This window comes from Mediterraneibacter massiliensis, from assembly GCF_001487105.1.
GTDB classification, from domain to species: domain Bacteria; phylum Bacillota; class Clostridia; order Lachnospirales; family Lachnospiraceae; genus Mediterraneibacter; species Mediterraneibacter massiliensis.
Genome location: NZ_LN913001.1, coordinates 366369 through 481711, shown reverse-complemented (window position 1 = coordinate 481711; position 115343 = coordinate 366369). Strand labels below are relative to the sequence as shown.

Sequence of the window (115343 nt, the reverse complement as noted above, 5' to 3'; positions counted from 1 at the left end):
ACTCCGCCGATTCCCAGAGAAAGTGTGGTAAGCACTGTCTTTTTCTTATTTCTGGCATTATTCATAACAGCAAGACTTTCCGGAGTGATCTTTCTGACTGGTTTTTTTGTCTGCCGCTGTGTCCTTTTCTCTTTTTTATGTTCTCCTTCATATCCGGAATATTTTGCCGCTTCCACCGGAGAAATAGAGGCCGCCTTTTTCGCAGGTTTCTGCACGGAAACCAATACGGCCGCGATATCCGCCAGTGTTACGATCCCTGCAACGACCAACGTATGCACCATATCCCAGCCGCCCGGACGGATAAAATAACTGACCGTGCCTCCGACAAGCAGACCTGTCGGGATTCCAACAGCGCTTAAAAGCAGCCCTTCAATACGTACCATCCTGCGTATCTGCTTCTTTGTCATGCCGATCGTCCGAAGCTGTCCAAACTGGCGTATCCGCCCTACGACAGAAAGATAAAATACACTGTAGATGACAAGTACGCTCACAAAGAGTATGCCGATACCGACGCAGATCACCAACATCGTCTCCTGGAAAGCCATGTCTCCGCCCGGAAGTGCATTTAGGAAATAGTTGTTGATATTCATGTCTTTCCTGTCCACACCACAATCATCCCCAAAACTATAGACCAGTTCTTCAAACTCCGGCTGCGTCATCTCCTCCGCTTTCGCAAAACAGACGATCCCTTCCCAGGGGACGTCCTTTAACTGACTGCCTTCTCTGGCATACCGTTCGGAAAACAGCACTGTATACAGTGGCTGATGTTCCGCTGTATGATAAATACCGGAGATCGTATATGTCTCTGTTGTGCCGTCCAACCATGTAAAAGAAACCTCTTTCCCCGGTTCTGCCTGGATATCTGCCAGCTTGCAGTAGGCGTCTGAAAGCATGACTTCATCTGCTTTTTCTGGTATTTTTCCCACTGACGGTGTCACAGTATCTATTTCTGCGCCTTCGCTTTTCAAAGGATCCGCCCCATATGCCGCCGGCCGTACCATATGCCCGCCGATCTCCACCGACTGTCCTTCTTTCATTGCCAGCACATAGCTGCTCCGATCGTCTTCTGCCATCTGCATAAGCCGTTCTTCGTCCAGCTCATAGTACACTGCATGCTGCATGTTGGCAACAATTCGTTGCGTCTCTGTGTTCAGTCCTACATAAAACAGCGCCATAACCATCAAAAGACTGACCGACAGCGCGATCGTCAAAATGACGAAAACGTCTTTCATCTTGCTGCTCTTTACACTGCGCACGGCGAGAGAGCGCACCGTCCCCCGGTTATTATTGGAGGATATGCCTTTATCTCGTCTCATTGTGTCCACCTGCTTTCCGTGATTTTTCCATCCTCGATACGGATGATCCGGTCAGCCGTCTGCGCGATCTCTTCATTGTGCGTGATCATCACGACTGTCTGGTGAAACTGGCGGCTGGATGCTTTGATCAGCCCGATCACATCCTGGCTGGTCTTAGAATCCAGATTGCCAGTAGGCTCATCTGCCAACACGATCGCCGGTTTAGATGCCAGGGCCCGCGCAATCGCCACTCTCTGCTGCTGTCCCCCTGAGAGTTTTCCCGGCAGCTCTGTCAGTTTCTCCTGCAGCCCTAACAGACTGATGATCTTCTTCAGATACAGTTCATCTGGCTTTCCTCCATCTAAGGATACCGGAAGGATGATATTCTCATACACATTTAAGATCGGGACCAGATTATAATTCTGGAAGACAAACCCGATACGGCGTCTTCTAAATATGGTCAGCTTCTCCTCATCCATGCCGGAAAGTTTCTTCCCCGCTATTATGACTTCTCCGGCAGTCGGTACGTCTAAGCCTCCCATCATATTGAGCAGCGTTGACTTGCCGCTGCCGCTTGTACCGACGACGGCGACAAATTCCCCTTCCTCTACTTCCAGTGATACGCCGTCCAGGGCCCGCACGACATTAGGCGACGTCCCATAATATTTTTTCAGATTTTCTGTAACAAGTATACACATTTTCCCGTCTCTCCTTTACTTTTGCTTGTATAAAAGGATAGCAGGCAAATGTTTCAAAAACCTCTCAAAAAGAAAAAATACATCTAAAAATTCTCAGTCAACATTCAAAAGGTACACGGAAACACTCGTTCCAATGCCTCTTTTTGACTGTATTTTCAAATAGCCGTTTTCTTTTTCTACGATCTCTCTTGTCAGATACAGACCGATCCCCAGCCCTTCTGTGCGTGCCGCCTGCTCTTCCCGGTAGAAGCGTTTGCACACGTCGTTTATATGTTCCGGTGCGATCCCCATACCCTCATCTTGTATTTGGATCCTCGTATATATTTCCATAGGATCAGACTGGATACGGATCGTACTGCCCGGAGCCGAGTATTTCACCGCATTGTCCAGCACATTAAAGAGCGCTTCCAACGTCCATTTTTCATCACAGCGCAGACTCTTTTCCCCGGTACCGCTGATTTCTACCTTTATCTGCTTTTTCTCTGCCCGCACCGCAATGCTTTCTTTAGCGTCTTCCAGAAGCTGTGTAAGCGATACGGTATCTGTATGCAGACAGATCATATTCTGTTCCATCCTGGACATCTGTATCAGCGACTGCACAAGAAATTCCAGCTTTCCCACTTGATGTTTCAAAACCTTCAGGCAGGTGTCCCGTTCTTCCGGCGGTAATTTCGGATTGACCGCTGTATCGCAGTACATCACGATATTTGCGATCGGCGTCTTGAGCTGATGAGAAATATCCGATACGATCCCCTGCACTTCCTGCTTCTGCCGCTCGCTCTCCCTTGCATGGAATTCCGTGATCTCCTGTAGACGCAGCAGCTGCATCTGTATCTTGGACAGCAGTTCATCCGACTCCGTATCAAAGGCTTCTCCCGCGCTCCCTTTCAGTATCTGCTCTATGCTTTCGCAGACTTCTTCCGTAAAGCGGATATACTTGCGCCGCATATGCAGCCACACTGCTCCCACAAGCAAAAACAGCAGGACTGCGCTTCCTGCTGTGATCCAAATACAGCTCATCTTCTTCTCCTTTCTGACCACTGATATCCGGTTCCATAGATCGTCTGGATATACTGGTATTCTTCATCTGCGATCTTTGACCGGAGCCTGCTGACAAAAATCGTCAGCGTATGTTCATCCACAAAATTTCCTTCCTTGTCCCACAATTCTTCTAACAGAACGCCGCGGGTAAGGACGATGTCCGGATTCTCCAGAAATTTTCTCAAGAGCTTGAATTCTGTCGGCGTCAGAATCAATTCTTCTCCCTTTTTCCATACTTTATATGCCTTAAGATCCACCTCCAAATTCCCCGCTTTCTTTCTGCTCTCCTGCCTTTTTCCGGCAGTATATCGGTTCAGGACCGCGCGTATCCGCTGTATCAGGATCTGCACATGGAATGGTTTTGTCACATAATCGTCCGCCCCGTTTTCAAATCCCGTCATCATGTCCGTATCCATATCCTTTGCCGTCAGAAAGATGATCGGTATATCCTGCTGCTTTCGGATCCTTCCCGCAAAAGAAAAACCGTCTCCATCCGGCAGATTGACATCCAAAAGAAGCAGATCCCATTCTTCTTCCAGCAGCCGTTTCTCTCCTTCTTTCAGAGTATTTGCCGTCTCTGCGGCAAAACCGGCGAGAGAAAGGTTTAATTTGACTCCCTGCGCCAGTATTTCATCATCCTCGATCAGTAAGATTCTTTCTGGTTCCATATTTTTGCTCCTTATTCTTGCACTTTTCTACTGTTCTTGCTACACTGGCTCCTGTAGGAGGTGAGCGTATGAAACATCCATTTGACTATGAGATCATATACAGCGACAGAAAGACCACGGCGATCCAGATCACTCCTGCCGGAAAAGTATGCGTGCGTGCTCCCCGCCGCTGTCCTCGCTCTCTGATCGATACGTTTCTTTTCGAAAAGGAAAGCTGGATCTTAAAGCATCTGTCGCAGATACAAAAACACGCCGCCGATACAGCCTCTCATCCTCCGCTTTCCCAGGAGGAACGGGCACGGTATATTCAGACGGCGCGCGATATTTTCACTGTAAAGACTGCTTATTACGCAAACTTAATGCAGGTTACGTATCACCGTATCTCCATCCGGGAACAAAAGACCCGCTGGGGAAGCTGCAGCAGCGCCGGAAATCTGAATTTCAACTGGCGCCTGATCTTTGCTCCAGAAGAAGTACTTGACTATGTCGTCGTGCATGAACTCGCCCACCGGATAGAGATGAACCATTCCAAGGCATTCTATCAGATCGTAGCCCAGGTACTCCCGGACTATCAGGCAAGCCGCAAGTGGCTGCGTGACAAGGGAGCCTCTCTGTGGGATGCCGTCTGATCTCCTTCTACATTTCTACTGCTCTGTCTGCCCTGCCGCCCTACTCTGTTATATGCCATTTTTTCAGAGTCTGATATACAGAAAAGACCGGCAGCCCGACCACATTATAGTAGTCCCCCTCGATTCGTTCTATGAAAGCGGCAAACTTGCCCTGAATCCCGTAAGCACCCGCCTTGTCCATAGGTTCTCCAGACGCGATATACGCCCGTATCTCTTTTTCCGTCATGGCATGTACATACACCTTTGTCCTGACCGCTTTCTTTACACACTCTCTTTTTCCTCTTGTAAAATACAAAGCTGCTGTACCTGTATAGACCGCATGTTCTCTTCCCTGGAGCCCCTGCAGCATAGAAAAAGCCTCCGCTTCTCCTCTCGGCTTCCCCAAGATCTTCCCATCCTGTACTACGATCGTATCCGCTCCGAGGATGACTTTGCCCTCCCGTTCTTCTTCGGTCAGTTTCTCCGCCACATACTCCGCCTTTAAAAGCGCCAGCTCCTGAACGATTTCTTCCGGCTCTGTACCATGGCTGACTTCTTCCTGCTCGCTGACCATCACGTCAAAATCGATCCCTATCTGGGTAAGTAATTCTCTGCGCCTGGGCGACGCAGAAGCAAGGATCACTCGTTTCATCTGCTCTTCTCCCTTCTTTTCTTCCTCTCACCGATCCCAAAATGTATCATGATCACAGTTACTGCCAATAAAGGCACGCTTAAGATCATCAGGATCCCGGTCGTCCACTCCGGCAAAAAGGCATTTTCTAGATCTACCACCACGGTTCCAAACAGATTATACAAAAAATGCATAAAAATCGGAACAAGCAGACTGTCATATCGCCATGCAAGATATCCCAACAGGAACCCTAACAGCGCCGCATAAACGCCCTGTATCAGATTCTGGTGGAAAATACCAAACAAAACAGCCTGCAGCAGATTCGCGAGCACAAAACATGCTCCCGCCCGCCGCAGATACCGCATGATCAGACCTCGGAATATGATCTCCTCTGTCAACGGCGGCAGGAGCAGCGTACTTACTGCCCACAAAAACGAATATTGCGTTATCCCTGCGCCTTCGACCATGGAATTGTATTCCTGCAGCGTCTCCGGACTGACAAGCTGAAAAAACACAAAAACCAGAGAGGTCGCATGCTGCATCGCCACGGTTAAGAGAATCGTCCAGCCAAAACATGCTCCCGACAGCCTCTTTGTATTCTCCTTCCAATACGTACCCACCCCTTCTCTATATATAATGGCAAAATAAAACCATATAGAAAACAAAAGCAGAACGGGCAGATATATCATAATAGAATAAAAATTCATATGCTCCTCAAGGAACAGATAGACCGCCTCTGTTCCCTGCTCTCCCCCGATGAGCGCTCCTTCCAGCATCGCAGCCACCGACCAGAAAATCCCCAGTCCGTTCATCAGCCCCATCAAGGCGATAAACACCAAGGCCGCATACAGATAGTTCCTCTTTTTTTTCATATCTTTGTCCTCCTTTGCAGGTCGTGCCTTACAGGCGGGCGGGCTTCGCCCGACAAGGTATAGGTTTATCTTATGTATCTTTCCTACTTTTGTCAATCTGTGTCTTTACGTTCTCTTTCTTTTCTTCTATGATAAAAAAGAGAGGAAATATTTCTAAATTTTTCTTCTAAGTCTTACCACAAAAGAAAGGATTTTTTATGTTGAAAATCATTGTATCCCCGGCAAAAAAAATGCGGATCTGTGAGGAATATCCCTGTGGATTGACAGAACCTGTATTTCTCAGCAAGACCAAGCACTTACTGGAATTTTTAAAGAAGCAATCCATTACGGAACTGCAGGCGCTCTGGCAGTGCAGCGACAAGCTTGCCCAGGCAAACTTCCAGCGCCTCCATACCTACCATTTATCTCAGCAGACGACGCCTGCTCTGCTCGCCTACGAAGGCATTCAATACCAGTATCTTTCTCCTTCTATTTTTTCCGATACGCAGTGGGAATATGTAAACCAACATCTGCGGATCCTCTCCGGCTTCTATGGAATCTTGCGCCCCACAGACGGCGTCATTCCATATCGTCTGGAAATGCAGGCAAAGCTAAAAACAGACACCTTTCAGGGGCTCTATGATTTCTGGGGAGATCTGCTTTGTGAGGAACTGACAGGGGAAGACACTGACGAGCTTATCAACCTAGCTTCCGCTGAATACAGCAAGGCAGTCCTTCCCTATCTGCCGGCGCATATCCGCTGCGTGACCTGTATTTTCGGAGAACTGCTGAACGGCAAAGTAAAAGTTAAAGCCACACAGGCGAAAATGGCGCGCGGAGAAATGGTGCGCTGGATGGCGGAAAAACAGATAAAAACAGCCGCAGAACTTACCGCTTTTTCCTCCCTTTCTTATCGTTATCATCCTGAACTATCCGATACAAATGAATTGGTATTTATAAAAGAAAGCGCACATAAGGGGACTGACACACTATGAAAAAGTGGTACGCAGCCTATCGGCATCAATTTTAATTTTCATTGTTTTCCGAAAATCGGCAAAATCCGTCCATTTTTCGGCTTTACATTTCTCTGTGGTTTTTTGTGGTTTTTATTTCTTTATTATGTGGTTTTATACCAGTTTCTTCAAACTTTATATTGCTATTCCCTTGTGGTTATTGTATAATACCAATATAAATATCGTTTATAAGGAGAACATGCCAAATGAAGCGTTCGAAACGAATCGAAGCATTGGACAAACGTCCGGTAAATCTGGACGGCTACATCAACGAATGGCCGGAAATGGGCTTTGTCGCTATGAAAAGTCCCTATGATCCAAAGCCGTCTGTCAAGGTAGAAAATGGAAAGATCACCGAACTGGATGGAAAGAAACGGGCAGATTTTGACTTTATTGACCAGTTTATCGCTGATTATGCGATCGACCTAGACCGTGCCGAGACTTCCATGTCTGTCTCTTCTCTTGCTATTGCCAGGATGATCGTAGATATTCATGTTTCACGAAAAGAAATCTTGGATTTAATCTCCGGCATCACGCCCGCGAAAATGGCAGAGGTGATGAACCATCTAAATGTCGTGGAACTGATGATGGGAATGCAGAAAATACGGGCAAGAAAAACACCGGGGAACCAGGCGCACATCACCAATCTGAAGGACGATCCGGTACAGATAGCCGCAGACGCCGCAGAAGGCGCTCTTAGAGGCTTTGCCGAGGAAGAGACGACCATGGGTGTTGCACGGTACGCGCCTCTGAGTTCTATCGCTCTGTTGATCGGCTCTCAGGCAGGACGTCCCGGCGTGCTGACGCAGTGTTCCGCAGAAGAAGCGACGGAACTGGAATTAGGGATCCGCGGACTGACAACCTATGCAGAGACACTCTCTGTATATGGTACGGAGAAAGTCTTTATTGACGGAGATGACACGCCGTATTCCAAGGCATTTTTAAATTCTGCCTACGCTTCCAGGGGATTGAAGGTACGTTTTACTTCCGGCTCCGGCTCTGAAGTATTGATGGGAAGCAGTGAGAAGAAATCCATGCTGTATCTGGAATGTCGGTGTCTTTACGCTACGAAAGGCGCCGGAAGCCAGGGGATCCAGAACGGAAGCGTAAGCTGTATCGGTGTCACAGGCTCTGTTCCTTCCGGTATCCGGGAGGTACTTGCGGAAAATCTTGTGGCAGCGCTGCTCGGACTGGAATGTGCTTCTTCCAATGACCAAAGTTTTTCTAATTCAGATATGCGCAGGACCGCGCGTACCATGCTGCAGTTTTTACCGGGAACAGACTTTATCTTCTCCGGTTATGCCGCAGAACCCAATTACGATAATATGTTCGCCGGTTCCAATTTTGACGCGGAAGATTTTGATGATTACAATGTACTGCAAAGAGATATGCAGGTAGACGGAGGTCTCCGTCCCGTCACGGAGAAAGAAGTCATCCATGTCAGGAACCGAGCCGCCAAGGCAGTACAGGCAGTTTTCCAGAACCTGGGGCTCTCTCCTGTCACAAACGAACAGGTCGAGGCCGTCACCTATGCCCACGGAAGCAAGGATACGCCTGCCCGAGATGTCACCGCTGATCTGATGGCGGCAGAAGACGTATTAAAAAGAGGACTTACCGGTATCGATGTGGTACGTGCTCTGGCAGAAACCGGATTTGAAGATATTGCCTCCAGCGTACTCAACATGCTCAAACAGCGTGTAGCAGGAGATTATATGCAGACAGCCGCTATACTGGACGAGCAGTTCCATGTGCTCTCTGGCGTCAATACGCCGAACGACTACATGGGACCGGGCACAGGATATCGTGTCGAAGGAAAACGCTGGGAGGAGATCAAGAAGATCCCTCACATCATCAATCCGAAAGATATATAGGAGGACAGGAAATCATGCAGATCAATGAAGATTTAATCAAACAAATCACAACCGCCGTCCTGACACAGATGGGACAGACTGCTTCTTCCACAGATGCCTCCTCCCCGGATGCTTCTTTGTCTGAAGAGAATATTTCCCTGGCAGGAAAAGAGCGTATCAATGAAGAAAAAACTTCTTACCGAGCGTATCCGCGCGCTGTCAAAGGCACAGACCCCAAGGAAGTCGTGATCGGCGTCGGCGCCGCTTTCCAAAAGGAGATCACGAAAACAATCAGCGGGATCCCGCTGGACGAGGTACTCAGGAATGTAAAAGCAGGGATCGAAGAAGAAGGAATGCTGCCGCGAGTCGTCAAGATCCTGGATACGTCCGATGTCTGTTTCATGGCATTGGAAGCGGCAAAACTCTCTGGTTCCGGCATCGGTATAGGTATTCAGTCCAAAGGGACGACTGTCATCCACCAGAAGGATCTGTACCCACTCTCGAACCTGGAGTTATTCCCCCAGGCTCCTCTCATGACGTTGGAAACTTACCGCCAGATCGGAAAAAACGCGGCAAAATATGTCAAAGGGGAACAGGTGGTGCCTATCCCCTGTACAAACGACCCTATGTCCAGACCAAAATATCAGGTCAAAGCGGCGATCATGCATATCGCGGAGACAGAACAGCTGGACCCGGAAACCGGAATCATTGAATGGGAGGGAAAATAAATGCAGTACCCTTTAGGCGAACTGGAAAAGGAACGTATCACTTCTAAAACAGGAAAAAAACTCACGGACATCACACTGGATGAGGTCATGAAAAACCATATCTCGCCGGATGACATCAAAATATCAAAAGAAATACTCCGCGCACAGGGGCAGGTAGCAAAAGAAAACGGCAACGCCCCTATGGAAAAGAATTTCGAGCGCGCCGCAGAACTGGTAGATGTTCCAGATGATGTGATCCTGAAAATGTATGACAAACTACGCCCGAACCGTTCTACAAAGTTAGAATTGGTAATGATGGCACAAGAACTGTTAGAAAAATACAACGCAAAAAACTGTGCAAAGCTTGTGATGGAAGCTGCAGAAGTGTATGAAAAGAGAGGTATTTTACTTTGAAATATATCGCAGGAGTTGATATTGGAAATTCCACAACAGAAGTCTGCGTGGGAGAAGCTGCCGAAAACGGAGCACTTATCTTCCGTGCCAGTTCTTCATGCCCTACTACGGGCACGAAAGGTACCCTGGAAAATGTACACGGCATAAAGACTGCGCTCTCTCGCGCAATGGAAAAGATCGGAGAAGGGATCTCCAGCCTGCGCTGTATCCGTTTGAATGAGGCGGCCCCTGTCATCGGGGACACCGCTATGGAGACGCTGACAGAGACGATCATCACCGATTCTTCCATGATCGGACACAATCCCTCCACTCCTGCCGGCGCCGGCCAGGCGGCAGGCGAGATCCTGCTGTATGACAATCTGGTCCGCGCTGTCAAAGACACGCCTTATATCATCGCTGTATCCCGGGAGCATCCTTATGAGGAAATCGCCGCACAGATCAATCTTTTGGCGCAGCAGCTTAAGATCACAGGCCTCATCCTGCAGGCAGATGAGGCGGTTCTTGTCTATAACCGCCTCCGCAAAAAGATCCCGATCATCGATGAAGTCCTGCATATCGATAAGCTGCCGGACGGGGTACCTGCCGCAATAGAAGTCGCACTTCCCGGGCAGACTATCCGCATGCTCTCCAATCCGTATGGAATTGCCACACTTCTCAATCTAAACGCAGAAGAAACACGTACTGTCACCCCGATTGCCAAGAGTCTGATCGGAAAACGCAGTGCCGTCGTCTTAAAGACACCCGGCGGAAATGTGCATGAAAATGTGCTTCCCGCCGGAGAAATCTACTTAAACGGCAGCCAGACGATCTCCATCAATCTGGATGAAGGCGCAGACCAAATCATGAAAGCCGTATCTGATGCCGGCAGTATATACGACATCAGCGGACAGCCTGACACAAACGTCGGCAATATGTTCACCCGTATCAAACAAGGTATGCATGCTTTGGATCCTGCCGCCTCGGCAGATATACGCATTACCGATATCCTGGCTGTAGATACACTGGCTCCTGTACTTATTTCCGGCGCTCTCGCCGGGGAGACCTGTCTGGAAAAAGCCGTAGGGATCGCAGCCATGGTCAAGACACAGAAGCTCCCTATGCAGGAGATCGCAGCTCGTCTGAAAGCAGACTTAGGCACAGAGGTCACTATCGCCGGAGTCGAGGCTGTCATGGCAAGTCTGGGCGCCCTGACCACACCGGGCACACAGCTTCCTCTTGCGATCCTGGATATGGGAGGCGGCTCTACCGACGCCGCTGTTATTTCCGAAAACGGGCAGGTAACGATGACACACCAGGCCGGCGCCGGAGAATTAGTCTCCATGCTCATTGAAACAGAACTGGGACTCGGAGACAGGCGGATCGCAGAGCAGATAAAGAAATATCCGCTTGCTAAAGTGGAAAGCCTGTTCCATATGCGTATGGAAAATGGACAGATGACCTTTGTCGAAGAATCTATCGATCCACGCTTTTTCGGCAGGGTGATCCTTCTGACTGAACATGGATATGTCCGCATAGAGCAGGATATACCGATGGAGAAGATCGTCCAGGTACGCCGGGACGCAAAGCGAAAAGTCTTTGCCGCAAATGCCTTCCGGGCGCTTAGGCAAGTCGCTCCGGGACACAACTTAAAGAATATTTCCAATGTCGTATTGGTAGGAGGTTCAGCACAAGATTTTGAGATACCGGAAATGCTGATGGAAGAATTGGCAGAATACCGTATCGTATGCGGACGCGGCAATATACGCGGCACAGAAGGTCCACGCAACGCAGTTGCCACCGGACTGGTTCTCTCCTATGTTGGTGAACCCTCTGCCTAGGAGAAACAAAGTGTCTTTCACACTTTCCTCTATCTCCATAAAAGAAAAGGAACAAACAGATGATTATAAAAAAGCCCTCTATTTTTATTTATACACATGAGGCAGATTCTGCCGTACTGCGAAACGTATGTGCCGGGATCGAGGAAGAAGGTGTCTTCTATGAGACAACAGAATTTCCCGATACCTGCATGGAAAAGCTTGCCTATAAGGCGGCAAGAGATTCTATGCTTGGTTCGGGTATCGGCATCTTCGGTACCGCCGTATGCTTAAAAATGCGGGGACTGGAAAAGGGACGCAACATAGACAGTTATCTTCATCCCACCTGGGAAGAAGCCCGCAATATCGGTTCAAATAGCGCGCGCGCAGTCAAAAAGCTGCCGTTTCGATAGGAAAATAAGGAGGACGATCCTATGAACATATACACAAAACAGGGAGACCGCGGAAAGACTTCTCTGATGAATGGAATCACGGTTTCTAAATCTGACGATCGTATCGAACTGCTCGGTACGATCGACGAGTTAAGCAGTCATCTGGGACTTGCAAAAGTGCTCTGTGACGAACCTTTACACAGCCAGATCTCACAGATACAAAAAAATCTGATCCAGATCATGGCCAAGATCGCCGACCCACGCAATCTGGACTATAATCTGGATCCTAAGGAAACTGCTATATTGGAAGAGTCGATCGACCAAATGGAAGCGTCCTTTCCTCGTGCCAAGGAATTTGTTTTATACGGCGGCTGTGAACAGTCTGCCCGTCTGGATGTGGCACGCGCCGTTGCCCGGAGAGCCGAACGGCGTTTCCGTAAAGTGGAACAGAATTACGGCTGTGACGCAAAGGCCATGCAGTATATAAATCGGCTTTCTGATTTTCTGTATATAGCGGCACGTTTTGTTGACTATCAGGCAATGCATACACAGGAAGGAACGATCAAAGAAACTGTCGTACAAAATCTATTGAAAAATAAATAGACTCTGCTACACGATCGTTCCGCTGTTTACAATTGGCTGCGCATCTTTATTTCCGCACAATACAACCAAAAGGTTGCTTACCATCGCAGCTTTTCTATCTTCATCCAGTTGGACGATCTCCTGCTCGTTTAATCTGGCAAGCGCCATTTCTACCATTCCTACGGCGCCTTCTACAATCTTCTGCCGCGCGTCGATGATCGCTGCCGCCTGCTGTCTCTGCAGCATTGCAGAAGCGATCTCCGGCGCGTAAGCAAGATGTGTAATCCTTACTTCTAGAATCTGTATTCCCGCATTTTCCGTTTTTTCCTGCAGTTCCCGGCTCATGATCTCGGCAATCTCCTGGCTGCTTCCCCTCAGCGATTTTTCATCCCCTTTCGCACTCGTATCATAAGGATACTTACGGGCGGTATTTCGTATGATCGCATCACATTGAATAGATAAATAGTTCTTATAATTCTCTACATTGATCACCGCCTTGGTCGGGTCACTCACCTTCCATATTACGACTGCGCCGATTTCCACCGGATTGCCAAGCTCATCATTGACCTTTTGTTTCTCATTATTGAGTGTCATTGTACGCAATGATACTTTTTTATTTGCCATACTCACAGAAGCAGACCGTGCCGAGCCGTTTGCCGTCACAACAGGCGCTGCCGGGCGTACTGTGGGGTTGAGCGCTGTGCAAAATGGATTGACCCAGAAAAACCCTGCTTCTTTTATCGTTCCATAATATGTTCCAAATAATGCAAACACATACGCCTCGTTTGGATTCAACACCTTCAGTCCACATAAACCTATGATAGAGATCAACAGCAATGCAATCCCCAGCATAAGTACCGTTCCCATAATTCCTCCATTCACCTTTTCATATGAATAAAGGAGAGGTCCTGCGATCATAAGACCAATACTTATTATCATCCCCAGGATCCATAATAACAACATGCCATATCCATTTTTTGCCTTTACTGCTTTTTCCTTTCCTACTTGCTTTTCTTCTCCGTTCATCCGATAACCTCCTTCGCTTTCTCTATGATCTCTTTCGGAAAATCTGCAAACTCCAACAATTTTATCGCATTTTGTGAAACAGACGGGCCTTTCTGTATCTTATAACTAAAATAAATGTCCTCATCTCCGATTTCTTCACTGAAATGGTAATTCTCATACTCGTCTGCCAACAGTTCCGTCAGTTCTCTGTCATGGGTTGCCACAAATGCGATACAATTTTTATCATACAGATATTTCAGTATCGCCATAGAGGCTCGTATCCGCTCTCCTGTATTCGTTCCACGCAATATCTCATCGACTACACAGAGCGTCGTTTTTTCCTCCGACAGACTGTCCAGGATCCGTTTTAGATATTTGATCTCTCTAATAAAATAGCTCTCCCCGGCAAACAGATCGTCTTTTACCGACATGGAAGTGATCACCTGGCATTTCGGCAGTTTCATCTCCCCGGCCGTACATGTGTGTATAGACTGTGCCAGGATCGCGCAAACCGCTACTGCCTTTATAAAAGTAGATTTCCCAGACGCATTGGAACCGGTAATAATGCAGCCCCTCTCCAGGAACAGCGAATTTTCCACCGGCTGTTCTAAAAGCGGATGATAGATTTCCTTCATATCGATGATTTTCTTATCTTGAAACTCCGGTATGCAGTACCAAGGCACACTTTCTCTGAAAGACGCAATACTGACAGCCATATCCAGTTCTCCGATGGAACGATATACGATCATATAGTCTTCTATATCTTTACATAGTTTTTTAATAACCTTATTGTATGTAACAATCTGCCACATCGTCACACCCAGAATATAATCCAGCAGTATACCGAAAACATCTCCTGAAAATCCCCCGTTTTTTTGCGACTGCAGCAAGGTAACACTGCGTGTCACATTTTGTAATGCCCGCAGACTCTTCTTTAACTCCGGATATAGATCAGCTACCACTTCCTTCTTCACAAGCTGTCTTCCATGTCTGAGCATATCCACCGCCGTTCCAACCATCTGCAGTTCGACCTCATACCGCATTTTCAAAACAGCGTACAAGACCAGATTCACTCCAAATACTGTACACAGCAATGTGCTTGTCACGGTCCCCGGGATGATAAAGAAGAAGATAAGCGCCGCAAAGAATAAAATTTGCAGTGTCTGATAGAGCCACGTATGTTTCATCCGATATTCTTCCAACGCGTCCATGTAGGATGGGATAAAATACGAACCTCTGTATTTTCCGATCTTCATCAGTTCCCTTTCGATGTCCAGACGGTCTTCTTCCTTTTCTGCTGCCTTGATCTTCCGTTCCAACTGTCTGTATTCTGTATCAGAAAGCTGCCCTTTACGGAGCTGGGCATATAAAAGTTCTTCCCCCGCAGATGTGTCACACTGATTGATCCGGCAGAAAACAGCATCCATAGACAAGTCATTCCAGGTAATATCATCCACGCCCGGCGTATCCACAAATGTCTCGTAATAATTTCTTATGTTTTCATTAAATTCTATGTCCGGTGGAACTGTCCCGAACTTCTCTTCAAGATATATTTTCTGCTTTTTTCGCACTGCTCGCCTGTTCAGCAAAGAAATTGACAGTGCAAACATACATATACCCGCCGCAGTCAAAATACCAACCAATATTACGCCTCCCTTTTGTATTATCATGTTAATACAATAGTACTGGCATGATCAATTGTCAATAGAAAAAATATTTTTTCTGTCTTCGGCACTTTTTCTATACTCTTGACATACTGCTGCCCAACTGCTATATATAACATAAAGATGAAAAAAAGAATTCTGCACTACAAAATTCTGCACTTTTGACTATCAATACACGAGGTATGACAAATGACGAAAAAAAGATCTTCCACACTCAAAAAAACACGAAAAGCACTGTTTCTTTTTTTAATTCTTTTGGCGATTTACATAAGTGCCATTGTGATTCCTTATATTCCACATAAAAAAGTCTCTGAAAATTTTAAAAAACAATTTCAACCGGATTCTTGTTATGGAGATTCCCCCGGAAACGAACGGATTGCCTATATTACAGACAACATGGAGGCGCTTCTTTTTCGTCTGAAGCTTATAGAGAGCGCAGAAGAAGAGATCATCCTCTCTACTTTTGACTTTAATGCAGATGAAAGTGGAAAAGATATGATGGCCGCCCTGTTACATGCAGCGGACAGAGGCGTGCACGTCCGGATTGTGGTAGATGGGATCAGTGGATTTCTGGATATTAAAGGCGATCCCTTTTTTCAGGCTTTCGTTTCCCATGAGAATATCCAGCTGAAGATCTATAATCCTGTCAATTTATTAAAACCATGGAAACTACAGGCCCGGCTCCACGACAAATACCTGCTCATAGACGATTCCATGTATATGTTAGGCGGGCGTAATACGACAAACCTATTTTTAGGAGAGTATTCTTCTCACCAAAATATAGACAAAGAATTATTTGTCTATGAAACTGCCGAAGCTTCCGGCACGTCATTAGCACAACTGCGGGAGTATTTTGAAACGATATGGGCATTGCCTGACAGCAAAGACTTCCTTTGTAAAAAGGAAACCCAAAAGATACAGGACTGCCGGGACACTCTGAAAAACCGCTATACTACTCTGCGTTCCGATTATCCAAAAGCCTGGGAAGAATGGGACTGGAATTCCTGTACAATGTCTGCCAATAAGATCACACTTCTTTCCAATCCTGTAGAAGCCCAAAATAAAGAACCTCATGTATGGTATTGTATCACACAGCTCTTATATACCGGGCAGGATGCATTGATCTATACACCTTACATCATCTGTGGAAAGGAAATGTATCAGGATCTTACTTCCGCCCGCCAGTCGTTGTCCAGTCTGGATATCATCACCAATGATGTCTCCAGCGGAGCGAATCCCTGGGGATGTACAGACTATCTCAATCAGAAAAAACGTATCTGGGATACGAATGTACGCGTGTATGAATATCTGGGACCGCACTCCAACCATACAAAAGCAATCCTGATCGACGACCGCATGAGTATCATCGGTTCTTTTAATATGGATATGCGCAGCGCCTATCTGGATACAGAATTAATGCTCGCGGTGGACTCGCCGGAATTAAATCAAATCATGCAGAAGATGGCGGTCACAGACAAAACCTACAGCCGCTATATGGATGCAGACAGCGGTAACTATCAATATGGAGAAAACTACGTTCCAAAAGAAATGTCCTTTGGGAAAAAAATCTTTTATGCGCTGCTACGTATCATAACCTTACCGCTTCGCAGATTTTTATAATCTTTTCCACTTTTTATTATAGAAAGTATGAGCCTGCAGCACAAAAACTTCTATAAAAAATCTGAGTGCCAACAAAATCGGCACTCAGATAAAATCATATATTGTATTAGAAAAAAATAGGGTATACTCGTTCAAACATGCCACAGTACATACGCATGCCATGTACTATATTCTATGCTTTTTTTCTGGCATACAGGATTGCCGATCCAATACCTACACTCAGCACCATAGCCGCCAGAAGTCCATATGTACTACTGTCATCTTGCGTCTGCGGACTCACTTTTTCTCTGTCGTTCTTTTTCTTCTTTCCGCCTTCATCTGAACTTTCTTCCTTGGGAATCTCCTGATTCTCAAAAGAAGCATACGCTGTATCTCCATCCGGTATGACTCCCGCGTCCCCCGTCTTTGTTACAAGATACTCTTTACTTTCTTCTTCCTCCACCGTATAAGAAATTCCGGCGGGAAGACCGGAAGCCGTCTTGCTCTCGCTGTGTTTTAACGTAAAGCGGGCTATCCCTTCTATGAATTCCATATCCCCATATGCTCCTGCTATCGTTGTATCAGACAGCGTAACGGTAAAAGGAAATGCGCGATCTTTATCTGCGCCTGCCACAGTCTTTGAGACAATAAGATTACCGGATGGCTTTACTCGATTTTTAATCGTAAGTGCCATCCTTTTATTTTTCTCATCTCTTGATACATCTGTGTATTCTACCAGATATTCATCTCCTTCTTCTATTGCTGTGATTATCATCCCTTCGCTCAATGAATCTGGATTAGGCAGCTGTGTAAAAGAAGCTTTCCATCCATTCTCCTGATTCAGTGTCACCGTATCCAGAGTATACTCCCCGATCTTCAGGCGTACAGTTACTTCTTTTTTCTGCTCTTCTGGAATTCCATCTGCCCATTCTTTATATATATCCAGATTCCATTCATCCTGCGGTATTCCGATGATAACAGCTCCATTAGATCCCACACCGCCTCCCCGCGGCGCCATGTTTCCTGTTACAAACAGCTGTGCTTCCTTCCGCGCCAGCTGTGCTGCTTCCTCGGATACAACAGATTTAAGGGCGATTCCTTCTTTATTATTCTTAATCTCTGTGATCCTTTCGCCAGGATCATGCGCATCATATCTGGCAGAATCATCCGGCAGTCCTAATACATTGTTCCACTCAAGCGTTGTGGTATACGAACCGCCGTCCTTATACCACGAAACTTCTCCACCGCCCAGCATACGGTCTGCCAGCGTCACAAAATGATTCTTATTCTCCTGAGGTACTGCTACGAAATCATCCCCTGCAGCTTCCGTTTTTAAACCTGACTCTGCCTTTGCCTCATTTCCAAATACTGCTCCGCCATTTGTCACAGTATTCTGGGCATCTCCCGTCGGACAGAACCATAAGCCGCCTCCTAGAATTGTTGCCGTATTTTCTGTGATCAGCGTATCATACATATATAATCTATATGGAACAGCGCCTACATACACACCGCCCCCTTGTCTATTTGCAGTATTGTTTGTGATGTATCCCGCGTGCAGCACTACGCTGTCAGAGCCAACATAGATTCCTCCTCCACATCCTCCATCATTTACTCCGTTTCCAATTGCCATATTGCCATCAATTTTCCCGCCATTCATGATAAATTCTGCCGGGAAAAATTGTTTCCATCTATCTATATCATACACCCCGCTGCCGCCTGCAGAATAATATAAATCATATGTCGCGATACCTCCGCCCGTCCACGCCTTATTATTCGTAATCTCTCCATCTTCCATAGTAAAAGAGGCCGGACCGATCACCGCAACTCCACCGCCATATGCCTGTGCTGTATTTTCCGTAATTTTCCCGCCATCCATCTTCATAACAGCCAGGGAAGTAAAATCCGGATATGCCGATTCTCCCAAAAACACACCGCCATAATACCCATGATTGCCTCTGATCTCCCCTCCGCTCATCTGAAAACGGGAATTGCCTTTAGCTTCCACAAACACAGCCGCATTGTTAATCTGCCCTTCAGGACATGTATCATTGTCCATAATATATCCGCCCTCCATTACAAACGCGGCTCCTGCAGAAACTCTCACAATACCGCCAAACTGTTGGGCATATACATTTTCTTTCACCACGCCGCCCTTCATATTAAAATCGGCATTCTTTCCTGCTATAACAATGGTCCCTGTCCAGCTATCATTACAATAATTGTTTTGCAGCGTACCGCCTTCCATAACCAATTGTCCGTTACACGTGATCATCTGCCCCGTATCCTGAGAATGATAATGGGTAAAATTCTCTCCATCCATGATCAGTAATTCATCCTGCCCCGGAATACTTGTCTTTAAAGTCAATTTTCCGCCTTCTTTAATTTCAAACATGCGTTTTGCGTCAGGCACTCCGGAAATCGTCCTAGCCGTCCCATCATCGACGATCGTAATATCCTGTCCGTCCTGAATAATGATCGGTTCCTCCATGACAATATCATTTCCAAGTGTCACTACTATCGACCCGCCCGCCCCTTCGACAACCTGTTTTAATTCTTCGAAAGAACTGACACCCATGCTCGTCCTTGTATTATCCGGTTCCTGCGCACATACTGATATGCCAAAAACAAAAAGAAAGCTGCTCAAGACGAGCCCGCTCCACAAATTTTTCCACATTGCCTTCATACTTTTCCCCCTTAATCAGCTAATTGCATTATATTATATTGAAATATTTTCATTCTGAACCAACAATTACAAGCAAAAAATACCAAAAAGGTCAATATATACAATTTTTTTAATACTATATACAATTTTTTAATATATTGTTATTAAGCATAAAGACATGCAGGCAAATTAAACTTTTCCCGTTTAACAATGCTTTTCTGCTCCGGCTATCCAAGAATTTCAGCCGCAGGGAACACAAAGCAAGCTGGAAGAATTTTTTTAGAACAGTCCGTACTAGTTCCTTGATAACCAAAAATTACTTTACTTCTATCTCAAACTGATACGTACTAAGATCTGCTTTAAGCACCGCCTCTGCCTCTTCACTTCTTCTCGTGATGAGCAGCTTATCTCCTTCGCTCTCACAGATACACTCTCCGTCAAATGCCGGACATGTATTCCTAAATATCATCAGATCCCGTAGTTTTTCTACAACCGGACGTTTTAGATTTTCTTCTACTTCTTCTGGTGTATAATAATGCCGATTGATATTACGTCCTTCCTTTGTACTCTCCAAAAGCTCCAAATCATTTTCTCCAGCGAGCATACCTACATAATATACCTGCGGAATGCCCGGCGCAAAAAACTGGATCGCCCTTGCCAGCAGGTAGGCGTCATCATTATTGCCAAGAGCAGAATAATAGCTGCAATTAATCTGATAAATATCCAGATTATTATATTCCTCACTGCTGTATTTTTTCTTGACATTCGCCCCTTTTGCATAGAGCAGCTCTTTTGTTTCTTCTATCTCTTCAGGGGAAAGCAGATCTACCACATCCACCACGCCAATCCCGTCATGGGTATCCAGTGTCGTCATCTGCTTTCTAGGACAGATCGTAAGCCAGTGCTTTAACCGATCTCCCCTATGCGTATAAAGCGCATGTAATACCAGCATAGGAAGTGCAAAATCATAGACCCAGAATCCTTTTTGCGCAATTTTAAGCTGGATAGAATAATGCTCATGGATCTCCGGCAGGATATCTACCTCATACTGCTTTGCCATATCTTCAATCTCATATAGCAACTCCCACATCTTGGGCTCTACAAAAAAGCAGCTCGTATCCGGTTCCTTCACCGCATAGGCAAATGCATCCAGCCGGATGACACCTGCTCCGTGTTCACACATAGAGCGGATCGTCTGTTGTATGAATTCTTTCACATGCGGACTATTCACATCCAGATCGATCTGTTCTTCCCCAAATGTGCACCAGATCTTCTCTGTTGATCCGTCTGCAAAAGTCAAATTAACATAAGGCGCTTTCGGTTTTCTTTTATATATTTTATCTACTTGTTCCTGCGTAGGTTCACCATTCTCCCAAAAATCTTTATAACGGATAAAAAAATCTTTATACGCCGAATTTTCCTTTTTTTCTTTAAAATCCAGATAATACGGCGAATGGGCAGAAATATGGTTTACCATAAAATCATACATCAACTCATATTTCTTTCCCAATCTTTGAAGATCTGCAAAGTCTCCAAACTTCTCGTCCACCTTATCGTATCTTTCCGGCGCAAAACCTCTATCCGCTGAAGAAGGAAAGAAAGGAAGGATATGGATACTTCCTATGGCACCCTTATAATGTTTATCTAGGATTTCCTCCATCTCCTTGAAGTTCTTTCCCAAACTGTCCCCATAAGTAATCAACATAATCTGGTTTTTCATATAGCTTCCTCCTTTTAGGAAATCGTTTTCCTATTTTTTATTTTAAAAGAGCTGAAGTCACATCCAGCTCTTATTTTTACTATTTTAATACCTTCACAGTCCCTCTGCGTATGATCTTATGCGGGATGTAATGGGTAGAAGCCTTTGGCTTACTGCCGCTCATATATTTTAACAATTCTTCTGCCGCAGCTTCCCCTTCCTTAAAATACGGTATCCGCACTGTGGAAAGTTCCGGCCTAAAATACGTAGCAAAATCCAGATCATCAAAGCCGATCACCGAGATCTCCTCCGGCACCTGCACACCTTGCCCGTTTAAAAACTGTATGGCTCCTATGGCGATCAGATCGCTCCCTGTGACGACTGCCGTCGGCAGGACACTATTTTCTTCATATATGCGTTTCATCCCTTCGTATCCGCCCTGAAAAGAAAACTGTACTTGCTCTATATAGGAAGAAGGAACCGAAATCTTCAGTTCCCGCAGCGCTTTTCTATATCCTTTCAAGCGTTTCTGTCCGGAAGAGAAATCGTACTCCAGACCGCCCAGATACGCGATCCTCTCATGTCCATTTTCATGCAGAAACAGAACCACATCATAGATGGCCTGAATATTGTCATGTGTCACTGTATCGATGACTTCGCCCTGCACAGATGATTCCTGAGTCACAAGTACGACCGGATACGCTTTCTTCTGCATCGTTTCTATCAATTTCTGATTGACATTTACGCCCGCAAAGAGTACGCCGTCGATCTGCCGTTCCTCCAGTATATGTAAAAGACTCAATTCTCTCTCTAATTCCCCGCCCGATTCGCATACCATAATAGTATATCCCTTGCGGGAACAGACACTGTTTATCCCTTTTGTCAGCGCTCCGAAAACCGCATTTGAAATATCCGGCACGATCACACCTACGATATTTGTCTTCTTTGTGATCAAGCCCTGTGCCAGCGTGTTTGGCGCAAAATGATTTTTCTCTATGACCTGATATACTCTTTCCCGTAATTTAGGACTCACTGGCTTTGTATTATTTATGACCCGTGAAACAGTGGAAATAGAAACCCCTGCCTCCTTTGCGATATCTGCGATCGTAACCCCCATATACATTCTCCTTCTGCAAATAGGAAAACGTTTTCCTATTTCTCTAGATTATAACACTGTATTTTATCTTCTGCAACGCATTTTCCACTCTCGAATCTTTTTTGTAGATTCCCATAATTCTGTGCTTCTATTTTTGTGCAGAATCGCAATAAATCAAGGTTCTTCTATCGGTTTTATGAATTGTTCCTTTGTTTTTTCCACATCCGGCTGTGTATACCCTATTTCCATGGTCAGACATTTTTTGGGGCACATATTGACACAGTTTTCACACTGCACACAGTCAAAACGGCTGATTTCCCATGTTCCTGCCTTGCGGTCTACCCGGATAGCCTGCGAAGGGCATGCCCGCATGCACAGTCCACATGTGATACAGTTCTGCATGTCTATCTCCACATGACCACGCATACGCTCCGGATATTGAGCCGGCTCAAAAGGATATTTTGTCGTTGCCGGCTTTCTAAACAGGTTTTTGAGTACTGTCCCCACAAATGCAAAAGCTTTTACCTTTTCCATATCCTTTCCTCCTATCTCTCCGTACAGCTGATACACGGATCAATCGTCAAGATCAAAAGCGGCACATCTGCTAGCTGACAACCTTTGAGCATCTCCACCATAGGAGGGATATTACTCGTCGTAGGCGTACGCAGACGGAAACGGTCCAGGTTCTTCTTCCCGCTTCCTTTCACATAATAGATCGCCTCTCCTCTGGGCTGTTCTATCCGCATAAAGAATTCTCCGTCCGGGTTTCCTTTCACCGGTATGTTGATTGGCCCATGCGGTATTTTCCCGATTGCCTCCCGAATAAGAGAAAAAGACTGTAAAAGTTCTTTTAAGCGCACCACACAGCGGGCATAGCAGTCTCCGTCCTGTTCCGTGATCGGCTCCACCGATAGATCGTTATAGGCCGCATACCCCAACAGACGGGCGTCATACGCTTCCCCGCTTGCCCGCAGGGTAGGTCCTACTGCTCCTAGGGAGACAGCCTGTTCCTTGGTAAGAATACCCGTATCTTTCAAACGGCTTAATACCGTATAATCCTTCATAAATGTATGAAGAACCGGCTTTAACTCTTTCTCCAGTTCCTGGATCGTATCCAGCACTGCCTGCAGCATAGTGCCGTCCATATCTTTTAAGACGCCTCCTACACAGTTTACGGACAGGATCACTCTGCCGCCCGCAGTAGCGTCAAACATATCCAGGATTTTTTCCCTAAGCCTCCAACTTTCCATAAATAGGCTTTCAAAGCCCATGGCATCTGCCAGAAGCCCCAACCAAAGCAGATGACTGTGTATACGACTCATCTCCATCCAGATCGTTCGCAGATAATCGGCTCTCCTCGGAATTTCCAGTCCCATTACCTTCTCGACTGACTCACAGTATCCTATTCCATGCCCGCAGCTGCAGATACCGCACACTCTCTCTGCTATATATACATATTGTTTAAAATCTCTTTTTTCTACTAATTTTTCCAATCCTCTGTGGATAAAGCCGATACTTGGTATCGCCTCCACTACTGTTTCATCCTCCAACACAAGGTCCAAATGTACCGGCTCCGGCAATACAGGATGCTGCGGACCAAAAGGTATGATACTTCTCTTTGCCATATCTTTACTCCTCTTTCTTAAATGGTGTTGTTTTATCTATACGGTACAGACGGTCTTGGTAATCCGGGCTGATATTTTCTATCTTTACTCCAAACAATTCCGCGGCCTCATTTTCCTGCAGAAACGCACAAGGGTAGATCTGTGTGATACTAGATATTCTTTCTTCCTCTTTGATCACAAGCCGAAGCGTGATCATCTCATAGTCTTTGCAGAAAGAGTAACTCATCTCATACCCGCCTTCCACAGATACGGCGCATAGTTGTACAAGCCTCCAGTCTTTTGTTTTCATATCTACCACAGCAGGGAAAAATTCCTGCAAGGTAATTTCTTCTATCCGGCTTTTTTCTTCTATGCAGCTTTTTTCTTTCGTCTGATTTTTGTCTTCCATTGGCGTATCACCCCTTCTTTGCTATCATTTTAGCGCGCTTTTCATCCAGTATCGCCACCGCTTTTATGACTCCGTCTATGATCGATTCCGGTCTTGCGGCACAGCCGGGCACGTATACATCTACAGGGATCACAGTGTCGATCCCGCCTTTGATATTATAACATTCTTTAAACACGCCTCCTGTACAGGCACAGATTCCTACTGCTACCACTACTTTCGGATCCGGCATCTGACTGTACAGCTGAGAGACGACCTTCTCCGTCTGACTGTTCACCCCTCCAGTGATCAGCAGAATATCTGCCTGGAAAGGATCTCCCGTATTAATGATCCCAAACCGCTCTACATCATATTTCGGAGTCAGACAATCCAATACTTCTATATCACATCCATTGCAGCTGCTGGCATCATAGTGCAGCAGCCAAGGCGATTTTGATATTTTTTTCATAACTTTCTTCCTCCCGCTATCGGATCAACATCAAGATCAATATATTGGTACCGCCGGCGACCAGCGTCACTACCCAGCAGCTTGTCAGTACCGTTTTCCATTTCAGTCTAGCACTTATATTATCCCATACGATCTCCAGAAAATAGACGATCCCACAGGCAAAAATCGCCACGATCCAACTCCACCATTCTCTATTTACAAAAAACAAAAAGAAAATACCAAGCAGAAGGATCTTTTCATAATATTCCGCAATATTCATGATCGCCAGCGTTGCTCCCGACATCTCCGTCGTGATTCCCTTGACCATCTCCTGATGGGCATGATGGCTGGTAGAGAGATCAAAAGGAGATTTTCTGAATTTTAACGCCGCCGTAAACATAAAGCCAAACAGAAGTCCCGGCATCCAAAGAACCGCGCTGTGCGGTGCCTGCACGATCGTTCCTACATGGAACGTCCCCACAGAAAGATAAAAACCTACCGCCACAAGCAGTGTCAGAGGCTCATACGCCATCATCTGCAGCATTTCCCTGCTGGCGCCCATATTCGCATAGGGAGAAGAATCACTGGAAGCCGCCATGATCAAGAACATATCCGCAGTACTCAAAATAAAGAGTACCATCAAAATATCCGCTCCTGCAAAGAGCATCGCCCCTGCGATCATAAGGATCACCAGATAACTTAAGTTCAAGAGAAGCTGCACATTATTTACCGCTATCATCTGTTTCGAAAATAATTTCCCAATATCATAAAATGGCTGCAAAAGCCGCGGGCCTTTTCTGCCCTGCATACGCGCAGTGAGGATACGATCTACTCCATCCAGCAGACATCCGGCAAAAGGAGCCAGCAGCAGATAACATATAACAGAGATTATACTGATCATATGGCACCTCCTATCACAAGACAGAATCCAAGGATCAAAATAGTAAGAGCCACCAATATAGACGGCAGCCGCAGATGTCTCCGGCCAAATTCAAACCGCAGATACCAGTTGCTCAAATATAGATGTTCTCTTTCTCCAAGACTATTTGTAAAGTATCGGTTGTCCCCTTCATTGATCCCATTCATATAAATGGGCACAAGCCGTCTGTGTGACGCACGGCTGATAAAAAACATCACTGTCGGCACGATCAGCACCGAAATCAGCATCACTGCCATTGTCGTCAGCACACTCATAGAGAGAACCTCCTTCGTCTGTCCAAACAATTCCTCCACGATCGGATTCACCAATATCATGGCAATAAATGGAAGTAAAAGACAGAGCAGGAGCATACTAGCCGCATGAAAGAACATGGACGCATATTCATCTTTGCGTGTCACATCCTTTGCCCCCTCCCGCGGTACATGCTGGCATAAGAGCTTTGCCAGCCATTTTGTCCAATAAAACATCGTCATCGCGCTACCATAGGCAATAAAGATCACAAGAAGGACATTGCCTGAATCAACAAATGCTTTCAGCGCCACCCATTTCGAGATCAGCATACCAAACGGCGCCAAATACATACCGGCAATTCCGATTCCCATGATATACGCAAGTTTCGGTATCTTTATGATCAGTCCATGCATATCCTCAATATCTCTGGAGCCCAGGCTGTTTTCCGTCGCCCCCACAGACTGGAAAAGCATCGATTTGCTGACAGAATGGAAGATCATAAGGAAGACAGCTCCCCAGACTGTTTCCTCTACTCCGATCCCCGCACATCCTACGATCAGTCCCAGGTTAGACACCGTAGAAAAGGCAAGGACCTTTTTCCCGTCATTCTGTGCGATCGCCATTGCACTAGCCGCGATAAACGTAAAACCTCCAATGCTGGATACGACCATCCCAACCAGATTGCCATGCAGCGCCGGAGCAAGACGTATTAACAAATACACACCTGCCTTTACCATCGTCGCGCTATGCAAAAGAGCACTGGACGGAGTCGGCGCCACCATCGCTCCAAGAAGCCAGGAAGAAAATGGAAGCTGTGCGGATTTCGTAAGTCCGGCAAGCGCAAGGAAAAGAAGTGGTATTTCCGCCCCCGAAGCGATCACATCGGTCAGCTGTACGGAGCCGCCCGTCACTGCCATATAGGCTATCGCCGCCGCAAAGCCAAATCCACCTAACAAATTCATCCACAGTGCCATAAAACTGTTATGCACCGCTTCTTCAGACCGTGTATATCCGATCATCAGAAAGGAAACCACACTGGTGATCTCCCAGAAAAAATACATCCAGATTAAATTCTGCGCAAGTACAAGCCCAAACATGGCCGCCAAAAATAAAAACAACATAGAAAAAAAGAATGGCTGCCTGTCTTCTACCTCTTTATGGTGTGTGTGATACCCTTTCATGTAACCAACCGTATAAATACAGATAAATCCGCCGATAAACGCAATGATGATACACATCAATATACTCAGCCTATCCACACTCATATGTGCTCCTTCGGCAAATTCTGTCGTATGTTCGATATAAAACATCAGAGCCGTCTGTGAAACCGATAAGATGATCGGCAGTACCTTTTTATATTTTATGCTTAAATATACAATCAGGCACATCAGGAATATCTCCCCTGCCATCATCCATGTATCCACCATTTCTGTAGATGTATACAGCATGACCGTGCCCGCTCCTGCCTGCTGCCACTGCACGATAAACGCCACAGTAAGAAGCATAACAAGCCCTGCGCCTATATATACTGCTATATCCCGTACTTTCTTCTGGCGGATACATGCCATCAGAACCGCAAGCACTGCCGGAACTCCCATCAAAACTGGAACTAATGTCATAATCCAACCTCCCTCCATTCTCTATTTCACTCAGATTCTATTTTGGGCATATATTAATCTGTCATTTTCAGACTATTTCACATCATCCCAAAACATACATTTCTGTTATAGTACTTATTTGCAAATTTTACAATAGATATCATGAGAATTTTTACACTTTTTTGCATATTTTTCATGGTTTCCTTAATTTCCACTCTCCACCCATTGACAAATATGCTAAAATAGGAATGGTTAAATTACAGGAGGACATCTCTCATGCACGAACTAAGCATCACTGAACATCTGCTCGAATACTGCCTCACAAAAGCCGCTGAACAAAATGCCGTAAAAATACGCTCTGTCCGGCTTTGTATCGGCGCGCTTAAAGGTATCGTGCCGGAATGTATACAGACGTATTTAGATCTGCTTGCGGAGGGCACCATCGCAGAAGGCATGCAGGTACAGGCTAAGATCCTGCCTTTAAAAATCCGCTGCAAAGACTGCGGCAGAAACAGTGAGATCTCCTCCCGCCAGCTTTTTTGTCCCCACTGTAAAGGTCTGCATCTGCAGATTTTATCAGGAAAAGAATTTTATATTGACAGTTTGGAGGTAGACATAGATGGAAATCAAAGTCTTACATCAGATCATGGAATGGAATGAAGATGTCAGTCAGGAAGTCAAAGAGGTTTTACATACGCACCATATCTGCATGATCAATATCATGGGCAGTCCCGGTACCGGAAAGACCAGCCTGATCACTGCCCTGATCCGCAGATTAAAGGATACATGGAAGATCGGCGTCATCGAAGGAGACATAGCAGGACAGATCGACGCAGAACGTATCGCTGCTCTCGGAGTTCCTGCCGTACAGCTGAACACAGACGGAACCTGCCACATCGAGGCAATGAGTATCCAACATATCCTCCCTAGTCTTCCGTTGGATGACCTGGATGTGATCTTTGTAGAAAATATAGGTAATCTGGTATGTCCGGCCGAATTCAATATCGGCGAATCTCTGCGGATCACTCTGCTTAGTATACCGGAGGGAGATGACAAAGTAGAGAAATATCCGCTCATGTTTACCGACACCAATTGTCTTGTACTTAGCAAATCAGATATGCTTCCGTATTTTGATTTTGACATGTCCCGTGTATTTTCCAATTATCGGACACTCAATCCAGACGCTCCACTCTTTTGTGTCAACAGTCGGAACGGAGATGGACTGGATGAACTTGTACATTTTATTTCTGATCAAATTAAAAAAGCGAAATAGAATCCATGGAGAAACAAAACCAACAGCACGTCAAACTACATATAAAGGGCATCGTCCAGGGCGTCGGTTTCCGTCCCTTCTTGCACAGACTAGCGTCCCGATATAGTCTGCATGGATGGGTACAGAATACCCTGCAGGGAGTAGAGGGGGAATTAGAAGGCAGCGCCGAGGATATCAACTGTTTTCTTACAGAACTGCAGACTTCCCCACCGCCGCTTTCCCGTCTTGAAGAAATCGACGTAACACAGGAAGGTCTTTTCGTCGGTTATCCCGATTTTTCTATCAGAGAAAGCCTTATCGACGGCGGTTTTACACTGCTCTCCCCGGATATTTGTACTTGTCCGGAATGTGAAAAAGAACTGTATACCCCTTCTGACCGCAGATATCGCTATCCATTCATCAACTGCACCAATTGCGGTCCCCGATATACGATCATAGATGACATTCCCTATGACAGGATTCGTACCTCCATGCAGACATTTTCCATGTGTGCAGACTGTGAAAACGAATATACCACTATACAAAACCGTCGGTATCATGCACAGCCTGACTGCTGCCCTGCATGCGGACCTCACGTTTTCTATATGGACAGTACGTACCGTCGGCTTTCTTCTGATCCCTTCCAGGCTGCGCAGGAAGCGCTCCGGGAAGGAAAGATCCTGGCCGTCAAAGGGCTGGGCGGTTTTCACCTAGCCTGTGACGCCCGCAATGAAGATGCAGTACAGTGTCTCCGTCAGCGGAAGCACCGCGCATCTAAACCGTTGGCACTGATGTGCCGCTCCGTTGAAACTGCCAGGGAATTCTGTATATTAAATACTGCGGAGGAAAAACTTCTGACAGACATACAGCGGCCTATCCTACTGCTGCGCAAAAAGCAGCCGGCTCTTATGGAAAAGATCAGTTCCACCTCACGCCTGGGTATCATGCTTCCTTATACGCCTCTCCATATTCTTCTTCTGGATGGCATGTACGGAGGCCCTGACTCCCTCGTCATGACAAGCGCCAATCTCCCCGGCTGTCCTGTTATGCTTACTAACGAGGAAGCACTCTGTGGACTGTCTGGTATTGCAGACGGGTACCTGCTGCATGACCGGCCGATCCGAAACCGTTGTGACGATTCTCTTGTCATGGAATGGAAAGGAAACCCTTATTTCTTCCGCCGCAGCCGTGGTTTTACCCCACAGCCTTTTTTATCGAGGCAGGACGCAGACGGTATTTTTGCACTGGGGGCGGAACAAAAAGCTTCTTTTGCACTGGGAAAGGAGAAATATGTTTTTTGCAGCCCCCATATCGGTGACCTCAAAAATGCAGAAACGCTTTCCCATTACCGTGAGACGCTTCATACTTTCCGTCGTTTGTTCCGCCTGAAGCCCGCTCTTCTCGTTTGTGATCTACATCCCGATTATCTATCTACACAGGAAGCTTTCCGGCTGTCTGAGAAAGAACAGCTTCCTCTGCTGCAAGTACAGCATCACTGGGCGCATATGGCCTCCTGCATGGCAGATAATCATCTGCATGCACCTTGCTTTGGCATCATCTGGGACGGTATGGGTCTGGGAGATGACGATTCCATCTGGGGCGCAGAATTTCTGAAAGGAGATTTTTCCGCTTTTCAAAGGATCGGTACCATTCGCCCGGTTCCGCTCCCCGGCGGCGACCGTGCGACACAGGAGATTGCTCGTATCGCCCTGGGACTTCTTTTGGACGCAGGTATACAAGATACATCTTATGTCCCACTTTCTTCGGCAAAAACGACCGCTTTGTCCCGACTCATCGACTCTGGTCTTTGTCTGCGGGCCACCAGTATGGGGCGGCTCTTTGACGGGATCGGCTCCTTGCTCTTGCAAAAGGTTAAAGCCGATTATGAAGGAGAAGCCGCAGCTTTGACAGAGGCCCTCTCTCCTTATGAAAGCCCAGACGTATATCTGGCTTCTAAGCATATGCGCGCCACTGCTCTTTCGGAAATGTGTTATCCGATCGAATTTTATAATAAAAATGGACTGCGCATCTTTGATACCCGTCCTCTTATCCAGACTTTATACAAAGATCTGGAAGAAAAAACAGACAAGGGGCTCATTGCCTTTCGTTTCATGTATACCCTCTGCCGGATGGCGCTTGAGCAATGCCTTGTTCTAAATCCGCAAAGGCTCCCTGTGGTTCTGTCCGGCGGTGTATTTCAAAATCGCTTTCTTCTCTGCACAGTGACAGAACTCTTAGAACAAAATGGATTTACCGTTTATACTCACAGACATGTGTCTCCCAATGATGAGGGCATTTGTCTTGGACAACTGGCGGTTGCGGCCAGCAAAAAGGAGGAAATAATATGTGTTTAGCAATCCCTATGAAGATCAAAACGATTGAAGGAATGTCTGCTGTCTGTGAGGCAAAAGGACTTTCCCAGACAATCCGCATAGATTTTATCCAAAACGCGTCTCCCGGAGACTATGTCATGGTGCATGCCGGATTTGCCATACAGAAAATGTCGGAACCGGAAGCGCGCGAAAATCTACAATTTCTGGAGGATATTTACGATGCTCTATGAAAAAGAATTCAAATCTCCGCAAAAAACGCAGCAGATCCTTGCACGGGTAGAGGAACTGACTGAAAAGACCGGCAGCATCAGACTAATGGAGATCTGCGGCACACACACCATGTCGATCGCACGTACAGGCATAAAAAGTATCCTGCCTTCCTCCATCCGCCTGCTCTCCGGCCCCGGCTGTCCGGTATGCGTCACGCCGGCAAATGTCATAGACTCGATCCTTTCTCTTGCGGAGGATCCGCATATTCTGATCGCCAGCTATGGAGACCTCCTGCGTGTCCCAGGCACGGATCCCGAGGAAAATCTCCTCTTAAAAAAGGCCAAAGGCGCACATGTCGAGATGGTATATTCTCCCATGGATGCCCTGGAATTGTCCTATGCATATCCCCAGCTGGATGTTCTGTTTTTAGGTGTCGGTTTTGAGACCACCGCTCCCGGTACTGCTGCCTGTATTTTAAAAGCCGCAGAAGAACAAGTGAAAAATTTCTCTGTGCTCAGTCTTTTGAAAAAGACAGAGCCGGCGCTGCGCTCCCTGATCACGGCAGAAGATTTCGCCGTAGACGGTTTTTTATGCCCCGGTCATGTGGCTGCTGTCACAGGTTCTGACGCATTTGCTTTCCTTCCCCGAGAATTTCATCTTCCTGCTGTTGTGAGTGGATTTGACGCGGCTGACCTTCTGTATTCTATCCTGGAACTGACACATATGCTCGCCGTGCACAGACCCGCTCTGGTAAATACCTATACACGTCTCGTACGCCCGGAAGGAAATCCTCTCGCGCAAGAATATATAAACGCTGTATTTCAGACCTGCGAAAGTACCTGGCGCGGTCTTGGAACGATTGTGGACAGTGGGTATACTCTAAGAGATCAGTATCGTCAGTGGGATGCCTGGGAGAAGTTTCACTTCAGGCCTTCTTCCAATGCAGAACACCCCGGCTGCCGCTGTGCGCAAGTAATCCGAGGCGTGGCCTCACCCCTGGATTGTCCGCTTTTTAAGACGGTCTGCTCCCCTGCCCATCCCATCGGCCCTTGCATGGTTTCTTCGGAAGGCGCCTGTGCGGCAGCTTATCAGTATGAAGTTTGATCGATTCTATGGAGGTATACAGATATGGAAGATATTATCACATTAGATTATGGAAGCGGGGGCGGCAAGACCGCAGAACTGATTGATTCTATCCTGCTTCCTGCTTTTAAAAATCCCATCCTTTCCCAGTTAGGAGACGGTGCCCTGTTAAAAGATAGGAGGGGGGAAAATTCTTTTGTCTTTTCCACTGACAGTTTCGTTGTCTCTCCGTGGAAATTCCCCGGAGGCAATATTGGAAATTTATGTGTATGCGGCACAGTAAATGACGTATGTATGGCGGGAGGACTCCCCCAATATTTAAGTCTCTCTTTTATTCTGGAAGAGGGTTTTTCCTTCCGGGATTTCAAAATGATCGTAGACACGATTGCAGAAGAGGCCCGACAGGCAGGAGTACTCATCACAACAGGCGATACAAAAGTGGTAGAAGCGGGCAAAGGGGACGGTATCTACATCAATACAGCCGGCATTGGCTTTCTGCGCGCCCATTTCCCCGGGAAATCCGGTATCCGTAAAGGGGATACGGTCATCTTAAGCGGCAGCGCAGGCTGCCATGGCGCTGCTGTTATGATGGCACGTTCCGGACTGCTCTCTTTACAAGATGCCCAAACATCTTCCTTACGTTCCGACTGTCAATGTCTCCATCTCCTAACAGAAGCTGCCATCCATGCGGCAGAAAAAACACAGACAGCTCTCCCGAACAGTTCTCCCGCCTGCTCCGGCATCCGCATCATGCGGGATCCTACCAGAGGCGGAATCGCAACGGCCTTAAATGAATTTACGGAGAACATGCCTTTTTCCATCGAGATAGAAGAAGATGCCGTCCCTGTAGACGCGCCTGTGGAAGCAGCCTGTGATCTGCTGGGACTGGACCCACTCTACTGTGCCTGTGAAGGCAGGATGCTTCTTGTGACCGCTCCGGAAGCATGCGCGCCTGTCCTGAACGCTCTAAAAGAAGTGCCCGGCGGTGAACATGCGGCAGTGATCGGAACGGTTACAGAAGATATGCCCGGTCATGTGCTCTTAAAAACAAAGATTGGAGGCAAAAGGATCCTTGCCAAACTCAGCGGACAGCAGCTTCCCAGGATCTGTTGACATTTTTTTCTTCCGGAATATCCGCAGAGACTTATTCCAGTGCCATCTGACGGATACGCTGCAGTCCCTTCGACACGGCCGGAACAGACAGAAGAATGACCGTCAGGATCCCTTCTGCCAAAAGGTAGCTGTAGTTATAAACGATCGGATAAATACTCTTCAAAGACTGCGGGAACGTATCCGGCATGTAACTCATCCAGTATAAATATCCGCCCAGCGCATGGAATGCGCCTCTTGCCAGCACGCCGGCAATATAGCCTTTCACCAGCCCATGACTGCTCTTTGCGAAGAAACCTGCCACACCAAGAGCCGCAAAGGCAAGTATATAATCGCAGCATACCTGGAAAAAGGATAAGACGTACGGTTCTTGTAAAAATTGCAGAAGTCCATAGGCAAGTCCCACCAAAACACCCGTTTTCACTCCATACCAGTTGCCTACGAGGACAATGAACAACATGCTGCATAAAGTGACACTTCCGCCCCATGGAAGCTGAAATACCTTAAGATAGGACGTCAGAAATGCCAGCGCGATCGCCATTGCGCAAAAGACAAGCTGTTTTGCCGACATCTTCTTTTTCCCTGCGCTTTTTCCGGCGAAAAACAACGCTGCGATAAACAGTACGATCCCTGCGATTATACTCACTGCATAGCCGGCAGTAGTCAGTCCTCCCTCTGCATTGACTAAAAAATTTAACATAAAAATCCTCCTTGCTTTTTTCTGAAAACAAGGAGGGCTTAAAAAACCACATATGTATATCCCTACGTTGGCATTATCCAAATCAGGTTACGGGTCGAAGCTTAAAACTTCCTCTCAGCCTGCAACACAAGCTCCCCTTGTCATCATTTTTATATTATTTCGATTCTATATTTTAAACAGAATACCGAGAAAAGTCAAGCGCGGCTCTTTTTTCGGTTATCCTATACAAGATTTTTAAAAAGGAGAAAAAGATGAAATCAGCAGAATCTTTTCAAGCACCCGAAATCCTGTGTATCGGCCAGGTCCTCATGGATTGTATCATCAAAGGCTGGAATGCGGCTTCCGAAAATACACGTGTGCAGACCGCAGACTCTGTCACCCTTTCTCCCGGCGGAGATGCCTTCAACGAATCTGTTATCTTCTCACGCCTCGGACATACTGTACGCACAGTCTGCGTCCTTGGAAACGACCTTGCCGGAAAAACTCTGCATGAACTGCTTGCGGATAACGGTATATTGACCGATTCCATCCTGCACAGCAATAACGTACCTACTCCTGTTTCCCCCTTATTGGTCAATACAGACGGAAACCGAAAATCCATCAATGCGGTTTCCCGCCTAGATGATTTCCTGCATATACCGCCCACATTATTCCAAGATGCGCGGCTTGTCTGCCTTGCCAGCCTTTTCCGCCCGCCTCTTACCCGGCCGGAAACGATTGCCTCCATTTGCCGGACCGCCAAGGCAGCCGGCGCTATCGTAGCGGCAGATACCAAACTGCCCCTGCATTCTCCGCTTTCCCTCACAGATCTTAAAGCTGCACTGCCTTACATAGATTATATCTTTCCCAATGAAAGCGAAGCCGCATTTTATACACAGGAAAAAGACTATACAGCTATGGCAGATGTCTTTTTAAACTATGGTGTAAAAAATGTCATCATCAAAGCCGGCGAGAACGGCTGTTTCGCCAAAAATGCAGCGGCTTCTTTCACTCTGCCAGCATTTCCCGTACATGTCGCAGACAGTACAGGAGCCGGAGATAATTTTGCCGCCGGTTTCCTCTCTTCCATCCTCCGGGGCAAAGACTTCAAGCAGGCGCTCACTTTCGCTTCTGCCTGTGCTGCCCTTTGCATACAATCAGTAGGCGCCACTTCCGGTGTACAAGATCGAGACCAAGTAGAAAACTTTCTTACATAGGACAGCGGTACCGTGGCTTTCCTGCGCTTTTTCTTCCATATTCAATGGCCTTTACAGGGCAGACCGTGATGCATGCCATACAGTGTGTACACATAGCATGCCACTGCGGTCTTTGCTCCTCCATCGTGATATTGTTCAATGGGCAGGCATCTGCACATCTGCGGCAGCCGATACACTGATCGTCTGCCCAGAATTTCTTCGCATGAACGACCGCCGGATAAAATACTGCATTGACCGGGCCGCTCAAGAACGCTCCCAGAAGCCCTTCTTTTTCTTCTTCCAATACTTCTCCTGCCCCAATCTGCCGTATAACTTTTTTAATCGTAGGTTCTGCTTTCTCTATGATCGCTTTAGCCTCTTCCTCCTTGGGAACCTGAAACATAGCAAGATAATTTTCTGGCATGATGATCTGCGCACACCCTTTATAGCAAAAACCTTTCTTTTTACACAGCCTTCTTACATACTTCGCGGCATTTCCGATCTCAGAGCCGCAATTCATCACAAAATATACGTCCGGTTTTCCTATAAATCGGGATTTTAGAATCCACTCCTCTACTACTTTCGGTATACGCCAGGCATATGTGGGAAGTACAAAAATCATCCGTTTTGGTGTCGGGCCCGCGAAAAGTCTGTGCTCTTTGATCTTCTGGTTTAAGGAGCAGATTTCCTCATCCAAAGCCTGTGCGATCCTCTTCGCAATATACGCACTGTTCCCAGTGCCAGAAAAATACAAGACCATTTTCTATCCTCCTTCAAATTTTTATTTACCGTTTTCTTTATGTGTCTGATGCTAAAGATTGAATAACTATTTCTGCAGCTTGTTAAATTCATTTGCCAAAACAGGCAGGGTGTGCCTACTTGTCGGCTGTCTTGTTAAGTATACTCTAGCAAACATACCTAAAAAGTCAAGAACCGCCCCGGTACGCCAACGCCGGCAAAAGCAAAATACGCAAAAAAACCACCGTCCCCGCGGCTCACAACGTCCGCAAAAACAGTGATTTCTAAGTGCGCGATCAGGGGTTCGAACCCTGGACACCCTGATTAAGAGTCAGGTGCTCTGCCAGCTGAGCTAATCGCGCGTCCTGCAATATTTTATCCGTTATTTTCGTAACGCAAGGGTTATTATATAACAGTTTTTTCAGTATTGCAAGAGGTTTTTCCAATTTTTTTCCGGTTTTTGACCTTTTTTATCAGCTCTTTCGTCATCTATAGTCCTCTATCATAGTTTCCAATCTATCTTTCCTGATCACTCCCCTGGCAGCTGCCACTGGTTTTCCTTCTATAAAAAGCACAAATGTGGGGACTGTCGTCACTTCAAACTGTGATGCGATCGCCTGCACCTCATCAATATCCATCTGGCAGACTTTTATGATACCTTTATATTCTTCTGCAATCTGTTCCACGATTGCCTGCATCATAGCACATTTTCCACACCAGGATGCATAAAATTCCACCAGGACAGGCAGATTGGATGACAGTACCTCAAAAGTATAATTCTCCTGTGTAACCCGCACTTTTGTCTTTTCTTTCCTTTGGAACTTATCATTCACTTTATTCACCTACATTTTCTTTCTTTTTTCCTCCCCATGACAAACGCCGGCATTTAAGATTCGGTACACTTCGTCCAAGGAGCTCCTTATATACATCAGCCGTCTGTTTATTTTCGGCATACAATACATTTTTTCCCGCATACAGATCTTCCAGTTCTTCCTCCATCTCATGTTCTCTCTCCCCTTTCATGCGGGCACCGATATATATTACTATATGAATAAAGTCTGCAAATGTGAAACTTGCGGCGTCTATTTCTTCATTGCGATCAGCTTATTGATCGGATTGCCTTTCGCAGAAAATTTTTCTTCATATTCTGTCATTACATTCCCCCGGCTCATTTCTTCATTATGATGTAAGTCATACGTATACCTGACCAGAAGCCATTCTGCTTCTTTGACCTGTTCCAAAGAAAAATTAAATAACTGTGTATTGTCTGTCTTAAACTCTACCTTCCCTTTGTCTGCAAGAATTCCTTCATACCTTCTCAAAAACTCTACAGAAGTAAGCCTTCGTTTCGCGTGTCTTGCCTTTGGCCATGGATCCGAAAAGTTCAGATAGATCTTTTCAACCTCTTGCGGCGCAAACACATCCTCCACATTCCTTGCGTCCATACAGATAAAACGGATATTTTCCAACGACTGAAACTCTTCTGTATCGAATTTTTCAATGGCCCGCAGAAGCACGCTGGAATACCGCTCGATTCCGACAAAATTCACTTCCGGATGCCGCCTTGCCATTTCCAAAATAAACTGTCCTTTGCCCATTCCTATTTCTATATAGATAGGATTCTTATTTCCAAATACTTGTTTCCAGCTGCCTTTCTGCGCCTCCGGTCTTTGTATCACCGCCCTGTGTAGTCTGATCGTCCCTTCTGCCCTTGGAATATTGCGTAATCTCATATGCTGCCTCCTTACTATGTATAAAAACTTCCCTCTTTTTCTAATACTCATCTTATATGTTTTTTTCTATATCATAACATAGCACAGCCCCTACGCAAGGTCAAAGGGGTTTCATAAAAATATCACATTCTTTTTTTTGAATTGACACTTTCTTAACTTGCATTTTTTCAGAAAAGGTGTATGATAAAATAGATTAGTATCAAATTAGTATTTTTCAACAAATAGGAGGGGTGTTATGGACTGTATTGTAAACAAATTGACGGAAATCGAAGAAACCGCTTCCTCTATTGTGGAACATGCCGAAGCCCAAAAAGAAGTTCTGGACAAAGAGTATGATGAGAAGCGCCGAGCCTTTGATGCCCAGTTAGAGGCAAAGACACAAGATCAGATAGATAAGATCCGTTCTGAACTGGAAAAAAATACCCACCGCCTTTTAGATTCGCAAAGTGGGGCGAGCAGTTCTGCTATCGAACTTTTACAAAAAGAATATGAAGAAAAGCATACCTTATATGCACAGGAAATAGTTAAAAAAGTTACTGAGGTGTAGCCTATGGGAAATATATTAGCTTACAGCGGTATCGTAACAAAGATCCGAGCCATGGAGGCCAAGCTTTTAACGCCGGCTCAATTTGAGGAAATCGCCAATCTCAGCAATGTCCTTGAAGTAGTCTCTTATCTTAAAGAACATTCCGCTTATACTGAAGTTCTAAGCGCACTGGATGACGATAAACTCCACCGCGGTAATATTGAAAAAGTTTTGATTCAATCTCTCTATCATGATTACAGTAAGATTTATCGTTTCTGCGGACAGACACAGCGGCGCTTTTTAAAACTTTATCTGAAACGTTATGAGATTGATCTGATCAATTACTGTCTGCGGATCGTCATCAATCATTACCGACAGCCTTTTGATCTATATTATAAGAAAGCTTTTTTCGATCACTACTCACAGATTTCTATCGAGAAACTGGTCACATCCCGCACAACGGATGAACTGATCGAGAACTTAAAAGATACCGAATACTATGCTCCCTTGAAAAAAATACAGGAATCCCAACATATTTCCTTGTTTGATTATGAATTAACTTTAGATTTGTACTATTTTTCTACGCTCTGGAAAGAGCGAAAAAAGGTACTGAAAAAATCGGACTTAGAATTGTTCACAAAGGACTGTGGATCGAAAATAGACCTTTTGAATCTGCAGTGGATATACCGGGCAAAAAAATATTATCAGATACAACCCGCAGATATCTATTTAATGCTGATCCCGATCCAATACAAAATACATGTCGCTCAAATGAAAGAACTTGTGGAAACAGCTTCTTTGGAAGAATTTATGCAGGCATTGGAGAAAACTTCTTATGCCAGGCATTATAATTTCAAACAAAATCTTACGATCGAGCAGATGTATAACGAATGTCTTCATCGTCTGTATTTGATAGATCGGCGTAGAAATCCTTACTCTATCGCTGCCATTAATACCTATCTCTTCTTAAAAGAAGAAGAACTAAATAAGCTGACCACCGCTATGGAATGTATACGCTACAGTTTGACTCCCGGTGAGACGTTGGCATATATAGGAGGTAGAACACAATGATCGTCAAAATGAAATTTATCAATATATCCGGTCCACGCGCGGATATAGACCGCGTAACGGATCTCTATCTCTCCAGATACGAGATCCAGCTGGAGTCGGCACTGTCAGAGCTTAAGACAGTGGACAATCTGCGCCCTTTTGTGGAGATCAATCCTTACCGTGATGCGCTCAACAGAGCCAGCCAGTTTGTCGATCTTCTTCCCAATGCGGACGAAGTCACGCCAGACAGCTCTCTGGGCTTAAACGATATGTTTGAACTCATAAGACAGGCAAATGAAGACTACATGTCTTTGCAGGAAAAAAAGGAAAAATTAAATAAACAGATAGAACAGCTTCGTACAAAGCAGCAGGTCATCGCTCCTTTCCGTCCACTGGACTGCGATCTGCATCGCCTCTTAAATTTCCGTTTTATCTCCTACCGGTTTGGCAGGATCGCTGTGGAATACTACCACAAAATGATCAAATATCTGATGGATGACCTGGGCGCGATTTTTGTAGAAGGAGAGCGGGATGACAGCTATGTATACGGAGCGTATTTTGTTTCTCCCCAGGAGGCGCAGAAAGTGGACGCCGTATTCCGTTCTCTGCACTTTGAACGCATTGAATTGACGGATGAATTTGAGGGGACTCCCTCTAACGCTTACCAGTCTCTTGACAATGAGATTGCCCGCATCCGTCTGGAAGCAGAAGACTTAGACAAAGCCGCCGGAGAAATGCTTGCCGGAAGAGCAGCGCAGCTTGTTGCCTCAAAAAACCGTTTGGAAGAATTATCCAATAACTTCGACGTGCGCAAACTTGCCGCCCGTGTGGAAGATAAAAAAGAAGATTACTATATCCTATGCGGCTGGATGGCGGAAGAAGATGTAGATAAATTTTTAGAAGAGATCAAACAGGATGATAAAGTATTTGTCGTCGTAGAAGACGATCACGATACCTATTTCGGGGAACCGCCTACAAAGCTGGAAAATCCTAAATTGTTTAAGCCGTTTGAAATGTTTATCCAGATGTATGGGCTTCCCGCTTCCAATGAACTGGATCCGACTGTATTTGTAGGTCTGACTTACTCCTTTATTTTCGGCGTTATGTTCGGAGATGTAGGACAAGGACTTTTGCTTGTGATTGGCGGCGGGCTGATCTTCTACTTCAAGAAGGCGCCTCTGGCCGGTATTATCGCAACTGCCGGTATTTTTTCCACTATTTTCGGTTTCTTGTTCGGCAGTATTTTCGGTTTTGAAGACGTACTGCCGGCGCTGTGGCTACGGCCTATTGATCATATGACCACCTTGCCTTTCCTAGGGAAACTAAATACTGTGTTTATCGTAGCTGTTGCTTTCGGTATGGGGATCATCCTTGTTTCCATGCTCATTCATATTGTCAATGCGATCAAAAGCCATGACATAGAAGGAGCTTGGTTCGATGCAAATGGAGCCGCCGGATTTGTGTTTTACGCCTCTGTGGTCGCCACAGTCGCGCTATTTATGACCGGTCATCCCCTTCCTGCAGGTATTGTTATGGCGATCATGTTTGGCATCCCACTGCTGCTGATCTTTTTCAAGAAGCCACTTACAAGGATCGTACAAAAGCGAGCTGACAAAATGGAAGAAAGCAAAGCCATGTTTGTTGTGGAAGGTTTCTTTGAACTATTTGAAACTTTGTTAAGCTATTTTTCAAACACCATTTCTTTCATCCGTATCGGCGCCTTTGCCGTCAGCCACGCAGCCATTATGGAAGTAGTCCTTATGCTTGCCGGCGCGGAAGAAGGAAATCCCAACTGGATCGTCGTCATTTTAGGAAACTTATTCGTATGCGGTCTGGAAGGACTGATCGTAGGCATCCAAGTACTGCGTCTGGAATATTATGAAATGTTCAGCCGCTTCTATAAGGGCACCGGAAGAATATTCCAGCCTTATACAAAAAAGACAAATAAAAAATAGGAGGATCATACCATGACAATTACAACGAAAATTATCTTTATTATCGCTCTCATCTTAAGTATCATCATCCCATTCGGATATTATCTGATCGGAGAAAAGAACAAAAAACGCTATAAACGTACGATCGGAGTCAACGCCTTTTTCTTCTTTGGCGCCTTTGCACTGGCTTCTATCATGATGCTTGGAGGCGATGTACAGGCAGCCCAGGGCGTTGCGTCTGACTCCGGTTTTGCTACAGGCATGGGCTATATCGCAGCCGCGCTGGTTACCGGTTTATCCTGTATCGGCGGCGGTATTGCCGTTGCAAGTGCGGCAAGCGCTGCATTAGGAGCAATCAGTGAAGACTCTTCTGTACTCGGTAAGTCCTTGATCTTCGTAGGTCTTGCAGAAGGTGTCTGCCTCTATGGACTGATCATCTCCTTCATGATCCTGGGGAATCTATAATATGAAAATGTATTTGATCAGTGATAATGTCGATACCTACACAGGCATGAGACTTGCAGGAGTAGACGGCGTCGTTGTGCATGAGCGGGAAGAACTCCGCAAGGCACTGGAGGACGTACTGGCAGATAAGACTGTCGGCATCGTACTTTTGACCGAAAAATTCGGGCGAGAGTTTCCCGATATCATCGACACTTTCCGCCTGGAACGCAAAAATCCACTCCTCGTCGAAATTCCTGACAGGCACGGAACCGGCCGTAAAAAAGACTTTATCACCTCCTATATTACCGAGGCGATCGGACTAAAACTATAAACCGCTCTGAACTAAAGGAGGAATACCTTTGACTCTGGAAGAAAAAATCGCACATTTACAGGCTACCTCTATGGAGCAGGCAAGAAGTGAAGGCAATGCCATTATCGACTCCTACAAAGAGGCGCTGGAAAAAGTATTAAAAGATCATAAAGAAGAAGCCATCCGCCAGTCCCAGACCCGCATCAAGGCCGAGACAACAAACGCTCGCCAGCAGTTAAACCAGGCGATGGCAAAATCACAATTGGAAATCAAACGACAGTATGGAAAAATACAGCTCGACCTGAAAGAGAAGATCTTTGAGGAAGCCAAAAACCTGATCGATGACTATATGAAGACAGAAAGTTATATGGATTATTTGATCAAATGTATCCGCCATGCCCAGAATTTTGCCGGCGAGGATCCTGTCATTATCTATATCAATCCCTCTGATGAAACAAAACGTTCCGATCTGGAGGATGCCACAGGACTGCACCTGACAATAAGCGCAGAGGATTTTATCGGCGGAGTCCGCTCCGTGATCCGTGCACGTAATATTTTGATCGATCATTCTTTTAAGACAAAACTGCGCAATGCATATGATGCATTTCTCTTTTTAGGAGGTGACGGAATTGCTTAAAACCGGAATCATTTATGGAATCAACGGACCTGTCATCTATCTGAAAGGAAATACAGGTTTTCGCATGTCGGAAATGGTCTACGTGGGCAGCCAAAAGCTGGTCGGCGAGGTCATCGCGCTGGATAAGGACAGGACGACGATACAGGTCTATGAAGAAACCACCGGACTGAAACCCGGTGAGGAAGTCGTTGCCAGCGGAAATGCCGTCTCCGTAACACTCGCTCCCGGCATACTGAACAATATCTTCGACGGTATTGAACGCCCCCTGGAGCGTATTTCCGAAACTGCGGGCGCGTTTATCACCCGTGGCGTCAGTGTAGATTCACTGGACAAAGAGAAAAGATGGCGTGCGCATATGACCGTCACAGAAGGTCAGTATCTGCACGGAGGGGATATTATCGCGGAAGTTCCCGAAACCCATGCCATCCTGCATAAATGTATGGTTCCGCCGGATGTGGAAGGCACTGTTTGTTCCGTTGTCCCCGACGGTGACTATACGATTGAAGAGACGCTGGTCACACTGGAATTAAAGGACGGATCTAAAAAAGAACTTTCCATGACGCAGCATTGGCCGATCCGTACCACGCGTCCTACGCATCACCGGTTTCCTGCCTCTGTCCCGCTGATCACAGGACAACGTATCATCGACACCATGTTTCCAATCGCCAAAGGCGGTACTGCTGCTATCCCTGGCGGTTTCGGTACAGGAAAGACGATGACACAGCATCAGATCGCCAAATGGGCAGACGCGGACATCATCATCTATATCGGCTGCGGAGAACGCGGCAACGAAATGACACAGGTACTGGAGGAATTCAGTCAGCTTACCGACCCACGCACCGGTAATCCTCTGATGGACAGGACGACCCTGATCGCCAATACTTCCAACATGCCGGTAGCTGCCCGTGAAGCAAGTATCTATACGGGACTTACCCTGGCGGAATATTATCGAGATATGGGTTATGACGTGGCGATCATGGCAGACTCTACCTCCCGCTGGGCAGAAGCCTTGCGTGAGCTTTCTGGACGTCTAGAAGAAATGCCTGCCGAAGAAGGTTTCCCTGCCTATCTTGCTTCCCGTCTCTCTGCGTTTTATGAAAGAGCCGGCATGATGCATAATTTAAATGGGACGGATGGCTCTGTGACAATCATCGGGGCAGTTTCTCCGCAGGGCGGTGATTTTTCTGAACCTGTGACACAAAATACTAAGCGTTTCGTACGTTGTTTCTGGGGACTAGATAAGAGCCTTGCCTATTCCAGACACTTTCCTGCCATCCACTGGCTGACAAGCTACAGTGAATACTTAAACGACTTAAGCCACTGGTATCAGGACAATGTCTCCCCCAAGTTCGTAGATTACCGCAACCGCCTCATGGCGCTTTTAAACCAGGAGAGCAGTCTTCTGGAGATTGTCAAGCTCATCGGCAGCGATGTCCTGCCTGACGATCAGAAGCTGGTATTGGAGATCGCACGTGTCATCCGTCTTGGTTTCCTGCAGCAGAATGCTTTCCACAAAGACGATACCTGTGTCTCTATGGAAAAACAGTATCTGATGATGGACACTATCTTATACTTATACAAGCAGGCTCGTGCCCTTGTCACAATGGGACATCCGATGTCTGTTTTGAAAGCAGAAAATATCTTTGACCGTGTCATTGCCATCAAATACGATGTGCCAAATGACAGACCCGAATTATTCGCCGGATATCGCCGTGACATCGACGCTTTTTATCAGCGGGTTCTTGAGAAAAACGCATAGATCAGAAGGGAGGAATACAGCATATGTCAATCGAATATTTAGGCTTGAGCAGCATCAATGGTCCTCTCATTGCGCTTGAGGGCGTACAAGACGCTTTTTTTGACGAGATCGTGGAATTTGTCGTCGACGGTACAGAACGCAAGATTGGACGTATCGTCGAAGTATATGAAGACCGAGCCGTCATCCAGGTATTTGAAGGCTCTGAAAATATGTCTTTGAAAAATACACATACTCGCCTTACAGGACATCCGATGGAAATTTCCCTCTCCCCAGATATGCTGGGCCGTACTTTCAACGGAATCGGACAGCCCATTGATGATCTGGGACCTCTGATCTCTACTGTAAAACGAGATGTAAACGGACTGCCGCTCAATCCGGTAAAACGAGAGTATCCGAGAAACTATATCCACACAGGTATTTCTGCTATCGACGGACTGACCACCTTGATACGTGGACAGAAGCTTCCTATTTTCTCCGGAAATGGACTTCCCCACGATCAGCTTGCGGCGCAGATCGTCAAGCAGGCCTCTCTGGGAGAAAATTCTGACGAACAGTTTGCCATCGTGTTCGCCGCCATGGGAGTCAAACATGACGTCGCCGACTTTTTCCGGCATACATTTGAAGAAAGCGGTGTAGCAGACCATGTCGCCATGTTTTTAAATCTTGCCAACGATCCGGTAGTGGAACGTCTCATTACGCCTAAAGTGGCGCTGACCGTCGCCGAATACCTTGCTTTTGAACAGAACATGCATATATTGGTCATTCTAACGGATATGACCTCTTTTGCGGAGGCTATGCGCGAGGTCTCTTCCTCCAAAGGAGAGATTCCAAGCCGTAAAGGATTCCCCGGTTATTTATATAGTGAGCTGGCAACCATCTATGAGCGCGCCGGTATCGTACAGGGGGTGGACGGCTCTGTCACACAACTTCCGATCCTTACCATGCCCAACGACGATATCACACATCCAATCCCTGATCTGACTGGATATATCACAGAAGGGCAGATTGTATTAGACAGACCTTTACATGGACAGTCTGTCTATCCTCCGATCAATATCTTGCCTTCCCTTTCTCGTCTGATGAAGGATGGCATTGGAGCGGGCTATACGAGGGAAGACCATCAAGACCTGGCAAATCAGCTCTTTTCTGCTTATGCCAAGGTGGGCGATGCAAGAAATCTAGCCTCCGTCATCGGTGAAGATGAACTCTCCCCGATCGACAAGAAATATCTGGAATTTGGAAAAGATTTTGAAGAACATTATATCGGACAGGGAGCCGAGGAAAATCGTAGTATGGAAGAGACTCTGGATCTGGGATGGAAACTTCTGGGCCGTCTGCCTAAAGAAGAATTAGACCGTGTAGACACAAAAATCCTGCAGAAATATTATCATCCTATGGAAGAATAAGAAAGGAGGAGCTGTATGGATCCACGCACCTTTCCCACAAAAGGAAATCTCATGCTGGCAAAGAACTCTCTTGCTCTTGCAAAGCAAGGATATGATCTGATGGACAAAAAGCGGAACATTCTCATCCGGGAACTGATGGATCTGATCGATGAAGCACGCAATATACAGGACGAGATCGACAATACATTTACGTATGCCTATCGCTGTCTGCAGCGTGCCAATATCGAACATGGGATCAGCATGGTCGATCAGCTCGCCTACACCGTCCCCATTGAAAATTCGATCACGATCCAGACAAGAAGTATCATGGGTACCGAAATCCCCCATGTAAAATATATTCCTGATGACAAGACACCCACATATTCCTTTGGAACAACGCACGAGTCCATTGATACTGCCAGGGAAGCTTTCCGCAAGGTAAAAGATCTGACCGTCAAACTTTCCATGGTAGAAAACGCAGCCTATCGGCTAGCCTCTAATATCAAAAAAACACAAAAACGTGCCAACGCATTGCAAAATATCACGATCCCTATGTACTCTCAATTGGTATATACTATCACGAATGCGTTAGAAGAAAAAGAAAGAGAAGAATTCACACGACTAAAAGTGATCAAAAAAATGAAGATGAAAAAAGGGTAGCTTTAGCTGCCCTTTTCTCTATTCTGGATATTTCATATGTCTTAGTATTTCATTCCCCATTCTTTGCGCATCCCATCCATCAGACGCAGGACTTCTAAAGTTTCCTCATGGGGCAGCTTAGGACATTCTTTCCATCCGTTTTCCAGAGCCTGCCTGCAGCATTCCACTTCATATTCTAAACCGCTGATCTGCTCCGGCATATAGATCTGCTCCTGGCAGATATAACTACGGTCATACCGTGCGATCTTTTCCGGATTATTGATATTCGTAATCTCTATATATCCTTCTTCCCCATACAGGACTGCGCGTCTGTCCAAAGCAGCGCACATACTGCTATGTAGTACCGCTATGCGCCCTTCATCAAATTCCAGCGTCATACCTTCAGCCAGATCCACACCCAGTTCTGACAAAACAGCTGTGGAAGACAACTGTTTTATTTGCCTTCCGAATATAAGCCTTGCAAAATGCAGCAGATATATCCCCAGATCCAAAAGTGCTCCGCCCGCGCTTCCGGGTTCTCTCAGCCTTGGAACATGCTGAATAGAATATCCCAGATTCGCTGTCATAGAAGAAATACGGCCAACTTTCCCTTCCTTTATCATTTCTTGCAGGCTATCCACAAAAGGCATATATCTTGTCCACAAAGCCTCTGTTATAAAACAGCCTTTTTTCTCTGCCAGCGCAAAAATCTCTTCTGCCTGTTTTGCGCAGACAGCAAACGGTTTTTCACATAAAACAGCTTTACCGTATTCCAGGCATATTTTCATATGTTCATAATGCATACTATGAGGTGATGCGATATAAACCAGATCCACTTTCGGATCCTTTACCATATCCTCATATCGCTCAAAGGCTCGCCTGACAGCATACTTTGCCGCAAATTCCTGTGCCTTTTCCTTGGTCCTGGACGCCGCTGCATACAGGCAGACATCTTGCATTTTCCCTATCGTTTCCGCCATCTTCCCTGCAATGGCTCCCGTACCAAGAATCGCTATATTCAGCATGTCAACTTCCTTTCTTTTATGCAGTCTTACGCTCTTTTAAATACATAGGGCAATATATGATACAGATATTGATATACCGCTTCGTATGCGTGCACTTCCCCTTCTGCCAGCAGATAGTGAAAATTCCCCTTAGCAAGGTCTTCATTCTCCACAAATATGTCCGGGTATTTCCGCATCGCACCGACTTGTCCGTTTAACGCCTCATACGCAATATCCTTCGTTCCGGTCGCCGTATAGATAAAATATTCCTCTGGTTTATAACCGGAAGATACCGCCTGCTCACATAGAGCCCTCGCTGTTTCCTCTGGCTTTGTCAGTCCGCCCTGTCCTTCTATTTCCCAACAATCCCCACTTAACGGCACATAATAGGCAAAATAGTTTATATTGTGCAAAAAGGCAAACCAGGTCGCTGCTCCTCCCATGGAAAAACCACAGATCCCCCTATGCATCCTTGACCGTTGGAAACCTTCGGGCGTTATTTCTTCTGTATAGGTATGATACTGACTTTCTATGGCAGGAAGCAGGTCTTCTCTTAATTCTTTTTGGAAAAATAGGACACGGCTGCGTTCTATATCTCTGACCGGAGGGCCATTTCTTCCTATTTTTTCTTTATAGAAGGACGGAAATACAACAAGCAGAGGTTCCACCTCTTTTGTATCGATCATATAGTCCAACATATTCTTTATCTTGCAGCAATCCAGCCACGCATCGGGGTTGCCTCCGCCTCCATGTATGACATAAAGCACATTGTATTTTTTGTTTTTTTCTTCCTGCTCATACCCATATGGCAGATATATATTCGCATATTTTTCTCTCAGTTCTCCCGCTTCATTCGTCGTCGTATATGTAATTTTCGTGATCGTCCCCCGCCGGTTTACGTCATGATAGGTGTATTTTTCCATCACTTTTTCCTCCCATCCTTTTATATTTCTTTGCATTTTCTATGTATCCTGCTCAAACTTGCTAAGAATGTTTGCAAGCAAGTGGCTTTTTGCGGCCAGCACAAGCGCGCCTGCGATCAGCCATATAAAAAACGCATAGAGGGGCCATCGCAGACACAAAATCAGTACCATAAGATTACAAAGTACACAAAGAGCGCCTGCCCAGAATTTTCCTATACCGATCATAAAAGCACATTTCATGATCCTAAGCGTCCCTGCATGAAATCTCGCCAACAACGAAAAAAGATAGATCCCTACGATCGCTGACAGGAAAGTTACGACCGCGATCACCGCCAGCAGTACATAGGACAGCAGACCAAAATTCGTATGCAAGACGATGTACCAATCTATTCCTAATATCAGGATCCCTGCCAGAGCGATTAATTCCAGGAGCATCCCCTGCTTAAAATTCTCCCGAAAAGATTTCCAAAAAGCCCGCATAACATGCGGGGATTCTTTCCGCGCGATCTTCATCGCCGTATAATATTTCGCAGTAAGAGCCGGTCCGATCGTAAGGATTGGAAGCGAAAATGCCAGACTCAGGAACAGCAGCTGCATATACTCAAAAAATGTATCTAAAAGCTGCATCATTTTATTATCCGCACTAAAAAAGCCCATATATTCCTCCTTGTTCTCACTGCCTTACATATTGACTGGCGGTATAAGTTCCGCTGTTTTTCCTGGCTGTACTTCCACATATTCCTGCGTGAACATGCCTCCTATATACACAGAAACTGCCGATGGATTATATACAGTCTGTGCGTCTGCGCTGAAGATTAATCTACGGTATGCTTCTACATATTCTTGTATTTCTCCATTGGTCGCATACCATACATCTGCATGTCCGCTCATCTTCTCAAGAAACCGTTCCATATATTCCCAGTTTTCACATTGATCAAACTCATAACTATGCCCCCACACATAGAAAAGTTTTGCAGGTGTCAACAAAGAAAAATACAGGTCATCCGACAGGAAAGAATCTGCAAGCGCAAATAACTTCTCATCATTGTGATGGCAAGTCGGATCCCAAGTAAGGAAATCCTGTGGGATCGCAAAACTATATGTCGAGGTGATCGTTCTGGCGTATCGGATCCCGGATACCTGCAGCGCGCGCCGTGTTGTATCGTCATGGGCGCCAAATGCATATGCATATCCTGTGACAGGCTTTTGCAGCAATTCTTCCAGCGATCTTCTGCTGTCCAATGCCTCGGCGGCAGCACGAGCCGGATCCATCCCGGTCATACATACATGGTACTGTCCATGTGCTGCGATCTCATGATTTTTATATACTTGTCTGGCATCTTCTCCTCCTAATTTAATATGCGGCACTTCCTTTTTTCCGGCCGCCACTGTTCCTCTTTGTCCGAACAGTCCCGGATTCAAATTAAATGTCGCTTTGATATGATAGGTATCCAGCAAGGTCACCAGCTTCCTGTCCTGTTGGATCCCATCATCATAACTCAGTGTAAATGCCTTCCTTTTCCCCTTTGGAAAAAGAAGCCTGTCATTGACTTGTAAACTCATAATCTCCTCCTGTCTGCTCCTGTTTTCCCTCTCTTCGTTTTCTGGCTTCTTATTTCAGCAGATCTTTGATCAGACGCGCCATATTCACAGATAAAGAAGCCGGATGATCCGTCGCGTACATCACATGATTGCAGACCGACACATGCCGCCCCAAGATTTCCTGACAAAACCATGCAGCCGAGATATACAGCATGCCTTCTCGTTCGATCGGCTCGCAAAACATCGCCTGTACTCTGTTATCCAAAGTACACCCGATACAGCCTCTGGCAATCTGCAAGATCCGGCCGTCCTCCAGTTTCATCTGTCCCCAGCCATCCTTTTCTTCATATGATGCATGCACCATATCTGCTAAAAAAGCAGCAGGTATCATACAGTATTCTCCCCGTACTTTTGCATCTCCATGAAGACCGTGATATTTCAACTTCTGCCATGTCAATGCCTTTGCGGGAAGTTTGACTCTTTCATTGTTCACCCATGCATAAGTACCGCCTTCTGCTGCCGCGAATACACATCTGTCTCCTTCTCTTGCCATCTCCGGTTCCATATAGCCACTGGTTCCATCTTCATTTCTTTTAATACCAGAAAAGAAATAATCCCATACAAGTTCCGCTTCATCGAAAGTCTGTCCGTGATCTCGATTCTTCACATCCCGAAATACATAGTCAGCTTTTTTCCCCTTATAAAAAGCAAAATTATTTTCTCCGCATATTTTAAGCTGTGGAAGTTCCTCGCACCCATTGATCCTGAGCCAATATTCCCGATTTTTTGCCACAACATCTTCCACAGTGTCTGTACTTCCCGGAGGCGCCTGGTCAAATTCCATCCGCGCCTGCCATACCGGAAGCGGTCCGCCGGCATTGACGGGCCGATCTTTTTCATCAAACAAAAGTCCAATCGTACTCGGCCCTGCCGATCCTGCCATTGCCGCAAACCGATTGCCGAAATGCCTTCCCATCATAGCCGTCATAGCGTTTCCCAAGGACATGCCCTGCATATAAACCCGTTCCTCATCGATGTTATATTTTTCTTTCATCCGATGGAGCAATTGAAAAATCATACGGACATCCTTATTTTCATGGACATCATCCGGAAAGTCATGCATATATATGCCTTCTTCGTTTGGCTCTGACAGTTGTTTAAATAATCTCCTCTCACATTCTATCTGCCAGAATCTGCGGCTATGAGCATTGGGATATACCACGATAAAACCTTCCCTGTCTGCCACAAGGGACCATGATGTATATACGCACTGTGCCCATCCCGTCATAATACCGCCATGCATAGAAAACACAAGCGGCGTCTTTTTCTTAGGATCATAGCTGTCCGGTACATATTCATACCATGTATCCTCCACATCATCCTCCACCAGGCATGCTTTCATTTCTTTTAAATTTTTCGGATACACCTGTGAATTATTTCCATTTTCATTGACAACAATCTCACTGTCTTTCAATTTTTCCGGCAGATATTCCCTGTTGTCATCATCCGGAATCCCTGCCAGCAGCTGTATTTTATCATTCATAAACAGTCTCTCCTTTCTCTGCGCTTATTTTTTTGATCCATTTTTCATTGCGCAGTCTGTAATAACATAATATACATTTCAAGATCTCATCTATCTTCAGCGCACAATATATCCAGAATGCCGGCGCCTTACAGACAACTCCTGCCAAGTATCCCAACGGCACACTTGCGATCCATAAGAACAAAATATCTGCGACCATAAGAAATCTCGTGTCTCCGCCTCCTCTTAGTACCCCTTTCGTGAGTATACTGTTGATCGAGCGGAAAAAGATAATAAAAGCTATGGCATACATAAGCTGCTGTGCCATCTGTCTCGTTGTCTCTGTAATGTTGTAACAGGCAATGATTGGGTTGGCCACCAGAAGGATCAGAACCCCCGCCGCGGCACCTACGATCATGCCCAGTCCGACAAAAGCATTTGCCTCTTCCTTTGCCTTATTCCGTTCTCCTCTTCCCAGTGTATGTCCGATCACAATACTGCTGGACTGCGCAATGCCCTGGGTCAAAACACTGCTCAGCTGCTGGATCACCGTTGTGATCGAATAGGCCGATACAAAGGCTGCTCCTATCCTGCCTGTCACCATCGCGATCAGATGATTTCCAAAACCCTGCAGCGTATCGCTGACCATAACAGGCAGCGCCACCTTGATAAATTCCTGGTTTAAATGCGTGCTCCTAAGAAAAATATCCCGTAGTCTGTAACGAATATGTTTCTCTTTACAGAGCAGATAACCAAATGTGATCCCAAACTCTAATATCCGTGCAAAAAGCGTACCGAGCGCAGCGCCTTTTGTCCCCATAGCGGGAAATCCTAGCTTTCCGAATATAAACACATAATTAAACCCTACATTTATAAAAAACGCAAGGATCGCCGTATACAACGGAACTTTTACCTGCCCGATACTCCGCAGTATGTTTGCTCCGATCAGCGACAGACCGTAGAAAATATAACAGTACACCGATATCTGTAAATACCGCAGGCCTTCTGCTATAACTGCCGCATCTGCAATATACATGCGCATGATAAACTCCGGAAAAAACAAAGTCACTGCCGTGAACAGCAGGCTGATCACGATACAATACCGCAAAGCTATGGATATCACCTTTTTCAATGCGTCTGTATCTTTCATTCCCCAGAAACGGGTTGCCAGGATAGACGCACCTTGCCCCAGCCCCATGCAGGCAAAGGTAAAGATATTGATAAACTGGTTTGCCAAGGATACCGCCGACAGCGCATTCTCTCCTAATGCTCCTACCATGATATTATCCATCATGTTTACGCTGATCGAGATCAGACACTGCAGGGTGATCGGAACTGCCAGCCGGATCGTCTTTCGATAAAAGTTCTTATCCGATGTAAACAGTTTCATAAATCTTCTCTCCTGGCTTTTCCTTTATAAACCAGCCAATCATCCTCCTGGTTGGCTCTGTATTTTAACGCCGTCATATACATCGTATCTCTTTGTTTTTCGAACCGCATCACCGTGCCTGTCCAGCTGTTCAGCCAGTGGATCTTGATCTCCAGCGTATACCCGTTTATAAACCTTGCTGTCGCACTGTATGCAGTAAGCTTTGGAAACACGTTATCTGTATGCTTAAGTTCCAGCTGCCCATCCATACGCGCAATAAACTCTGCATATCCGTTCACCTCGAATTTACACATATCCTCCTGTATTTCCAGTGTAAAAGATTCTATTTTGCTTTTCTTCTGTTTATCCCTGTATGGAATAAACATATCCTCTCTGCCCGGAGGCGCCAGTCCCAGCCACGGATTAGGATCGCCCTCTGTCACCTTATATCTGCCGCTCAACTCTACAGCAGGCCGGATAGTATTGGCGCAGTCCGGTTTATATTTCCTATTTTTTTCAAAATCCAACAGTTCCGCATATGCGGCAGGTTCTTCTTCCAGTTCTCCTTCTTCCATCTTTAAAAGAAGTTCTTCTTCGATCACATCTAGAGTTCTCTGTGGTCCATAAGGCACAATAGCGCCTTCATGGACTGCGACTGCGATTCCTTTTTCCGGCCAGAGGATACCATACTGTCCCTGACCACCGTCAAATCTGTATACACCTGGAATACTGCAAGCCCACAATTGATATCCATATCCGCATCTTCCGTCTTTCTGTTCAGGCGCGTCCTGAGTAGAAATCTGTACAGACAACGCTTCTTTTATAAATTGAGGATCTACTATTTGTTTTCCATTCCATTTTCCACCATTTAAATACAATAAGCACAATCTTAGATTATCTTCCGTAGTAGAAAAGGTGCCGGGTTCCGCATCTATCCCATCCGGCCATTTCAACCACACAAACCGCTCCGGATCAATGCCTATTTCCTGAAATAACCTTGGCGTCAGATACTCTTTTACATTCTGTCCCGTCTTCTTTTTGATCACCGCTGCCAGCATACAGGCTCCCGACGTATTATACAAAAATTTTGTTCCCGGTTTATGCGTTACAGGTGTCCGAAAATAATTTTCCAGCCAATTCTCTCCCATTTCAGGATGATGAGCATGCCCATTTGTCATTGTCAAAACATTTCGTATCGTGATTTCTTTGGCATATTCCGTAAGTTCTATCTTTTTCTCTTGTATCTCATCCTGAAATATATCTGCCATTTTCTCATCCAATGAAAGTTTTCCTTCCCTCAGCGCAATCCCGATGGCTGTCCCTGTATATGTTTTTCCCAATGAATGATTGGAATGGACTAAGTCTTTGTGGAAGGGAGACCAAAAGCATTCCGCAAAGACTTTCCCATATCTGGCCGCCATAAAGCCATTCATATGACTCCATTCATTCATAAGTTTTTCTATACATTTCTTTACCTGTCCACTGTGTATCCCTGCTTTTTCAGGTGATATCCTCTCTAATTCAAACTGCTGCCCCATGCTGTTCTCCTTTCCCATATTCTGCTTTTTCTTTCTTGCTCCTCGTAATATAAAAGAAAAAAACAAGCGCACCTAACAATAACATTCCGCAAATATCAAATATAGCTGTATATCCTGTTGTTCCGGCAAACATCTGTACCACAAACCCTCCGATCATAGGGCCGACCCCCTGACAGATATCTCCGCCCAGATAATAGGTGCTTGTCGCCACCCCACTTTTGTCTTTCCCCACTTCATTGATACATCCTGCCTGCAGGGACGGCTGGGCAGCGCCTTGTCCTAACGAACGAAGCACCCCTGTCAATAGGATAAAAAATAAGGTCTTGCTCCTTCCTAATATAAACATGGAAGACGCCGTCAGTATCAGCCCCGGCAAGACTGTGATCCGTATCCCCTTCTTGTCCATCAATTTGCCTGAGAAAGGACGGATAATAAACAGCACTACAGCACAGACTGTAAAGTAAAGGCTGACGCCCTTTACGCCGATTTCATCTGCATACATGACCAGATAAGACGCTATGATCCCATTTACAAACGAATAGGAACCCGCTACCAATGTAAAGGGAAGCGCTTTTACCGCTATAATATCCGTAAAACTGATCTTCTTTTTGACTGTACTTTTCTTCTTTGTCTCATGGAAAAAGCATAAGATCACATAGGCCGCCACAGTCAGAAGGGCAGCGATCAAAAATGTCGCCTTCATTCCCAGCGTATCTGCGATCGACAATCCGAATCCCGGTGCGATCGCTGAGCCTACTACCATTCCCAGTCCCAGATATCCGATGCCTTCTCCCATCTTATTAGGAGGGATATACTGGGATGCCAAGGATATCTGACAAGTCCCCGACAGAGCAAAGCCAATTCCATTGATAATACGAAAACCGATCAGAAGAGGAATTTCTGTCGTAAATGTAAAACCCAACAGACCGATTCCCATAAGCACATTACTCCATTTTAAAAGAGTGACATTACTCAATCTATCTGCCATAATCCCACTGAACGGTCTGCAGAATAAGGACGTCAGAGAAAACAATCCCACAATAAAGCCCGCAGCCGCAACTGTTGTCCCGATATTGACCAGATACTTGGAAAGAATCGTAGCGATCATATAGAATGAAAATGCATTCAGTGTATTTACGATCAATACCAGTATGTAATGTTTATTCCACAATCTATCTTTCATAATCTACCTAACCCTTTACTATTTTAAGTAATATGCTGAAAAATTGAGAGAGGGCATTGCCCTCCCTCATCTATACCGCCTTTTCCTCCGGTTTATTGTTCTGCCAGCCAAGCGTCAAGCTGCGCCTGCTTTTCTGCGATAATATCATCGATTCCCGCTGTCTTAAGATCTGCCTGGAACTGCGGCAGTGTAGAATCAATATCCACCTCTCCGTACATCAGCGGAGTGTAATACTGAGCAACTACATTTGCGCAGGCTGTCATTTGATCTGCCACCTTGGTAGAATCAAAGGAAAAGCCTAATGCCAGAGATTTATCGCAAGTTTTATTCTTTTCTAACATCTGGTCATAGATATCTTCCGGTTCCCAAGCCCATGTCTTGCAAAGCATGACATTTGGCCAATATGCCATAGAAGATGCTGCCCATCCAAGATCAGACATGCTGCTCTTTCCTTCCGGATAGACCATCTGTCCATTTTCGTCCAATTCATAATCCAAACCTTCCACACCATTTGCAACCAGCTGTGACGCTTCCGGATTCGTATAAAGCACCTTTAAAATACGCATCGCTGCTTCAGGTTCTTCGCAGAAAGAACTGATATGCCACATATATGTAGTCGCATCACTTGTTGTAGATAACGCGTCTGTTACCTGGATGCCTTCCAGTTCCAGATTATTGGTCGCCGCATTTATTTCTGTAGTTATTTCTGTATCCCAGCCATATCCCGGTGTTCCGTTTACGACTCCCATCAGCAGGTTCACAAGAGTCGCATTGTTATTGCTAAGAGGATCCGGACTGATTACGCCTGCTTCTTTCCATTCTTTGACATGATCCAGCCAGTTTAAGAAATACTCTGATTCATAAAAGTTCTCTACTGTCGTACTTTCCGTAGGATTCGTCAATACGCCGAGATAATTAGTGTCTCCTAAATAGTCAATACTTTTCGGTATCCAATATGCCTCTGTAGAGCCCGGAACATAATAACTATCCGGATTCGTTTCTTTTAATTTCAAAAGTGTATCGGAAAACTCATCAATACCAACTGCTGTATCCGGCTTCACTTCCACGCCTGCTGCCTGTGCGTCCTCTGCCTTTACCAAATACAGATTTTCTGTACAATAAGAATACATACATGGGATTCCGTACTGTTTGCCGTCTATCTTTCCACAGTCGTAATATTCTTCCATTCCATCTGCAAATAATTCTTTGATCTCAGCCCCGTCTGATTCGATTAAATCATCCAGGGCCATAGCCTGGCCATTTGCGACAAGATTAGATACGGATGTATACCAGAAAGAGTTAAACAAATCGAGGGAATCTTCTCCGCCTCCTGTCAGCATCAGATTCAGCTGTGTTGCCCAGTTTCCAAATTCCACCCCTACAAGATCCACTTCTGCCTGCGCTTCTTCACGCAGAATCTTATTTAGTTCCTCCTCAATCGCTTCTTCGTCCGGTGATGGGAATACTACAGAATACGCCATTCGGATCACCGGATAGTCGCCGTCTGTCTTTTTTGCTTCCTTTCCCTTATCCTTGTCGGATGAGCCGCATCCGGTAAACAGAGCCGCTACCATACTGGCTGCAAGTAAACTTGCAACTAACCGCTTCTTCATAACCTTTCCTCCTCTTCTCTTTGCATTTTTGTAATGCTTCTTCATCATCGTTTCGATGTCTTGCATTGACATCATAGCAAATCTTCTATTTTTGTCTCTATCGTTTTTTTGTCTCAAATCATCAATTTTTTAATATTTTCAAAAAATTATTTTCTATTTTCACCAAATATCCTTTTTTCATTCTATCCAACAACTGAATTTCGACAGTTTACAGCTGTTTTTTGATAGATTTTTGTGCATTTTTTCTATACATTAGTACTTAAACAGAAGGAATGATACATTTTAAGGAGGTTTTCTATGAAACTAGCAAAAACTAAAACTCAAAAGCGTAAGTTCTCGCTCCGGCGCATGAAACGCTATATGCCCTTATACCTCATGTTAGTACCGGGTCTGATCTATCTGATCATCAACAATTATCTGCCCATGGCCGGACTGTCCCTGGCATTTAAGAAAGTCAACTATTCCATCGGACTTTTCGACAGCCCCTGGTGTGGATGGGACAACTTTAAATTTCTATTTGGTACGAAAGATGCTTTCCTGATATTTAGAAATACAATCCTTTATAATCTCGCTTTTATCTTTATCGGAAATGCATTGGGTGTATTTGTGGCAATCTGTCTGGATTCTATCTATAATAAATTTTTCAAACGATTCAGCCAGGTGATCATTTTAATCCCGTATCTGCTCTCAACTGTTATCATCAGCTATATTGTATTTGCATTTTTAAGCGGAAATAACGGTTTTATGAACAACACTATATTGCCGCTATTCGGGATCGATCCGATCAGTTGGTACAATGAAGCAAAATACTGGCCTGTCATCATCGTACTGGTATATTTGTGGATGTCCTTCGGATACAGTTCTATCCTATATTATTCCACTTTGATCGGTATCGACAAATCCTACTATGAAGCTGCTGCCGTAGACGGGGCGGGTATCTGGGCGCAGATACGCCACATCACGCTTCCCGCGTTAAAGCCAACGATCATCATCCTGATCCTGCTCGCCATCGGACGTATTTGTTATTCCGACTTCGGTCTGTTCTATCAGGTGCCTATGAACAGCGGCCTTCTTTATTCTACAACGCAGACCATCGATACATATGTTTACCGTGCCTTGTTGGAATTAAATGATATCGGACGCTCTACAGCCGGAGGCTTCCTGCAGTCTATTTTAGGTTTTGTCTGTGTATTCACCGCTAACTTCGTTGTTTCTAAAATAGATAAAGACAGCAGCCTATTCTAATTGACAGGAGGAATTTTTCATGATTTGTAAGAATAAAATTTTTCGTTTTGTAATGGGAGTTCTCATGACCCTATTTGTATTGGCGTGTATCCTTCCATTTGTTTTGTTGATTTCTAGCTCCTTTACTTCTGAGGCCGCATTGATAAAAGAGGGGTATTCCTTTATTCCATCTGAATTTTCTCTGGCAGCCTATAAATATATCTGGAGTGTAAAAGGTGATATACTGCGCGCTTACGGGGTCAGCCTTTTCGTAACAGGATTCGGCACATTAGCAAGTGTCATCATGACCATGCTGTTTGCCTACCCACTGTCTCGCAAAGACCTGCCGGGAAGACGGATTATCTCTTTTATCCTGTTCTTCACTATGCTTTTTAATGGTGGATTTGTCCCGACCTATTTAATCTACTCCAATATCTTCCATATTACGGACACGATCTGGGCACTTATCGTTCCCTATCTGCTAATGAACGCTTTCTTTGTCATCATGGTACGTACATACATCAATTCAAATGTACCCAATGAAGTCATCGAGGCTGCTACCATCGACGGCTCAAGTGAAATGCATACGCTGATCAAAGTCGTAGTTCCCATGTCTAAACCGATCATTGGGACCATCGGTCTGATGACAGCCATCGCTTATTGGAATAACTGGACAAACGGTATTTACTTTATCCATACCAAACGGGAACTTTATGGAATCCAAAATTATCTAAACTCCGTACTTAGTAATATCTCCTTTTTGCAGACCCATACAGATCCCAGTGTTAAGATCACAGAACTTCCCAGTGTAAGTATCCGTATGGCATTGGCTGTGATCGCGCTTCTGCCGATATTGCTTGCGTATCCCTTCTTCCAGAAGTCTTTTGCTAAAGGGATCACTGTTGGTTCCGTAAAAGGTTAAAAAGGAGGAGACTATGAAAAAAATTGAAAATACCATCATGTTGATCACCTATGCAGACAGCATGAGTAAAAATTTAAAAGAGCTCGACGAAATCCTGGATAAGCAGTTTCCGGGCTGCATCGGAGGACTGCATATCCTGCCCTTTTATCCGTCTTCCGGGGACCGTGGATTTGCTGTGATCAATTACGACTCTGTAGACCCTGCCTTTGGAGATTGGAACGATATCGACCGGCTGGCAGATAAATATTATATGATGGCCGATTTTATGCTGAACCATATCTCTATCCGGTCTGCGGAATTTAAAGACTATATGGAGCGCGGTGACGCTTCTCCTTACCGGGATATGTTCATACACTGGGAAGAATTCTGGCCGGATGGAAATCCTACAGAAGAACAGTATCATAAATTATACCGCAGAAAAGCAAACTACCCCTATATCTCCTTTACAAGAAAGGACGGCAAAACGGTTCATCTTTGGAATACTTTTTTTGAAGAACAGATCGATATCGATCCCTATGCAGAGGCGACACAAGACTACTATGCAAGAAATCTAGGCACTTTAAAAAAACATGTTCCTCTCATCCGTTTCGACGCATTTGCTTATGCCTCCAAACGGCCCGGTACTTCCTGCTTTTTTGTAGAACCAGAAATTTGGGAAGTCCTGGAGATCGGCATGAAGCCCCTGCGTGAAACAGATACACAAATGCTGCCGGAAATACATGAAAATTATCAGATTCAACTGAAAATGGCCGATAAAGGATACTGGGTCTATGATTTTGCTCTTCCTATGCTGCTTCTCCATGGTCTGAAAAGTGGACGGACCGATCGGCTGATCCATTGGCTGCGCATATGCCCCCGCAAACAATTCACTACGCTAGATACCCATGACGGGATCGGTGTAGTCGATGTAGCCGGTCTGCTGACAGAAGAAGAAATCGATCTCGTCAGAGACGATGTAGACGATATTACAAAAGCAGCCAAACCTTACATTAAACTACCCAGCATGATCAAAACAGACGGAGGAAAATTTAAAAGTTACCAGCTCGGTTGTACCTACTATTCTGCGCTGCGCTGTGATGACAATGCGTATCTGATCGCAAGGGCCGTACAGTTTTATGCTCCCGGGATCCCGCAAGTCTATTATGTAGGACTTTTGGCAGGAGAAAATGACATAGAAAGTATGAAGACTAACCCAGATCCGCGCACTATCAACCGGCATACGTTTACCCGGGCAGAAATTGACACAGCTGTGCAAAAACCGGTCTGTCAGCAATTGTACAAGCTGATGCGTTTTAGAAATACATATGAAGCTTTTGATGGGGATATAGAGATCGGTGACGATAAAAAGGACGGCACACTGACGATCACATGGAAAAAAGATATTTTCCACACAACTTTGGAAGCGGACTTCAGGACACTTACCTACCGCATAACCTATTATGACGTACTTTCCAAAAGAGACTGCACACTGTAACAGCACTAATACTATCGCTATATAAAGGAGGTTATTATGTCACTTTTAACATATAACTTTGAAAGCCAATATTTAAATAACAATCATACGATCACCGTGATTCTGCCGGATAAAAAGAGAGATATTTCCCCGGAAGAATTTTACCGCAGCGGCAAGAAATATAAAGTCCTCTGGCTTTTGCACGGTACATTCGGAGATCATACGGACTGGATACGCAAAACCAACATCGAGCTCTACGCAGCAGAAAGAGATCTCGTTGTCGTATGCCCTAGCGCTTTAAATTCCAATTATTCCAACTGGCCAGACGCTATGATGGGCTACAATATGTATGACTATTTCACCAAAGAACTTATGCCTCTGGTCTACGGTTGGCTTCCTGTTTCTGACAAACGGGAAGATAACTTTATCGCCGGTCTTTCCATGGGCGGACGCGGTACGATCAAATTCGCGGTAAATTACCCGGAATTATTTGCCGCAGCAGCTGTTCTTTCCGCCGTTCCTGTTCCTTTTGATGAATTGCGTCCCGGACATCCCTGTATGATCATGGACACCGCTAATCCCCGCATGGTACAGACCATCCAAAATGCAGGCGGTTTTGATGCCTATGTAAATTCTGAAGAAAATGTCTGGGCGTTGATTGACCAACTGGCTCCTTCCAAAAAACTTCCTCGCCTTATGTTTGCCTGTGGGCACGATGACGCACTTCTCTATGAAAGATATCAGATCTTCCAGAAACACTGCCGAGAAATCGGGCTGGATGTCCACTGGTTTGATCTGCCAAACTATAAACATGAATGGAGATTCTGGGATCTTGCCATTCAGGAAGCCCTGACTTTCTTCGGTCTGACGGAAGACAGCTGCGGTAATCCTTTTTAGATCCTGTTTTTCTTATCATGCTCTGCGACGAGCAGAAGAGACTGTCGATTAATACCGATTTTTAGTCCCTAGATCTTAAAATAAGAATCTCCCGTAGAAAACCATATTTTTCACACTTGGTTTTCTACGAGAGATTCTTATTACTCTTCTTAATCTATGATTTCTTTCCTACTTAATATCCCATACACCGATAGGCAATGTCTCTGATCTGCGGATGTATTTCACTATAAACCTTCGGAAACCCAACCACATGCTGTGTATAAAAGATACTGATATGATTCACTGAATCGATCAAGACATAGGCTCCTGCCGCTCCGTCCCAGCCAAATTCACCGACCGGAGATTTGGCATATCTTTCGTCTGTCAGGACTCTGACTCCCAATCCGTATTCATATCCCTTCTTGCCGGTGGCCGCAAAATCTTTACTCATCTGTCCTGTCGTATATGGCACCGTGAACATCCTGACTGATTCTTCAGAAAGGATCCGCGCGCCATTCGCCCCCACGCCTCCATTACACAAAGCCTCTATAAAAGCGCTGTATGCATCGACTGTACCTGCTAATCCGGCGCCGCCGCTTTCATAATTTTCCGTAATCTTAAAGCCATCTGAAAGACTCCCGTCATCCGGCACAATATCATCTGTGCCAAACACACCCTTATATAATGCACAGATCCTGGATGCCGTCTGTTCGTCTTTGTCAAAATGGAAATAAAAGTCCTGTATACCCAAAGGTTCAAAAATATGTTTCTTTACGTAGTCGCCGTACCGTTCCCCCGACACAACTTCTACCACAGCTGCAAGAACATCGTGACATAAGCTATAGCAGAATCTGGTGCCTGGCTCATAAGCAAGCGGCATTTTGGCAATGGCCTTCATCACTTCTCTTGTTGTCGCCTTGTTGCCGGACTCTCTGCAGATTTCTTGTATTTCTTTTGCGTTCAGATCATAAGACAGACCGCCTGTCATCGTCATCAGATCAATGATCCGTATTGCATGATGCGCATAATGGCACGGCTCATCAGAAGTCGGCCACTTTACAGGAAAGCCAAACTCAAATTGGTCTGCGACTTTCATCTGCCCGAATTCCGGGAGATATTTTCTCACTTCATCGTATAATTCTATCTTTCCTTGTTCTATTTGCTGCATCACCGCTGTCATAGTGACCACTTTTGTAGCAGAAAACAAACGATAGATTGTTTCTTTGCTGACTTTAGATGTTCTTTCATAATTGGCATATCCTGCCATATGACGATATACCGTTTCATGTTCCTTTGTGATCTTACAATCTACTGCCGGGATACCATATTTCTTGTACAAAGAATCTATATATTCTGTTAACTCCTTAAAATCCATATTCCTTATTTTACCGCCCTTCTTGTCATTTTGCGTGCTTTTTCGTCTGATCAGGCGTACCGGGAGGATCATACGTCTTGGTCTCTCTCGTTTCTCAATCTCTTTCATCAGCTGCACTGCTGCGGCCGCTCCCATCTCATAGACAGGCTGCGCAACAGAAGTGATGTCCAATAATTCAGAAAATTCCAGCCCGTCGTAAGAAAGGATCGGAAACTTGTCAAATATTTTCTTCTGTTTTATCTTCGTACCACAAAACAGACTGGCCGCCAAAGCATCTCCTGTGATAAATATCCCGTCTGTCTGCGGATACGCTTTCAAGCCCTGCAAAAAAAGCCTTTCCACTTCTGCTTTATCTTCCGCATCACAGGAAGCCGGAAAATAATGCGCCGTTACGCCCAGACTTTTACAGCGATTGAAAAACCCAATATTTCTTCCATGCATAGCCATATACTCCGGTGTTTTATCTCCAAACAATGCCGGATTGGAACAGCCTGCCGCATACAATTCTTCTGCTGCCAAAACGCCTCCGGCATAATTATCGGAAGTCACTACAGACAAGCCTTGTATCTCTCTGTCAATACTGACAATAGGCATGCTCATCTTTCCAGTGTAAATCGCGGTATCACCTAACCGGCTGCACACGATGATCCCATCCACTTTATTAGCCTCCAGCATAGCTACCATCTCTATCTCCCGACTTTCGTTCTCTCCAGTCCTACAAAGCATCAACTTATAGCCATTTTGCTGACATACTGACTCCACTGCCTCGATCAGTTTACCAAAAAAAGAGTACTGTATAGAGGGCACGATCAAGCCAATGATATTGCTCTTTTTCTTCTGTAAGGCACGTGCCATCTCATTCGGCTGATACTGCAAGGCTTTCATAGAAGCATATACTTTCTTCCTCGTCTTCTCACTGATCGGCCCCCTATTGTTAATGATTCTAGATACAGTCGCAATCGAAACGCCTGCATGTTTTGCTACATCTTTAATCGTTGCCATATTGAACAATACCCTCTTTTTTATCAAATATCCTTTTTATTTTTTTACGTGTGAGATCATCCAGTCTAGTATTCCTTTTTCGTTGTGCAAAGTTAAGATCCAACTATTGTGATTTTCCGCATCCAGCTCTTTTGCCGTCAGTCCCGGCGTTGTTCCAATTCCATACTTCTCCAGTTCTTCCGGCAGATATATGGTGTATTTCACATCTTTTCTTCCCTGTTCCCATAAGTGACTGCAGGCATTCAAAATGTATGCGTGCCGGCCATGCTGATGATCCATATACGCCGTAGAGATCCATACAGGTACATCCGGCCAATGCAGCAGCTGTGTATAGCTTTCTCCATTCATGCTCGGACAGATCGGAAGCGCTGCCGCAAATAGATCCGGCGCTGTCGAAACCGCATTGATCGTTCCGCCGCCTCCCATACTCATGCCGATCACATACACTCTTCTACCGTCTACATTTCCTTCTTTGATCATCTGTCGAATGATATCCGTTACCTTTCCCAGATAGTCTCGGTTCCATCCACGTTCTCCTTTCAAAGCAAAAGGAGTCATCCCCACTTCCACGCGGAAAGGATTACCCCGCTTTTTCATGACCTCGAAATTCTCTTGCATGCTTAAGCTTCCTGCCGGAGCCTGCGGCGCCATAATATACATTTCCGGCCATCTCTGCGCCAATTTCAAAGCTCCCAGAGTCCCTGTCATCTGTATAAGATTGTCCGCACCACATTCTCCGCCTCCATGTAAGAAAAGCACAAGCGGCCTGGGGTCTCTCCCTTCCGGTTCATACAAACGATAGGAAACACCATTTTCCTCTTTTTCAACAAATGTATCCAGATCTTCTACAATAACCTCATCTATCTCCTGCTTTGTCACACAGATTTTTTCCTCTCCGATCTTGCCCGTCAGCTTAAAATCATATCTGTACAGAAAAGGGTCTACTCGCAAATTGATACTGTTCTTTTCTTTCTCCACAGATAAAATTCCTTTTGACAGAGCTTTCCCGCTCAGGTCACAGTAATGTCCCTGCAGCTCAAATGCAGTATCCTTGTCGTTTATTTCATTATCTTCTATAAATTTTATATTGTCAACTGTCTGCCCATAGTCATCTATATGGGTATATACTCTCACTTTCCTCATCATTTTTCCTCCTCAAACAAACCTTTGATCAAGTCTGCCATAAATGTCGATAAATCCACAAAATGATCTGTAATGTACATGACTCCATTACAAAAAGATACATGCAGACCATAAAAATATTTGACAAACCATTCTATCGAAACAAGAAGCTCACCTTCTCTTTGAATCGCTTCACAGTACATACTTCTGAGCGTATCATCAATCACACAGCCGATACTTCCTCTCGCAAACTGCAGGCGTCTTTCATCCTCCAGCCGCATATTTACAACCGTTCCATTTTCTTTTTCTTCATATGACGCATGGAATACTTCCGCAAGGAAAGAAAGAGGAACACACAAGTAAGAACCTCTGACCAATTCCGCTCCCTGCAGTCCGTGATATTTCAATTTATCCCATTTCACCACTTTTGCATGCAGCGGCACGACCTTATTTTTATACCATGCTTTAGCATATCCTTCTGCGACAGCAATAGCAAATGCATCTCCGATTCTTTCTAATTTACTCTTTTCATGCGTGATCGTACCATCTGCATTTCTCCTTGTACCAGAAAATAAGTAATCCCAATACAAAAAAGCTTCATCCAACGTCTGGCCATGATCTCTGTTTTTTATATCCAGATACACAAGATCTGCCTTCCTGCCTTTGTAGAAGGCGAAATTATCTTCTCCTATAATACGGATCTGCGGTATTTCTTCGCACTCGTTGATTTTCATCCAATAGATACGATTCTTCTTATTAATCTCAAATTCATCATACTCTTTTCCGGGCGGCAGTCCATTCTTCTCCGGCCTAGACTGCCATATAGCCAGATGCCCTGCTTTATTGATAAGATTTCCTTCTTCATCGAACAGCATCCTAAGTTCACAAGGACCTCCCGATCCTGCGGCGCCGGCCAGAATATGCCCGTATTGCCGTGCAAACTGTCCGGTCATGATATTTCCCATAGACATTCCCTGCATAAAGATACGCCCTGGATCAATATGATATTTTTTCTGCATTTTTTCAATCAATGCCAGGATCATATTCATATCATGATTTTCTTCTATCTTATCCGGCGGCTGTATGATCGGCAGATCCGGAGCCGCTGCAGGATCAAAATTATCAAACACGCCATAATTTGCCCACATTCTTTTTTCATGCGCATCCGGGAAAAGGCAAATAAAACCTTCCCTCTCTGCCACCAATGTCCAGGAAGTATAGACCGCATGTCCCCAGCCCGTCATCAAACCTCCATGAAGACCGATCACCAAAGCTGTTTCTTTTGAAGGATCGTACGTACTTGGAACATATTCATACCAGGTATCCTCCACTCCATCGATCACGATTTCCCTGTATTCCTGCAGTCTTTTGGGATATACCAGGGAATTATTTCCATTTTCATTCACAACAATATCTGTATGTTTTAATTTTTCCGGAAGATATTCTCTATTTGCATCATCCGGTATACCCGGCAAAATCTTTACCTCTGCCATATCCTCGTCGAGAAGACTTTGTCTCGACTTTTCACATCCTTTCATCCTATATTCTTTTTTATTGCAGACCTTCTTCTTTTATATCATGCAGCAGGTTGTGGATAAGGAAGGCCATATTTTCTCCCAGCTGCGCATAATGGTCTGTTACATAAAGAACATCGTCACACTTAGAGGCGCACAGATTAGCTATACATCTCGTAAACCATTCCAATGAAATACAAAGTTCTCCATCTCTATGCAATGCTTCACAATACATACAGCGAATGTCATTGTCTATGATACAGCCAATACTTCCTCTGGCGAACTGCAACTCTCTTTTGTCCTTCAAGTACAGATAGGCAACGGCTCCGTCCTGTTCATAGGTATATTCCAATCCAAATACCTGAGCAATGAAAGAGATCGGTACGCACAAATATTCTCCTCTGACTTTCTGATCGCCGTTTAATCCATGATATTTTAACTTCTGCCATTGTATTGCGGGCACTTTCATTTTCACACGTTTATTTGCCACCCATGCAGTTTCACTTCCCGCGGATACTGCGATTGCAAAAGCATCTCCTTTACGCGGGATACGAGAACCTTCATCTACGATACTTCCATCTGCTTTTCTTCTAAGTCCGGAAAAATAATAATCCCATACGATCGCCGCCTCATCCAACGTTTGGCCATGATCGCGGTTTTTGATCTCAAAAAATACCGTATCTACTTTTTCGCCTTTATAAAAGGCAAATGCGTCCTCTCCGATAATACGGATTTCCGGATCTGTACTGCACCCATTTAATGTATTCCAATACGCTCTCGTATATTGATAGATCAGTTTATCCTCAAATTCACACCACGGCGGGCATCCGTTCTTTTCCGGAATAGATGTCCACATACCGACCGGTCCCGCCTCATTTTTTAATTTTCCATCCTGGTACAAAATCCGGGGATTGGGCGTGCCGCCACCTGCGCCGGAAGCAGCTGTCAAAACATTTCCAAAATATCTGGCAAACTGGGAGGTAAACATATTTCCGTTGGACATCCCCTGCATAAAGATCCGTTCTTCATCGATCGTATATTTCTTTTTCAGGTACTCCAGAAGTGCAAACACGAATTTAATATCCGGATTCTCCTCATTATCCGCTAAATTCTGTTTGATGTCATCCGGCATCTGTTCGTCTACTTTTCGTTCGAGTTCCGTTGCTTCCAGTGTCCATAATCTTCTGGTATGTGCGTTAGGGAATACGATGATCACATTATCGCGTTCTGCAACCATTGTCCAGGAAGTGTACACTGCCTGTCCCCAGCCTGTCATCAGACCACCATGCATGGCAAATACAAGAGGTGTTTTTCTCGACGGATCATAACACTCCGGTACATATTCATACCATTCATCCTCCGTTTCATTCCCCATGATACCGTGGAATTCCAGAAGTCTCTCCGGATATGGCTGAGAATTGTTTCCATTTTCATTTACAACAATATCCGATCCTTTTATCTTTTCCGGCAGATATTCTCTGTTATCATCATCCGGCGTTCCCGGTAATATTTGTATTCTATTTTCCATCTTCTTCCTCCTCTGAGAGCATCTCATCATAATTTTCCGGTATGATCGTCCCATGCAGCATATCTTTGATCAGATCTGCCATATTAGCCGAAAGTTGACTGGCATGATCGGTCACATACAGGACATCTTCACACTCTGAAACATGCATATTGCCTATATATTCCGAAAACCACGCAGCAGAAACATAGAGTTCTCCATCTCGGTGCAGAGCCTCACAATACATCTGCACAAGAGACTGATCAATGATACAACCTATACTTCCCCTTGCAAACTGTACTTCTCGCCCATCCGGCATTTTTACATACGCCGCCAAGTTCTGCTGGGTATACGTAAGTTCCGCTCCAAAAGCTTCTGCCAAAAAGGACAAGGGGACCATATGGTATTCTCCCCTTACTTTCTGTCCCCCGTCCAGACCATGATATTTCATCTTCTTCCACTTGCGTACCTTCCCTGTCATTTCCTCAATACGATTGTGAAACCATACTTTTTCACTGTCTGTGGTAACGGCAAACGCAAAGACATCCCCTTTCCTCTCACGTACTGGCTGCAGAGTAGAGATACTGCCATCCTCTTCCCGTCTGATTCCAGAAAAGAGATAGTCCCACACCAAGGCGGCATCATCAAATGTCTGCCCATGATCCCGGTTCTTAATATCGTAATAGACCACGTCCGCTTTCTCTCCTTTGTAAAAAGCCAGATTGTTCTCCCCCTGGATCGTGATCTGCGGAATATGTTCACATCTATTGATGCGCATCCAATACAAACGGTTATATTTATGTACTTTCTTTTCCAATTCTCGGTTCGGAGGAATGTCATTTCGTTCCGGTCTGGACTGCCAGATAGCCAGAGGCCCTCCCGTATTTATAATTTTTTCGTTTTTATCAAACACCAGAGATAAGAACGCCGCCGCACCGGAACCTGCCGCACCTGCAAGGACATTCCCAAAATTTCTCGCAAACAATCCGGTCATCATGTTCCCCATAGACATTCCCTGCATAAAAATTCTGCCTTCATCGATATTATAGGTCTTTTTCATAAGATCGATCAGACCCAAAAGCAGCTTAATATCATGATTCTCTTTTATATCTTTTGGGCAGGGCCGTACTCCCGGCGGTTCACCTTCCATGGATCCCGGCGTTTTTTTATCCGGATCGATCTCCCAGGTTGCCCACTGTACCTGCCAGAATCTGTTATAATTTGCATTCGGAAATACAACAATAAATCCGTCTCTGTCTGCCGCTAAAGTCCAGGAAGTATACACCGCTTGTCCCCAGCCTGTCATCATTCCGCCATGCAAAGAAAGGACCAATGGTGTCTTTTCCAGAGGCTGATAACTGTCCGGTACATATACATACCATTCATCTTCTATACCGTCCGCGACCACACCATGGAATTCCCTTAGATTTTTCGGATATGGCTGAGAATTATTTCCATTTTCATTCACTACAATTTCTGATTCTTTTAATTTTTCCGGCAAATACTCTCGATTGGCATCATCCGGTATTCCGGGTCTTAAAAACATCTTTCCCATCTGTGCTCCTTCCCGCTATTCAGCCTCTCTTTGAAAGGTTTCTTTTATATCCAGCCAGTCCAGGAATTTCTTGACATGGCGATTGCAATATTCCCAATTGTGGGCTCCATGGTCGATAACTCTTTCAAACTTCAGTCCTAAAGATTCGTATTTATCCATAAAAGCAACATTATCTTCATAATGTGTATCTTCTACTCCCGTAGCCATGTATCCTCTTGGCATTTTCTTACCCGCTTTTATCTGTTTCTTCAACATATATACCACGTCGTCTTCTGTCCCCAATGTATTTTTGGCATCTCCAAAGGCCGCAGCGAACATGTAAAACGGATCTTCCCTGTCTTCTTTTTCCGGGATTATCTCCGGCACATTTTTAATCCCGGAAAACAGACCAAATGCAGCGAATTTTTCCGGATCACGCAGCATCCATTTGAGTGTACCGTATCCTCCCATGGAGAAACCGGCTATATAATTTTCTTCCGGTTTTTCCGAGAGTGGAAATAAATGCCTTACCACTGCCGGAGTTTCAACCGATAACTGTGTAAAGTATTTAAAATCCCCATGTTTTGTGTCCATGTACCCCGAACAATATGTTCCGCTGCACACAACCGCAATACCTGCTTCGGCTGCATACAGTTCTAAAGCCGTATACCTTTGCCAATCTGTATAGTCAAAACCGCCTCCCGACTGAAGCCAAAGCACCGGATATCTGTAGCCTTTCGGCCTGTCTGCCAACGAGTGTCCCCATGTATTTTCCGGAATAATCACATTGACTCCTACATTCATCCGCAGCACTTCTGAAAAATAGTGCAGTCTGAAATTTGCCATTTTCTCTCTCCTCCTTTATTTTTCAGCAAGCAGCCATTTGATCGCATTACGCAGTACTGCAGGCTCTCCAAAATCCATGATTTCCCCTTCTGTCTTTACGTAACAAGCCTTTTCCTTTAAACTTTCTGCCAGACGCTGCCTTTCTTTTGCGCGGACAGATCCTGTTGTCCCCGCGATATAAAATTCTCCTTCTCTGCAGTTGTCTGCAAGAGCATATATATCATGCCCGCTTCCTGAAAATGTCTGCAGATCTCCAAAAACGGCTTTCAAAGATTCTTCTGTATGAAAAATGTCTGTGGGTTCTCCTCTCTTTGCCTGCCGGTATATTTGTTCCATATCAAAAATCCCGTCCATAGCGATACACTTGGAGAACACCTCCGGATGTTTGATTGCGGCTTTCACAGCTCCATAGGCTCCTGTTCCCACTCCGCCGATCCAGTTTTTCTCCGCCTTTTCGGACGCCGGCAGATTATTTCTGATAATGCCCGGCAATTCTTTGGAGAGAAATTCTTCATATTGAGGACCATACTCCATATTGCTGCACAAAGAATGTTGTGCGTCCGGCGCCACAATAAAGATGCCGAATTCCGCCGCACATTGTTCCGCCATTGTCTTATTCCAATCCAAGGAACTTCCGCCTTCGCTATGAAGAAGCCATAGTACAGGATACTTCTTTTCATGCCGTTCATCTGTAAGATCCAACTTATCCATTTCCGGCAAATACACATTGGCCCGAAAGGAACCACATAAGATCACAGACAACGCATTTACTTCTAAATATGCCATTTATTTTCTCCTCCTTTTTCTTATCTTCTACTACTATCTTCTCATTGCCTTCCCAAAATGTCAAACGTTTACATTTTCGTTTTTCCGGCTTCTTTTGTCGATTTCTTGACTTGGAGTTTCCCCTTTGTTAATATATTCTATATAGCTATGTGTAAACGTTATACAGAGAGGTGCCTATGACACTTTTTAAGAAGAAAACTTCCTATTCTATCCGAAAATTTTTATACCGTTATCTTCTGCTCCTTCTCCTGTGTAGTTCTGCTATACTTATTTTTTACTGTATCATTATAGTTACGTCTTATTCTGATCAGATGGAGTACAATACCTCTTCTACTATTGAGTATTACTCTCAATTATTGGAGACAGAAATGAAGCAGGTCGCTACATTCCAGCAAAAATTATGTTATTCCGATCAGTCCTTCCAACTGTTGACTCTGAAAAATCTACAGGATACCGAAAGAATAACATTGCAGTATAATGTGACTGAAATGCTGAAACGACAGGTAGCTCCCTATGAGAGTATTTTTATATTTGACAAGGAACATCGGATCGCTGCCTCCGTTTCCGGAGAAACCTTTTTTCGCGATGCCCCTCGCTATATTTATCAGCTGAACGATCTGCTGAAGACGTACTGGCTGCAGGATACACACACGGAATACAACCAATGGCTGCTATTTGAAGAGGGGTACCACCCCATTCTTATGCGGGCTTTAAAAGTACGGGATTTCTATGTCTGCACTGCCATAGATCTGGAAAATTATGAATTTTTAGATTATGTAGGCGGAGATTCTACTTCTTTGCAGTTTGGTTTTTTTAATAACAGGCAATTGCTCATTGAACACAACAGCCTGACAAAAAACATCACCTTGGAACAGGTAAAGCATCCCAAAAACACATTCTTTTCCGAGCGTTATATCATGACTGCGCCTATAAATGGAACCGACATCTATATGTTCTGCATTTTCCAGTCAAACTATATGGGAGAATTCGTGAAAATTTCTACGATTTTATTTGTGATCATTGCTGTTATATCCTGCGGGATCATTCTTTATACGGTCTATGTTTTTAACAAAATGCTGCTCTATCCCCTGGACAGGATCAACGCTGCCACAAAACACTTAGAACAAAATGATCCTTCTTCCTTCCTGGAATACAGTCACAGTAATATCATAGAATACCAAAACATCAATCTTGCACTGGCACAACTGATCAACCAGAAAATACTCCTGACTAACGAAAAGCAGGCTGAAGCATTTGAAAAAAATCATGCACAGCTGCAGTATTACCAGCTGCAGACCAACTCTCATTTTTTCATAAACTGCCTAAAGAGCCTGTACAATATGCTGGAAAGCAAGCAGTATATAAAAATGCAGAGAATGATCATCGCGTTTTCCAATCATCTGCGATACATTTTCCATGACAATCTCAAACTTGTCACTTTACAGTCGGAACTAACTGAAGTCAATGATTACTATAATATTATACTTTTGGACCGGGTGAATCCTTTTATCCTGAATATACAGGTAGATGACGCGCTTCTGAAATGTCAGGTTCCCGTTCTTCTCATACAGACATTTTTAGAAAATACAGCCAAATACAATAAACAATCCGGAAACCTGCTTATTTTTGATGTTAAAATAGAGGCAGCAGTCTTGCACAACGAACCTGTTCTGCAGATCATGTTAAGCGATAACGGGATTGGATATGCCCCAGAGATATTAGAGCGTCTCAACAATGCTGAAAATGATATGTATGCAAAAGAACACGTAGGAATTTCCAATCTAAAACGCAGGATTTCTTTGATCTATAAATCCAATTATCAATTTGCTTTTTACAATAAACCTTCCGGAGGCGCCTGTGCTTTGATCTATCTGCCTATAAAGGGAGAATTGCACGAAACACTTCCATCGGCTTTTAAGGGGGAATCAGAAAAATGAATATTTTAATCGTAGACGATCAGACTTCTGTGCTGGACGGACTGCTGCATGGCATCCATTTTGATCTGCTGAAGATTAATCATGTTTATACTGCTACGAATGTTTCAGATGCCAAGCAGATCATGTGTTCTCACAAAATACACATTCTTATGTCTGATATTGAAATGCCCGGCGAAAACGGTCTGGTATTAAATAAGTGGGTGGCAGAAAATTATCCCTCTATCATCCGTATTCTTCTGACTTCTCATGCGGTTTTTGACTATGCTAAAGAAGCCATGAAACTTGGATGTTTCGATTATATTGTGCAGCCGGCTCCTTATCACGAAATAGAAAGCACCTTAACACGCGCTGTCTCAAAAGTTTTGACACAAAAGCAGCTTTCCGACTATTACCATCTGGAAACGCTCAGCAATATTGTATTAAACTTATTTTCCTCTAATCCATCTAATAAACAGCACTCTTTAGTGTCCTTGAACCAGATGGGATATACGGTCAACGCCGAATCTACTGTACAGGCTGTCATTATTGATATCTATCCTTATTTACATTCTACTGACCCTGTATTTTCAGATTCTTCTTTATTCGTCACCCTCATGGAAGGTGCAGCAAGAGCTTTCACCGTGCAAGGGGTATACCCTTTGATCTGTCTGAACCGCTTTAGACAGTTCGTACTGTTGCTCGTCACGAACACGCCCTCTTTGGAATGTATTCCCAAAGAGCTTTTTGACGCCTTCTATCAGGATATTACAACTCAGATTTCCAATGAATTGTCCTGCTATATTACGCCCTGCGATCAGATAAAAAATATCCGCGAGCTTATACTGCCTGCCCATCAGACCGCCTTAAATAATGTCACAAAAAGACCTGGGCTCTACTTTTCAGAACAAAACATATCCATTCCTGATAATACAAGCCTTTCTGAAAACGCGGCACGCTGGACACGTTTGATCGACAACAGTCAATTTGCAGCACTGGAGGAAAATATATTTTCCTTCTTGGAATACAACGCCTTCCTGAACCACTTCAATCTGGAAGCCTTGTCCCAATTTCATCAGGAACTGACAAAGCTCTTTTTTATTTATTCATATAATCATAAAATAGATATTATGAGCTTATTTTCAGAAGACTACAGCTATAACGATTACATGAGCTGTTTTAAGGATGTAGAAGCTTTGAAAACAGGGATTTCTTACCTGATCAACGCAATCTCCTCCTCTTCTTGCGAAGATGAATCAAAAGATACCGTACAGCGCTCCATCGACTATATTCTCGCCAATCTTTCCAAAGATATATCTGTAAAGGATGTGGCAGAATACGTATGTTTCAGTCCGGAATATTTTTCAAAACTGTTCAAAAAAGAAACCGGAGAAAATGTAAAAAACTACATATTGCGCATCAAAGTAGAGGCCGCAAAAGATCTGTTGAAGAATCCAAATATCCCGGTCAGTATGGTAGCGTCCGAACTAGGATACAGCAACTTTTCACACTTTACACAAATGTTTAAAAAACATGAAGGCGTTACCCCCAGCGAATACCGTAAAAATTGCAGTGAACACCATTCATGACAGAAAAGGAGATGACTATATGAGTTACATGCGTTTTAATTTCAGAAGTCAATGTTTAGGCCATTATGTGGATGTCTCAATCGTGTACCCCACCGATAGCTACAGTTATTATCAGCAGTCTCCTGCCGCTTCCCCGCTCAGCATGGAGGGACAGCGTTCCAGAGTCTATACGCCTGGGATGAAATTTCAAACAGTATACTTGATCCACGGAGGCGGCGACGATGATACATTAACCTATCGGTACAGCAACGCGGAACGATACGCACAGGAAAATCACGTCATGCTTGTCACACCGAATATATGCAATTCTTTTGGGATCGATACACAATACGGAACGAAATACCAGACTTTTTTATCCGAAGAACTCCCTGTGGTCATCCAATCCTTATTCGCCTCTTCTCCAAAACGGGAAGATAATTTCATCATTGGATATGCAATGGGCGGTAATGCAGCTCTCGGCACAGCCATAATGCATCCTTCCCTTTTCCATACCTGTGTGGATATATCCGGCGGGATCGGCATGACACTTTCTACCCAAACATTGAAAGAGGAATTAAACGGAGACCACTTTAAAAATCATTTTCCACTGTATAACGCTGCTTTTGGAGATGCCGAACAGTTAGATGACTCTCCTTACGACCTCTACAGCATTGCCCGAAAGAACATACAGAGCGGTGAACCTGTGTGCGATTTTCATATCGTCTGCGGCTCGGATGAATTTATCAGAACACGTGTAGAAAAAGATGTAGAAATACTTAAAAAACTGGGGTATCCGGTAAACTATATCTGTCCGGAGGGATATAGACATGATTTTATACTTTGGGATGAATATATAAAAATCGCATTAAATAAGCTGTTGCCTCTAAAAAGGTAACAGCTTTATCCACTCCTTGATTTCTACCCCGCCACGATCGCATATTCTTTCTGAAAGCTTCCGCCCGGTTCAACCCGATTGATACCTGGCTTTTCTGACACATCTTTTTCAAAACCATGGTTATCACATCTTCCTGCCCATGGCTCCAAGCACACAAACGGCGAGTCTTTCACCGACCAGATACCAAAGTTCGGGAAATCTTTACATTCCACTCCTGCGAAAGGCGTTCCATCCAGATGGCAGATCCAGGCTTCCTCGATCTGTCCGCCGTCAAAGATCATCGTATCCAATTCAAACAGTTCATCTGAGAGTTTACAATATCCATCTTTTAATTCCAGGCTTCTTTTTGTCTCTGGCAGCGCCGTTCCTGTCTGCAGATCGACCCCTATATACTCCAATCTGTCTTTTCCCGGGAACTTAAGATAACAGTCATTTCTGCTTTCCATTCCCTTAGCACACCAAAATGCAGGATGTCCTCCGATCGTAAAATACATACTTTCTCCGGAATGATTTTTCACTTCCCATTTTACATACAAACGGTTCTTTTCCAGCTTATACATAATATATAATTCAAACTCAAATGGATATACTTCTTTTGTCTCCTCAGAAGAACGCAGAAGCCAGACAGCCGCTTTTTCCTCTGCCCTCACACAGAGAAAATCATTGTCTCTTGCGAAACCATGCTGTGAAGATGGATATTGATTCCCATCAAAAAGAACCTTATTGTTCCATGTCTTTCCTACATTCGGGAACAAAATCGGGGAATGACGTTTCCAAAATTCCGGTTTCCCATCCCACAGAATATCCTGCTCTTTCTTCTTATCATAGATTCTTACGACTTCTGCTCCCCGCTCTGCAATCTCCACACAGAGTCTTTCATTTTCCAGCTTCATCACAACACCTCCGCCTGCGTATAGCTGCTCTTATTTTGTTTCTTCTGTAGTTGAACTCTCTACTTGGATACAGTTATCAGCCAGATATTTTGCCACTTTTTCCAGCAGCACAGTTTGTTTAAGGACTTCTTCCCCATATTGTTCCTTAAATGCGTCCAAATCTTCTGCCCCTGCTTCTTCTGCATATTTTTTAATTGCTTCCTCATATTCTTTTTCAGAAGGCTCTAAATGCTTTTTCTCAGCAAGCAGTTTCACCGCTTCATTTCTCTTTACTACATTTTGCGCCGCCTCTTCTGCCTGTTTATTGAATTCTTCCAAGGTCATCCCATTCATATATGTAGTAAGAAAATCTTCAAATTCCATCCCATATGCTCCAGCGATTTCTTTATAATAGTCTGTTACCTGCTGTATTTGTTCTTCCACTTCACCTTTCGGATATTTCTTTACTTCTACTTTTTCTAAGAATACTTCCATTACAGCATTTTGCAGTTCCCCATCTACAGATTCCTGGTTTTCGTCTTCCAACTGCTTTTTAATCTCTTTTTTATATTCTTCTACTGTTTTCGATTTCTCACTGTTTTCCTTTACCCACGCATCCGTAAGTTCCGGCGTTTTCATCTGATAGATCTCATTGATCTTAATATGGAAATTCGCCACCTTTCCAGCCAGCTCTGCGTTATACTCTTCCGGAAACTGTACTGTAATGTCAAACTCTTCCCCTGTACTGTGCCCTACTATCTGCTCCGCAAAGCCTTTATAATCTCCTGTGGCTCCTATATATCCGTTATTTTCGCCCAATTCGATGGTAGCTCCGGCAGCCGTACCCCCTTCAAAAGCCACGCCGTCCACAGTTCCTGTATAATCCATGTTCACTGTATCACCATCCTGTGCGGCACGGTCTGTGATCGTCTCTTTTTCTGCTGCCAATTCCAGATTGCTCTGGATCACATTCGTTACCTTTTCCTCCGTGATTTCCGTACTTGCCGCCTGTGGAACTTCCAGATCTTTGTACTGCGTGATCGTCACATAATCATTTGAAATCTCCCCGCTGCAGCCTATGACAGATACTGCCAGCATCATGCTTACCATTATTGCAACTATTTTCTTTTTCATGTTCTTCTCCTTCTATGTTTTTCTGTAATCTTCTTTTTGCACTTCCTATATTTATACCACATTTCTTCTATGGTGAAAAGTTCCTTCTACAAAAGCGGAGACAGGAGTCGCGAAAACTGTTCTTTCGTCCGTATGACAAGCCCTCTCTGATCATAGATCTTTCTTGTCACATGGGTACATTGTGTCATATCGTTTTCAAATGTCCTCTCCAACCGCTGCACAGTACGCTCACTGTAGATCACCGCATTCACTTCAAAATTCAGACCAAAACTACGAATATCCATGTTCGCAGTCCCTACGCAGGCTACCATTCCATCCACACTGAGTGTTTTCGCATGCAGAAAGCCATTGTTATATACATAGCACTTTGCTCCCGCCGCAACCATATCTCCCAAATAAGAATACGTCGCCCAATAGACAAACGGATGATCTGGTTTACATGGAACCATGATACGGACATCTATCCCGGACCGACTAGCGATCTTCAATGCGTCAAAAATGGATTCATCCGGTATAAAATAGGGGGTCTGTATATACACATGATCTTTTGCGCTGTGAATCAAACGCAGATAATTATCATGGATCGTTTTTATCTGCGAGTCTGGACCACTGGAAATGATCTGAACGGGATCCCTTCCATGTCTTACATAATTCGGTATCTCAAACAATCTGTCCTCCAAAAACAGATTTTCTTTCGCTGCATAATTCCAGTCTAATACAAACCGGACGGCAAGTGAAGTCACAGCGGCTCCTTCTATGCAAAGATGGGTATCTCTCCAATAGCCAAACTTCTTATCATCCAGTCCCAGATATTCTCGTCCGATATTAAAACCACCTACAAAACCGATCCTACCGTCGATCACGACGATTTTCCTGTGATTCCGGTAATTGACGCGCAGCTGGAGCTGCCCAAGCAGAGCCGGGAAAAACTCTGCCACTTGAATACCTGCTCTTTCCAATCTTTCCCAGTCTTTATTGTGCATTGTACGGCAGCCCATACTGTCAAAAAGCACACGGACTTCTACACCCTCTTTTGCCTTTTTCAAAAGAACCTTTTCTATCTCCTGCCAAAGTTCGTCATTCCGTATGATATAATACTGCAGATGGATATACCGCTTCGCCTTCTTCATCTCCTCGATCAGATCCCGGAATTTTTCTTTGCCGTCTGTATAGATACGTACATCATTGTTGTCTGTCAGGACAGCTTCTCCCGCTTCCAGGTTATACAGGATCAAGTCTTTAAAACGTGCCATCTCTGGATTGGCAAGCCGCAGTTTTTTTCTGTATATCGTCTCTTCCTGCCGCCGCACCGCATATTTTAACTCCCCTTCTATTTCTTTTGCCTTGAACATCCTGCTTTTATGAAAGTCTTGCCCGATCACAAGATACAGGAGAAAGCCCAGGATTGGAATAAAATACAACAAAAGCAGCCACGTCCAGACTGTCTGGGGCGATCTTCTCTGAAAGAAAACAATAACCAAAGACAGAAGTATGTTAATGACCAGCAGATTGTCCATAATAAAGTCATACCCTGCCACCAATACATTCCATATTGTTTCTGCTACACTCATAATTTGATAAAAACTCCTTTTCTTCTGCATACCATATTCTGCTTCCCGCAATCTGGAAGCAGAAAAGCAAGTCACACAAACAGTATACTCGCTTTATATGGGAAAAGTAACCCCAAAATATCAAATTGCTTGCACTTGTCCGCAAACAATGATACAATACTACTTGCGAAACAGAGTAATTAGGAGGGTTCTATCGTGAGTACACCATTGATAATAATGCTTGTAATTCTTGGGATATTGATCATCGCAGTCATTGTTTTATATGTAATGGGGAAAAAAGCAGAGAAAAAGCAGGCGGCACAAAAAGAACAGATGGACGCTATCGCTCAGACAGTCAGTATGCTGATCATCGATAAAGGAAAAATGCGTCTGCGGGATTCGGGTCTTCCATCCGCTGTTTTGGAAAACACCCCCAAATATCTCCGACGTGCAAAAGTTCCTGTCGTAAAGGCTAAAGTCGGTCCTAAGATCATGACACTGATGTGCGACGCACAGATTTTTCCTTTGATCCCTGTCAAAAAAGAAGTAAAAGCCGTCATCAGCGGAATTTACATAACTGGGGTTAAAGGTCTGCGTGGTTCTCTTGAAACACCACAGAAGAAAAAAGGGTTTTTCGCCCGCTTAAGAGGCAAATAAATATCACATGACAAAAATATGCTCTGTTCTGACAGATAGGGAAAGATTCACCTATGTCAGCGCAGGGCATATTTTCGTATATCCATCCAGGCTGATGATAATAACTAATAGTTCTTTCTTTGGGCACACAGCAGGATGTTTTTTAGGTCCGGAAACGACCACAAAGCGTATATACAATAAATAGGCAGATCTTACCAAGTAAGACCCACCCGCTTAGAAGGCTTCTATGAAGTCCTCGAATAAGTATACGTAGTTTTACATGAGATAATAATACTGGACACTGCACAGATTACGACTGCAATTAACGCATAAATGGAAATCGCAGAAAAGGTATTTGCACACCACAGCAGCACAGCACAAACTCCCCACAAAATATGTACGCTGCCTGTACCTCTGTACCAGCCCCTAAGCTGTTCTTTATCCGAAAGCCGTTCGAGCACTCCTTTTGGTATACCTCTTCCCGCAAACATAAATGCACCTCTCAATATAAAGCAAATCCCAAATGCGCCTAATAATGCCAACATAGCATGACCTCCCACCTTTTTATTCGTTCAGAATAATTTTATTCTTAATACACTGTCCTTTTGCATGTTCTAAAATAGCTATCTCTATCTCCCGTAAGGGATAACTCTCTGATATAAAATCTTCCGCTTTGATCGTACCGTCTTTCAACATCTCAAAGGCTGCCATTGTATAGCGCGGTGTCGTGTGATACAGCCCCATTATTGTTAACTGGGAATAGTGTACCAGATTCGCATCTGCCACCAGATTCGTTCCTGCCTTTGTGCCGCCAAAAAGGAGTACAGTCCCTCCCTTTCGTGCCATACGGATATTTTTCTCCCATACTTCTGGATACCCAGTAGCCTCGATCGCGACATCACACCCTCTTTCATCCGGTGTCAATCTTCTCACCTGCTCCACCGTATCTCCAAAAGCGGCGTTAACGATCTCTGCCGCTCCCATTTTCTTTGCCACACGAAGCCTTGCTTCTGATAGATCCGTTGCGATAACCCTGGCTCCCTTTTTTACAAGAAGTGCAATATACATCAATCCGATTGGGCCCGTTCCATTTACTACAACTGTATCTCCAAGCTGCACTCCCACATTCTCAACGCCATAGGTCACACAGGAAAGAGGTTCCATCAAAGCCGCAGTCTCATAGTTCATGGAATCCGGCAATAAAAATGTATTCTGCTTCACGATTCTTTCCGGAATCAACTGGTACTGAGAAAATGCCCCCATATTCCACAGAATATCCTCACACATCGAGTGTATTCCTTTTTTACAGTAGAAGCACTCCTGACATGGCGCCGAATTATGGCATACGACCCGATCCCCTTTATGGAATTGTGTCACCCCTTCTCCAACAGAATATATGATTCCTGACGCTTCATGGCCAAACCCATAAGGGGGAATATCCCCCGGATATCCTCTCATATATGTTTTCACATCTGTCCCACAGGTCAGTGCCACCTTATTTTGTACGACAATTTCTCCATATCCCGGAATCGGAATTTCACATTCTTCGATCTTAATGTCCTTTGGTCCATAGAACATTACCTTTTTCATTCTTCTTCCTCCGGCTGTACGCCATAAGTTTCAAATTTCTTCAACACAACATCCAATTGTTCCCCTGTCAACAGTACTGGATCGCCCGCCACTTTACATTTATAGTAGATTTCCGCGCAAAATTCAATTTCTTCTGCATTATCAAAAGCCGTGGGAAGATCCGCGCCGCCTGCTAAAAGGCCGTGATTTCCAAGCAAAACTGCATATCGATCCTGCATTCCTTCTAAAGCGCTCCGGGCAAGTTCATATGTTCCAAAAGTTTCATATTTTGTACAACGTACATTTCCACCTGCCGATCCAATCAGATAAGAGCATGGTTCGATTCCCCAGTTTAAACATGCAAGCACACTGGAATATGTACTATGTGCATGGACGACTGCATAAATATCTTTCCGTTCACGGTAAAAAATACTGTGCATCTCATGCTCACTGGAAGGTTTCCTCTTCCCATCCACTATGTTTCCCTCTAAGTCCATCAGAACAATATCTTCCGGCAATAATGTAAAGTAGTCCATTCCACTTGGACTGATCGCCATGAGTTTTTCCTGCGGATTATACATACTGATATTTCCACCCGTTCCTTTTGTAAGTCCATGTGTGATCAACTTTTGAAGATGTTCCACGATTTCCCTACGTTCTTTTTCCATTCGCATGATGTTTACCTCCTTATTAGTTAAAGCACATCCTTATTGCATATATTTTTCTTATCCCCATTAACAAAATATCCATATAAAGCCTCCGCAAGTGTGTACGGAGAAAATGCGATCGAATCCACAGTGTCCCCTGCTATATGCGGCGTCAATGTAACATTATCCATCTGCATAAACGGATGGTTTGACGGAAGAGGTTCCTGCTCAAATACGTCTAATGCCGCTCCTGCAATTTTATGTTCTGTCAATATTTCTATCAGAGCCTTCTCCTCTATCAGACCTGCCCTTGCCACATTGATCAAGTATGCTTTTGGCTTCATCAAACTAAGAAGATCTCTGCCAATAATCCCATGATTTTCTGCTGTCAATCGCAAATGCACCGTGACTATATCCGCCTCTTGAAATACTTCCTCCATAGTTTCCGCTGACTTCACTGGCAGTCTGTCCATCTCCTCTTCCCTGAGATAAGTATCATATCCTATCATCGACACACCAAGTAGATGCAGTTTTTCGGCAAGAAGAGCGCCTATGTTTCCCAACCCTATAATTCCTACTGTCATATTTTTTAAAGTAGAAGTAAATTCCGAATTCCAAAACTGCGTCTCCCATTTCCCCTCACAAATCTTATGATGTGCACGCGCAATATTGCGCGTTTCAGCCAGCATGATGCCAAGAGTAAATTCTGCCACTGCCTCCGAATTTCTGATAATATGGAGTAATGGTATTTTTCTTTCTGTAAGAGCAGAAACTGCGATATTTTCTGTACCGCCTCTGCATATACCCACTGCTTTTAAACGATGGGAGCAGGAGATTAATTTTTTTGGCACAGGGCAGAAATGGACGATCAGTATATCCGCATCCCGAATCGCCTCTTCTAATCCATTCGGGTAAGGAACCGCATCCGGTCCCTTACTCTCCAAAGCTGTCTGCATTTCTGTAAATTCTTCTTTATCCCCTGTTCCCCATGTCAAACTGATCACTTCCGCCCCCCAAAAAGGCAGTTTCTTCACAGCATCTTCCATTATCTGTGCTGATACGTATGCATCTCCCACAACGACGATCCGTGAAATTACATTGATTTTGCTATTTGTCATCAGGCACTCACCTCATTTGCTGTCTTTACATCATTACAGGTAAGCATATAATTTGTAATTGCCTCTTTATTCTTTTTGTAGAAAATAAAAAGAGCAAAATATACAACGACTGTAAGAGCGATCCACAGTGGATTCTGGGATAAAAACGCTGCAAACAAAAGAGCCAAAAACGGCATAAAGCAAGTACTGGTTATCAGCATTGTGGAACTTGTAAGAGTAAAACCTACGTCCACTGCCACTGTTGTATATAAGTCTGCCATCCATCCCCATACATATAATGCCAAGGAGAAATATAACATCGTTCCGATCAATGTCTTAAGCATATTCCCCTTAGAAATACTAATCATTGGGATCATACAATATGGCATAGCGATCAAGTCTACCATAATAAGCGCGCGGTTTCCGGGCAGAGCAAATGCAAGCGCCAACATGATCGGAATCATCAAAGTACCGACCATGATCGTTGCCGGCTCCCCATATCCCGTCGCATCATTTACAGCAAGATACCACTTTCTGCCTTTCCCGTGTTTTTTCGCCGCACCTTTCGTAGATTCTGTCAGCAGAGTAAATGCCGCGGCAAATAAGGAGGCGATTTTTGGGAAAATAGCCATCACTGCCGCAGTACTGATCGCAGAAGTCGCGATCTCTCCCCAAGATGCCAAGTTCCCCAGATCATGTACATTTCCTATAAAGCCCAAAATAAAACCTATAAACAACCCTAATACCATAGGTTCCCCAAAAAGTCCCAATCGTTTCTGCACTGTACTCAGATTTATGTTCACTTTATTTAATCCAAGCTTATTCATCAGAAAATTCACAATCACATAGAACGGAACACCTTCTACATGGTGCGGTGCAGTAAGAGCACATCCCGGGTAATTGTAATAAGAGGAAAAACAAGGCGCCAATATCTCTGCAAATAAAAGGACATACAGATTCATTAAAATCATCAATCCCATGGATAACCAGGCATTTTTTGTCGCCACATACAGCGTAGAGCCCCATAACATAAAAGAATACGTATTCCATAAATCAGACGGCATAAAAATATTCGTCCATTTTACTGTAAATAAAATAAGCTGTATCACAATTGCCACTACTAAAAATGCCATGCCAATCTCCGTAGAATATGCAACAAGCGCACAAGCCTGCCAGCCTACATCTAATACCGGAAGATTTACACCTGTATTTTCTACCATTTTATCTACGATCCCACTTATATTAGGCATATAAGCATTGATCATCAAACTAAAACCGGTGAGCGCAACGCCTGCCAGCAGTGCAGAACGAAAGGCCTTGCTGGGCTTCGCACGCATAGCCATTGCAATAATAAAAATAATGACCGGTACAGATACTGACGCTCCAAAAGTATCAAATACATTCGATAAAGTTTCTAACATATCTTTCTCCTCCTTTTCTCTCTCATTATTTTCCCAATTCCTCCAAAACTTTCAACGCTTCTTCCATAAATTCTTCTTCTGCAAATCCCGTCATAAAATTCACTGCATTGATCATAGGTATATCTACCTCTTCTTCAACAGGACTCGTATAGGCGATAAAATCATAGTTTCCTGACATCAATGCTGTTTTTACTCCCCCTGGATTGACTTCCATTGCTTCAAAATTATACCCCAGCTCTTCAAAGCGCTCCTGCATCTTCACGGCAATCATTGTAGAACTGACTGTTCCCGAACCACATACAGAAAGAACTCTTACTGTTTTCCCCTCTCCTCTGCGTGTTTTTTCCTGATGATCTTCCTTATTTTTCTTTTTAAACAACATGCTGTCTCCTCCTTTTCTTGTCAGTACATAGAATTCTATACCTGCAGCAACAGGATTTTATTTTTCGTCAATATAGCGCAATGTTTTATACATCTCATCGACATCTTCACTTTTCATAAGAGCTTCCAAAGCAGCCTCTTCTGAGAAAATGCGAAGAATTTTTTTCAGCATACCCACCTGTTCACGTGGATCTGAAATTGCCATCATCATGACCAAAGAAACCGGTAATTCTGTATCTTTCGTTCCCATCTCTGTGAATAGAACAGGTTCATCTAACTTTGCTACTGCGATTGTAGGCTCGATTACATGCGCTGCAAATGTATGGGGCATTGCCATATTATACTTTCCCAGTGGAAGACCTGTCGGATATTCCACTTCTCTTTTCAGAACAGCTGTTTTAAATGAGTCCTTTACTTTTCCCGCTTCCAGCAGTTTATCCGCAAGCCGCGTGATAATTTCTTCTTTTGTATCTGCTTTTAAATGGATATAAATCAAATCTTTCTGAATCACTCTTTCCTCCTCCTTCCCCCTTATTGAAACAACAGACTTTGTTTTGCAAAACGAGCTCCTTGTTTGTTTTAGTAATTATAGCAGAAACATTTCCGAATTAAGCGTCTAACTTTGTTCAATTTTTCATGAGAAAGTTAGACTTCTCCCTTAAGCAGAAAAATATTATAATATTTTTACACTAAGTAACTCTTGCTATCGCGCATATTTATGCAGCATTTGTAACAAACCCAAAAATATTTTTCGAAGGGAGGTTCCAGAAATATGAATATAAATAAAAAGCAAAGTGATCTGTTCCAGGAATTAAGCAGCTGCCCTAACCAATGCAGAAGCTATGATGAATTAGCAGAAATTCTAAAGGTCAGCACCCGTTCTATTCGGAATTACTGTGTTTCTTTAGAAGAGTATATTACAGGAATCGGCCTTTCTCCATTGATCGAACATACCACTACCGGTCTTACTTATATAGGGACTTCTGTTCAGACAAAACAAATTTGGGAACGTATAAATAAGAGTGGTTTTTATGAATTCCATTTATCCCCAGATGACAGGCTGCTGGCGATTGTGCTGATACTGCTTGATCTGCACAGACCTATCACCGTAATGGAACTGTGCGATATTCTATTTGTCAGCCGCGCCACGATATTAAATGATATAGAAAAGGTAAAGTTGTATTTCCAGCAATATAATGTCCGCTTTGAAGCCAACACTGCCCGTGGATACAATCTGAAGATAACCGAGACACAAAGGCAGGAAATCATCTGCGCCACCTGCTTCCCTTATCTGGGGAATTGGAATCCTTTAGATACAGAAGGAAATTTGTTTTTCCATACAGAAATGATAGCTCATTTAAACCATATACTGCCGAAAATCTGCCATATCGTTCAAAAGGCTGAACATCAATATGACATTCCTATTGCCGACATCTCCTATAAACAGACTGTCTTCGTTCTGGCCGTTTTGTGCAAAAGTCTGATGGAAGGCTATACTATCGATCCTTCCTTACGTCTTGACAAGCAGTTAAAAAATACCGCTGTTGGAAAAATTGCTTATACTATGTTGGAAGATCTTCATACTGTTTTTGATATTTCCTATACAGAAAACGACCTGCTTTATCTCGCCTGGCATTTGCATCTGTGTCATTTTGACATACTTCAAAATTTCGAACATTCTGTGGATCTTTATTTTTATATGGAGGTACATCAGTTTCTGCACAGCATAGAGGATGATCTGCACTGTACTTTTTCCAATAACCAGAAGCTGTCCATTATGCTTACCCGACATATCTGGAGCCTGCGTAATGGTACTCTTCAAAAGGGTGAGATTGCAGCCGACGAGGTCATAGAAAATTACCAAGACTATTTTGCGATTGTCAAGAAACATATACCCATCATAGAACGTTGTATCGGCAGAGCATGCACAGAATCTGAACTTATTTCTATACTCCTGTATATTGTCGCCGAAATAGAACGTCAAAACCGCAAAATCCAAAAACCAAAAGTCATCGTTTTATGCCATGTCGGAATAGGAACAGCAAACTATCTGGCTGACCGGCTTTTGGAGACTTTTAATCTGGAAGTCGTTGAAGTAACCACGATTCATAAACTTCCGACTATTTTAAAAGAAAAAAAGTTCGATCTGTTGATCAGTACTGTGCCCTTAAAATTGGAACACGTTAACTGGATAAATGTTTCTCCTATCTTAGAGGATATAGACATCGTTTCCATACAAAAAGCATTAGCTGCTGTTCACAAACAAAATCGTTGTTCCAAGGCAGGCCAAACGTCAAGACGTTCTTCCATGGATTTTACAAAGTTTTTAAAAAAGGATCATATCGTCTTGGATATTCCATGTACAGACTGGCGTGACGCTCTTTCTAAAGCGGCGATTCCACTTCTTGAAAAAGGAGAAATCCAACCACAATATGTAGATGCCATTCAACATTCTGTAGATGTAAACGGTCCCTACTTTGTCTTTTGTCCTGGCGTCGCATTGGCTCACGCCGCACCTACGGACGGCGTTCTAGAATTTTGCTGCAGTATTTATCGTCCACAGGAACCTGTCTCTTTTTATCATACGCAAAATGATCCCGTATCTCTCATCATCATGATCGGTATTACGGATGTCAACACGCAAGTACGCTATGTTTCTGCACTGATGGAAGTCTTTCGCAAAAAAGAATTCATGGAACGTATCCTGCATGCGCAGACCCCGGAAAAATTAATCACCATATTACTCGAAAATATATAAAAGGAGGAAATTATCGATGTCCAATGTATCTATTTTTCATCTCCCTAACCGCAGTCTCTTTGGAGCCGGCTGTTTAAAGGAAATCGGCAGGCAGGCTGCCGGATTTAATATCAAGCGATTTCTGCTCGTGACAGACAACTTTTTAGCTAAATCAAAAGCCTGCAGACGTATTCATGACCTTTTAAAAAATGAGCAGATAGAAATAACGCTATTTGACAAGACCTCCCCCAATCCAACTCTTCAGAATGTATATGACGCACACAATCTTTTTGTCAAAACAAACTGTGGCGGTGTGATAAGTCTGGGCGGCGGTTCCTCTCACGACTGCGCAAAGGCTGTAAGTATTCTCGCAACTAATAGCGCTCCCCTGGAACAATATGAAGGAGTTGATAAATTTCCTCACAAAGGATCTCCCCTTATAACGATCAATACAACTGCTGGTACTGCAAGCGAGATCACGAATTGTTTTATTATCACCAATACAGCTACAAATACAAAACTTATATTCGAAGGTGTAAACGCACTCGCCGATATTGCTGTAAATGATCCAGAGCTGATGCTATCACTGCCTGCAGGATTAACTGCCTCAACCGGCATGGATGCCTTGACCCACGCAGTAGAATGTTATGTTTCTACTCTTTCATTTAAACTGACAAATGATCTTGCACTTTTGGCCGTCCGTTACATATTTCAAAACCTTTCGACAGCCGTCCAAAATCCAGATGATCTCAATGCCCGTGAAAACATGATATATGGAGAGTATATTGCCGGTATGGCATTCGGAAATGGAGGCGTCGGTATCGTACATGCCATTGCTCATGCTTTAGGCGGCATCTATGATCTGCCCCATGGCCTGTGCAACGCGATCCTTCTTCCTCATGTGATACGCTATAATACGCAAATATGTGCCGCCAGATATGCCGATCTCTATACTGTCATTGCCCCCGCAAAGAGCAAAGGAATGTCTGCCAATGCGGCTTGTGAAGCTTTTGTCGCCGAGGTGGAAAATCTCTCTCACACAATCGGTACCGATAGGCCACTTCATACCCTAGGTGTACAAAAAGAGGATTTTGATAAGATTGCCGCAAAAGCGCTTTTAGATTCCTGCTGTGAAACCAATCCTATATTTCCCAAAAAGGAAGATATTATACAAATACTAAACAACGCATTTTAAAAATATACCGAGAAAGGAGTTCGTCTGATGAATTATTACGGCAGCGGTGTCTCAAAGGGAATAGCCATTGGAAACGTATTTTGCTATACCCCCTTTAAGAGCCACATACACAAGCAATTCCTCTCATCCGCCGAAGTTCCGGCAGTCTTACAGGAATTTGACAGACTAAAAACCGTGGCTTACAAAGAACTTTCTGACATTATACAACAGATGTCAAAAGAACATCCCGATAAGGCCAAAATCTTTTCTGCGCATCAGGAAATATTAGAAGATGAAGAACTTTTAGAAGAAATAGAGGATAAAATCCGAACAGAAAAAATGAATTTAGACTGGGCGATAGAAAATGTTTTCACTTCATTTATCGCGCTTCTTTCCAAAACGAAAGATCCTCTGATAAGCGCCCGCACAGCCGACCTGACAGATGTAAAAAACCGTTTACTGCGATTATCCGCCAAGGTCCCGGAGAAGAATCTTTCTTCTCTCCCTAAAGATGTCATTGTCATAGCCCACGATCTTCTGCCGTCTGATACGGCAACTATAGACCAGCAGCATATTCTGGGTATTATCACAGAAATTGGCGGAGAGACTTCCCATTCTGCCATCATTGCCAAAAGCTATGGCATCCCTGCCATTTTGGGGGTTCCGCACATAACAGAATATTTAAAAGAAGATGAATATATCATTGCTAATGCTCTTTCGGGAGAAATTACCACATCGCCTACAGAAGAGCAACTTACGCAGGCTTCTCAACTAAGGGATGACTTTCTTTATAAAAAAGAGCAACAAAAAAAATATCTTTCAAAGCCATGTCTGACAAAAGATCATGTGCAAATACAAATCGGTATGAATGTTGGTGCCCTGCGGCCAGATGAAGAAGCTTGCTTACCTTATACAGATTTTATAGGACTGTATCGGACAGAATTTCTGTACATGGATTCACAGCAGCTTCCTACTGAAGAAGAACAATTTATGGCATACCGCGAGATACTTACCAAGGCAGAGGGAAAACCTGTCACTTTACGTACTTTAGATATAGGAGGAGATAAAACACTTCCTTATTTTACACTCCCTAAAGAAGAGAACCCTTTTCTTGGGAACCGCGCTCTCCGTCTTTGTTTGAACCATAAAGAACTATTTCAGGCGCAGTTAAGGGCAGCGCTTCGTGCGTCTGTATATGGTAATCTGTGGATCATGTTTCCCATGGTCGGAAGTTTACACGATATTCAAATGGCACGTTCTGAAATTGAATACGCCAAGGCATCCCTAAGGAAAAAACAGATTCCCTTCAGAGACGATGTCAAGCTAGGTATTATGATCGAAATTCCAGCTATTGCGATTTATGCACAAGAAGCTGCCAAATATGTAGACTTTGCCAGCATTGGGACCAATGACCTCTGTCAGTATCTCTCTGCGGCAGACAGACAAAATCCTGCCGTTACATCCTATTATACCTCGGCAATACCTGCCGTACTTCGTCTGACACAGCATGTAGCTCGCGTATTTCACAAAAACAAAAAGCCTGTCAGTGTTTGTGGGGAAATGGGTGGCAGCCCCATATATGCTCCTCTTTTTGTTGGGATGGATATACACAAATTGAGCATGAGCACTTCCGCTATTGCAGCAGTTAAACAGCAAATTGCGCAGTTTTCTATAGAAGAGTTAACATATATAGCCCAAAACGCTTTGTCCTTGTCATCAACCGAAGAAATTACGACTTATGTAAATGCTTTTTTAGATAATGAATCACATAAAAGGAGACAATACTATGTATAAATGTAAAACAAAAATTATCAACCCAACAGGACTTCACGCCCGACCAGCCTCTGATTTTGTTTCAGCAGCCAAAAATTTTTCCTCCAAGATCAAAATTAACGATTTAACTAACGACGAACTCCCCGCCAATGCTAAATCTATCATTATGTTGCTTTCGCTGGGTCTTGTGCAGGGAACAGATATTGAAATCCTCGCAGAAGGAGAAGACGAAATAGAGGCCGTTCATACTCTGGTAGAATTAATAGAATCTGGATTTGGAGAAGTATAGAAAGAAGGGATACACATGTCAATGAGAACTTGCCGCAGGCTGGCAGCCTGGTTCGCTTTTTTTACGATCCTCTGCGGAGGAAGCTGCAAATTATTGAAAGAACTCCCCGAAGGCATCCTTCTTCTTTTGTCCGCCTGCGCTATTCTCTTCGCTGTTGCTGCTGTATTTATAGTCATTCGCTTCCACCGTTGTCCTAACTGCGGCCGCTTTATTCCTATAACACTGCGCCCGGCACAATGCCCGCATTGCGGGATAGAAATATAGTCCCCCTGCAGGCGGACGGCTCCGCCTTAGGACCACGTATACACAGCAATGAAAATATTCAAATATACTGCAAAAGTAACCCATATAAAATATGGCACCAGTAATTTACCGGCGATCGGTCTGATCTTATAAAAGTTTTCCGCTGTTAAAAATATGAGATACCAAAGTCCTATAATCCACACTGCGGATACCAGGTACAAATCAAAACGGAAAAACAAAACCGGCCAAATTACATTGACTGCTAATTGCAGCAGATACAGCTTTAAAACTTTATTCTTACTTTCCGGTTTTTCATCCAATTCCTGTGTTTGTTCCTTTGGCCTGGCCGTATAAACCAGATATGCAGAGATTGCCATCAGGATATATAACAGCGTCCACACAAAGGGAAATACCCATCCCGGCGGTGCTAATGGCGGATGATACATATCCTGATACTTCTCCATGCTGTCAGCTGTCAGTACAGCCGCAAAACCGCCGGCTCCTAAGGTAAGCAGCAAACTGCAAAGCAATGCCTTCCATTTCATATTTTCATTCCATTTTCTCGCCGTTTGCTCTATATATATGATTTCTTTTATGAAAACAGAAGTCAGATTCCTTTTTTTGCGCAAATATCTGCCAGACAGCACTGATCGCAATGCGGTTTTGTCCGCGCTGTGCAGACGTCTCTTCCATGATAAACAAGCCGATGGCAAAAGTCGCTGCCTTCCTTAGGCGGAACGATCTTCCACAGTTCCATCTCTACTTTCTTCGGCTCTTTGATACCATCCACCAGTCCAATCCTATTTACAAGACGGATACAATGTGTGTCCGTCACGATCGCCGGTTCGCCAAACACATCCCCCATAATCAGATTCGCGCTTTTGCGTCCTACCCCCGGCAGCTTCAGAAGTGCCTGAAAATCTCTTGGAACTTCTCCTGCGTACTCATCCCGGAGCATCTTCATACATGCACTGATATCTCTCGCCTTACTTTTTCCGAGTCCGCAGGGACGGACGATACGCTCTATCTCCTCCACTTCCGCCTCTGCAAGCGCCTCGATGGTAGGATACTTCGCATATAGATCCCGTACGACTATATTGACTCTTGCGTCTGTACACTGTGCCGCCAGCCGCACACTTACGAGAAGTTTCCATGCATCATTATAGTCCAGCGTACATCCTGCGTCTGGATATTCTTTTTTCAGACGTTCGATCACTTCCAATGCTAATTTTTTCTTTGTCATGTATTTACCAGCCTTTCTCTTTCGTTCTATTCTTCCTATCTATTCTTTCGTCCTATTCTTCCGGCATATATTCCCCCTTTAAACCAAAACGTTTTAAATCTGCCTCTCCATCCAGGAGCAGGCACTTTAATAACTTTTGTTCTGCCACCGTATGCTCCAATACGAGCCTGTACCGTTTCCCGGGAATTTTAAACAAAAGTTCCGTTCCCTCTTTCGTCTTTTTCCGCTGTATTTCCTCTATGTCAAACTGCCCGTCTTCTCCTGTCAAAACCCGCACCTTCATATAACTGATATCTCTTTGCCCAAGACTCCAGCAATCCTGTTTCAAAAATGGATATGCCGCCATCATAGGAACTGGTCTTTTCTCATCTTCTTCCCGCATTGCCGCAAGAATCTTTTCACAGGTTCCCGTCTCTAATCCTTCCTTGCCTCTTAAATATACATACTGCCGAAAAGTCGTGCCTGCCTGAATGATCCGTTGGATAAGGACCGCTTCCTTCTCCTTGTCTTTTGCTGTCTGTAAGATTTTCCTCTTAAGCGCTTCGTTCTTAAATACCTTTTTCATCGGCAGATTTTCATATTCTATATAAACCGTTTCCTTTATATCTGTACAGTCATATTTCTTTCGATATGCTCGTTCCGCCTGTTCATATGCCCTTTTCGTCCGTTCATCAAAACAAACCATCTGGACTTCTATTGCCGGATATTCATGGAGAGTCCGCACTGCTATTTCTGCTGCTTCCGGCAACGGATATCCATAGATTCCCGTACTGATCGAGGGAAATGCAATGTCTTTGATCTGGTTTTCAACCGCTATTTTTAAACAGTTCCTGTAACAAGATGCAAGCAGCGCAGCCTCGCCGTAATTTCCGCCTCGCCATACAGGTCCTGGCGTATGAATCACATATTCTGCCAAAAGACGGTATCCTCCGGTCATCTTCGCCTGTCCGGTTTCACATCCGTTTAGCTTTCTACATTCCTCCAAAAGCTGCGGCCCTGCCGCCCTGTGGATGGCTCCGTCCACGCCTCCGCCTCCCAGAAGAGAGCAATTCGCCGCATTCACGATCGCAGTTGCATGTATTTTCGTAATATCTCCCAGCACTACTCGAAATGACATACTACATACTTCCTTTCCCTTTTTCCCTCATTGTTCTTTCCCGCAGACATTTTTCAATCAGTTCCCGCAGAGATTTTTCAAATCTTCTATCATCTTCTTCTGTCCGTTTTGCCTGTCCTTTTAGATAATGCCTGCCGCTTAAGCGCCTTGCTTTCTTTGATAAATGCCGCTCCATCAATAATCTGTCTATGTTTTCTTCCGTGTACCACCTTCCCGACTGGTGTATAGCACACGCCCCTTTTCCCAGTACCATCGCAGCTACTCCATAATCCTGTGTCACGACAAGATCTCCTCTATGGCATAACTCGACCAAGGCAAAATCAACAGCATCTGCGCCGGCATCTATACGTCTTACAGTACTGTATGCAGAATACAAAATATGATTTGTATCACAGAGCAATGTAACCGGAAGTCCATATTCCTTTGCTACATCTTCTACGATCCTGATTACCGGACATGCGTCCGCATCTACAAAAATCTCCATTACAAGCTCCCGCTCCTATATTTATTGTACCGAAATACAATCTCCTCTGATCTGCTTATTACTGTAACATAAATGAAGAAGGGATACAATTTATAATAAAAAACTTGTTACTTAGAAGGAAGTATATTTTATGGGAAGGAAAGCAAAATTCTATTTTGAATTAAAAATGGATATTGTCCTACAATGCTTAAATAGAAAAACATAAGGTGTATCTTAGCGCAATACTGGATCTATACGAGCAAAGAATTGTATCTTATGTAATTCGTGATAGCAATAACAATGCCCTGGTTTTTGACACTTTTGACATTCGATATCCGATACTCCTCCATTATGGCATAGTGATAGATGTTTCCAATATACAAATCGGTTATTTCACACAAAACTGAAAGCGGCAGGCATGACACAAAGTATGTCCAGAGTTGTAAAATGTATTGATAATGATTCAATGGAAGGTTCCTGGAGGGGTGGGATTTATTTGCAGGCAGCATAAAAGCTGCCAACAGAAATAATCTGTTGGCAAAAAAATTTATATTTTTTCAATTTTCTACTTGACGAGGAGCAGTTCAAAATATCCCCGCATTCTTCTTATTTCTTTTTCACTGGTATCCAAACCTCAAACTCTGCTTTTTGGGGATCAGGGCTTCTATACCACTCTATATCCGGACCGCGATCGTACTCATATCCGCTAGATGGCAGCCATTCTGTATATATGCGCTTTTCCAACTCTTGAATTGCCCGCGGACACTCCCCTTCCCCTGCAAATATTGCCCATATATGCGCCGGGACTTCATAGGTTTCCATCCCTGCTAATTCCTTCTTCTCACCTGCAGCCGCAATCATATACCTCCATTCTTCCTGATCATTGCAGATACTCACTCCCAATATGCCTTTTCTGTCTTGCTCCATCACATGACACAGTTTTTCTATCGTGCCGTCTTTCACAGCGTCTTCCCACATTCCTGGAACGATCTGCATATTTTCTTCCAACTGTCTGTGTAATGATTTTACAATGCCTGTGATCCAAAATGCTTCTTTCTTTTCCAATCGGTAGTTCATTTCTTCCACTCCCTTTATTGTAATTTTAAAGGTAAGAGGCGGATAAAACCGGACCGATGTTCCCAAGGCTTTTACGGTAGAAGGCGCAATACCATGTATACTCTGAAATGCCCTATTAAATGCGGTCGGAGAATTATACCCATATTTCAAGGCAACGTCTATGATCCTGACGTCTTTCTCCTGTAAATCTACAGCAGCCAGCGACATCCTCCTACGGCGAATGTATTCTGACAACGGTATCCCAGCCATATAAGCAAACATTCTTTGAAAATGATATACAGAACAGCAACCGATTTTTGCTGCCTCACGATAGTCTATCTCTCCCTTCAAATGTTCTTCTATATACAGCAATGCCTGATTCCATCTATCCATCCAGTCCATCTTTCTCTCCCTTCATCTAGAAGCATACATCTGTTTATTTTTGTTTTCCTCTCTTTTCCTGCACAAAATCTGCGAACCTGGTCACTTAGCCAACGAACAGAGTAGATATATGCCTGTACAGATTCTATGCTAAAATGCAGATATCAAAACTGCACTTGATACCCGCATTTCCATTACATATTTTTATAAATCTGCACATGCCTCCTGCAGATCCGCCAATATTTTCTTATATTCTTCTCGTGTTCTAAGAGACTCCAGGCCTTCTTCCTGCTCCAACAGCATGATCGCATTCTCTAATAAGAACTCCCGTCTGGAACTGTAGTTTTCTTGTATGGTCAGCTTATCGAAATATTCCGGCAGTTTTACTATATCTTTTGCGAACATTCGCAAGTATCCCTTTGCCACAGCCGAAAGTTCTAAAAGCGCCTCTTCTTGTTTCCCTCCACGGCAATATATAACCGCTTTTCCCAGATGATAATTCGTATCCATTATTCCTATTTTTGAACATTGAAATACTTCATATAGCTCCAGTCCCTTCTCCAACATATCCAGAGCTCTTTGCTCCTCCCCCTTCTTCTCGGCGATCGTAAAAAGATTCAACAGATATAATCCACTGTTATTGATCGCTTCATACAGACAAGTCTGATTTAGTTTCTCTGCCTCTTCAATTTTTCCTGTCTGCAATAAAATCCCTGCCTTCATGATCCGTGCATCATATCCTGGCTGCGGCAGATGTTCTAAAGCCGCAAGCGCTTTTTCTTCTTCTCCCTGCATCAGATATAGACTGGACAACATATACCAGGAAGTCTCTGCAATTTCTTTCTCTTCACTTAGCGCGCTGTATTCAAGCAGCTCTACTGCCTGTCTGACTTGTTCATCAGCAAATTTCGCAGAGTATCCGCTGTCTTTTCCGTTTTTCATGGCAGTTAGATACTGCACATACAAGCCCGCAATACGTAATTTTAAATATGCATCTGTCGGATACTGTTTTAGAAGTTCTCTGCAGTACCGGACTGCTTCTTCTGCTTTGTGGCTGCTGAACAGTTTCTCTGGTTCCTTCAGAGCTTCCAGGCATTCCTCTTTTGTCATTTTTTCCTGAAATCCAAGTAATATATCCACACTGATATGCAGCGACCGTGCTAATGGACACAATAAGGTAATATCCGGGTAAGATAAGTTTGTTTCCCATTTTGAAACGGCCGTCGCTGTTACGCCTAACAGATCTGCCAGCTGTTCTTGCGTCATCTCCTGCTGCTTTCGTAAAGTTTGAATCCGTTTCCCCATCTGAAGCGGACGGAGAACATCTTCTCCGGAAACCGGAGATAGAATTGGCTCCATAGGTATATTCATTTCATTCATGCTTGCTTCCTCCACATTTTGTGTCTTATTTTGAACATTTTAGGCTCCGACAGCGCCTTTTTGTTCTTTTACAAAGTCGGTAGAAGTACTTCTTGCTTTTTATTTTAGCAGAAATGTATACCTTTACAATAGAGGCGAAAGTTATCTGACAGGAAGATTTTTCAACTATTGGTTGATTCCTTTTTTGCTTAACTTGACCTTCTTTATTCCATTCGCGCCTCACATCTCAAATACTCGCCCCAAAATCACCCAAATCGCACTATGCTTATAAACATTTACCATATTCTCAAAATTATGGTATAATTGACCGCAGAAGAAAATTTTTCATAAAAATGAGGTACTGAAAATAATGGATACAAAAATGGTTTTTCATGGAAGTGATATAGAAAAAATATGTTCCTATTATGGTTTAGACAAAAAAAATATTATCAACTTTGGAGCAAATGTTAATCCACTCGGGTTATCTGAACATGTCAGAAAAGAAATTGCAGATAACCTGCATATTCTTTCCACATATCCCGACAGAGATTACACATCACTTAAGCAGACAATTTCACAATACTGTGCTGTCTCTGCTGATTTTATCTTGCCCGGAAATGGCTCCAGCGAATTAATTTCACTGCTTATTGAAGAAAAGCAGCCTTCCAAAACTTTAATTTTAGGTCCTACCTATTCTGAATATTCCCGCGAGCTCACCTTTTCCGGCAGTTCTCAGGAATACTATCATCTGCGGGAGGATGAGGATTTCGAGCTGAATATAGAGGATCTTTGTGATACGCTTTCAAACGGTTATGATTTCTTGATTCTCTGCAATCCTAACAATCCTACTTCCTCCGCTATTTCACAAAAAGATTTAAGAAAACTCCTTGTCTTTTGTGCAGCCAGGAATATTTTTGTCATGATCGATGAAACCTATGTTGAATTCGCCCCCGACATTGCTTCTATAACCGCCATTCCACTGACAGAAGAATTCTCAAATTTGATGGTGCTTCGCGGTGTTTCAAAATTTTTCGCCGCTCCCGGTCTTCGATTCGGTTATGGCATCACAAGCAATAAAGATTTCTTGAAAAAAATGAAAGAAAAACAGATTCCCTGGTCTTTAAACAGTATCGGCGCATTTGCCGGGGAAAAAATGTTCCAGGATAAAGAGTATATCCTTCAGACCCGAAAACTCATTCTATCCGAAAGGGATAGGATTTTCGAAGAAATCCAGAGACTTTCCGCTTTTAAAACATACAGACCTTTTGCTAATTTTCTGCTTTTAAAAATACAAAAAGAAAACACGACTTCCTTTGATGTCTTTGAAACCTGTATCAAAAATGGATTGATGATACGTGACTGTTCTTCTTTTCAATGTTTAGAGGGTGAATATATACGATTCTGCATTATGGATCCGGAAGCAAATACACGGCTTCTCACTGTATTGAAATCGATTTAATATGTATTTAAATTTTTACAAGAATTGTTATTACTTAAAATCTGATATACTAATTCCTATTATCCGTCCGCATAGAAAAGGAACGTCGTAAAACAGTGATATTATCCTCTTGTTTTACGGCGTTCCTTCTTCTATTTAGAACAATTGATGAAATAATTTCTACTCACACACTCCTACGAGTGGAACCACGACTATCTTTTTACAAAATACTCCTCATACCATACCAAAAATGTATAGATCGTCCACACCTTTCTCCAATTATCGGAATTTCCGCCCACATAATCATCAAAAATCGCCTGGATTTCTTCTACATGGAAGAATTTCTCCGCGATATCGCTGTGAAATTTTTCACGTACGTCCTGATTATATCGTTCATCAGCCATCCAAATTCGTATAGGCACAATAAAACCAAGTTTTTTGCGGAATGCAATCTCCTTTGGCAATACCTTTGCCGCAGCAGTACGAAATGCCACTTTATTCTGCTCACTATCCACCTTATATCGTGACGGCATGCGAGAAGCAATATCAAAAATCCTTCTGTCCGTAAGAGGCATACGAATCTCTAAACCTGCCGCCGTACTCATTTTATCTACATTTAGATAAATATCTCCCTCCAGCCAGATCTGAATATCCACATCTGACATTTTCGAGAGGGGATCCAATCCTTCCGTCTCCTCATAGATCCCCTGCACCAATTCGATCGGTAGGACATCCGGATCATATTTTTTCAGGATCCTGCGCTTCTCATCCTCTTTCATAATATTTGTATTGCCAACATAAAAGGTCTTTAGATTTTCTCCATAGCGCTCTGCATTCCGGTACATGTTATATCCGCCGAAAAACTCATCTGCACCTTCTCCCGAATAACACAATTTTGTATGTTTCGCTGTTGCCCGACAGGCAAGTGCAAACGCAATAGCAGACGCATCTCCCAAAGGCTGTTCCATATTGTACATCACATAAGGTACAATATCGAAATACTCCTCTGGTGTGATCAGGCATTTTGTATTTTCCCTTCCCAACACGTCTGCCGTCTGTCTAGCCAACCCTGATTCATCAAAACGTTCTTCTTCATATCCACAGGAATCTGTCCGTGTGACATCTGACATAGCCAACACATAAGAAGAATCTACGCCGCCAGAAAGAAAGGACTCTGCCTCCTCATTTTCTTCTTTTACCTCCGGCATGATTTCCCGTATTGTACTGTGGATCTCATCTGCCCAGTCTTCTAGAGTCTTACTCTCATCCGGACAAAATTGCGGAGTCCAGTAACGCTCGATCTGCAATTTTCTGTCCTGCCAGATTAAATATCTTCCCGGCATCAACTTCTTCAGCCCACGGAAAAACGTATTTTCTCCCGCCACATAGGTAAGACTCATATAAATCTGCAGCATTTCCTCGTTCAGTTCTTTTACAAAACCGGGCTGTTCGATGATTCTTCTAATGCTGGTGCTGCACAAGATCTCTCCGTCTGCTGTTTCATAATAATAAAACGGTTTTGTTCCAAAGTGATCTCGCATACAGAATAATTTCTTTTCTTCTTCATCCCACAACGCAAACGCAAACATACCATACAGGTGATGGCCTATATCATACCCCCAGGTTTCATATCCCTTTAGTAAGATCATTTCTTCACGCACTTCCCTGGACAGATCCGGCGCAATTTTTAGTTCTTCACATAAAGCTTTCCAATTGCGGATATGCCCACTGTATTCTTTCACCTTTATCATTTGTATATCCTTTCCCAAACGTATTGAGAATTCCTTCCCAATACAACTGCATTTTATTTTTATAGTTTACCATGATATGCCTGATTCCTCAAGCAATGCCTTCTTTCATTTCTCACCACCCTATTTTAGTACGCAGCTCATTTCGTACCACTGTTCTCCGCCCCAGGATGAATTTGCTATTTTCTGATTCCCAAATCCCATCTTCTTATACATATCTACCTTTGCTTCTAAACATGTCAGTATCACTTTTCTCCTGCCTCTTTGTTGTTCTTTCCAAAGATACTGGAACATCATTTCTTTAGCCAGCCCTCTTCTTCGATACGCAGGCAATACATCCACTCCAAGGAGCATGATATTCCCCCCGCTTGGATCATGCAGCCTGGCATTTTCAAAAAATGCATCTCGAAAAACAGCTTCCTCTGTGGCCAGCCCATTGATAAAACCAGCAATCTTTCCTATCTCCTTATCCTCTGCAACTAAAAACAGATCAGCTGCGTATTCGATCCGTTCTTTCATAGCTCTCGCTGTACACGCTTCATTTGGCGGAAAGCAGATTTCTTCTATTTTCGCCGCCTGCTCTGCCTCTTCCTGCCGGATGTTTCTAAATATAAACTTGTCCTGTATCACTTCACCTTTCATCCTATACTCTTTCCTGTACTCTGGCTGCCAAATACAGATTTCCGGTCTCTGTTCATATATTTTTCTTTCTGCCATAATAGTTCCTTTCTTCTCACCGCAAATTATAAAGTTCTCTGTAAATAAATCATATCCACCAGTTGCACACCGCACTCATAAATCGGATGGTCATAATGCTCGATAAAGAAATTCTCTATACGATGTGAACGGACAAAACCACATTTTTCGTAAAATGGAATCGTCAACGGGCTATCGCCTGTTCCCACTTGCAGGATAGAATACTGTCCTTTGTATTTTTGAATGACATACTCTATCAAAGCTTTCCCATATCCTTTCCCTTGACACTCCGGTACGACTGCGATATTTTTAATTTCAAGTATTCCTTTTTCCGCTTCAATTATCACACATTCTCCCCTTACATCAGGATCCCGAAGAACATACATTATGCCCTTTCCAAGGTAAAGATCTAACATATCTTCCTGCTCATCCGCCAGCAGCAACAATTTACAGTACTGCTTTTTGTTGTCTTTCACTTCTCTTATATCCATACACTGCCTCTATATACTTTTTCTTTTGTTCAAATGCTCCTATTCCTATTATAATATCTTCCTTTGCTTTCGATATCTACATTTAAATACATCTCATGTTTTTATTTATCAGGTTTTGGGGTAATCGAATGGCATCAAATAAATGAATTTAAATACATCTCATGTTTTTATTTATCCCGCCCGGAGAAAGGAAAGCAATTATGAAGCTGAATTTAAATACATCTCATGTTTTTATTTATCTATTTTCATATGTGTCTCCTTTCTACTACAATATATTTTAGGCGTTTGCGAAACGCCACAAGCCGCATAAATACGGCATTTTAACTTTTATAAAACAAAACATCTCCTCAACGGATTGTGGTAAAATAGAGTTGCCTAGAAACTATAAACCAACCACCCGAAAGGAGATGTACCTATATGATAACATATAAGCAGCTCACTTTGGCAGAAGTTTTTGAAAATTGCCAAAATAAATTCGATAATGACAAATATCAGTTTCTTTCTCTACTTGACCAAACCATTAATCTTGATGAAATTGTTCCTGTTTCTTTTGTTACTCATTTTCACGCTTCTACAGGAAGACCTCGCAAGCATCAGCTTTATCCTATAATCAAGGCTCTCCTTATTCAGCGCATTTTCTCAATCCCGACCGATACTCTTCTGATCATATTTTTAAAATATTCTCAGGAACTACGGGATTTTTGTGGCTTCCGTGTTGTTCCTGATGCCTCAAAATTCACCCGTTTTAAACAGGACTTTCTTATGGACTTACAATCGATGTTTGATCACTTAGTTGATATCACTGAACCGATCTGCCAACGTATTGATTCTAACCTTGCTTCCATGAGCATCTTTGATACTTCTGGAATTGAGGCATGGGTGACAGAAAATAATCCGAAATACGCGAACCGTATCATAAAACAGTTAAAGGCCTTTGCAAAGGCTCACAACTTTGATCCTTACAAAGCTGCTTACGGCTCAATGCCCACACACGCTGCTGCTAACCCGGCTATCCAACAGATGTATATCAACGGACATTTCTGCTATGCCTATAAGTTTGGTATTGTCACGAATGGTCTTGGTATTGTTCGCGATATTACCTTCTACAATAAAGATTTCCTAAATGCTCATCCTGATATCATTGTTGAAAAGAAATCCGATTCGCCAGATGAAGATAAATCACTTGCGGACTCTAAGGCGCTGCTCCCTGTTTTGATTGATTTCTTTCAGAAGCATCCTTTGATCAACCCTAAAACTTTTCTAGGCGATGCCGCTTTTGATACCATTGAAATCTACAAAGCCCTTTTGGATGATCTTGGCTTTGAAAAAGCATTGATTCCACTCCGGACAAAACTATCAATGGAAGAACATGGCTACACCTTCAACGAAAATGGTGTTCCTTGCTGTCCGCATGATTCCACACTTCCAATGAAACGGGAAGGGAGTAAATCTCATCTGAGAAGCAAACTTCCCAGCATGAAGTTTGTATGCCCTAAAATGAAATGGGAATACAACCGTGAAACCAAAACGAAACGCCGTGTCTGCCACTGTGAGAACCCCTGTACCACATCTTCCTGTGGAAGAATGATTTACATTTACCCCGAAAAGAATCTGCGTGCCTATCCCGGTGTGGAACGTGGTTCCGTAGAATGGGATGAGACCTACAAAATCCGTGTAAACGTTGAAAAATCAATCAACCATTTTAAAGACAGTTTCTGTATTGCCGGTCGTAAAACCCAAAATGAGAAAACACTACATGCAGATTTGTTGCTTGCAGGAATTTCTCAGTTAATAACTGTCATGGTTGCTGATAAAATTCACCAGCATCAATATATACGAAGTTTAAAACCACTCATAGCATAGGACTTACCAACTTCATAAGCCCATGAGGTTTATTTGTTGTGCCAAGAAATGAACGATTTTCACTTCCTATCTCAAGAATCCTGCATGACAGGATCCTTTGCCTGTTTTTAATCAGGATTGCGGACTTGTTTCGCAATTACCTAACAATATATTTAAATACATCTCATGTTTTTATTTATCTTTTGTATAATAATCAATTGTACCCTGTATAGATATTTAAATACATCTCATGTTTTTATTTATCGTACGTTCATTCTTCTACTCCTTCCAACATATCATCATTTAAATACATCTCATGTTTTTATTTATCAGCTTTCGTATAATCGGCTGTGGCTTTTGTGTTGGAATTTAAATACATCTCATGTTTTTATTTATCAATGCCCGTTTTGTGGTGGAGAAGCAAAATTATTTAATTTAAATACATCTCATGTTTTTATTTATCTTTGACGATGTAATTGCTCCGCTTCTTCCAATTGCATTTAAATACATCTCATGTTTTTATTTATCAAAAACTTTGCAAACGATTCTTATACACTTCCACATTTAAATACATCTCATGTTTTTATTTATCGAGGGTGCACAAGACCATTAACATTAGCAATCTACTATTTAAATACATCTCATGTTTTTATTTATCTTCTGTGTCTATCCATTCACACTGACCGTACCCGATTTAAATACATCTCATGTTTTTATTTATCCTGCAAAGCCAACCCCTGCGTTCTGTAGTAAACTATTTAAATACATCTCATGTTTTTATTTATCTAGGACTGCCAGAGGAAATACAACCAGCTTTTATATTTAAATACATCTCATGTTTTTATTTATCGTAAATACATATCTCTATGATTTGCTTTATATTGAATTTAAATACATCTCATGTTTTTATTTATCCTTTTTTACAAGTGCTCCATCCATGTTTTGATCAATTTAAATACATCTCATGTTTTTATTTATCCGAGTTGGCAAACGCCCTGGGGATAGAAATTGAACATTTAAATACATCTCATGTTTTTATTTATCGTAGTGGGTGAAACACTGGGAAATAATGGTGAAACATTTAAATACATCTCATGTTTTTATTTATCGTTGAAAATAGGGAAAAAAGAAAAGATAATGAAGAATTTAAATACATCTCATGTTTTTATTTATCAATTAAATGACACTGTTTATATTTATATACAAGAATTTAAATACATCTCATGTTTTTATTTATCGTTGAAAATAGGGAAAAAAGAAAAGATAATGAAGAATTTAAATACATCTCATGTTTTTATTTATCTAGTTCTGACACTGGAACATATTTACAAAAATTTATATTTAAATACATCTCATGTTTTTATTTATCCTCTCATTTTATCTCCGTCTGTTTTTTCTCTTGTCATTTAAATACATCTCATGTTTTTATTTATCTTCACATGCCCTATCCTTTCTCTTCTATATTCTTTATTTAAATACATCTCATGTTTTTATTTATCATGTTTTGTTTTAAAATCTTCTGCAATTCTATTTAAATTTAAATACATCTCATGTTTTTATTTATCACAAGATAGGTGGAAACCTTATACCGGTAAATATATTTAAATACATCTCATGTTTTTATTTATCAAAATAATAGTCATGTGTTCCTTCAATTTCATATATTTAAATACATCTCATGTTTTTATTTATCGTACCCATCTGTTTTGTCCTAACTTTAATATCCTTAATTTAAATACATCTCATGTTTTTATTTATCTGTTGCTTCTCCAATTCCCATCTTACTTTTCCTCCTATTTAAATACATCTCATGTTTTTATTTATCAAGATCGTGTTCCCAAACAAAGACATTTATAAGAAATTTAAATACATCTCATGTTTTTATTTATCTCAATGTCTCTTCTTACCCGAAAAGCATTTGCGTTATTTAAATACATCTCATGTTTTTATTTATCATAAATTATCGTTTAAATATACATTTTGACTAGCATAATTTAAATACATCTCATGTTTTTATTTATCTATAACCTGTACGTGCTATCTCTTGCTCAATCAAATTTAAATACATCTCATGTTTTTATTTATCCTAATGTTTTAAGTTGGAACTACTTCTACACAATTTAAATACATCTCATGTTTTTATTTATCGGTTACTATACAAACAAATGATTATGCTAGCACAAATTTAAATACATCTCATGTTTTTATTTATCCATTTGTAAATCTTGCCATATACCTGGATTGATAGAATTTAAATACATCTCATGTTTTTATTTATCTGTACACTATATGTGTAAATATGTCTATAGTCAAAAATTTAAATACATCTCATGTTTTTATTTATCCAGCGTTTTCACGCCTTTTCCTTTTTATATAATAACCAATTTTCCCTTATTTTTCAACGTTTCTTCTATTTTTTACCAACCGGCATCTCTTCTTTTTCTTTCCACCTTCATTTTCTCCTTTTCCCCTTATTTTATCAGCTTTTTCACATTTTTCCTCTGCACAACACCTGGTAATTTAGAGGATCAAACTTTCTCCATTTTCCACCATCCCATTTCCCAGAACTTCCTCTCCAAAAACATTGTCATTCATTAATTTAATAATACAGATAAAATCTTCCTGCTCATCAATCACATTCTTTAAATCTTTTCTAAGCATTATCAATTTAGATGGAGTCATCTCACCTCGAAAAACAGATTTTTGAAAATGAGACAAGTATTTTTTACACACCTTAAATACTTTTTGAACTCGCTTTTCCCCCACATCATAAAACACGAATGCATAATTATAATTTATCTTTTTTCTCACTTAATATCCACCTTTCAAGCTAAACGGTACAAAATCTTTATCTTCCATAATTTCTTTAATCAACTTATAGCAGTCTAATTTTATTGCTGTCCGATATGTAACTTTTCTTTTTAGAACTGGATGTTGAAATACCGATTCTAATCTTCCTTCAAATGCTTCTATAAATATTTTTCGTCCCTCTTCATTAAGCAAACAATAATTGATTTTCTTTTCAAAATGTTTGCCAATCTGTATCTTTCGATTATTTACCAAATCAAAAATAGTTCTATACACAATCACCGGTTTAAATACTTCGCTTATATCCAGACTCAGTGAAAATCTTCCTTCCGATGGTTCGTGTAAGAAACTGATACGCTGATCTAAATGTGTTCTGAAAATTGCAGAAATAGTTTTAGTATAAAGGAGCGTATTTCCAAATGAAATCATGGCATTTATCGGATTATCCGGCGGTCTCTTTACACGTTTATTCATTATAAAATCTTCCGGAAGAAAATACTCAAAACAATTATAAAATTTTGACCATAATTCCCCTTCTGCAGATAGCAGCACCTTAATATTTCCCGCATCTTCTACATTCTGATAGAATTCTTTCTTTATCCAATCGATTGTTAGTTTTACTCCCTTTTTCTCATGCTTATAATAATGGTATAAAACCTCATATATATTGATTCCTATTCCTTTCACAATTGCTTTTGCAATCTTTAACCTGTCTTTTTCAAACTTCTGCACTTGTTTAATCAGTAATTTTCCACTCATATACTGATCTTTCGGATAAAAGGTTCCAATATATCCTTCGTAATAATTAAAAAAATGTACTACCACATGATTCTGTCCCAAAAAGTCTAGAAGTTTACTATTTATACTCACTTCATTCAAACAATAAATTTCTTTTGTATTTTCTATTGGAATATAGATATTTTTCCCCTCTTTACGAAAACATAAAGAATTATCTTTCCGCATCAACTCGCCCATAGAAGTAATATACCTTGTACTTCCCATATCTTTTCCTCCATTAAATATAACAATACTCATAATATGCACATTTTTTACATTGAGATTTATTTAACACCTCCGGAATCTCCTCCTGTGTTAACAACTCTTCAATTTCCTGCACATATTGCTGTAGTTTCTTCTCCTCGTCTTCTGTTAATTCCAAAATTATTGTTTTCTTTTTTCCTTTGTTCTTTTCTATAAACTCTAGCTTTCCTTTTCTTTGTATTCCTTTTTCCTTTAATACTTTTAAATAGAACATAAGCTGCCACTTAGCAGCCTCAACATCCGCATCTGATTTTTTTACTTCTGTCAAATATTCTGCCGTCAATTTATCCAATCGAATGTTTTCAATCGCAATTTCTGTATTTGTCTGTTCTGCATGTTCTTCGTGAATTGCTTTTCCTATTTTTACTTCTTCACTATTATCTTCCAGATTCATTCGATTTCCAAATAAATAACATTGCCTTTTACAGTGAAAATAATAATTCATCAATGTTCCGTTTACTTTCATAATTCACTCTGCTTTCTATATGAAATCCACAAATCCACCAATTTCTCCTTGAATCTTTTTTCGGTCCAGCTTTCCGTCTTTGAAATATTTTTCTCCATCTTCTATATAGAATATTTCGCCCACTTTATCGTTATATAATAAATCCGGATTTCGTTTTATTTGATAAATAAAACAATTCATTTTGCTTGTAATGTATGAAAGTTTTACTCTTTTTTCAGCATACTCCATGGAAAAATCATTCAAAAGTCCCACGTATTCCTTCCATAATTGTTTTCCATCCAGCTTTCCTTCTACTGCATCATCGATTTCTCTTGCCAAATATACCGGCATATTCCATTTATTTTCTTCTATCAGTTCCATTCTCTCTCTTATCTTTGGCCAGTTTAACATTCCAACGTCATTTTCAAAAAACCCTTCTAATCCTCTATCGTCTGATAGATCATTTACATTTCTTTTTAAAACATCCAAAACCTTTTGATAGTACACCGAAAATTGCTTAGATACTAAAATATTTCTCATTTCAGGATTTTTTACTGTTAATCTATCATCAACTCTGACATCCCCATCTCGATATATTTTCTTAGAATCATCCAACCGGAAGAAATATACTTCGCCGCTTCGCAGACAGGAGCGGTTAATTCTTCCCATGAATTGTTCCTCACTATCCAATTTTGATATATTTTTATATCCTATATCCATATCAATATCTACACCGGCTTCCACTACTTGTGTCGCAACTAAAATAATTCCTTCTTTACATTCTTTTACGCTCTGCAATATTCTGCTTCGCTCCATAATACTATCTTCGCCTGACATATATTCCACATCGCAAAACACATCTTCTCTTCTTTTTATCATTTCAAAAAACGTAGAGGCCGATTCCTTTTTTATAAACTCTACCAAGATTTTTTTCTTTTCAGCAGCTTTTTTCAAAATATGCTCTATTAAATCTGCTTTTATATCTTCAGAATCTAACAATTCATACGATATAGTAACTCGATTTTTAAAACACGCATGTGAAAAATACTTTTCTCTATTTTTCATCAATCGCACTGTATAGTCTACATTTCCGGACAATATATCCAAATCAGGCAGCGTTGCTGACATGATAATAATTTTCATATTTAATAATTCCGCAAACGCCTTTAAAAAACAAATGATTTCCCCCCAAATTCTGTTTTTATAACTTTGAATTTCATCCAGAACAATCACACTATTCATAAGTTGTTGAAATCCGAACGCAGATTCCCTTGTATCTCCAAACATGGTATCAAATAAACTGACATGTGTACTAAGGATCATAGGATAATTTAAAAACTGCCTGTCCAATAACGCTTTCTGATAATAACAAGTCTGTTCTGTTTCTTCTTCCCTTTCTTTTGCCTTTTGTGTCATCTTAATCGGCGTCAGTGAATTTACAACTGCAATTTGTTCCAAAATCTCATCCTTATCGCCAAAGACTTTTTTCAGATTTTCCATATTCTGTTCTACAAGCGTATTGAACGGATAAATATAATACAATTTCCGTAATTCCTTATGATTCTTTATTATCTGAAAACTAAGATCCATTGCCGTATTGCTTTTCCCACTTCCGGTAGGTGCTTCCAGATAAAATAATGAATTCCCTCTACTTTCAGATAATGTTATCTCTGCATCAGTCAAAATTTCTGTCCTAAGATCATTGATATCTTCTTTACCGATTTTTTCTATATCTTTTGGATACTGTTCTCTCTGATAAGCCCTTACACTTTTCATTATTTTTGTATTTTCATAAATCTCTATCCACTCCTGAATATTATCCAAGCTCCCAAATTGCTTTATTTCCTCTTGTACCATAAATTCCGTTGTCGCATAATAGTCGCTTGCCACTAAAAAAGAATATAATAGTCGTATATAAGCATACAGCGCTATATTTTCCTCTCTGCTTCTCTTAACCTCATCTGAACACTTTTTAATATTTTCCAGTACCTTCTCCGTTAATTTAAACGGTCTTAAATAAGATTCGCATTTACCTTCCAAAAATATATCTATTACATCCTTCCCTTCTTTTTCTGTAAGCGAAGTAACAAATTCTTGAAAATTTTTAAGATCGCTATGATGCTGCGCAATTATATAAGCATGACAAATAATAAACGGACGAAGTTTTTCTTTATCTTCTCTTTCTTTTACTTCCTTTTTTAATTCCTGGATATAATAATCAATATACATAACCGCTGATATTAAAGAATGTCTTTTTCCAATATGATAAAACATATTATCTTCTGTAATCTTTTCATTCTTCATTGCCTGCTTTTGAAAATCCGGATTTATTTTCCCCACATCATGAAACACCGGAATTCCTCTTATCATTTCCCATAAAAAAATTTTCCCTTCTTCCGAAAGTTTTCCAAACATCACTTTCACAAATTTATCGATTGTCTTATCCAATTGTTTTTCTTCTGCTAATGTCTCAAAATATTTCACTGTACAATCAATATGTTCTGTTAATAACTCTCGCCTGACAATCTTTTTATCTTCATCCTCTACAATATGTGCCTGATATTTGTCTATTTCTTTTATAAATCTATATATATCTTCCACTCCATCTTCTCCTTTTTGCAAAAAGAAGACCCGTATCAATTATTTCAGGTCTTCTTTCACTATCCTTCTTCATCTGTTTTTATTCTCAATAAAAGAGGATCTTCTTACCATCACTCAGCTCATACACTTCTTTATTTTTCACATTCACAACCTCGTCTGTGTATAAAAAATTTTTCAACTGATAAAGATTGGTAAGACTATCTAATCCATACGGAAGCGCCTCTTTATATTGGAACGAGCCAAATAAATCCAGGTCTTCTTTTTCATCAAAATCTAGGTCTGCTATAGTAATAAATTCTTCCGGAGAAAAACAATCCAATCGCCCCATATCAAATTCACACCTTTTTGCATCTTCTACAATCACTTCATCGATACTGGCCGGATGATCATTTTTTCCAAGATAGGGATAATAGATACATTTTCTTCCACATATTGCCTCTTTGATTTTTTTAGCCTCTTCTGAATTTATTAAAAGACATATTTCCCACTCCGGATTTTCCAACCACTGTTCTTTTACAACCAGATTTCCACCCTGTTCTTTCGATGCATATCCAACCGAATTATTAAATATCTGAACCTTTTTTGAAATACAGCCATTTTCCTTCTTCGGCAAGATGGAAAGTTGTAGAGTCCTCAATTTTTCATAAAATTCCGGATAAGATTCCGTTAACTCCTGCTGCTTTTTCTCCCGTTCAAATCCTTTCATCTGGGTATACCCACCATACCCTAATATAGCACCGAAAATTCCAAGTAACGCTACTTTATGAATATTTCCATATGTGAAATAATAATATGTATTCACTTCCGGTTTCTTAAAAAAGGCACTTTTCCCACTTAAAAGAAATCTAAGTATTTCCATTCATTACACCTCTTTTTGCGTACGAATATCATATAACTTCATGTTGTCAGAGACTCCTTCCAAGACAGTGGTATATGGATTGTAATATACTTCAATACGATCAATCTGTTCTCTCAATTCTTCGAGCAGACCTGCACATTCTATTTTTATCACATTTTTCTCTGTTCCTTTTTCAAAACGGATATATTCAGATAAATTAGGCAAATATGTATCCGTTTTCGTTTCTACAAACAAGGCAAATTCATTTTCACATCCTACTTTTGAATTCGTTGCAAATGATGTTGCAGATACAATTGCTGTACGTTTAAAGTTCTGATAATCCTCTTCCGTATACCCTTCCGTAACTCCTAATTCTACTAATTCTTTATATGTCATCGGATTAATCACAAATGGATAAAAATAATGAGCTTCATTACTCACAATTTTGGTTCCGAGCGTAGAATTTTTATCGTCTTCCTCATTTCTAAATGGAGATAAAATCTGCTGTTCTTCCGGATTTGTCCCCTCATACTTATTGAATCCTTGTCCAATCTGAACAGCCCCTGTAATAGAAATATTACTTCCTGCCTCCGCAAAAGTTGCCCCAAAATTCTTCACATCTACACAATTCATTAAATTTTTCAAGACAACGGTTACATCTTTCAAATCACTTGCTCCATATAAAAATTCATACCGCTCTCTTAAAGATTTCGGAATGAGTGAGATCTCTCCCTTCTTACTTGGTTCTGATAATTTCATAGACTTGATATATAAAACCTTTTTCCCTTCGTTATCCCACATTTTTTTCATTGGATATTTTAATGCCTTATCACTTCCAAATACATCCCCGTCACTCGTTGTCTTCGGAAATCCAGAAAAATCTGCATTCCAATTTGCCATAAGCGATGAAATTCCCAACACACCATACACTCTCTTATTCATAACTATTTTTCCTCCTTCATATAGATAATATTATCACTGACATACCCAAAAATGACCATATCCTGACTTACATTTCCACTTGGAACATACTCTTCTATCATTGCTAATAAGCGATTCACGCGTTTCATCCCGAACGGAATTGCATGATTGTATTTTTTATACAACTGCACGAGTTTCATCTTAAGAACTTCATCTTTTTTCGCATTTAAAATTGGATTGATCAAAGCCTCCTTTTTGTTTTTTGATTTACTTAAAGAAATCAAATATGCTGTCATCTGTCCCACTGCATAATAATATTCTTCATCATTTTCAATCCAGTTATCTTTTTCTTCAAAAACTTTTCTTTTTACACTAGACACCAGTTCACGTTTTCTTTCCACCATCTCTTCTTCTCCTTCCAAAAAATAATTTTCAAACGACCAACGCAGATTTAACTGCCATGAAGCTCTTTCTCTATATCCATCTACAACCGTATTTTTTATCAAATCAAGTGATACCTTTTCAAGCATCCTAAAAAAGCCTTGATCAATCCCCAGTCTGACCCATGCGAAAATAGTATCTTTTGATATTATAATACAGTTTTTTAATATTTCGTCTTTTATCTTTATATCGCTAATATCAACATGATAATTACTTTCAAGATAGTTTGAGAAAAAAACTTCATGAATTATTTTTCCAATTTCCTCTCGCGTATAATATCGTTTATATTTATCCTGATATTCCGGATGTTTTGTATGCCTACATCCACTGACATTAAAAAAATCAAACGGTTCCTTTAGAATTTGATGAAACCCGGGAATATTATCCTGTTTTTGGATTTCCAGCTCTTTTCCTTTTTTAATTCTTAAATAATATCCCGCTTCTACATCCTGTGGTTCTTCCGACTGGGCATATGCTCGAATTTTTCTTTTCACAGTATCTATGTACACATCACATTTCCCTGCTGAGGCTAGATTCATCAAATAATCAAAAAATAGTCTCTGCAGCATTACCTCTTCACCATTCAATAAATATGATACTGGAATTTTTCTTGTTTTTGCAGCAAGATATGGCTTTTTCGCATTCATTCCTTGATTATTATCCGGAAGTCCATAAATACTGTCCCCGACTTCTACGTTATACTCATTATTATTGTAAATATTGGGCAGCAAATATCTTCTTTCCTCACGCTCAACATTTTCATGTTCCGTCTCAAAAAAGATTTTTAAATAATCTTTTCTGCTCAAATCCACCTCATCTAAATCAAAAATATGACTTTTGATCCACTGTCTATTTTTTTCCAACTCATCTGTCGAAACACCACCCTCAGATGCTTCAAAAAGCTCATATATCTTGCTTGCTTCTTTTGATTTTTGATACTTCTTTTTCAAAGGATCTTTTAATACTTCATAATACCCGTCTATAATCGCTTCCGTTAATTTCTTTGTAACAATGCTGTCCTTTTTTACAAAAAATGAATAAAAATTATTAGAATGAATTACCTTTTTCCCATCTACCGGCTTATTCATAGAAACTAATTGACTATGATAATCGTAAAAACACAATTCTTTTATATCCGTATTATTCGTCTCAATCTCTCTCGTTTTCTTATTCAATTTGATTTCTATACTATCTTTTATATTTCCCTGCCGATCCACAAAAATATATGTTCCATCTGCAGGTATATAAGAATCCAGGATAATATCTTTTCCGTTCTGTCGTCCTTGTTCTAATACTTCTCCAAATACCTCTAAACATTCCTTTAACATAAGAGCCTCCTCTTACAACCATCTGTAATTCACGAACCCTGCCCCCCGACTGTTCATCTCTAAAACACCCGTTCCTATAGCCATATATGCAAGCTGCTGTGCTGTTGGGTGATCCGTAATATGAATACAGAATTTATCCCCAAGTAATCTGATATTTTTATATTCCATTGCCACTGGTACTTTATTAGAAAACTCGATCAATGAATACAATGGGAACTCTTCATCCAATTTTTCATGCTCAAACTGATTCCATTTCTTAATCAAATTCACCTTTATCCGATCACCATATTCAGATAAATCCATATAACTCCTCCAATATCCTCGTTCATCTTTTAAAATCGCCGGCAGCAATGTATATAAACATTCTATCTGTTTTTGTGGAATGATACGTATTTCCGTTGTTAACCCCTTCATAGCCTCTGTATAAATATTCGCATATACTTCACTAAAATATCTGGCAAGCTGATCATCAATCGTTCGAATAATTATATTATAGATCCCCCCTTTCTTATATATTTGATCCTTTTCCAAGGGAAACGGCAAATTAAAACTATAATTTTTAAATTTGTTTTCTTCATGAAATTTTGCCAATTCTCCATTCCCTAAAAATCCCTTATCAATAAACTCTGCTATTTTTGTCTGTGTATATTTCACTTCAATATCCTGAAGTAAAAATACCTTGAGCTTTATTTCAAAGACTTTCACCTACATTTCCCCTTTCTTGTTATTCTTTCGCTTCAAATCTCTTTTCTAATATTACTATATTCCTTCCATAGTTCTTTGTCAATGATTTTATTACTAAATTTTATCACTTATTATTGAATAATAATATTTTATATAAAACCTTCTTGTATTCATATCTATCTGAACAAAAAATCTTTTCTTCTTGCTACATCTTATGTTTCTATTCATCAACAATACTAAATATTTATCACTTATTATATTTAAATACATCTCATGTTTTTATTTATCACCCAGCAAAAATAAATACACTGGCATATGCCCTGTAACATATCTTATCTTTCTTCCTTTCATAGCCTAGCATATTCTGCTCTAATTTACCACCCTAAAAACATATTCTTAAACTCTTTTCATGTACAGCCATATTTATTATGATGTCCTCATGCAGTTCATCACTTCCACCGTAAAGATACGTTTCCTCCTGGACGATATGGCCTCTACATACATCCTTTTTATCCTCGAGACAATAATAATGCTGTCTATTGTCTGCTAATTCCCCTGGGGTATGGATCCGGCACATCTTCAAAAATCTGTTCTTTTGAATATAAAATCCTATTTTCTTCATTCATTCCACCCTTTCTGCGGAAATGTGAAAAAAGTCCCTCGCCTGTCGGCGAAGGACTATACTTACAACCCAACCATTTATATACCGCATATCGGTCAGCGGTAAACTTACAACCCGACCATTTATATACCACATATCGGTCAGTGGTAAACTTTCTTTGTACTAATATACTAACAAGTACAAAGCGGAAAGTCAATAGAACTATCCATTAAAATTATATGCTGTTTGCACAAAATTATTCAAACTCTATCGTTCCTGGTGGTTTACTCGTCAAGTCATACATAACTCTATTCACACCACGCACTTCATTTATGATCCTGCTCATGACTTTATTCAACACTTCAAACGGTATCTCCGCCGCTTCTGCCGTCATAAAGTCTACTGTATTTACAGCTCTTAATGCCACTGCGTAGTCATAGGTCCTTTCGTCCCCCATGACGCCCACACTTCTCATATTTGTAAGCCCCGCAAAATACTGGCCGACGCTTCTGTCCAGCCCTGCATTTGCAATTTCCTCACGATAGATAGCATCTGCAT

General features: G+C 42.8%; 105 protein-coding genes, 1 tRNA gene, 2 pseudogenes, 1 CRISPR repeat array and 1 riboswitch (2 of these 110 cut by a window edge). Of the genes and pseudogenes, 39 read left to right on the top strand and 69 right to left on the bottom strand.

What is annotated here, in order from left to right; translation table 11 throughout:
- The 4 genes from BN3282_RS06435 to BN3282_RS06420 all read right to left on the bottom strand — a co-directional run.
- Positions 1-1316, bottom strand: the 5' portion of a protein-coding gene (locus BN3282_RS06435; RefSeq protein WP_059067602.1) for an ABC transporter permease. 1138 nt of this gene lie to the left of the window's left edge; 1316 of the gene's 2454 nt are visible here — the first part of the coding sequence; it begins with the start codon at positions 1314-1316; the stop codon falls past the left edge of the window.
- Positions 1313-1993 carry an ABC transporter ATP-binding protein gene (locus BN3282_RS06430; protein WP_059067600.1) on the bottom strand — a complete coding sequence of 227 codons (681 nt, stop codon included), beginning with the start codon at positions 1991-1993 and terminating at the stop codon, positions 1313-1315. Before BN3282_RS06430 ends, BN3282_RS06435 begins: the two co-directional genes overlap by 4 nt.
- A gap of 93 nt (positions 1994-2086) precedes the next feature.
- The gene (locus BN3282_RS06425) at positions 2087-3013 is read right to left on the bottom strand and encodes a sensor histidine kinase (RefSeq protein ID WP_059067597.1); all 927 of its coding nucleotides are present in this window, start codon (positions 3011-3013) and stop codon (positions 2087-2089) included.
- A complete protein-coding gene (locus tag BN3282_RS06420; RefSeq protein WP_059067595.1) occupies positions 3010-3702 on the bottom strand; it encodes a response regulator transcription factor in 693 nt (230 codons plus the stop codon). Before BN3282_RS06420 ends, BN3282_RS06425 begins: the two co-directional genes overlap by 4 nt.
- A gap of 68 nt (positions 3703-3770) precedes the next feature.
- On the opposite strand from BN3282_RS06420, the gene BN3282_RS06415 reads away from it, so the two are divergent.
- Positions 3771-4331 (top strand): M48 family metallopeptidase, encoded by a 561-nt coding sequence (locus BN3282_RS06415; protein WP_059067593.1) that lies wholly within the window; start codon positions 3771-3773, stop codon positions 4329-4331.
- A gap of 40 nt (positions 4332-4371) precedes the next feature.
- Here the strand turns inward: BN3282_RS06415 and BN3282_RS06410 are convergent, their stop codons facing one another.
- Positions 4372-4962 carry a Maf family protein gene (locus tag BN3282_RS06410; protein WP_059067591.1) on the bottom strand — a complete coding sequence of 197 codons (591 nt, stop codon included), beginning with the start codon at positions 4960-4962 and terminating at the stop codon, positions 4372-4374.
- Positions 4959-5813: a CPBP family intramembrane glutamic endopeptidase gene (locus BN3282_RS06405; RefSeq protein ID WP_059067589.1), complete on the bottom strand. Its 855-nt coding sequence runs from the start codon at positions 5811-5813 to the stop codon at positions 4959-4961. Before BN3282_RS06405 ends, BN3282_RS06410 begins: the two co-directional genes overlap by 4 nt.
- A gap of 197 nt (positions 5814-6010) precedes the next feature.
- Here BN3282_RS06405 and yaaA point away from each other — a divergent pair, with 197 nt between their 5' ends.
- The 7 genes from yaaA (at position 6011) to BN3282_RS06370 (ending at position 12564) form a co-directional block, all read left to right on the top strand.
- Positions 6011-6787: a peroxide stress protein YaaA gene (gene yaaA, locus BN3282_RS06400; RefSeq protein ID WP_059067588.1), complete on the top strand. Its 777-nt coding sequence runs from the start codon at positions 6011-6013 to the stop codon at positions 6785-6787.
- 224 nt (positions 6788-7011) lie between these two features.
- Positions 7012-8676, top strand: coding sequence for a propanediol/glycerol family dehydratase large subunit (locus BN3282_RS06395; RefSeq protein ID WP_059067586.1), 1665 nt, complete (start codon positions 7012-7014; stop codon positions 8674-8676).
- 14 nt (positions 8677-8690) lie between these two features.
- A complete protein-coding gene (locus BN3282_RS06390; protein ID WP_059067584.1) occupies positions 8691-9383 on the top strand; it encodes a propanediol/glycerol family dehydratase medium subunit in 693 nt (230 codons plus the stop codon).
- Positions 9384-9776 (top strand): diol dehydratase small subunit, encoded by a 393-nt coding sequence (locus BN3282_RS06385; protein WP_059067583.1) that lies wholly within the window; start codon positions 9384-9386, stop codon positions 9774-9776.
- On the top strand, positions 9773-11593 hold the full coding sequence (locus BN3282_RS06380; RefSeq protein ID WP_059067581.1) for a diol dehydratase reactivase subunit alpha: 1821 nt from the start codon (positions 9773-9775) through the stop codon (positions 11591-11593). Before BN3282_RS06385 ends, BN3282_RS06380 begins: the two co-directional genes overlap by 4 nt.
- Positions 11594-11652: 59 nt before the next feature.
- On the top strand, positions 11653-11982 hold the full coding sequence (locus BN3282_RS06375; protein ID WP_059067579.1) for a glycerol dehydratase reactivase beta/small subunit family protein: 330 nt from the start codon (positions 11653-11655) through the stop codon (positions 11980-11982).
- Between the two features lie 21 nt (positions 11983-12003).
- Complete coding sequence (locus BN3282_RS06370; protein WP_059067577.1) at positions 12004-12564, top strand: cob(I)yrinic acid a,c-diamide adenosyltransferase; 561 nt, start codon at positions 12004-12006, stop codon at positions 12562-12564.
- Between the two features lie 6 nt (positions 12565-12570).
- Here the strand turns inward: BN3282_RS06370 and BN3282_RS06365 are convergent, their stop codons facing one another.
- Positions 12571-13569 (bottom strand): SPFH domain-containing protein, encoded by a 999-nt coding sequence (locus tag BN3282_RS06365; protein WP_059067575.1) that lies wholly within the window; start codon positions 13567-13569, stop codon positions 12571-12573.
- Positions 13566-15218 carry a MutS-related protein gene (locus BN3282_RS06360; protein ID WP_082667495.1) on the bottom strand — a complete coding sequence of 551 codons (1653 nt, stop codon included), beginning with the start codon at positions 15216-15218 and terminating at the stop codon, positions 13566-13568. Before BN3282_RS06360 ends, BN3282_RS06365 begins: the two co-directional genes overlap by 4 nt.
- Positions 15219-15467: 249 nt before the next feature.
- Here BN3282_RS06360 and BN3282_RS06355 point away from each other — a divergent pair, with 249 nt between their 5' ends.
- A complete protein-coding gene (locus BN3282_RS06355) occupies positions 15468-16832 on the top strand; it encodes a phospholipase D-like domain-containing protein (protein WP_330382163.1) in 1365 nt (454 codons plus the stop codon).
- A gap of 172 nt (positions 16833-17004) precedes the next feature.
- Here the strand turns inward: BN3282_RS06355 and BN3282_RS06350 are convergent, their stop codons facing one another.
- From BN3282_RS06350 to BN3282_RS06310, 9 genes are all read right to left on the bottom strand, one after another.
- On the bottom strand, positions 17005-19494 hold the full coding sequence (locus tag BN3282_RS06350) for a DUF7601 domain-containing protein (RefSeq protein ID WP_059067569.1): 2490 nt from the start codon (positions 19492-19494) through the stop codon (positions 17005-17007).
- A gap of 295 nt (positions 19495-19789) precedes the next feature.
- Positions 19790-21193, bottom strand: a complete 1404-nt coding sequence (gtfA, locus tag BN3282_RS06345; RefSeq protein WP_059067568.1) for a sucrose phosphorylase — start codon at positions 21191-21193, stop codon at positions 19790-19792.
- Between the two features lie 79 nt (positions 21194-21272).
- Positions 21273-22289 carry a LacI family DNA-binding transcriptional regulator gene (locus BN3282_RS06340; protein ID WP_059067566.1) on the bottom strand — a complete coding sequence of 339 codons (1017 nt, stop codon included), beginning with the start codon at positions 22287-22289 and terminating at the stop codon, positions 21273-21275.
- A 153-nt stretch (positions 22290-22442) separates the two neighbouring features.
- Positions 22443-22802, bottom strand: a complete 360-nt coding sequence (locus BN3282_RS06335) for a 4Fe-4S dicluster domain-containing protein (RefSeq protein WP_059067564.1) — start codon at positions 22800-22802, stop codon at positions 22443-22445.
- An 11-nt stretch (positions 22803-22813) separates the two neighbouring features.
- Positions 22814-23893, bottom strand: a complete 1080-nt coding sequence (locus tag BN3282_RS06330; protein ID WP_059067562.1) for a hydrogenase large subunit — start codon at positions 23891-23893, stop codon at positions 22814-22816.
- A gap of 4 nt (positions 23894-23897) precedes the next feature.
- On the bottom strand, positions 23898-24281 hold the full coding sequence (locus BN3282_RS06325) for an NADH-quinone oxidoreductase subunit C (RefSeq protein WP_117973768.1): 384 nt from the start codon (positions 24279-24281) through the stop codon (positions 23898-23900).
- Between the two features lie 7 nt (positions 24282-24288).
- On the bottom strand, positions 24289-24726 hold the full coding sequence (locus BN3282_RS06320; RefSeq protein ID WP_059067560.1) for an NADH-quinone oxidoreductase subunit B family protein: 438 nt from the start codon (positions 24724-24726) through the stop codon (positions 24289-24291).
- 16 nt (positions 24727-24742) lie between these two features.
- Positions 24743-25606, bottom strand: coding sequence for a respiratory chain complex I subunit 1 family protein (locus tag BN3282_RS06315; protein WP_059067559.1), 864 nt, complete (start codon positions 25604-25606; stop codon positions 24743-24745).
- Positions 25603-27495, bottom strand: a complete 1893-nt coding sequence (locus tag BN3282_RS06310; RefSeq protein ID WP_059067557.1) for an NADH-quinone oxidoreductase subunit 5 family protein — start codon at positions 27493-27495, stop codon at positions 25603-25605. Before BN3282_RS06310 ends, BN3282_RS06315 begins: the two co-directional genes overlap by 4 nt.
- Before the next feature lie 255 nt (positions 27496-27750).
- Between BN3282_RS06310 and hypA the strand changes: the two genes are divergently transcribed.
- From hypA to hypE, 6 genes are read left to right on the top strand one after another with little or no spacing between them, the layout of a single operon-like run.
- Positions 27751-28134, top strand: coding sequence for a hydrogenase maturation nickel metallochaperone HypA (gene hypA, locus BN3282_RS06305; RefSeq protein WP_059067555.1), 384 nt, complete (start codon positions 27751-27753; stop codon positions 28132-28134).
- Positions 28094-28747, top strand: coding sequence for a hydrogenase nickel incorporation protein HypB (gene hypB, locus BN3282_RS06300; RefSeq protein WP_059067554.1), 654 nt, complete (start codon positions 28094-28096; stop codon positions 28745-28747). The genes hypA and hypB overlap by 41 nt, the downstream gene beginning before the upstream one ends.
- Positions 28748-28752: 5 nt before the next feature.
- Positions 28753-31080 carry a carbamoyltransferase HypF gene (gene hypF, locus BN3282_RS06295; RefSeq protein ID WP_059067552.1) on the top strand — a complete coding sequence of 776 codons (2328 nt, stop codon included), beginning with the start codon at positions 28753-28755 and terminating at the stop codon, positions 31078-31080.
- The gene (locus BN3282_RS06290) at positions 31071-31289 is read left to right on the top strand and encodes a HypC/HybG/HupF family hydrogenase formation chaperone (protein WP_059067550.1); all 219 of its coding nucleotides are present in this window, start codon (positions 31071-31073) and stop codon (positions 31287-31289) included. Before hypF ends, BN3282_RS06290 begins: the two co-directional genes overlap by 10 nt.
- Complete coding sequence (gene hypD / locus BN3282_RS06285; protein ID WP_059067548.1) at positions 31279-32373, top strand: hydrogenase formation protein HypD; 1095 nt, start codon at positions 31279-31281, stop codon at positions 32371-32373. Before BN3282_RS06290 ends, hypD begins: the two co-directional genes overlap by 11 nt.
- A gap of 24 nt (positions 32374-32397) precedes the next feature.
- Positions 32398-33465, top strand: a complete 1068-nt coding sequence (gene hypE / locus BN3282_RS06280) for a hydrogenase expression/formation protein HypE (protein ID WP_059067545.1) — start codon at positions 32398-32400, stop codon at positions 33463-33465.
- 31 nt (positions 33466-33496) lie between these two features.
- On the opposite strand, the gene BN3282_RS06275 is transcribed toward hypE, so the two are convergent.
- Entirely contained in the window at positions 33497-34162 is a 666-nt protein-coding gene (locus tag BN3282_RS06275) for an energy-coupled thiamine transporter ThiT (protein WP_059067543.1), read from the bottom strand.
- Between the two features lie 42 nt (positions 34163-34204).
- A riboswitch (TPP riboswitch) is annotated at positions 34205-34310 on the bottom strand.
- A 103-nt stretch (positions 34311-34413) separates the two neighbouring features.
- On the opposite strand from BN3282_RS06275, the gene BN3282_RS06270 reads away from it, so the two are divergent.
- Entirely contained in the window at positions 34414-35358 is a 945-nt protein-coding gene (locus tag BN3282_RS06270; protein ID WP_059067541.1) for a carbohydrate kinase family protein, read from the top strand.
- On the opposite strand, the gene BN3282_RS06265 is transcribed toward BN3282_RS06270, so the two are convergent.
- The 5 genes from BN3282_RS06265 to trmB all read right to left on the bottom strand — a co-directional run bounded on the left by BN3282_RS06265 (position 35351) and on the right by trmB (position 37808).
- On the bottom strand, positions 35351-36097 hold the full coding sequence (locus BN3282_RS06265) for an EFR1 family ferrodoxin (RefSeq protein WP_059067539.1): 747 nt from the start codon (positions 36095-36097) through the stop codon (positions 35351-35353). The genes BN3282_RS06270 and BN3282_RS06265 overlap by 8 nt on opposite strands.
- 267 nt (positions 36098-36364) lie before the next feature.
- A tRNA-Lys gene (locus tag BN3282_RS06260) sits at positions 36365-36437 on the bottom strand.
- A gap of 123 nt (positions 36438-36560) precedes the next feature.
- Positions 36561-36908 (bottom strand): thioredoxin family protein, encoded by a 348-nt coding sequence (locus BN3282_RS06255; RefSeq protein ID WP_059070312.1) that lies wholly within the window; start codon positions 36906-36908, stop codon positions 36561-36563.
- 1 nt (position 36909) lies between these two features.
- A complete protein-coding gene (locus tag BN3282_RS15010) occupies positions 36910-37098 on the bottom strand; it encodes a hypothetical protein (RefSeq protein ID WP_154821482.1) in 189 nt (62 codons plus the stop codon).
- 59 nt (positions 37099-37157) lie between these two features.
- Positions 37158-37808 (bottom strand): tRNA (guanosine(46)-N7)-methyltransferase TrmB, encoded by a 651-nt coding sequence (gene trmB / locus BN3282_RS06250; protein ID WP_059067537.1) that lies wholly within the window; start codon positions 37806-37808, stop codon positions 37158-37160.
- A gap of 235 nt (positions 37809-38043) precedes the next feature.
- On the opposite strand from trmB, the gene BN3282_RS06245 reads away from it, so the two are divergent.
- Genes BN3282_RS06245 through BN3282_RS06205 form a run of 9 tightly spaced genes read left to right on the top strand, consistent with a single transcriptional unit; the run spans position 38044 to position 46513 of the window.
- A complete protein-coding gene (locus BN3282_RS06245; RefSeq protein WP_059067535.1) occupies positions 38044-38355 on the top strand; it encodes a hypothetical protein in 312 nt (103 codons plus the stop codon).
- Between the two features lie 3 nt (positions 38356-38358).
- A complete protein-coding gene (locus tag BN3282_RS06240; RefSeq protein ID WP_059067533.1) occupies positions 38359-39405 on the top strand; it encodes a V0D/AC39 family V-type ATPase subunit in 1047 nt (348 codons plus the stop codon).
- Positions 39402-41339: a V-type ATP synthase subunit I gene (locus BN3282_RS06235; RefSeq protein ID WP_059067531.1), complete on the top strand. Its 1938-nt coding sequence runs from the start codon at positions 39402-39404 to the stop codon at positions 41337-41339. Before BN3282_RS06240 ends, BN3282_RS06235 begins: the two co-directional genes overlap by 4 nt.
- A gap of 12 nt (positions 41340-41351) precedes the next feature.
- Entirely contained in the window at positions 41352-41783 is a 432-nt protein-coding gene (locus tag BN3282_RS06230; protein ID WP_059067529.1) for an ATP synthase subunit C, read from the top strand.
- Between the two features lies 1 nt (position 41784).
- Entirely contained in the window at positions 41785-42093 is a 309-nt protein-coding gene (locus BN3282_RS06225; RefSeq protein ID WP_059067527.1) for a V-type ATP synthase subunit F, read from the top strand.
- 28 nt (positions 42094-42121) lie between these two features.
- On the top strand, positions 42122-42709 hold the full coding sequence (locus BN3282_RS06220; protein ID WP_059067525.1) for a V-type ATP synthase subunit E: 588 nt from the start codon (positions 42122-42124) through the stop codon (positions 42707-42709).
- Positions 42702-44468: a V-type ATP synthase subunit A gene (locus tag BN3282_RS06215; RefSeq protein WP_059067524.1), complete on the top strand. Its 1767-nt coding sequence runs from the start codon at positions 42702-42704 to the stop codon at positions 44466-44468. Before BN3282_RS06220 ends, BN3282_RS06215 begins: the two co-directional genes overlap by 8 nt.
- Positions 44469-44491: 23 nt before the next feature.
- On the top strand, positions 44492-45874 hold the full coding sequence (locus BN3282_RS06210) for a V-type ATP synthase subunit B (RefSeq protein WP_059067522.1): 1383 nt from the start codon (positions 44492-44494) through the stop codon (positions 45872-45874).
- Between the two features lie 15 nt (positions 45875-45889).
- Positions 45890-46513 (top strand): V-type ATP synthase subunit D, encoded by a 624-nt coding sequence (locus BN3282_RS06205; protein ID WP_059067520.1) that lies wholly within the window; start codon positions 45890-45892, stop codon positions 46511-46513.
- A 41-nt stretch (positions 46514-46554) separates the two neighbouring features.
- Here the strand turns inward: BN3282_RS06205 and BN3282_RS06200 are convergent, their stop codons facing one another.
- The 9 genes from BN3282_RS06200 to BN3282_RS06160 form a co-directional block, all read right to left on the bottom strand.
- Positions 46555-47517: a Gfo/Idh/MocA family protein gene (locus BN3282_RS06200; protein ID WP_059067518.1), complete on the bottom strand. Its 963-nt coding sequence runs from the start codon at positions 47515-47517 to the stop codon at positions 46555-46557.
- A gap of 26 nt (positions 47518-47543) precedes the next feature.
- The gene (locus BN3282_RS06195) at positions 47544-48419 is read right to left on the bottom strand and encodes an alpha/beta hydrolase (protein ID WP_162858223.1); all 876 of its coding nucleotides are present in this window, start codon (positions 48417-48419) and stop codon (positions 47544-47546) included.
- Positions 48420-48458: 39 nt separating this feature from the next.
- Positions 48459-49076: a YesL family protein gene (locus BN3282_RS06190; RefSeq protein ID WP_059067514.1), complete on the bottom strand. Its 618-nt coding sequence runs from the start codon at positions 49074-49076 to the stop codon at positions 48459-48461.
- A gap of 24 nt (positions 49077-49100) precedes the next feature.
- A complete protein-coding gene (locus BN3282_RS06185) occupies positions 49101-49982 on the bottom strand; it encodes a polysaccharide deacetylase family protein (RefSeq protein ID WP_059067512.1) in 882 nt (293 codons plus the stop codon).
- A 49-nt stretch (positions 49983-50031) separates the two neighbouring features.
- Positions 50032-51504 carry a CE1 family esterase gene (locus BN3282_RS06180; RefSeq protein WP_059067510.1) on the bottom strand — a complete coding sequence of 491 codons (1473 nt, stop codon included), beginning with the start codon at positions 51502-51504 and terminating at the stop codon, positions 50032-50034.
- A complete protein-coding gene (locus BN3282_RS06175; RefSeq protein WP_059067508.1) occupies positions 51497-52873 on the bottom strand; it encodes an MATE family efflux transporter in 1377 nt (458 codons plus the stop codon). Before BN3282_RS06175 ends, BN3282_RS06180 begins: the two co-directional genes overlap by 8 nt.
- Positions 52870-54390 (bottom strand): serine hydrolase domain-containing protein, encoded by a 1521-nt coding sequence (locus tag BN3282_RS06170; RefSeq protein WP_059067506.1) that lies wholly within the window; start codon positions 54388-54390, stop codon positions 52870-52872. Before BN3282_RS06170 ends, BN3282_RS06175 begins: the two co-directional genes overlap by 4 nt.
- Positions 54374-55573, bottom strand: a complete 1200-nt coding sequence (locus tag BN3282_RS06165) for an MFS transporter (RefSeq protein WP_059067504.1) — start codon at positions 55571-55573, stop codon at positions 54374-54376. The genes BN3282_RS06170 and BN3282_RS06165 overlap by 17 nt, the downstream gene beginning before the upstream one ends.
- 92 nt (positions 55574-55665) lie before the next feature.
- Positions 55666-57186, bottom strand: a complete 1521-nt coding sequence (locus BN3282_RS06160; protein WP_162858222.1) for an ABC transporter substrate-binding protein — start codon at positions 57184-57186, stop codon at positions 55666-55668.
- A gap of 297 nt (positions 57187-57483) precedes the next feature.
- Between BN3282_RS06160 and BN3282_RS06155 the strand changes: the two genes are divergently transcribed.
- Genes BN3282_RS06155 through BN3282_RS06140 form a run of 4 tightly spaced genes read left to right on the top strand, consistent with a single transcriptional unit; the run spans position 57484 to position 61682 of the window.
- Entirely contained in the window at positions 57484-58431 is a 948-nt protein-coding gene (locus tag BN3282_RS06155; RefSeq protein WP_059067500.1) for an ABC transporter permease, read from the top strand.
- 19 nt (positions 58432-58450) lie between these two features.
- A complete protein-coding gene (locus BN3282_RS06150; RefSeq protein WP_059067499.1) occupies positions 58451-59332 on the top strand; it encodes a carbohydrate ABC transporter permease in 882 nt (293 codons plus the stop codon).
- A gap of 13 nt (positions 59333-59345) precedes the next feature.
- Entirely contained in the window at positions 59346-60806 is a 1461-nt protein-coding gene (gene gtfA, locus BN3282_RS06145) for a sucrose phosphorylase (protein WP_059067496.1), read from the top strand.
- Positions 60807-60842: 36 nt separating this feature from the next.
- Positions 60843-61682, top strand: a complete 840-nt coding sequence (locus BN3282_RS06140) for an alpha/beta hydrolase (RefSeq protein ID WP_059067494.1) — start codon at positions 60843-60845, stop codon at positions 61680-61682.
- 172 nt (positions 61683-61854) lie between these two features.
- Here BN3282_RS06140 and BN3282_RS06135 read toward each other — a convergent pair whose 3' ends face one another.
- From BN3282_RS06135 to BN3282_RS06105, 7 genes are read right to left on the bottom strand one after another with little or no spacing between them, the layout of a single operon-like run.
- Positions 61855-64038, bottom strand: coding sequence for a serine hydrolase (locus BN3282_RS06135; RefSeq protein WP_059067492.1), 2184 nt, complete (start codon positions 64036-64038; stop codon positions 61855-61857).
- Positions 64039-64074: 36 nt separating this feature from the next.
- Positions 64075-65181, bottom strand: a complete 1107-nt coding sequence (locus BN3282_RS06130) for a carboxylesterase family protein (RefSeq protein WP_059067491.1) — start codon at positions 65179-65181, stop codon at positions 64075-64077.
- Entirely contained in the window at positions 65181-66698 is a 1518-nt protein-coding gene (locus BN3282_RS06125) for a CE1 family esterase (RefSeq protein WP_242866610.1), read from the bottom strand. The genes BN3282_RS06130 and BN3282_RS06125 overlap by 1 nt, the downstream gene beginning before the upstream one ends.
- Positions 66699-66711: 13 nt before the next feature.
- The gene (locus BN3282_RS06120) at positions 66712-68202 is read right to left on the bottom strand and encodes a CE1 family esterase (RefSeq protein WP_059067488.1); all 1491 of its coding nucleotides are present in this window, start codon (positions 68200-68202) and stop codon (positions 66712-66714) included.
- The gene (locus BN3282_RS06115; RefSeq protein ID WP_059067486.1) at positions 68192-69733 is read right to left on the bottom strand and encodes a stalk domain-containing protein; all 1542 of its coding nucleotides are present in this window, start codon (positions 69731-69733) and stop codon (positions 68192-68194) included. Before BN3282_RS06115 ends, BN3282_RS06120 begins: the two co-directional genes overlap by 11 nt.
- Before the next feature lie 15 nt (positions 69734-69748).
- Entirely contained in the window at positions 69749-70558 is an 810-nt protein-coding gene (locus BN3282_RS06110; protein ID WP_059067485.1) for an alpha/beta hydrolase, read from the bottom strand.
- Between the two features lie 15 nt (positions 70559-70573).
- Positions 70574-71344 carry an alpha/beta hydrolase gene (locus tag BN3282_RS06105; protein WP_059067483.1) on the bottom strand — a complete coding sequence of 257 codons (771 nt, stop codon included), beginning with the start codon at positions 71342-71344 and terminating at the stop codon, positions 70574-70576.
- A 311-nt stretch (positions 71345-71655) separates the two neighbouring features.
- Here BN3282_RS06105 and BN3282_RS06100 point away from each other — a divergent pair, with 311 nt between their 5' ends.
- The 3 genes from BN3282_RS06100 to BN3282_RS06090 are packed head-to-tail and all read left to right on the top strand — an operon-like array spanning position 71656 to position 75720.
- Complete coding sequence (locus BN3282_RS06100) at positions 71656-73281, top strand: sensor histidine kinase (RefSeq protein WP_205408528.1); 1626 nt, start codon at positions 71656-71658, stop codon at positions 73279-73281.
- Positions 73278-74846 (top strand): response regulator transcription factor, encoded by a 1569-nt coding sequence (locus BN3282_RS06095; RefSeq protein WP_059067478.1) that lies wholly within the window; start codon positions 73278-73280, stop codon positions 74844-74846. Before BN3282_RS06100 ends, BN3282_RS06095 begins: the two co-directional genes overlap by 4 nt.
- A 19-nt stretch (positions 74847-74865) precedes the next feature.
- Complete coding sequence (locus BN3282_RS06090; RefSeq protein ID WP_059067476.1) at positions 74866-75720, top strand: alpha/beta hydrolase; 855 nt, start codon at positions 74866-74868, stop codon at positions 75718-75720.
- A gap of 23 nt (positions 75721-75743) precedes the next feature.
- On the opposite strand, the gene BN3282_RS06085 is transcribed toward BN3282_RS06090, so the two are convergent.
- The 3 genes from BN3282_RS06085 to cls form a co-directional block, all read right to left on the bottom strand.
- On the bottom strand, positions 75744-76613 hold the full coding sequence (locus BN3282_RS06085; RefSeq protein WP_059067475.1) for an aldose 1-epimerase family protein: 870 nt from the start codon (positions 76611-76613) through the stop codon (positions 75744-75746).
- Between the two features lie 30 nt (positions 76614-76643).
- Positions 76644-77726, bottom strand: a complete 1083-nt coding sequence (gene tig / locus BN3282_RS06080; RefSeq protein ID WP_059067472.1) for a trigger factor — start codon at positions 77724-77726, stop codon at positions 76644-76646.
- An 86-nt stretch (positions 77727-77812) separates the two neighbouring features.
- The gene (cls, locus tag BN3282_RS06075) at positions 77813-79297 is read right to left on the bottom strand and encodes a cardiolipin synthase (RefSeq protein WP_059067470.1); all 1485 of its coding nucleotides are present in this window, start codon (positions 79295-79297) and stop codon (positions 77813-77815) included.
- Positions 79298-79492: 195 nt separating this feature from the next.
- Between cls and BN3282_RS06070 the strand changes: the two genes are divergently transcribed.
- Positions 79493-79933, top strand: a complete 441-nt coding sequence (locus tag BN3282_RS06070; protein ID WP_059067468.1) for a hypothetical protein — start codon at positions 79493-79495, stop codon at positions 79931-79933.
- 51 nt (positions 79934-79984) lie between these two features.
- On the opposite strand, the gene BN3282_RS15005 is transcribed toward BN3282_RS06070, so the two are convergent.
- From BN3282_RS15005 to BN3282_RS06035, 8 genes are read right to left on the bottom strand one after another with little or no spacing between them, the layout of a single operon-like run.
- Positions 79985-80131: a hypothetical protein gene (locus BN3282_RS15005; protein WP_162858221.1), complete on the bottom strand. Its 147-nt coding sequence runs from the start codon at positions 80129-80131 to the stop codon at positions 79985-79987.
- Positions 80132-80157: 26 nt separating this feature from the next.
- Positions 80158-80457, bottom strand: a complete 300-nt coding sequence (locus BN3282_RS06065) for a hypothetical protein (RefSeq protein WP_059067466.1) — start codon at positions 80455-80457, stop codon at positions 80158-80160.
- A gap of 19 nt (positions 80458-80476) precedes the next feature.
- Positions 80477-81502, bottom strand: coding sequence for a zinc-binding dehydrogenase (locus BN3282_RS06060; RefSeq protein WP_059067464.1), 1026 nt, complete (start codon positions 81500-81502; stop codon positions 80477-80479).
- Positions 81499-82155: an L-fuculose-phosphate aldolase gene (locus tag BN3282_RS06055; protein ID WP_059067462.1), complete on the bottom strand. Its 657-nt coding sequence runs from the start codon at positions 82153-82155 to the stop codon at positions 81499-81501. Before BN3282_RS06055 ends, BN3282_RS06060 begins: the two co-directional genes overlap by 4 nt.
- Before the next feature lie 20 nt (positions 82156-82175).
- Positions 82176-83246 carry a 2-hydroxyacid dehydrogenase gene (locus tag BN3282_RS06050; RefSeq protein ID WP_059067460.1) on the bottom strand — a complete coding sequence of 357 codons (1071 nt, stop codon included), beginning with the start codon at positions 83244-83246 and terminating at the stop codon, positions 82176-82178.
- On the bottom strand, positions 83246-84646 hold the full coding sequence (locus BN3282_RS06045; protein ID WP_059067458.1) for a PTS galactitol transporter subunit IIC: 1401 nt from the start codon (positions 84644-84646) through the stop codon (positions 83246-83248). The genes BN3282_RS06050 and BN3282_RS06045 overlap by 1 nt, the downstream gene beginning before the upstream one ends.
- A 25-nt stretch (positions 84647-84671) precedes the next feature.
- Complete coding sequence (locus tag BN3282_RS06040; protein WP_082667488.1) at positions 84672-85028, bottom strand: PTS sugar transporter subunit IIB; 357 nt, start codon at positions 85026-85028, stop codon at positions 84672-84674.
- A 57-nt stretch (positions 85029-85085) separates the two neighbouring features.
- Positions 85086-85538, bottom strand: coding sequence for a PTS sugar transporter subunit IIA (locus BN3282_RS06035; RefSeq protein WP_059067456.1), 453 nt, complete (start codon positions 85536-85538; stop codon positions 85086-85088).
- Between the two features lie 261 nt (positions 85539-85799).
- Here BN3282_RS06035 and BN3282_RS06030 point away from each other — a divergent pair, with 261 nt between their 5' ends.
- The 4 genes from BN3282_RS06030 to BN3282_RS06015 are packed head-to-tail and all read left to right on the top strand — an operon-like array spanning position 85800 to position 91000.
- Positions 85800-87785, top strand: coding sequence for a BglG family transcription antiterminator (locus BN3282_RS06030; RefSeq protein WP_059067453.1), 1986 nt, complete (start codon positions 85800-85802; stop codon positions 87783-87785).
- 16 nt (positions 87786-87801) lie between these two features.
- A complete protein-coding gene (locus tag BN3282_RS06025) occupies positions 87802-88959 on the top strand; it encodes an iron-containing alcohol dehydrogenase (RefSeq protein WP_059067451.1) in 1158 nt (385 codons plus the stop codon).
- Positions 88960-88986: 27 nt separating this feature from the next.
- Complete coding sequence (gene ptsP / locus BN3282_RS06020) at positions 88987-90732, top strand: phosphoenolpyruvate--protein phosphotransferase (protein ID WP_059067449.1); 1746 nt, start codon at positions 88987-88989, stop codon at positions 90730-90732.
- Positions 90725-91000, top strand: a complete 276-nt coding sequence (locus BN3282_RS06015; RefSeq protein WP_059067448.1) for an HPr family phosphocarrier protein — start codon at positions 90725-90727, stop codon at positions 90998-91000. The genes ptsP and BN3282_RS06015 overlap by 8 nt, the downstream gene beginning before the upstream one ends.
- A gap of 290 nt (positions 91001-91290) precedes the next feature.
- On the opposite strand, the gene BN3282_RS06010 is transcribed toward BN3282_RS06015, so the two are convergent.
- The 6 genes and pseudogenes from BN3282_RS06010 to BN3282_RS05985 form a co-directional block, all read right to left on the bottom strand.
- On the bottom strand, positions 91291-91788 hold the full coding sequence (locus tag BN3282_RS06010) for a TspO/MBR family protein (RefSeq protein ID WP_059070306.1): 498 nt from the start codon (positions 91786-91788) through the stop codon (positions 91291-91293).
- Positions 91789-91850: 62 nt separating this feature from the next.
- Positions 91851-92486 carry an endonuclease III domain-containing protein gene (locus tag BN3282_RS06005; protein WP_059067446.1) on the bottom strand — a complete coding sequence of 212 codons (636 nt, stop codon included), beginning with the start codon at positions 92484-92486 and terminating at the stop codon, positions 91851-91853.
- A gap of 622 nt (positions 92487-93108) precedes the next feature.
- Positions 93109-93603 (bottom strand): annotated as a pseudogene (locus tag BN3282_RS15560) (O-acetyl-ADP-ribose deacetylase); the annotation flags it as partial.
- A gap of 1 nt (position 93604) precedes the next feature.
- On the bottom strand, positions 93605-94087 hold the full coding sequence (locus tag BN3282_RS05995; protein WP_059067444.1) for a YaiI/YqxD family protein: 483 nt from the start codon (positions 94085-94087) through the stop codon (positions 93605-93607).
- A gap of 585 nt (positions 94088-94672) precedes the next feature.
- Entirely contained in the window at positions 94673-95524 is an 852-nt protein-coding gene (locus BN3282_RS05990) for an AraC family transcriptional regulator (protein ID WP_059067442.1), read from the bottom strand.
- Positions 95525-95707: 183 nt separating this feature from the next.
- Positions 95708-96883: a helix-turn-helix domain-containing protein gene (locus BN3282_RS05985; RefSeq protein WP_059067441.1), complete on the bottom strand. Its 1176-nt coding sequence runs from the start codon at positions 96881-96883 to the stop codon at positions 95708-95710.
- A 349-nt stretch (positions 96884-97232) separates the two neighbouring features.
- Between BN3282_RS05985 and BN3282_RS05980 the strand changes: the two genes are divergently transcribed.
- The gene (locus tag BN3282_RS05980) at positions 97233-98321 is read left to right on the top strand and encodes a pyridoxal phosphate-dependent aminotransferase (protein ID WP_059067439.1); all 1089 of its coding nucleotides are present in this window, start codon (positions 97233-97235) and stop codon (positions 98319-98321) included.
- Between the two features lie 191 nt (positions 98322-98512).
- Here BN3282_RS05980 and asnB read toward each other — a convergent pair whose 3' ends face one another.
- The 3 genes from asnB to BN3282_RS05965 form a co-directional block, all read right to left on the bottom strand.
- Positions 98513-100051, bottom strand: a complete 1539-nt coding sequence (asnB, locus tag BN3282_RS05975) for an asparagine synthase (glutamine-hydrolyzing) (protein WP_059067437.1) — start codon at positions 100049-100051, stop codon at positions 98513-98515.
- Positions 100052-100171: 120 nt separating this feature from the next.
- Entirely contained in the window at positions 100172-100765 is a 594-nt protein-coding gene (locus BN3282_RS05970; protein ID WP_330382161.1) for a GNAT family N-acetyltransferase, read from the bottom strand.
- 26 nt (positions 100766-100791) lie between these two features.
- Positions 100792-101235, bottom strand: a complete 444-nt coding sequence (locus BN3282_RS05965) for a GNAT family N-acetyltransferase (protein ID WP_059067434.1) — start codon at positions 101233-101235, stop codon at positions 100792-100794.
- A gap of 417 nt (positions 101236-101652) precedes the next feature.
- On the opposite strand from BN3282_RS05965, the pseudogene BN3282_RS05960 reads away from it, so the two are divergent.
- Positions 101653-103027: pseudogene (locus BN3282_RS05960) on the top strand (transposase).
- A gap of 221 nt (positions 103028-103248) precedes the next feature.
- Positions 103249-105422: direct repeats of the CRISPR family, unit length 30 nt; unit sequence ATTTAAATACATCTCATGTTTTTATTTATC.
- 175 nt (positions 105423-105597) lie between these two features.
- Here the strand turns inward: BN3282_RS05960 and cas2 are convergent.
- The 10 genes from cas2 to guaA all read right to left on the bottom strand — a co-directional run.
- Positions 105598-105888 (bottom strand): CRISPR-associated endonuclease Cas2, encoded by a 291-nt coding sequence (gene cas2 / locus BN3282_RS05955; RefSeq protein ID WP_059067432.1) that lies wholly within the window; start codon positions 105886-105888, stop codon positions 105598-105600.
- Positions 105889-106887 carry a type I-B CRISPR-associated endonuclease Cas1b gene (cas1b, locus tag BN3282_RS05950; protein ID WP_059067430.1) on the bottom strand — a complete coding sequence of 333 codons (999 nt, stop codon included), beginning with the start codon at positions 106885-106887 and terminating at the stop codon, positions 105889-105891.
- Positions 106888-106900: 13 nt separating this feature from the next.
- A complete protein-coding gene (cas4, locus tag BN3282_RS05945; RefSeq protein ID WP_059067428.1) occupies positions 106901-107392 on the bottom strand; it encodes a CRISPR-associated protein Cas4 in 492 nt (163 codons plus the stop codon).
- Between the two features lie 15 nt (positions 107393-107407).
- A complete protein-coding gene (cas3, locus tag BN3282_RS05940; protein ID WP_162858220.1) occupies positions 107408-109972 on the bottom strand; it encodes a CRISPR-associated helicase Cas3' in 2565 nt (854 codons plus the stop codon).
- Between the two features lie 85 nt (positions 109973-110057).
- Positions 110058-110831 carry a type I-B CRISPR-associated protein Cas5b gene (gene cas5b / locus BN3282_RS05935; RefSeq protein ID WP_059067424.1) on the bottom strand — a complete coding sequence of 258 codons (774 nt, stop codon included), beginning with the start codon at positions 110829-110831 and terminating at the stop codon, positions 110058-110060.
- Positions 110832-110834: 3 nt separating this feature from the next.
- Positions 110835-111752 (bottom strand): type I CRISPR-associated protein Cas7, encoded by a 918-nt coding sequence (locus BN3282_RS05930; protein ID WP_059067422.1) that lies wholly within the window; start codon positions 111750-111752, stop codon positions 110835-110837.
- 2 nt (positions 111753-111754) lie between these two features.
- On the bottom strand, positions 111755-113500 hold the full coding sequence (locus BN3282_RS05925) for a hypothetical protein (protein WP_059067420.1): 1746 nt from the start codon (positions 113498-113500) through the stop codon (positions 111755-111757).
- Between the two features lie 12 nt (positions 113501-113512).
- Positions 113513-114205 (bottom strand): CRISPR-associated endoribonuclease Cas6, encoded by a 693-nt coding sequence (locus BN3282_RS05920; protein ID WP_059067418.1) that lies wholly within the window; start codon positions 114203-114205, stop codon positions 113513-113515.
- Between the two features lie 361 nt (positions 114206-114566).
- On the bottom strand, positions 114567-114806 hold the full coding sequence (locus tag BN3282_RS05915) for a hypothetical protein (protein WP_059067416.1): 240 nt from the start codon (positions 114804-114806) through the stop codon (positions 114567-114569).
- Between the two features lie 235 nt (positions 114807-115041).
- On the bottom strand, positions 115042-115343 hold the final stretch of the coding sequence (guaA, locus tag BN3282_RS05910; protein ID WP_059067414.1) for a glutamine-hydrolyzing GMP synthase. Its footprint extends 1246 nt past the window's final position; only the last 302 of its 1548 coding nucleotides appear in the window; its start codon lies beyond the right edge, outside the window; it ends in the stop codon at positions 115042-115044.

Coding starts and splice junctions, on each gene's coding strand:
- BN3282_RS06140 (WP_059067494.1), top strand. CDS start 60,843: ATGTCACTTTTAACATATAACTTTGAAAGCCAATATTTAAATAACAAT.
- BN3282_RS06290 (WP_059067550.1), top strand. CDS start 31,071: ATGTGTTTAGCAATCCCTATGAAGATCAAAACGATTGAAGGAATGTCT.
- BN3282_RS06050 (WP_059067460.1), bottom strand. CDS start 83,246: ATGACAAATAGCAAAATCAATGTAATTTCACGGATCGTCGTTGTGGGA.
- BN3282_RS06025 (WP_059067451.1), top strand. CDS start 87,802: ATGTCCAATGTATCTATTTTTCATCTCCCTAACCGCAGTCTCTTTGGA.
- gtfA (WP_059067496.1), top strand. CDS start 59,346: ATGAAAAAAATTGAAAATACCATCATGTTGATCACCTATGCAGACAGC.
- BN3282_RS06330 (WP_059067562.1), bottom strand. CDS start 23,893: ATGGCAAAGAGAAGTATCATACCTTTTGGTCCGCAGCATCCTGTATTG.
- BN3282_RS06350 (WP_059067569.1), bottom strand. CDS start 19,494: ATGAAGGCAATGTGGAAAAATTTGTGGAGCGGGCTCGTCTTGAGCAGC.
- BN3282_RS06195 (WP_162858223.1), bottom strand. CDS start 48,419: ATGGAAAAATACACCTATCATGACGTAAACCGGCGGGGGACGATCACG.
- BN3282_RS06320 (WP_059067560.1), bottom strand. CDS start 24,726: ATGAAAAAAATATCAAAATCGCCTTGGCTGCTGCACTATGATGCCAGC.
- BN3282_RS06015 (WP_059067448.1), top strand. CDS start 90,725: ATGTATAAATGTAAAACAAAAATTATCAACCCAACAGGACTTCACGCC.
- BN3282_RS06270 (WP_059067541.1), top strand. CDS start 34,414: ATGAAATCAGCAGAATCTTTTCAAGCACCCGAAATCCTGTGTATCGGC.
- BN3282_RS05980 (WP_059067439.1), top strand. CDS start 97,233: ATGGATACAAAAATGGTTTTTCATGGAAGTGATATAGAAAAAATATGT.
- BN3282_RS06135 (WP_059067492.1), bottom strand. CDS start 64,038: ATGGCAACGATTAAAGATGTAGCAAAACATGCAGGCGTTTCGATTGCG.
- BN3282_RS06275 (WP_059067543.1), bottom strand. CDS start 34,162: ATGTTAAATTTTTTAGTCAATGCAGAGGGAGGACTGACTACTGCCGGC.
- BN3282_RS06170 (WP_059067506.1), bottom strand. CDS start 54,390: ATGGGGCAGCAGTTTGAATTAGAGAGGATATCACCTGAAAAAGCAGGG.
- BN3282_RS06335 (WP_059067564.1), bottom strand. CDS start 22,802: ATGGAAAAGGTAAAAGCTTTTGCATTTGTGGGGACAGTACTCAAAAAC.
- BN3282_RS15010 (WP_154821482.1), bottom strand. CDS start 37,098: ATGAAAGGGGAGAGAGAACATGAGATGGAGGAAGAACTGGAAGATCTG.
- BN3282_RS06055 (WP_059067462.1), bottom strand. CDS start 82,155: ATGCGAATGGAAAAAGAACGTAGGGAAATCGTGGAACATCTTCAAAAG.
- trmB (WP_059067537.1), bottom strand. CDS start 37,808: ATGAGATTACGCAATATTCCAAGGGCAGAAGGGACGATCAGACTACAC.
- yaaA (WP_059067588.1), top strand. CDS start 6,011: ATGTTGAAAATCATTGTATCCCCGGCAAAAAAAATGCGGATCTGTGAG.
- BN3282_RS06115 (WP_059067486.1), bottom strand. CDS start 69,733: ATGGGAAAGATGTTTTTAAGACCCGGAATACCGGATGATGCCAATCGA.
- BN3282_RS06155 (WP_059067500.1), top strand. CDS start 57,484: ATGAAACTAGCAAAAACTAAAACTCAAAAGCGTAAGTTCTCGCTCCGG.
- BN3282_RS06325 (WP_117973768.1), bottom strand. CDS start 24,281: ATGGAAGACAAAAATCAGACGAAAGAAAAAAGCTGCATAGAAGAAAAA.
- tig (WP_059067472.1), bottom strand. CDS start 77,726: ATGAAAAAGAAAATAGTTGCAATAATGGTAAGCATGATGCTGGCAGTA.
- BN3282_RS06095 (WP_059067478.1), top strand. CDS start 73,278: ATGAATATTTTAATCGTAGACGATCAGACTTCTGTGCTGGACGGACTG.
- BN3282_RS06175 (WP_059067508.1), bottom strand. CDS start 52,873: ATGAAACTGTTTACATCGGATAAGAACTTTTATCGAAAGACGATCCGG.
- BN3282_RS05930 (WP_059067422.1), bottom strand. CDS start 111,752: ATGAATAAGAGAGTGTATGGTGTGTTGGGAATTTCATCGCTTATGGCA.
- BN3282_RS06100 (WP_205408528.1), top strand. CDS start 71,656: ATGGAGTACAATACCTCTTCTACTATTGAGTATTACTCTCAATTATTG.
- BN3282_RS06210 (WP_059067522.1), top strand. CDS start 44,492: ATGTCAATCGAATATTTAGGCTTGAGCAGCATCAATGGTCCTCTCATT.
- BN3282_RS06340 (WP_059067566.1), bottom strand. CDS start 22,289: ATGGGGGTTACGATCGCAGATATCGCAAAGGAGGCAGGGGTTTCTATT.
- cas4 (WP_059067428.1), bottom strand. CDS start 107,392: ATGAAAGTAAACGGAACATTGATGAATTATTATTTTCACTGTAAAAGG.
- BN3282_RS06045 (WP_059067458.1), bottom strand. CDS start 84,646: ATGTTAGAAACTTTATCGAATGTATTTGATACTTTTGGAGCGTCAGTA.
- BN3282_RS06225 (WP_059067527.1), top strand. CDS start 41,785: ATGAAAATGTATTTGATCAGTGATAATGTCGATACCTACACAGGCATG.
- BN3282_RS05990 (WP_059067442.1), bottom strand. CDS start 95,524: ATGGACTGGATGGATAGATGGAATCAGGCATTGCTGTATATAGAAGAA.
- BN3282_RS06390 (WP_059067584.1), top strand. CDS start 8,691: ATGCAGATCAATGAAGATTTAATCAAACAAATCACAACCGCCGTCCTG.
- BN3282_RS06110 (WP_059067485.1), bottom strand. CDS start 70,558: ATGGCAAATTTCAGACTGCACTATTTTTCAGAAGTGCTGCGGATGAAT.
- BN3282_RS06085 (WP_059067475.1), bottom strand. CDS start 76,613: ATGAAGCTGGAAAATGAAAGACTCTGTGTGGAGATTGCAGAGCGGGGA.
- hypD (WP_059067548.1), top strand. CDS start 31,279: ATGCTCTATGAAAAAGAATTCAAATCTCCGCAAAAAACGCAGCAGATC.
- hypA (WP_059067555.1), top strand. CDS start 27,751: ATGCACGAACTAAGCATCACTGAACATCTGCTCGAATACTGCCTCACA.
- BN3282_RS06165 (WP_059067504.1), bottom strand. CDS start 55,573: ATGAAAGATAGATTGTGGAATAAACATTACATACTGGTATTGATCGTA.
- BN3282_RS06310 (WP_059067557.1), bottom strand. CDS start 27,495: ATGACATTAGTTCCAGTTTTGATGGGAGTTCCGGCAGTGCTTGCGGTT.
- cas1b (WP_059067430.1), bottom strand. CDS start 106,887: ATGGGAAGTACAAGGTATATTACTTCTATGGGCGAGTTGATGCGGAAA.
- BN3282_RS06190 (WP_059067514.1), bottom strand. CDS start 49,076: ATGGGCTTTTTTAGTGCGGATAATAAAATGATGCAGCTTTTAGATACA.
- BN3282_RS06395 (WP_059067586.1), top strand. CDS start 7,012: ATGAAGCGTTCGAAACGAATCGAAGCATTGGACAAACGTCCGGTAAAT.
- BN3282_RS06150 (WP_059067499.1), top strand. CDS start 58,451: ATGATTTGTAAGAATAAAATTTTTCGTTTTGTAATGGGAGTTCTCATG.
- BN3282_RS06185 (WP_059067512.1), bottom strand. CDS start 49,982: ATGAGTTTACAAGTCAATGACAGGCTTCTTTTTCCAAAGGGGAAAAGG.
- BN3282_RS06040 (WP_082667488.1), bottom strand. CDS start 85,028: ATGTTGTTTAAAAAGAAAAATAAGGAAGATCATCAGGAAAAAACACGC.
- BN3282_RS06235 (WP_059067531.1), top strand. CDS start 39,402: ATGATCGTCAAAATGAAATTTATCAATATATCCGGTCCACGCGCGGAT.
- BN3282_RS06120 (WP_059067488.1), bottom strand. CDS start 68,202: ATGGAAAATAGAATACAAATATTACCGGGAACGCCGGATGATGATAAC.
- ptsP (WP_059067449.1), top strand. CDS start 88,987: ATGAATTATTACGGCAGCGGTGTCTCAAAGGGAATAGCCATTGGAAAC.
- BN3282_RS06385 (WP_059067583.1), top strand. CDS start 9,384: ATGCAGTACCCTTTAGGCGAACTGGAAAAGGAACGTATCACTTCTAAA.
- BN3282_RS06420 (WP_059067595.1), bottom strand. CDS start 3,702: ATGGAACCAGAAAGAATCTTACTGATCGAGGATGATGAAATACTGGCG.
- BN3282_RS05965 (WP_059067434.1), bottom strand. CDS start 101,235: ATGGATATAAGAGAAGTGAAAGACAACAAAAAGCAGTACTGTAAATTG.
- BN3282_RS06130 (WP_059067491.1), bottom strand. CDS start 65,181: ATGAGGAAAGTGAGAGTATATACCCATATAGATGACTATGGGCAGACA.
- BN3282_RS06010 (WP_059070306.1), bottom strand. CDS start 91,788: ATGAAATGGAAGGCATTGCTTTGCAGTTTGCTGCTTACCTTAGGAGCC.
- BN3282_RS06105 (WP_059067483.1), bottom strand. CDS start 71,344: ATGGCATATTTAGAAGTAAATGCGTTGTCTGTGATCTTATGTGGTTCC.
- BN3282_RS06370 (WP_059067577.1), top strand. CDS start 12,004: ATGAACATATACACAAAACAGGGAGACCGCGGAAAGACTTCTCTGATG.
- hypF (WP_059067552.1), top strand. CDS start 28,753: ATGGAGAAACAAAACCAACAGCACGTCAAACTACATATAAAGGGCATC.
- BN3282_RS06365 (WP_059067575.1), bottom strand. CDS start 13,569: ATGAACGGAGAAGAAAAGCAAGTAGGAAAGGAAAAAGCAGTAAAGGCA.
- BN3282_RS05915 (WP_059067416.1), bottom strand. CDS start 114,806: ATGAAGAAAATAGGATTTTATATTCAAAAGAACAGATTTTTGAAGATG.
- BN3282_RS06230 (WP_059067529.1), top strand. CDS start 41,352: ATGACAATTACAACGAAAATTATCTTTATTATCGCTCTCATCTTAAGT.
- hypE (WP_059067545.1), top strand. CDS start 32,398: ATGGAAGATATTATCACATTAGATTATGGAAGCGGGGGCGGCAAGACC.
- BN3282_RS06415 (WP_059067593.1), top strand. CDS start 3,771: ATGAAACATCCATTTGACTATGAGATCATATACAGCGACAGAAAGACC.
- hypB (WP_059067554.1), top strand. CDS start 28,094: ATGGAAATCAAAGTCTTACATCAGATCATGGAATGGAATGAAGATGTC.
- BN3282_RS06180 (WP_059067510.1), bottom strand. CDS start 51,504: ATGAATGATAAAATACAGCTGCTGGCAGGGATTCCGGATGATGACAAC.
- BN3282_RS06410 (WP_059067591.1), bottom strand. CDS start 4,962: ATGAAACGAGTGATCCTTGCTTCTGCGTCGCCCAGGCGCAGAGAATTA.
- BN3282_RS06245 (WP_059067535.1), top strand. CDS start 38,044: ATGGACTGTATTGTAAACAAATTGACGGAAATCGAAGAAACCGCTTCC.
- BN3282_RS05995 (WP_059067444.1), bottom strand. CDS start 94,087: ATGGAGATTTTTGTAGATGCGGACGCATGTCCGGTAATCAGGATCGTA.
- BN3282_RS06375 (WP_059067579.1), top strand. CDS start 11,653: ATGATTATAAAAAAGCCCTCTATTTTTATTTATACACATGAGGCAGAT.
- BN3282_RS06425 (WP_059067597.1), bottom strand. CDS start 3,013: ATGAGCTGTATTTGGATCACAGCAGGAAGCGCAGTCCTGCTGTTTTTG.
- BN3282_RS06205 (WP_059067520.1), top strand. CDS start 45,890: ATGGATCCACGCACCTTTCCCACAAAAGGAAATCTCATGCTGGCAAAG.
- asnB (WP_059067437.1), bottom strand. CDS start 100,051: ATGATAAAGGTGAAAGAATACAGTGGGCATATCCGCAATTGGAAAGCT.
- BN3282_RS06060 (WP_059067464.1), bottom strand. CDS start 81,502: ATGAAAAAGGTAATGTTCTATGGACCAAAGGACATTAAGATCGAAGAA.
- BN3282_RS05925 (WP_059067420.1), bottom strand. CDS start 113,500: ATGTTAAAGGAATGTTTAGAGGTATTTGGAGAAGTATTAGAACAAGGA.
- BN3282_RS06030 (WP_059067453.1), top strand. CDS start 85,800: ATGAATATAAATAAAAAGCAAAGTGATCTGTTCCAGGAATTAAGCAGC.
- cas5b (WP_059067424.1), bottom strand. CDS start 110,831: ATGGAAATACTTAGATTTCTTTTAAGTGGGAAAAGTGCCTTTTTTAAG.
- BN3282_RS06125 (WP_242866610.1), bottom strand. CDS start 66,698: ATGAAAGGATGTGAAAAGTCGAGACAAAGTCTTCTCGACGAGGATATG.
- gtfA (WP_059067568.1), bottom strand. CDS start 21,193: ATGAAAAACCAGATTATGTTGATTACTTATGGGGACAGTTTGGGAAAG.
- BN3282_RS06265 (WP_059067539.1), bottom strand. CDS start 36,097: ATGGTCTTGTATTTTTCTGGCACTGGGAACAGTGCGTATATTGCGAAG.
- BN3282_RS05985 (WP_059067441.1), bottom strand. CDS start 96,883: ATGAATGAAATGAATATACCTATGGAGCCAATTCTATCTCCGGTTTCC.
- BN3282_RS06160 (WP_162858222.1), bottom strand. CDS start 57,186: ATGAAGAAGCGGTTAGTTGCAAGTTTACTTGCAGCCAGTATGGTAGCG.
- BN3282_RS06065 (WP_059067466.1), bottom strand. CDS start 80,457: ATGTTGGCATTATTAGGCGCATTTGGGATTTGCTTTATATTGAGAGGT.
- BN3282_RS06090 (WP_059067476.1), top strand. CDS start 74,866: ATGAGTTACATGCGTTTTAATTTCAGAAGTCAATGTTTAGGCCATTAT.
- BN3282_RS06200 (WP_059067518.1), bottom strand. CDS start 47,517: ATGCTGAATATAGCGATTCTTGGTACGGGAGCCATTGCAGGGAAGATG.
- BN3282_RS06405 (WP_059067589.1), bottom strand. CDS start 5,813: ATGAAAAAAAAGAGGAACTATCTGTATGCGGCCTTGGTGTTTATCGCC.
- cls (WP_059067470.1), bottom strand. CDS start 79,297: ATGAGTGTAGCAGAAACAATATGGAATGTATTGGTGGCAGGGTATGAC.
- BN3282_RS06360 (WP_082667495.1), bottom strand. CDS start 15,218: ATGATAATACAAAAGGGAGGCGTAATATTGGTTGGTATTTTGACTGCG.
- BN3282_RS06430 (WP_059067600.1), bottom strand. CDS start 1,993: ATGTGTATACTTGTTACAGAAAATCTGAAAAAATATTATGGGACGTCG.
- BN3282_RS06240 (WP_059067533.1), top strand. CDS start 38,359: ATGGGAAATATATTAGCTTACAGCGGTATCGTAACAAAGATCCGAGCC.
- BN3282_RS05970 (WP_330382161.1), bottom strand. CDS start 100,765: ATGGCAGAAAGAAAAATATATGAACAGAGACCGGAAATCTGTATTTGG.
- BN3282_RS06315 (WP_059067559.1), bottom strand. CDS start 25,606: ATGATCAGTATAATCTCTGTTATATGTTATCTGCTGCTGGCTCCTTTT.
- BN3282_RS06005 (WP_059067446.1), bottom strand. CDS start 92,486: ATGACAAAGAAAAAATTAGCATTGGAAGTGATCGAACGTCTGAAAAAA.